97 protein-coding genes (2 of these 97 cut by a window edge) are annotated in these 115,343 nt (G+C 45.3%); 35 read left to right on the forward strand and 62 right to left on the reverse strand.

Annotated features, from left to right (window positions below):
• From AC27KT_RS15245 to AC27KT_RS15380, 28 genes are all read right to left on the reverse strand, one after another.
• Window positions 1-624 carry the beginning of a chemotaxis protein CheA gene (locus AC27KT_RS15245; protein WP_487131343.1) on the reverse strand. 2,079 nt of this gene lie to the left of the window's left edge, so the window shows 624 of its 2,703 coding nt (coding positions 1-624); its start codon is at window positions 622-624; the stop codon falls past the left edge of the window.
• Complete coding sequence (locus AC27KT_RS15250) at window positions 617-994, reverse strand: response regulator (RefSeq protein ID WP_179984258.1); 378 nt, start codon at window positions 992-994, stop codon at window positions 617-619. The genes AC27KT_RS15245 and AC27KT_RS15250 overlap by 8 nt, the downstream gene beginning before the upstream one ends.
• A 1-nt stretch (window position 995) precedes the next feature.
• Window positions 996-1,850 carry a CheR family methyltransferase gene (locus AC27KT_RS15255; RefSeq protein ID WP_487131346.1) on the reverse strand — a complete coding sequence of 285 codons (855 nt, stop codon included), beginning with the start codon at window positions 1,848-1,850 and terminating at the stop codon, window positions 996-998.
• A complete protein-coding gene (locus AC27KT_RS15260; protein WP_487131348.1) occupies window positions 1,843-2,484 on the reverse strand; it encodes a HEAT repeat domain-containing protein in 642 nt (213 codons plus the stop codon). The genes AC27KT_RS15255 and AC27KT_RS15260 overlap by 8 nt, the downstream gene beginning before the upstream one ends.
• 14 nt (window positions 2,485-2,498) lie before the next feature.
• Entirely contained in the window at window positions 2,499-3,536 is a 1,038-nt protein-coding gene (cheB, locus tag AC27KT_RS15265; RefSeq protein ID WP_487131350.1) for a chemotaxis-specific protein-glutamate methyltransferase CheB, read from the reverse strand.
• Between the two features lie 20 nt (window positions 3,537-3,556).
• Window positions 3,557-5,104 carry a chemotaxis protein CheW gene (locus tag AC27KT_RS15270; RefSeq protein WP_487131352.1) on the reverse strand — a complete coding sequence of 516 codons (1,548 nt, stop codon included), beginning with the start codon at window positions 5,102-5,104 and terminating at the stop codon, window positions 3,557-3,559.
• A 34-nt stretch (window positions 5,105-5,138) separates the two neighbouring features.
• Window positions 5,139-7,046, reverse strand: a complete 1,908-nt coding sequence (locus AC27KT_RS15275) for a methyl-accepting chemotaxis protein (protein ID WP_487131354.1) — start codon at window positions 7,044-7,046, stop codon at window positions 5,139-5,141.
• A gap of 373 nt (window positions 7,047-7,419) precedes the next feature.
• Window positions 7,420-7,800 (reverse strand): 8-oxo-dGTP diphosphatase MutT, encoded by a 381-nt coding sequence (gene mutT, locus AC27KT_RS15280; RefSeq protein WP_487131356.1) that lies wholly within the window; start codon window positions 7,798-7,800, stop codon window positions 7,420-7,422.
• Window positions 7,800-10,508: a preprotein translocase subunit SecA gene (gene secA / locus AC27KT_RS15285; RefSeq protein ID WP_487131358.1), complete on the reverse strand. Its 2,709-nt coding sequence runs from the start codon at window positions 10,506-10,508 to the stop codon at window positions 7,800-7,802. The genes mutT and secA overlap by 1 nt, the downstream gene beginning before the upstream one ends.
• Window positions 10,509-10,687: 179 nt before the next feature.
• Entirely contained in the window at window positions 10,688-11,566 is an 879-nt protein-coding gene (locus AC27KT_RS15290; protein WP_487131360.1) for a peptidoglycan DD-metalloendopeptidase family protein, read from the reverse strand.
• Between the two features lie 207 nt (window positions 11,567-11,773).
• Window positions 11,774-12,685 (reverse strand): UDP-3-O-acyl-N-acetylglucosamine deacetylase, encoded by a 912-nt coding sequence (lpxC, locus tag AC27KT_RS15295; RefSeq protein WP_014950423.1) that lies wholly within the window; start codon window positions 12,683-12,685, stop codon window positions 11,774-11,776.
• Between the two features lie 213 nt (window positions 12,686-12,898).
• Window positions 12,899-14,065, reverse strand: a complete 1,167-nt coding sequence (gene ftsZ / locus AC27KT_RS15300) for a cell division protein FtsZ (RefSeq protein WP_039218654.1) — start codon at window positions 14,063-14,065, stop codon at window positions 12,899-12,901.
• Window positions 14,066-14,174: 109 nt separating this feature from the next.
• Window positions 14,175-15,404 carry a cell division protein FtsA gene (ftsA, locus tag AC27KT_RS15305; RefSeq protein ID WP_071815699.1) on the reverse strand — a complete coding sequence of 410 codons (1,230 nt, stop codon included), beginning with the start codon at window positions 15,402-15,404 and terminating at the stop codon, window positions 14,175-14,177.
• A 7-nt stretch (window positions 15,405-15,411) separates the two neighbouring features.
• Window positions 15,412-16,182: a cell division protein FtsQ/DivIB gene (locus tag AC27KT_RS15310; RefSeq protein WP_487131363.1), complete on the reverse strand. Its 771-nt coding sequence runs from the start codon at window positions 16,180-16,182 to the stop codon at window positions 15,412-15,414.
• A gap of 2 nt (window positions 16,183-16,184) precedes the next feature.
• Window positions 16,185-17,168 (reverse strand): D-alanine--D-alanine ligase, encoded by a 984-nt coding sequence (locus AC27KT_RS15315; RefSeq protein ID WP_487131365.1) that lies wholly within the window; start codon window positions 17,166-17,168, stop codon window positions 16,185-16,187.
• 1 nt (window position 17,169) lies between these two features.
• Entirely contained in the window at window positions 17,170-18,615 is a 1,446-nt protein-coding gene (gene murC / locus AC27KT_RS15320; protein ID WP_487131367.1) for a UDP-N-acetylmuramate--L-alanine ligase, read from the reverse strand.
• Window positions 18,615-19,745 (reverse strand): undecaprenyldiphospho-muramoylpentapeptide beta-N-acetylglucosaminyltransferase, encoded by a 1,131-nt coding sequence (gene murG, locus AC27KT_RS15325; protein WP_487131369.1) that lies wholly within the window; start codon window positions 19,743-19,745, stop codon window positions 18,615-18,617. The genes murC and murG overlap by 1 nt, the downstream gene beginning before the upstream one ends.
• The gene (gene ftsW / locus AC27KT_RS15330; protein WP_487131371.1) at window positions 19,738-21,159 is read right to left on the reverse strand and encodes a cell division protein FtsW; all 1,422 of its coding nucleotides are present in this window, start codon (window positions 21,157-21,159) and stop codon (window positions 19,738-19,740) included. Before ftsW ends, murG begins: the two co-directional genes overlap by 8 nt.
• Entirely contained in the window at window positions 21,156-22,676 is a 1,521-nt protein-coding gene (gene murD / locus AC27KT_RS15335) for a UDP-N-acetylmuramoyl-L-alanine--D-glutamate ligase (RefSeq protein WP_487131373.1), read from the reverse strand. The genes ftsW and murD overlap by 4 nt, the downstream gene beginning before the upstream one ends.
• 21 nt (window positions 22,677-22,697) lie before the next feature.
• A complete protein-coding gene (mraY, locus tag AC27KT_RS15340) occupies window positions 22,698-23,780 on the reverse strand; it encodes a phospho-N-acetylmuramoyl-pentapeptide-transferase (protein WP_014950432.1) in 1,083 nt (360 codons plus the stop codon).
• Window positions 23,774-25,183: a UDP-N-acetylmuramoyl-tripeptide--D-alanyl-D-alanine ligase gene (locus AC27KT_RS15345; protein WP_487131376.1), complete on the reverse strand. Its 1,410-nt coding sequence runs from the start codon at window positions 25,181-25,183 to the stop codon at window positions 23,774-23,776. Before AC27KT_RS15345 ends, mraY begins: the two co-directional genes overlap by 7 nt.
• Window positions 25,180-26,760 (reverse strand): UDP-N-acetylmuramoyl-L-alanyl-D-glutamate--2,6-diaminopimelate ligase, encoded by a 1,581-nt coding sequence (locus AC27KT_RS15350; RefSeq protein WP_487131378.1) that lies wholly within the window; start codon window positions 26,758-26,760, stop codon window positions 25,180-25,182. Before AC27KT_RS15350 ends, AC27KT_RS15345 begins: the two co-directional genes overlap by 4 nt.
• On the reverse strand, window positions 26,750-28,525 hold the full coding sequence (locus tag AC27KT_RS15355; RefSeq protein ID WP_487131380.1) for a penicillin-binding transpeptidase domain-containing protein: 1,776 nt from the start codon (window positions 28,523-28,525) through the stop codon (window positions 26,750-26,752). The genes AC27KT_RS15350 and AC27KT_RS15355 overlap by 11 nt, the downstream gene beginning before the upstream one ends.
• Complete coding sequence (gene ftsL / locus AC27KT_RS15360) at window positions 28,522-28,857, reverse strand: cell division protein FtsL (RefSeq protein ID WP_487131382.1); 336 nt, start codon at window positions 28,855-28,857, stop codon at window positions 28,522-28,524. The genes AC27KT_RS15355 and ftsL overlap by 4 nt, the downstream gene beginning before the upstream one ends.
• On the reverse strand, window positions 28,854-29,795 hold the full coding sequence (rsmH, locus tag AC27KT_RS15365) for a 16S rRNA (cytosine(1402)-N(4))-methyltransferase RsmH (protein ID WP_487131384.1): 942 nt from the start codon (window positions 29,793-29,795) through the stop codon (window positions 28,854-28,856). The genes ftsL and rsmH overlap by 4 nt, the downstream gene beginning before the upstream one ends.
• Complete coding sequence (gene mraZ, locus AC27KT_RS15370) at window positions 29,792-30,250, reverse strand: division/cell wall cluster transcriptional repressor MraZ (RefSeq protein ID WP_012519465.1); 459 nt, start codon at window positions 30,248-30,250, stop codon at window positions 29,792-29,794. Before mraZ ends, rsmH begins: the two co-directional genes overlap by 4 nt.
• Window positions 30,251-30,674: 424 nt before the next feature.
• The gene (locus tag AC27KT_RS15375; RefSeq protein ID WP_487131387.1) at window positions 30,675-31,499 is read right to left on the reverse strand and encodes a hypothetical protein; all 825 of its coding nucleotides are present in this window, start codon (window positions 31,497-31,499) and stop codon (window positions 30,675-30,677) included.
• A gap of 168 nt (window positions 31,500-31,667) precedes the next feature.
• Window positions 31,668-32,429 (reverse strand): SapC family protein, encoded by a 762-nt coding sequence (locus AC27KT_RS15380; protein ID WP_487131389.1) that lies wholly within the window; start codon window positions 32,427-32,429, stop codon window positions 31,668-31,670.
• A 393-nt stretch (window positions 32,430-32,822) separates the two neighbouring features.
• Here AC27KT_RS15380 and AC27KT_RS15385 point away from each other — a divergent pair, with 393 nt between their 5' ends.
• Window positions 32,823-34,049, forward strand: a complete 1,227-nt coding sequence (locus AC27KT_RS15385; protein ID WP_487131391.1) for a dipeptidase — start codon at window positions 32,823-32,825, stop codon at window positions 34,047-34,049.
• Window positions 34,050-34,134: 85 nt separating this feature from the next.
• Here the strand turns inward: AC27KT_RS15385 and AC27KT_RS15390 are convergent, their stop codons facing one another.
• From AC27KT_RS15390 to AC27KT_RS15415, 6 genes are all read right to left on the reverse strand, one after another.
• The gene (locus AC27KT_RS15390) at window positions 34,135-37,407 is read right to left on the reverse strand and encodes an efflux RND transporter permease subunit (protein WP_487131393.1); all 3,273 of its coding nucleotides are present in this window, start codon (window positions 37,405-37,407) and stop codon (window positions 34,135-34,137) included.
• A complete protein-coding gene (locus AC27KT_RS15395) occupies window positions 37,400-39,145 on the reverse strand; it encodes an efflux RND transporter periplasmic adaptor subunit (protein ID WP_487131395.1) in 1,746 nt (581 codons plus the stop codon). Before AC27KT_RS15395 ends, AC27KT_RS15390 begins: the two co-directional genes overlap by 8 nt.
• Window positions 39,146-39,150: 5 nt before the next feature.
• Window positions 39,151-40,545: a TolC family protein gene (locus AC27KT_RS15400; protein ID WP_487131397.1), complete on the reverse strand. Its 1,395-nt coding sequence runs from the start codon at window positions 40,543-40,545 to the stop codon at window positions 39,151-39,153.
• A 187-nt stretch (window positions 40,546-40,732) separates the two neighbouring features.
• Entirely contained in the window at window positions 40,733-41,176 is a 444-nt protein-coding gene (locus AC27KT_RS15405; protein WP_487131399.1) for a hypothetical protein, read from the reverse strand.
• Window positions 41,177-41,429: 253 nt separating this feature from the next.
• Window positions 41,430-42,518, reverse strand: a complete 1,089-nt coding sequence (locus tag AC27KT_RS15410) for an alpha/beta hydrolase (RefSeq protein WP_487131401.1) — start codon at window positions 42,516-42,518, stop codon at window positions 41,430-41,432.
• Between the two features lie 85 nt (window positions 42,519-42,603).
• Entirely contained in the window at window positions 42,604-43,344 is a 741-nt protein-coding gene (locus tag AC27KT_RS15415) for a glutathione peroxidase (RefSeq protein WP_039218689.1), read from the reverse strand.
• Between the two features lie 225 nt (window positions 43,345-43,569).
• Here AC27KT_RS15415 and AC27KT_RS15420 point away from each other — a divergent pair, with 225 nt between their 5' ends.
• The 4 genes from AC27KT_RS15420 (at window position 43,570) to AC27KT_RS15435 (ending at window position 47,145) form a co-directional block, all read left to right on the forward strand.
• Window positions 43,570-44,265 carry an AAA family ATPase gene (locus AC27KT_RS15420; RefSeq protein WP_014950447.1) on the forward strand — a complete coding sequence of 232 codons (696 nt, stop codon included), beginning with the start codon at window positions 43,570-43,572 and terminating at the stop codon, window positions 44,263-44,265.
• Window positions 44,225-44,548 (forward strand): replication protein RepA, encoded by a 324-nt coding sequence (locus AC27KT_RS15425; RefSeq protein ID WP_487131404.1) that lies wholly within the window; start codon window positions 44,225-44,227, stop codon window positions 44,546-44,548. The genes AC27KT_RS15420 and AC27KT_RS15425 overlap by 41 nt, the downstream gene beginning before the upstream one ends.
• Before the next feature lie 128 nt (window positions 44,549-44,676).
• Window positions 44,677-46,809, forward strand: a complete 2,133-nt coding sequence (locus AC27KT_RS15430; protein WP_487131406.1) for a diguanylate cyclase — start codon at window positions 44,677-44,679, stop codon at window positions 46,807-46,809.
• Window positions 46,810-46,827: 18 nt separating this feature from the next.
• Window positions 46,828-47,145, forward strand: a complete 318-nt coding sequence (locus AC27KT_RS15435) for an ADP-ribosylglycohydrolase (RefSeq protein ID WP_487131408.1) — start codon at window positions 46,828-46,830, stop codon at window positions 47,143-47,145.
• A gap of 120 nt (window positions 47,146-47,265) precedes the next feature.
• On the opposite strand, the gene prsR is transcribed toward AC27KT_RS15435, so the two are convergent.
• The 4 genes from prsR to AC27KT_RS15455 form a co-directional block, all read right to left on the reverse strand.
• Entirely contained in the window at window positions 47,266-48,627 is a 1,362-nt protein-coding gene (gene prsR / locus AC27KT_RS15440) for a PEP-CTERM-box response regulator transcription factor (RefSeq protein WP_487131410.1), read from the reverse strand.
• An 80-nt stretch (window positions 48,628-48,707) separates the two neighbouring features.
• Complete coding sequence (gene prsK / locus AC27KT_RS15445; RefSeq protein ID WP_487131412.1) at window positions 48,708-50,780, reverse strand: XrtA/PEP-CTERM system histidine kinase PrsK; 2,073 nt, start codon at window positions 50,778-50,780, stop codon at window positions 48,708-48,710.
• A gap of 214 nt (window positions 50,781-50,994) precedes the next feature.
• Window positions 50,995-52,119 carry a beta-ketoacyl-ACP synthase III gene (locus AC27KT_RS15450; RefSeq protein WP_487131414.1) on the reverse strand — a complete coding sequence of 375 codons (1,125 nt, stop codon included), beginning with the start codon at window positions 52,117-52,119 and terminating at the stop codon, window positions 50,995-50,997.
• Between the two features lie 407 nt (window positions 52,120-52,526).
• Complete coding sequence (locus AC27KT_RS15455; RefSeq protein ID WP_487131416.1) at window positions 52,527-54,329, reverse strand: choice-of-anchor I family protein; 1,803 nt, start codon at window positions 54,327-54,329, stop codon at window positions 52,527-52,529.
• Window positions 54,330-54,731: 402 nt separating this feature from the next.
• On the opposite strand from AC27KT_RS15455, the gene AC27KT_RS15460 reads away from it, so the two are divergent.
• Window positions 54,732-55,529 carry a M48 family metallopeptidase gene (locus AC27KT_RS15460; RefSeq protein WP_487131418.1) on the forward strand — a complete coding sequence of 266 codons (798 nt, stop codon included), beginning with the start codon at window positions 54,732-54,734 and terminating at the stop codon, window positions 55,527-55,529.
• Between the two features lie 111 nt (window positions 55,530-55,640).
• On the opposite strand, the gene AC27KT_RS15465 is transcribed toward AC27KT_RS15460, so the two are convergent.
• A complete protein-coding gene (locus AC27KT_RS15465; protein ID WP_487131420.1) occupies window positions 55,641-56,483 on the reverse strand; it encodes a mechanosensitive ion channel family protein in 843 nt (280 codons plus the stop codon).
• A 782-nt stretch (window positions 56,484-57,265) separates the two neighbouring features.
• On the opposite strand from AC27KT_RS15465, the gene AC27KT_RS15470 reads away from it, so the two are divergent.
• From AC27KT_RS15470 to ruvX, 4 genes are all read left to right on the forward strand, one after another.
• Window positions 57,266-57,994: a 16S rRNA (uracil(1498)-N(3))-methyltransferase gene (locus AC27KT_RS15470; RefSeq protein WP_487131422.1), complete on the forward strand. Its 729-nt coding sequence runs from the start codon at window positions 57,266-57,268 to the stop codon at window positions 57,992-57,994.
• Between the two features lie 138 nt (window positions 57,995-58,132).
• On the forward strand, window positions 58,133-59,086 hold the full coding sequence (gene gshB, locus AC27KT_RS15475) for a glutathione synthase (RefSeq protein WP_487131424.1): 954 nt from the start codon (window positions 58,133-58,135) through the stop codon (window positions 59,084-59,086).
• Window positions 59,087-59,214: 128 nt separating this feature from the next.
• Entirely contained in the window at window positions 59,215-59,781 is a 567-nt protein-coding gene (locus tag AC27KT_RS15480) for a YqgE/AlgH family protein (RefSeq protein ID WP_014950460.1), read from the forward strand.
• Window positions 59,774-60,205, forward strand: a complete 432-nt coding sequence (ruvX, locus tag AC27KT_RS15485; RefSeq protein WP_487131427.1) for a Holliday junction resolvase RuvX — start codon at window positions 59,774-59,776, stop codon at window positions 60,203-60,205. The genes AC27KT_RS15480 and ruvX overlap by 8 nt, the downstream gene beginning before the upstream one ends.
• A gap of 46 nt (window positions 60,206-60,251) precedes the next feature.
• Here the strand turns inward: ruvX and AC27KT_RS15490 are convergent, their stop codons facing one another.
• The 3 genes from AC27KT_RS15490 to AC27KT_RS15500 form a co-directional block, all read right to left on the reverse strand.
• Window positions 60,252-60,569, reverse strand: coding sequence for a putative signal transducing protein (locus AC27KT_RS15490; protein ID WP_487131429.1), 318 nt, complete (start codon window positions 60,567-60,569; stop codon window positions 60,252-60,254).
• Window positions 60,570-60,709: 140 nt separating this feature from the next.
• Window positions 60,710-61,822 (reverse strand): PilT/PilU family type 4a pilus ATPase, encoded by a 1,113-nt coding sequence (locus AC27KT_RS15495; RefSeq protein WP_487131431.1) that lies wholly within the window; start codon window positions 61,820-61,822, stop codon window positions 60,710-60,712.
• An 8-nt stretch (window positions 61,823-61,830) separates the two neighbouring features.
• Complete coding sequence (locus AC27KT_RS15500; protein ID WP_487131433.1) at window positions 61,831-62,874, reverse strand: type IV pilus twitching motility protein PilT; 1,044 nt, start codon at window positions 62,872-62,874, stop codon at window positions 61,831-61,833.
• Window positions 62,875-62,901: 27 nt separating this feature from the next.
• Between AC27KT_RS15500 and AC27KT_RS15505 the strand changes: the two genes are divergently transcribed.
• The 5 genes from AC27KT_RS15505 (at window position 62,902) to AC27KT_RS15525 (ending at window position 68,025) form a co-directional block, all read left to right on the forward strand.
• Entirely contained in the window at window positions 62,902-63,588 is a 687-nt protein-coding gene (locus AC27KT_RS15505; protein ID WP_487131435.1) for a YggS family pyridoxal phosphate-dependent enzyme, read from the forward strand.
• Window positions 63,589-63,640: 52 nt separating this feature from the next.
• Complete coding sequence (gene proC, locus AC27KT_RS15510) at window positions 63,641-64,462, forward strand: pyrroline-5-carboxylate reductase (protein ID WP_014950466.1); 822 nt, start codon at window positions 63,641-63,643, stop codon at window positions 64,460-64,462.
• A 20-nt stretch (window positions 64,463-64,482) separates the two neighbouring features.
• Window positions 64,483-65,019: a YggT family protein gene (locus tag AC27KT_RS15515; RefSeq protein ID WP_136781964.1), complete on the forward strand. Its 537-nt coding sequence runs from the start codon at window positions 64,483-64,485 to the stop codon at window positions 65,017-65,019.
• A gap of 96 nt (window positions 65,020-65,115) precedes the next feature.
• Window positions 65,116-65,589: a DUF4426 domain-containing protein gene (locus tag AC27KT_RS15520; RefSeq protein WP_487131438.1), complete on the forward strand. Its 474-nt coding sequence runs from the start codon at window positions 65,116-65,118 to the stop codon at window positions 65,587-65,589.
• A 333-nt stretch (window positions 65,590-65,922) separates the two neighbouring features.
• A complete protein-coding gene (locus AC27KT_RS15525) occupies window positions 65,923-68,025 on the forward strand; it encodes an oxidoreductase (RefSeq protein WP_487131440.1) in 2,103 nt (700 codons plus the stop codon).
• Here AC27KT_RS15525 and AC27KT_RS15530 read toward each other — a convergent pair.
• The 3 genes from AC27KT_RS15530 to AC27KT_RS15540 all read right to left on the reverse strand — a co-directional run bounded on the left by AC27KT_RS15530 (window position 68,022) and on the right by AC27KT_RS15540 (window position 71,543).
• Window positions 68,022-68,357 carry a VOC family protein gene (locus AC27KT_RS15530; protein WP_071815754.1) on the reverse strand — a complete coding sequence of 112 codons (336 nt, stop codon included), beginning with the start codon at window positions 68,355-68,357 and terminating at the stop codon, window positions 68,022-68,024. The two genes, AC27KT_RS15525 and AC27KT_RS15530, sit on opposite strands and share 4 nt — an antisense overlap.
• A gap of 465 nt (window positions 68,358-68,822) precedes the next feature.
• A complete protein-coding gene (locus tag AC27KT_RS15535) occupies window positions 68,823-70,667 on the reverse strand; it encodes a DUF885 domain-containing protein (RefSeq protein WP_487131442.1) in 1,845 nt (614 codons plus the stop codon).
• 234 nt (window positions 70,668-70,901) lie between these two features.
• Window positions 70,902-71,543, reverse strand: coding sequence for a glutathione S-transferase family protein (locus AC27KT_RS15540; protein ID WP_487131444.1), 642 nt, complete (start codon window positions 71,541-71,543; stop codon window positions 70,902-70,904).
• A 419-nt stretch (window positions 71,544-71,962) separates the two neighbouring features.
• Between AC27KT_RS15540 and sodC the strand changes: the two genes are divergently transcribed.
• Window positions 71,963-72,508 carry a superoxide dismutase [Cu-Zn] SodC gene (sodC, locus tag AC27KT_RS15545; RefSeq protein ID WP_487131446.1) on the forward strand — a complete coding sequence of 182 codons (546 nt, stop codon included), beginning with the start codon at window positions 71,963-71,965 and terminating at the stop codon, window positions 72,506-72,508.
• 171 nt (window positions 72,509-72,679) lie between these two features.
• Here sodC and AC27KT_RS15550 read toward each other — a convergent pair whose 3' ends face one another.
• Window positions 72,680-73,114 carry an OsmC family protein gene (locus AC27KT_RS15550; RefSeq protein WP_487131448.1) on the reverse strand — a complete coding sequence of 145 codons (435 nt, stop codon included), beginning with the start codon at window positions 73,112-73,114 and terminating at the stop codon, window positions 72,680-72,682.
• 428 nt (window positions 73,115-73,542) lie between these two features.
• On the opposite strand from AC27KT_RS15550, the gene msrA reads away from it, so the two are divergent.
• Complete coding sequence (gene msrA, locus AC27KT_RS15555; RefSeq protein ID WP_487131555.1) at window positions 73,543-74,154, forward strand: peptide-methionine (S)-S-oxide reductase MsrA; 612 nt, start codon at window positions 73,543-73,545, stop codon at window positions 74,152-74,154.
• A gap of 28 nt (window positions 74,155-74,182) precedes the next feature.
• Here msrA and AC27KT_RS15560 read toward each other — a convergent pair whose 3' ends face one another.
• Genes AC27KT_RS15560 through AC27KT_RS15570 form a run of 3 tightly spaced genes read right to left on the reverse strand, consistent with a single transcriptional unit; the run spans window position 74,183 to window position 75,772 of the window.
• Entirely contained in the window at window positions 74,183-74,536 is a 354-nt protein-coding gene (locus tag AC27KT_RS15560; protein ID WP_487131450.1) for an AzlD domain-containing protein, read from the reverse strand.
• Window positions 74,526-75,248 carry an AzlC family ABC transporter permease gene (locus tag AC27KT_RS15565; RefSeq protein ID WP_487131452.1) on the reverse strand — a complete coding sequence of 241 codons (723 nt, stop codon included), beginning with the start codon at window positions 75,246-75,248 and terminating at the stop codon, window positions 74,526-74,528. Before AC27KT_RS15565 ends, AC27KT_RS15560 begins: the two co-directional genes overlap by 11 nt.
• Window positions 75,245-75,772, reverse strand: a complete 528-nt coding sequence (locus AC27KT_RS15570) for a helix-turn-helix domain-containing protein (RefSeq protein WP_487131454.1) — start codon at window positions 75,770-75,772, stop codon at window positions 75,245-75,247. The genes AC27KT_RS15565 and AC27KT_RS15570 overlap by 4 nt, the downstream gene beginning before the upstream one ends.
• 630 nt (window positions 75,773-76,402) lie before the next feature.
• Between AC27KT_RS15570 and AC27KT_RS15575 the strand changes: the two genes are divergently transcribed.
• The 4 genes from AC27KT_RS15575 (at window position 76,403) to AC27KT_RS15590 (ending at window position 85,617) form a co-directional block, all read left to right on the forward strand.
• Window positions 76,403-77,662, forward strand: coding sequence for an MFS transporter (locus AC27KT_RS15575; protein WP_487131456.1), 1,260 nt, complete (start codon window positions 76,403-76,405; stop codon window positions 77,660-77,662).
• A 375-nt stretch (window positions 77,663-78,037) separates the two neighbouring features.
• Entirely contained in the window at window positions 78,038-81,403 is a 3,366-nt protein-coding gene (locus AC27KT_RS15580) for a family 16 glycosylhydrolase (RefSeq protein ID WP_487131458.1), read from the forward strand.
• 11 nt (window positions 81,404-81,414) lie between these two features.
• Entirely contained in the window at window positions 81,415-84,162 is a 2,748-nt protein-coding gene (locus tag AC27KT_RS15585) for a TonB-dependent receptor (protein ID WP_487131460.1), read from the forward strand.
• Window positions 84,163-84,318: 156 nt separating this feature from the next.
• Window positions 84,319-85,617, forward strand: a complete 1,299-nt coding sequence (locus AC27KT_RS15590; protein WP_487131462.1) for a glycoside hydrolase family 2 TIM barrel-domain containing protein — start codon at window positions 84,319-84,321, stop codon at window positions 85,615-85,617.
• Window positions 85,618-85,795: 178 nt separating this feature from the next.
• On the opposite strand, the gene AC27KT_RS15595 is transcribed toward AC27KT_RS15590, so the two are convergent.
• Window positions 85,796-86,140 carry an RNA recognition motif domain-containing protein gene (locus AC27KT_RS15595; protein ID WP_487131464.1) on the reverse strand — a complete coding sequence of 115 codons (345 nt, stop codon included), beginning with the start codon at window positions 86,138-86,140 and terminating at the stop codon, window positions 85,796-85,798.
• 44 nt (window positions 86,141-86,184) lie between these two features.
• Window positions 86,185-86,961: a peroxide stress protein YaaA gene (yaaA, locus tag AC27KT_RS15600; protein WP_487131466.1), complete on the reverse strand. Its 777-nt coding sequence runs from the start codon at window positions 86,959-86,961 to the stop codon at window positions 86,185-86,187.
• 643 nt (window positions 86,962-87,604) lie between these two features.
• On the opposite strand from yaaA, the gene tal reads away from it, so the two are divergent.
• From tal to AC27KT_RS15615, 3 genes are all read left to right on the forward strand, one after another.
• Window positions 87,605-88,564 (forward strand): transaldolase, encoded by a 960-nt coding sequence (tal, locus tag AC27KT_RS15605; RefSeq protein ID WP_487131468.1) that lies wholly within the window; start codon window positions 87,605-87,607, stop codon window positions 88,562-88,564.
• A 14-nt stretch (window positions 88,565-88,578) separates the two neighbouring features.
• Window positions 88,579-90,228: a glucose-6-phosphate isomerase gene (gene pgi / locus AC27KT_RS15610; protein WP_487131470.1), complete on the forward strand. Its 1,650-nt coding sequence runs from the start codon at window positions 88,579-88,581 to the stop codon at window positions 90,226-90,228.
• A 362-nt stretch (window positions 90,229-90,590) separates the two neighbouring features.
• Entirely contained in the window at window positions 90,591-90,767 is a 177-nt protein-coding gene (locus tag AC27KT_RS15615; protein ID WP_012519516.1) for a DUF3545 family protein, read from the forward strand.
• A 255-nt stretch (window positions 90,768-91,022) separates the two neighbouring features.
• On the opposite strand, the gene ung is transcribed toward AC27KT_RS15615, so the two are convergent.
• The 6 genes from ung to AC27KT_RS15645 all read right to left on the reverse strand — a co-directional run bounded on the left by ung (window position 91,023) and on the right by AC27KT_RS15645 (window position 100,553).
• Window positions 91,023-91,694 carry a uracil-DNA glycosylase gene (gene ung / locus AC27KT_RS15620; RefSeq protein WP_487131472.1) on the reverse strand — a complete coding sequence of 224 codons (672 nt, stop codon included), beginning with the start codon at window positions 91,692-91,694 and terminating at the stop codon, window positions 91,023-91,025.
• Window positions 91,694-92,977: a threonine synthase gene (gene thrC, locus AC27KT_RS15625; protein WP_487131474.1), complete on the reverse strand. Its 1,284-nt coding sequence runs from the start codon at window positions 92,975-92,977 to the stop codon at window positions 91,694-91,696. The genes ung and thrC overlap by 1 nt, the downstream gene beginning before the upstream one ends.
• A 118-nt stretch (window positions 92,978-93,095) precedes the next feature.
• The gene (gene thrB / locus AC27KT_RS15630; RefSeq protein ID WP_487131476.1) at window positions 93,096-94,040 is read right to left on the reverse strand and encodes a homoserine kinase; all 945 of its coding nucleotides are present in this window, start codon (window positions 94,038-94,040) and stop codon (window positions 93,096-93,098) included.
• A 161-nt stretch (window positions 94,041-94,201) separates the two neighbouring features.
• Complete coding sequence (gene thrA, locus AC27KT_RS15635; protein ID WP_487131478.1) at window positions 94,202-96,667, reverse strand: bifunctional aspartate kinase/homoserine dehydrogenase I; 2,466 nt, start codon at window positions 96,665-96,667, stop codon at window positions 94,202-94,204.
• 376 nt (window positions 96,668-97,043) lie between these two features.
• Window positions 97,044-99,593, reverse strand: coding sequence for an excinuclease ABC subunit UvrA (locus tag AC27KT_RS15640; RefSeq protein WP_487131480.1), 2,550 nt, complete (start codon window positions 99,591-99,593; stop codon window positions 97,044-97,046).
• Between the two features lie 81 nt (window positions 99,594-99,674).
• Window positions 99,675-100,553 carry a LysR substrate-binding domain-containing protein gene (locus AC27KT_RS15645; protein ID WP_487131482.1) on the reverse strand — a complete coding sequence of 293 codons (879 nt, stop codon included), beginning with the start codon at window positions 100,551-100,553 and terminating at the stop codon, window positions 99,675-99,677.
• 189 nt (window positions 100,554-100,742) lie between these two features.
• Here AC27KT_RS15645 and AC27KT_RS15650 point away from each other — a divergent pair, with 189 nt between their 5' ends.
• The gene (locus tag AC27KT_RS15650) at window positions 100,743-101,900 is read left to right on the forward strand and encodes an S-(hydroxymethyl)glutathione dehydrogenase/class III alcohol dehydrogenase (protein WP_487131484.1); all 1,158 of its coding nucleotides are present in this window, start codon (window positions 100,743-100,745) and stop codon (window positions 101,898-101,900) included.
• A 54-nt stretch (window positions 101,901-101,954) separates the two neighbouring features.
• Here the strand turns inward: AC27KT_RS15650 and AC27KT_RS15655 are convergent, their stop codons facing one another.
• Window positions 101,955-102,599, reverse strand: coding sequence for a response regulator (locus AC27KT_RS15655; protein WP_487131486.1), 645 nt, complete (start codon window positions 102,597-102,599; stop codon window positions 101,955-101,957).
• Window positions 102,596-103,894, reverse strand: coding sequence for a sensor histidine kinase (locus AC27KT_RS15660; protein WP_487131488.1), 1,299 nt, complete (start codon window positions 103,892-103,894; stop codon window positions 102,596-102,598). Before AC27KT_RS15660 ends, AC27KT_RS15655 begins: the two co-directional genes overlap by 4 nt.
• 173 nt (window positions 103,895-104,067) lie before the next feature.
• Here AC27KT_RS15660 and AC27KT_RS15665 point away from each other — a divergent pair, with 173 nt between their 5' ends.
• From AC27KT_RS15665 to arsB, 6 genes are all read left to right on the forward strand, one after another.
• Complete coding sequence (locus tag AC27KT_RS15665) at window positions 104,068-104,835, forward strand: hypothetical protein (protein ID WP_487131490.1); 768 nt, start codon at window positions 104,068-104,070, stop codon at window positions 104,833-104,835.
• Between the two features lie 170 nt (window positions 104,836-105,005).
• Window positions 105,006-105,695 (forward strand): protein-tyrosine phosphatase family protein, encoded by a 690-nt coding sequence (locus tag AC27KT_RS15670; RefSeq protein WP_456251614.1) that lies wholly within the window; start codon window positions 105,006-105,008, stop codon window positions 105,693-105,695.
• A 133-nt stretch (window positions 105,696-105,828) separates the two neighbouring features.
• On the forward strand, window positions 105,829-106,182 hold the full coding sequence (locus tag AC27KT_RS15675; protein ID WP_487131557.1) for a metalloregulator ArsR/SmtB family transcription factor: 354 nt from the start codon (window positions 105,829-105,831) through the stop codon (window positions 106,180-106,182).
• 133 nt (window positions 106,183-106,315) lie between these two features.
• On the forward strand, window positions 106,316-106,783 hold the full coding sequence (locus tag AC27KT_RS15680; protein ID WP_487131493.1) for an arsenate reductase ArsC: 468 nt from the start codon (window positions 106,316-106,318) through the stop codon (window positions 106,781-106,783).
• Window positions 106,783-107,550: an arsenical resistance protein ArsH gene (gene arsH / locus AC27KT_RS15685; protein ID WP_487131495.1), complete on the forward strand. Its 768-nt coding sequence runs from the start codon at window positions 106,783-106,785 to the stop codon at window positions 107,548-107,550. Before AC27KT_RS15680 ends, arsH begins: the two co-directional genes overlap by 1 nt.
• A gap of 23 nt (window positions 107,551-107,573) precedes the next feature.
• Window positions 107,574-108,602 carry an ACR3 family arsenite efflux transporter gene (arsB, locus tag AC27KT_RS15690; protein WP_456251617.1) on the forward strand — a complete coding sequence of 343 codons (1,029 nt, stop codon included), beginning with the start codon at window positions 107,574-107,576 and terminating at the stop codon, window positions 108,600-108,602.
• 88 nt (window positions 108,603-108,690) lie between these two features.
• On the opposite strand, the gene AC27KT_RS15695 is transcribed toward arsB, so the two are convergent.
• On the reverse strand, window positions 108,691-109,089 hold the full coding sequence (locus AC27KT_RS15695; RefSeq protein ID WP_487131497.1) for a response regulator: 399 nt from the start codon (window positions 109,087-109,089) through the stop codon (window positions 108,691-108,693).
• 179 nt (window positions 109,090-109,268) lie between these two features.
• Between AC27KT_RS15695 and aceK the strand changes: the two genes are divergently transcribed.
• The 3 genes from aceK (at window position 109,269) to AC27KT_RS15710 (ending at window position 113,360) form a co-directional block, all read left to right on the forward strand.
• The gene (aceK, locus tag AC27KT_RS15700; RefSeq protein WP_487131499.1) at window positions 109,269-110,999 is read left to right on the forward strand and encodes a bifunctional isocitrate dehydrogenase kinase/phosphatase; all 1,731 of its coding nucleotides are present in this window, start codon (window positions 109,269-109,271) and stop codon (window positions 110,997-110,999) included.
• A 283-nt stretch (window positions 111,000-111,282) separates the two neighbouring features.
• On the forward strand, window positions 111,283-111,963 hold the full coding sequence (locus AC27KT_RS15705) for a response regulator transcription factor (RefSeq protein ID WP_039218823.1): 681 nt from the start codon (window positions 111,283-111,285) through the stop codon (window positions 111,961-111,963).
• Window positions 111,960-113,360, forward strand: coding sequence for a HAMP domain-containing sensor histidine kinase (locus AC27KT_RS15710; RefSeq protein ID WP_487131502.1), 1,401 nt, complete (start codon window positions 111,960-111,962; stop codon window positions 113,358-113,360). The genes AC27KT_RS15705 and AC27KT_RS15710 overlap by 4 nt, the downstream gene beginning before the upstream one ends.
• An 84-nt stretch (window positions 113,361-113,444) precedes the next feature.
• On the opposite strand, the gene AC27KT_RS15715 is transcribed toward AC27KT_RS15710, so the two are convergent.
• Window positions 113,445-114,005, reverse strand: a complete 561-nt coding sequence (locus AC27KT_RS15715) for a DUF3833 domain-containing protein (protein WP_487131504.1) — start codon at window positions 114,003-114,005, stop codon at window positions 113,445-113,447.
• Between the two features lie 60 nt (window positions 114,006-114,065).
• Window positions 114,066-114,554 carry a chalcone isomerase family protein gene (locus AC27KT_RS15720; protein ID WP_487131506.1) on the reverse strand — a complete coding sequence of 163 codons (489 nt, stop codon included), beginning with the start codon at window positions 114,552-114,554 and terminating at the stop codon, window positions 114,066-114,068.
• A 276-nt stretch (window positions 114,555-114,830) separates the two neighbouring features.
• Between AC27KT_RS15720 and AC27KT_RS15725 the strand changes: the two genes are divergently transcribed.
• Window positions 114,831-115,343 carry the 5' portion of a 1-aminocyclopropane-1-carboxylate deaminase/D-cysteine desulfhydrase gene (locus AC27KT_RS15725; protein ID WP_487131508.1) on the forward strand. 441 nt of this gene lie beyond the right edge of the window, so 513 of the gene's 954 nt are visible here — the first part of the coding sequence; it begins with the start codon at window positions 114,831-114,833; its stop codon lies off the right edge, out of view.

Consider the following 115,343-nt stretch of genomic DNA (forward strand, 5'->3'; position numbering starts at 1 on the left):
ACCCGGTAAAGCAAGCGCCACATTTATAGGGTCTTCACCCCGAAAGAAACAGCCTTCATCTGGCGTGTATTTAATATGGTAACAAAATGGCCCTTCGACCTGACTTAAAAGCTTAAGGTCAGCGTTATCACTAAAAGCCGCCAACATGTCTCTTTGTTCGTCAGTCAGTGTTTTATCATCTGATGATGTCAAATCATTATGTGCAGCGTTATTTTCGTTACCAGGCGAGTCTAAACCATTAGGGTCGATAAAATGCCTTAACTGTGCTCCTAACTTAGCCGAGATGGGTTGCCACTGCTCTAGGTCTTGTGAGCCCACCTCTAGTTCGTCAAACCATATCGAAATTTGATCTAAGGCTTCTAGCAGTAAGTCGCCTATATCGTCACTAAAATTCACTTCGTTCGCTCTTACACTATCGAGCAAGTCCTCTGCCGCATGGGCTAACCGAGTTAAAGGTTTAATATCAAATAAGTCAGACGACCCTTTGATAGTGTGCAAGTCGCGAAAGATTTTATCTACGCGTTCTGATGCTGGTCCAGACGATTGAATTGCTAACAGCTCTTGGCTTGCCGATTCTAAGTTCTCTCGCGACTCTCCAATAAAGACATCAAGTAATTCACTCATTGGCGCTCCCTCCAATCACTGCACTCACCACCGACTTAAGCATGTCTGCATCGACAGGTTTGGTCATGTAGTAATTTGCACCGCACTGATAAGCGCGCTCAGCATCTTGATTAGCCGACTCTGTGCTGATCATGATTATAGGCACTGCGCGTAAGGCATCGTTGCGGCGAATCTCTTTACACAGTCGATAGCCATCCATTTTTGGCATATTCACATCAACGAGGAACAAGTCGACCTGCGTCCCTATGGCTTTTTCTAACGCCTCTACACCATTTTCTGCTTCTTCAATTATCCTGTCAGGAGTAGATACCAGCATTTTATGGAACATTCTTACCGTAGAGGCATCATCAACAATCATTACTGTTTTCATGTTAAGCCCCTCCTGCAAGTGGCTTTTGATAGGCAATCACATCGCCAAACTTGCGAACCTTGAACATTGACGAAATTCGACTCATCGACTCGCTGTGTCCCAAAAAGATATAGCCGCCAGGCTTCATGGCGTCGTAAAGCACGTGCGCCGCTTTTTTTCGAGATTCATCATCAAAATAAATAAGCAAGTTGCGACAAAAAATAAGGTCAAAATGCCGAAACTGTTTCATGTTGCTGCCCGACAAAATATTAGCCAATGTGAATGACACCGACTCACGAATATCTTCACTTAGCTGGTATTGTCCATTGACTTCTTTGAAGTATTTTTTGACGAGAGGCAGCGGGATATTCTGTACAGAACGTTTTGAATATAGCCCTTTCTTTGCTGACGCCAGCACGTTGCTGTCGATATCAGATGAAACCAACTCTACATCTCTGTGTTCTAGGCCTTTCCAATACTCAATAAGGTATATTGCAATAGAGTATGGCTCCTCTCCCGTGCTTGAGGGAACTGACCAAATTCTCAAATCTTCTCCTGGCGCACGGTAACCATCTAGCTCATCCATGATGTCTCGTACCATTGCCTCAAACTGGTATTCTTCGCGAAAGAAATAGGTTTCATTCACCGTCATCGAATTCACAAGATTTTGGAACTCTTCACCCGATGCTTGAAAACGCATATAGGTAAAATAGCCTTTAAACGTTGTGTGACCCGTGGCTTTCATCCGCTCATGAAGACGCTTATCAACGAAGTAGCGCTTTGAATCTTCAAAGTGAATGCCCGTTTTTCGATAAAACATAGAGCGGAACCGTTCAAAGTCGGCAGCATCTATTTTTTCTAGCACTGCGTTACTCATCACCGCCCCTTACTTGGTTTCGTATCAATGAAATAACAAATTGGATATAGCTATGATTTGGGAATCGACTTTCTACGGTTTGCAATATCTCTAACGTAGACACGTCGGCAATTTCGGCGAGTTTATCTAGTGCTGTACCGACTACATTTTCATTGTCATCGTTAAGTGCAAACTGATGTAGCCAGTTTACTGCCTCAATGTGCGCCACTGCGCCAATAATATCCACACAGAAAATACGTGTATCGGGGTCGTCGTCATGCATCAACATATTCACGTTAGCGGCGAATATATCTGGGTTTTGCTGCATGAGCTCTATAGCACCGTTTCGAAGCTGTACATGTTCGCTCTTGAGCATAGTAAGCACTTGTGACGCGTGACTTTCTGACATGTCATGTTCAAGAGCACTAAAAAGTGCCTCGATTACGGTAGGGTCGTCTTCGTGTGGCAGTCTGCTGAGAAACACATCGTGGGCGTCTTTCTGGCCACTCAAATCTCTTACTGCCCATCGGCGAACGTCACAGTCGTCTGAATTTAAGTCGCTAATCAATTGTTCTGTAGTTCTGGGGTGTTCGCGCTTTTCTTCAAAGTCTTCAGAAATATTGGCAACAGGCTCCACTTTCTTTTTCAAACCCATTTTTACTACTCCTATTAACGACAAAGCGCATTTAATTTCGATGCGACCTTTGGACTGTCTAGTACAAAACTGGCGCAGCCTGCTTCGATAAGCTCTTTGGGCATTCCGAACACGACCGACGTGGCTTCGCTCTCCGCGATAGTTGTTGCTCCTTCTTTAAATGCTTTACTCATTGCGGCAACCCCATCACAGCCCATCCCAGTTAGTTGAACACATAGCATGGAAAGCGGCTTGTAGTAGTTGAGTGCGCTATCAACCATTCGATCTACACTGGGGTGCCACAGAAAGCTGGGACTAGATGGTACAGGGCGCGCCGACACTTCACTGCCTACTTTGGAAAACGCAAGGTCCGCGTCCCCCTTAGCCAAGTAAATAGTGCCAGGTTGAATAGGCATTTTCCTATTCACTTCAACGACATTGAGTGGGCTAAGGCCATCTAAACGCTTTGCCAGCGCACTGGTAAAAGACGCGGGCATATGTTGAGAAATAACGACTGGAACAGGAAGGGCCGGACTCAGGTTTGCGACCAAATGCTCTAGTTTTTTCGGCCCCCCTGTTGAGACACCCACAAGCACTATTTCAAATGCCGCACTGCTCGTGTTTCGCACAACCCTTTGTTTGACAACGGGCGGCGCTTTAATGGTGGGACGCTGGGGTTTACCGGTTTTCGCTAACGCGTTTATTTTATTTACTAGAGGCACCGCTAAATCAGATATATCCCGCGTAACTGTACCTCCTGTTTTAAGCACAAAGTCACTGGCGCCAAGAGCAAGTGCTTCCAAAGTGATAGTTGCACCTTTCTGCGTTAAAGAGGACACCATGATAATTGGGCATGTATAAAGCTTTTTTAGCATAGCTAAGCAGGTCATGCCGTCCATCACCGGCATATTAATATCCAAGGTGATACAGTCGGGTTCGAACTCTACGGCTTTCGTTAACGCTTCTTCGCCGTTTCGCGCCACCTGAACAACAAACCCCTCTTTTTCGAAGAGTTGAGTAAACAGCTTTCGCATCAACGCAGAGTCATCAACGATAAGTACTTTAACTGTCATACACTACCTCAATCGTCTTCTTAACACTGCTGTTGTGCCGCGGTTACGGCGTTGTCATTGAGTAACACATTGGGTTCGATGATCTGGATGATGCGCTTTTCGTCATTAAGCTTTATCAAGCGGTTTAAAAATTCAGACTGCATATCAGACAGTGAAGGCGCATTTTCGATGGTTTGTCTCACCACCGTTTTTACTTCCGCCACACCATCGACAATGAATCCCGTGCGCTGCTTGTCTTTGGTTAGAACAACAATGCGCTGGCGCTCTGAGGTCTCGCTGCTAGGCATACCCAAGCGACTGCGCAAGTCGATGACAGGCAGCACCGTACCACGAAGGTTCACAATTCCTTTTAAGTAATCGGGCGTGCTCGGCACACTTTCGAGTTTTTCAGGCACGCGCGTAATTTCTTGAGTATCGTCAATGCTCACGCCATATTCTTGCCCGTTAATCCAAAAGATGACGTATTGTTCGCAATCATCTTCATCAATAGTCACATCATTGCCTTCGCTCATTTGCGACTCCTGCTTGATATCGTCTTCAATGCTGCTAAGTGCGCTCATTAATGCACGACCGTAGATGTTAGAAAGGTTAATAATTGACACTAGTCGTTTGCCGCCATCGCTGCGATATACTGCTTCTAGCAAGCCTGATTCCGCGCCGTCATTACATACTGAAGGCACACTCTCTAGCTCTGAATCAGATATAGACACCACATTACTAACTTTAGCGACGACAAAGCCTACGCTGCCGAACTCACTGTTTTGCGTTACCACTATTCGCGAGGCTTCGTTGATATCGGTATGCATCATGCCTATAGCATTGGAAAGGTCGACAATCGGGATAATACGGCCACGAAGATTTACCAACCCCAACACTGCTGGCGCGCTGTCTGGCAACTGAGAAATTTCTGAAGGTACTCGCACGATTTCTTCTACATCTTGGAGATGAAAAGCGAACTCTTGCTCTTCAAGAGAAAAACAAACTAGCTGCTGTAGACTGTCATCCTCTTCGGCTTCTTGAACTTCGTCGTTATCAATACGTTTCATTCCCGATAACTGCATGGCGTTACCGTCCTGCTTTGTTACAGCTTGCGCTTTAGCAAGTGCAGATACATCCAGAATTTGCTCGACTGGCTGGTCAGTTTGTTTAATGATGCCCAGCATGTAGTCATAGGCGATAGAGTCTGTCATTGCCGATTTATCAATGACTGTGTCGTTAGGTGCGCTGTACACACGAAGTACTCTATCAACTAAGAAACCAATGCTGCCAAGCTCAGACTCAACGACAATAACGCGAGTCACATCACTTGTTTGTGTATGGGTTCCCAGCAAAATCGCGCTTAGGTCATAAACGGGCAATACATTTCCACGAAGATTAGCTAAACCAATCATTTGCGGCGGCCCCAGCGGTACCGACACCATTGTCGGCACGCGAATAATTTCCCCTACGGACAACATAGGAAAAGTAAAGCGCTCTTTGTTGACCAAGAAGGAGACAAACTGTTGTTCGCCGTCCGCCGCTTGTTCTGTATTGCGTTCAGGTTCGTCAAAAGTGTTATCGTTACTCATGAGGCAGCTCCTCTTTAAAGCCTAGGGCGATGGATTAGCCGTTTTGCATTTCATCTGCTACTGAAGCGATTTCTTCAATAGACTTAGCCAGTATCTCCATGCCCTTACTTTGCTGGTCGGCCGCGTTAAGTGCCTGCTGACAGTTACTGCTCGCTTGCTCATTTGCTGTCGCAATTTGCTCTAGCCCACGCTGGGCCTGAGTAACACCGGCAGCAATTTCTTCCCCCCGCTCTTTCATCGCTTGGTTATATTTCACAACTTCGTTGATGTCAGTCGCAATTTGTTCGACATCTTGCGTCGTTTGCTTCGCTTTCATGACCTCTCTAGACGCGCTTTCAGCAACGTTTGTTAAGTCAGTTTTCACGCTCATGGTTTGATCTTGAATGGCTTTGATGAGGTCTTTTATCTGCTCTACGTTTTCAGCCGCTTCATCAGCTAGGCTTTGAATATCTGCTGAGACAACCGCAAAACCTTTGCCATACTCACCTGCTCGCGCCGCTTCTACCGCACCATTAACCGCCAGCATGCTGGTTTTCACTGATACTGTGGTGATAGTATCGATAACCTTGTCTATTTGACGTGTCATGACTTCCATCTCACTGATGGCACTCACATTTTCCTTGCTAGTTTCAAGCGCAAGGTTTATGCCGCTAACCATTCCCTCAATCAACGCACGGTTTTCTTTAAGCAATCCAGTAATAGCACGCCCTTTCTCTAACGATAAATCACACTGCGCTGAGGCGCTATCAACGCCTTCTCTTAACAGGTCTATATTTCCTACGGCTTGATCGACAGAGCTTGCTGCCTGCTGTGAACCATTATTCACCTGGGTCAGCGCCGTCATGATTTCACTGGATGAGCGATTAATTTCTTCAAGAGTTGCTGACAATTCTTCTGCTGACGAGGCCACCTCTTCTGCGCTCTTATTGATGTCTGTACTGTTTTTAAGCTCTTCAGTGATTATTTCTAGTGACTGTGCGGCCTGTTCAGCCTGAGATAAGGCAACGCTCTGCTCAGAGACATTAGATGACACTTCCTGGGCAGCGGTTGACTGCTCGTCGGCAGCACACGAAATTGCTTCTGAACCGGTTTGAATTTCTTTGGCTGCGGCATCCATACCCTTGACCTGCGCTTGCAGTTGTCCCGCGCCATCGGCAATACTCTGCATGTCTGATTTGATGGTTGTAAGCTGTTCGGTAACCGCTTCGCCTTTAGTCACTTCCTCAAGCGCTGCTTCTGAAGACGATTTAACCGCATCAGATACTCGATTTGATTGCTCTTGAATACGCTCTATTTGTTTGGCTATGTCAGCAGCGCTCTTATCGGAGACCTCTGCGAGTGCGCGCACCGTATCAGCGACTACGGCAAATCCCTTTCCGTGTTTACCAGCCCGTCCCGCTTCAATAGCAGCATTAAGCGCTAGCAAGTTAGTCTGATCGGCAATGCGGGTCACTTGTTTGACAGCTTCGCCGATGTTCGATGCTTGTTGTTCTAACTCGCTCATCATCACCACTGAGCGTGATTGATGCTCAGACGCAGTTTTAACACTGGTCATCATGGTGCTTAAATCGCCAACCACACGCTCAAGGTAAGTTTGGAGCTCGTTGGTTTTGTCCATTGTCGAGCCTGCCAATTCAAGCTGCGCAACCAGGCCACCTGAAATCTGAGTGATAGCCGCTAAGCTTTCTTGGCTTGCACTGCTTGACTCTTCGGCGCCGGCGGCAATCTCGTTAACCGCTGTTGAGAGTTGGTCGGTGGCACTTGATGCCTGGTTAATACCGCTGGCTAGCTCTGTTGTAGCTGAAGCTACTCGCTCTGCTGCCTGTTGCTGCCTTGCTAACGTTCTCGCTTTGCGGCGCTCCTCTTCCGCTTCTTTTCTCATTTTTGCATCTACGCGAACGGCAGGTGCGGCTACTGGGTCAGATGATTTTTTGAGCGCCATAATTAACCTCGATATATAAATGGCTGTTAATGCACCTTTTAAATATCGTTTAAATCTTACCCCCTTAAAGTATGAATCCGGATACGTTTATATAAAAACAAGCACCTAACGCACAAATTCTCGTGCCCCAACCCAAAAATGTCATTAAAGTCACAAATGGCGCTTTTTAATATTACTATATAAAAACAAAAACTTACATATTAGGTGTTATGCAAGGCGAGAATGGCAATTTTGTCAAAGTACAAAAGTCTAACAATCTTGTTAGAGGCGTGTTTTTTTTGAAAAGAAAATGTTTGAAAATGAGTAGTTTATACTTAGGTATAATAGAAAAGCGGCCATTGGCCGCTTTGGTTTGTTGCTATTTAAATCGCATTTACTGCAGTGCACTAATGATAGGAACGTTAGCTTCCGGAAAGTCTGCTGCGTTAAGCGCCTGCACATTGAGCCACCGCGACTGTTGGCCTTCCTTACCATGGGGCTCGCCGGTAAAGTCAAAAACGCGATGAACGTCTAGTTTAACTTGCTTGTCGCCGTAATCATGGGTGATCACAATCACAGGCTCGCTGCGGTTCACAATAATCCCAACTTCTTCAGCAAGCTCTCGCTTCAGCGCCTGTAGAACGGTCTCACCTGCTTCCACTTTGCCGCCAGGAAACTCCCATTTCCCGCCTTGGTGAACGTTATCTGGGCGAAGGGTAATGAAAATTTCATCGCCGCGGGCGATAACGCCCACAGCAACATGTACTACTTTCATTACTTAAGCTTACCGTGACACTGCTTATACTTTTTACCAGAGCCACAAGGACATGGGTCATTACGGCCTACTTTCGCACCTTCGCGAACTTGGGTACGTACTTTGTCACTTGCTTCTTCTGGCGTTGCGTTCGCTTCTTCGTGCTCAAAGTTCTTAGGTACATCGTCAGCTTGACGACGTTGCTCTTCTACTTTTTGCACGTCTTCTTCAGCTTGTACTTTTACACGCGCAAGAATAGTGATCACTTCAACTTTGAGCGCTTCTAGCATTTGAGAGAACAAGGCAAATGACTCACGCTTGTATTCTTGCTTAGGATTCTTCTGCGCATAGCCACGTAGGTGGATGCCTTGGCGTAGGTGATCCATTGCTGCTAAATGCTCTTTCCAATGGCTATCTAGGTTTTGTAGCATTACCGCTTTTTCAAACTGGCGCAGTACCTGCTCGCCCACTACCGCTTCTTTCTGCTTATAAGCATCCACGACTTCACCTAGAATGCGCTCTCGAAGCTTCTCTTCGTAAAGCTTGTCGTCATTTTCAAGCCAAGTCTTTATTGGTAAGTCTACGGCGAAGTCGGCTCGCATGCGCTCTTCAAGGCCGCTTACATCCCACATTTCTTCAAGAGACTGTGGCGGAATGTACTCATCGACAACACTTGAAATAACATCTTCACGAATAGCTGCGATAGTCTCGCTAATATCACCTTCATCAAGAAGTTCATTACGCTGCTCGTAAATAACTTTACGCTGATCGTTGGCTACATCATCGTATTCAAGCAATTGCTTACGAATATCGAAGTTACGGCCTTCTACCTTGCGCTGTGCATTTTCAATGGCTCGCGTTACCCATGGATGCTCAATGGCTTCACCGCGCTCCATGCCTAAACGCTTCATCATGTTACCCATTTTTTCAGAGGCAAAGATACGCATTAGTGCATCGTCTAATGACAGGTAGAAACGGCTTGAGCCCGGGTCACCCTGACGGCCTGAACGACCGCGAAGCTGGTTATCAATACGGCGAGACTCGTGACGCTCTGTACCAATGATATGTAGACCACCAGATTCAAGTACTGCGTCGTGGCTCTTCTTCCACTCAGCTTTGATCTTTTCGATTTGCGCTTCAGTTGGATTTTCAATTTTCTCAACTTCCGCTTGCCAGTTACCACCTAGCACGATATCGGTACCACGACCTGCCATGTTCGTTGCAATGGTTACAGCACCTGGCTTACCAGCTTGGGCAACGATATCCGCTTCGTGTTCGTGGAACTTTGCGTTTAGTACCTTATGAGGAATTTTCGACTTTTTAAGAATACGAGAAATCAGCTCTGAGTTCTCGATAGAAACCGTGCCTACAAGGGTAGGCTGACCGCGTTTAACGCACTCTTTAATGTCTTCAACAATAGCTTCGTATTTTTCTTCTGCCGTTAGGTAGATAAGGTCAGCCATATCTTTACGCTGCATAGGACGGTTAGTTGGAATAACTACCGTTTCTAAGCCGTAAATATGGTTAAATTCAAAGGCTTCTGTATCGGCAGTACCTGTCATACCCGCAAGCTTGTTATACAAGCGGAAGTAATTCTGGAAGGTAATTGAAGCAAGGGTTTGGTTTTCGTTTTGAATACGAACCCCTTCTTTCGCTTCTACAGCCTGGTGCAAACCTTCAGACCAGCGGCGACCTTCCATCGTACGACCCGTGTGCTCGTCTACAATAACGATTTGGTCTTCTTTAACAATGTAATCTACATCTTTCGCGAACAGCTTGTGCGCGCGTAGTGCAGCGTTAATATGGTGCAGTAATGAGATATTACCTGCAGCGAATAGCGACTCACCTTCAGGCAACAAGCCTTCTTCGTGAAGGATCTCTTCAACGTGTAATTGACCGCGCTCGGTAAGGTGTATTTGTTTTGCTTTAAGGTCGATAGTGTAATCACCATCGCCTTCTTGGCCTTCTTCATCTTCTTTTTCTTGCTGAACAAGCTTAGGAATGATGACGTTGATACGGCGATATAACTCTGAGCTATCTTCAGCCTGGCCAGAGATAATAAGTGGCGTACGGGCTTCGTCGATAAGGATTGAGTCAACTTCATCCACTACCGCATAGTTAAGCGGGCGCTGTACACGGTCTTGTGGGCTAAATGCCATATTGTCACGAAGGTAGTCAAAACCAAATTCGTTGTTGGTTCCATAGGTAACATCTGCTTGGTAAGCTTCACGCTTTTGTTGTGGTGACATACCAGGCACGTTACAGCCAACGCGCATGCCTAAGAAAGTAAATAACTGGTTACTCCACTCAGCGTCACGGCGAGCAAGGTAGTCGTTCACGGTAACAACGTGAACCCCTTTGCCTGACAAAGCGTTAAGGTAGGTTGGCAAAGTAGCTGTAAGGGTTTTACCTTCACCCGTACGCATTTCTGAAATTTTACCTTCGTGAAGTACTTGACCGCCTAGCATCTGCACGTCGAAGTGACGCATGCCGTATACCCGTTTACTCGCTTCGCGTACGGTAGCGAAGGCTTCAACAAGAATATTGTCAAGGGTTTCACCCTTTTCAATACGTGCTTTGAATTCGTCAGTTTTAGCCTTTAGCGCCTCATCAGAAAGCTTTTCAAATTCTGCTTCCAGTGCATTAATGGCATCTACGTTTTTGCGTAATTTTTTTAATAGTCGGTCGTTTCTGCTACCGAATACTTTTCGAAGGATGCTTGAAAACATTAGCTTTATTATTCCACTACTTGTCGAGGCGCCGCACATCGTGCACAGCTAAATTAAACGTATAAAACACAATATTAAATGCGTTGTGTTTTGCGATGTTCTTAAATTATGCTTCTTCGCTGTAAATGACCTTAACTAATAAGGCATTATCAACGAGGATTACCTGGCTGCTACCTACGCTACTTTTTGTAAACGAAAGGCAGAGGATCGATTGGTTTTCCGTTTCTTATCACTTCGTAGTGGACATGAACGCCAGTCGAGCGCCCCGTATTGCCCATTTTAGCAATTGGCTCCCCTTTGGTCACCACATCGCCTATTGAAACAGTAAGGGTGTCGTTGTGCCCATAGCGGGTAACAAAGCCATCACCGTGATCAATTTCTACTAGTTGGCCATAGCCATAGCGCTCACCTGCCCAGGTCACAATACCTGCGGCAGTTGCTACTACGTTTTCCCCTGCTTTACCCGCGAAGTCTAGCCCTTTGTGCATGGCAGGTTCGCCAGTAAACGGGTCAGCCCGCATACCATAATAAGAAGACAACCACCCTGACTCTATCGGACGACCAGATAATTGGCTCTGTTCGTTGATATGGTGACCCCTTACCAAACTTTCAAGCATAGACAACTGTTGAGACTTTAAATCAAGAGATTGCTCTAGTTTGGCTATTTCATGAAGGACGGGGTCGTCTTGGAGGTTTGCCGGTATCGATACCGGTACGAAAGCGTCCAGGTCAGCCGCTGACATACCTAATTCTGTTGCGATTTGCTTGCCCTTCTCGTCAAGTAGCGAGGCCTGTGCAGACAATTCGGCTACATGAGAAAGTAAAGCTTTTAGTTTTATCGTAGTTTGTTGCTTTAGCGCTTCAACGTCTTTTTGTCGTTCATTGACTTCTGTTTGCGCTAAACGAACCCGTGCTACATCTTCCGACACAGATTCAGTAGAACGGCTCGACACTAGCATAAAAATAGACGAGAGCACTGTCGCGCTCACGAGCGTACGGACACTAATACTGTGCCTGTAGCGTTTGTTTTTACCTGCTAATGTGATTGTTAATTTCATACCACGAAGAAAATTGCTGTTTCACGCCATTCTTTTTCATACCACTTCATAACACTATGAATGTGTTTTAAGCCAAAGGCGACAACCTAAAACGTATAGTTTTTTGTCGAATGGGTGAAATTTATATTAATTATTCGGTTACTGTATCATTTATTACAGCAATTGCCATATGAAAAAAAGCCGCCCGTTAGGCGGCTTTTCAAATTTTTACGCTAACGCGGGTTGAGCATAACGAATTGGTGCCGTTTCCTGCGAGTCGTAGGTCACGAACTCCCAACACTCTTTTTGCGCAAGTACTGCGTTTAATAGCTTATTGTTCAGACCATGGCCTGTTTTGTACGCACGCAATTCGCCAATTAGACTATGGCCGCCAAGGTACAAGTCACCAATAGCATCCAAAATCTTGTGCTTTAAGAATTCATCATCGTAACGTAACCCTTCAGGGTTAAGCACGCGGAACTCATCTAGCGCTACAGCATTTTCCATGCTGCCACCTAACGCTAGGTTATTAGCGTTCATATACTCTAAGTCGCGCATAAAGCCGAAGGTACGCGCACGACTTACTTCATTCACATATGAGCATGAATCAAAATCCATAACCATATGCTGACGAGTTTGACTGATCACAGGATGATCAAAGTCAATTTGGAAATCAACGCGGAAACCATCATAAGGCACTAATTCGGCCCACTTATCGCCATCTTCTACACGAACTGGCTTTTTAATACGAATAAATTGCTTAGGCGCGTTTAGCTCTTCGATACCGGCAGATTGAAGCAAAAATACGAACGGGCTAGCACTTCCGTCCATAATTGGCAGCTCGTTACTGTCTACTTCAACAATAATATTATCGATACCTAAACCTGCAAGCGCAGACGCTAAGTGCTCTACCGTTTGAATAGTCACACCGTCTTCGTTGTTCAGGCACGTACACAGCATGGTATTACCTACCGCGTTTGCACGCGAAGGTATGTCAACATGTGGTTCAAGGTCAACACGCCTAAACACGATACCCGTGTTTGCTGGCGCAGGTCGGAGAGTCATTGTGACCTTTTCCCCTTTATGAAGCCCAATTCCGGTCTCTTGTACCGATTGCTTGATTGTACGTTGTCTAATCATCTGCTTAAGCTTTTACCTATTAAAAAAGCGGGCGCGAATTATAGTGAGTTAATACTCACATGTCAAAAAATACCCGTTCTGACGGATTTAACTCTGTCAGATTACGTATTTAATCAACCTATCCACGCGAAATCTTTCACGTTGTGTAAATACACCTTACTAAGTAAGACATCACAAACGCAAAATAATTCCCTTCCGTTTCAGGCAGCTAAATTAGTCTGCCTGCTTACGAAGAAACGCAGGAATATCTAAATATTCCAAATCGTTGTCTGGCTGCGCACTATCATCAGCTTTTAGCGCCTGGTTGCCCTCTGTACCGCCTACTGCAGAACGTGGCTCACTTGATTGCGTGTTACCGTATTCTTTTGCAGGCTGAGTTAGACGAGAACCTTCAGAGCTAACTAGCGAAATGTCAGGCTTGCGCTCTGCGCCAATACCGGTTGCAACAACCGTTACGCGAAGCTCATCTGTCATTTCCATATCGATAACCGTGCCAACAACCACTGTGGCATTTTCTGAAGCAAATGCTTTAACGGCGTTACCAACAGTCTCAAACTCGTCGATAGCGAAATCTGGACCAGCCGTAATATTCACAAGAATACCGCGCGCGCCTGACAAATCGATATCTTCAAGAAGCGGGCTAGCAATCGCTGCTTCAGCAGCTTCTTCAGCACGGTCTGGACCGCTTGCTGCACCACTACCCATCATTGCTTTGCCCATTTCAGACATAACAGTACGTACGTCTGCAAAGTCAACGTTGATAAGACCAGGGCGAGTGATAAGCTCGGCAATACCTTGAACTGCACCGCGTAATACGTCATTTGCTGCGCTAAACGCTTGAAGAAGCGGCGTGCCCGGACCCATTACTTTAAGTAGTTTTTCGTTTGGAATAGTAATTAACGAGTCAACGTTGTTAGACAGTTCAACAATACCCTGTTCAGCAAACGAAGTACGCTTTTTACCTTCAAATGGGAATGGCTTAGTTACCACAGCTACCGTAAGAATACCCATTTCACGTGCAATCTTCGCCACTTCTGGCGCTGCACCCGTGCCTGTACCACCACCCATACCGGCAGTGATGAAAACCATATCTGCACCGTCTAGTGCCTGACGAATGGTTTCTCTGTCTTCTTGTGCTGCTTCACGACCAATGTTCGGATCAGCACCTGCACCTAACCCTTTCGTTACACTTGAACCAATTTGAAGTGTAACGTCTGCACTTGAGCTGCGAAGCACCTGTGCATCGGTGTTAACTGCAATAAATTCTACGCCTTCAATGCTTTGAGACACCATGTGCTCAACAGCATTGCCGCCGCCGCCACCGACACCGATGACTTTGATTACGGCTTCTTCGCCGTGACTATCCATTAATTCGAACATACTTACTCTCCGGTTGTACGTCTTTTTAAACACTACGCCAGGTCATTCCCTTAGGCTAATTGCTTCCTGCTAGCCTTGATGCCGTAGCTATAGCGCCCCCAAAATAAAATTAAAATTCACCTTTAAACCAGCTTTGCACTCGATGAAATAAACTTTCACCGGTCTTCTGCGTACTGGACTTCTTATTATCAGATTGTACTTTGCCATATTGCAGCAGTCCTACGACTGTCGCAAAGCCAGCATCATCAACATATTCGGACAAGCCTTTTACGTTGATGGGTTTGCCCACGCGCACGGGCATCTGGAAAAGTTCTTCGGCAAATTCAACAGCACCTTCCATCTTAGCGGTACCGCCAGTAAGTACAAGACCTGCTGCGATTTGCTCTTCCAGACCGCTGGCACGAATTTCATCATGTACCAGCTCAAAAAGCTCTTGATAGCGAGGTTCTATAACCTCAGCTAACGTATGGCGAGACATCACTCTAGCTGGGCGTCCACCCACGCTAGGTACTTCAATGCTGTCTTCCATACTCACCATATCTTTCAATGCACAGGCGTAATTCACCTTAATTTCTTCTGCATTGCTAATAGGCGTTCTAAATATTTTAGCGATGTCACTAGTAATTTGATTACCCGCAACCGGTATAACTGCGGTGTGGCGAATGGCACCATCTGTGAAAATAACCATATCCATTGTGCCGCCACCGATATCAACCACGCATACGCCAAGTTCACGCTCGTCGTCAGTGAGAACCGCATAACTCGATGCCAATGCTGAGAAGATCAACTGATCGGCATTAAGTTCACAACGCTCTACACATTTCACCATATTTTTCGCCATATCGTCGGCACAGGTAATAATGTGAGCATCAGCTTCCATTCTTACTCCTGACATACCAATAGGGTTTTTAATGCCTTCTTGCACATCAATAGTAAATTCTTGTGGTAACACGTGTAGTAGACGACGTTCAGCTGCAATTGGCACACTGCGCGCTGCATGAATAACGTTATCTACGTCTTCTTGTGTTACTTCCTGATTGTTAATCGGTACCATGCCATTTTCATTTTGGCACTTAACGTGGCGACCCGAGATAGACATGAAAACTGAAGACACACGGCAATCTGCCATTAACTCCATCTCGTTCACAGCACGCTGCACTGACTTAACCACCAGGTTCAAATCGTTAACGCCGCCCTTATCCATGCCTTTCGATGCATGGGTGCCCACGCCAACAATACTGATTTGATCATCTTCTAGTAATTCACCCACCACAGCTTTTACTTGGCTGGTGCCGATATCCAGTCCTACAATCAAATTGCGTTCAGCAGGTTTTGACATGGTTTCCTTAACTCTCTTCATCTGTGGCGCTGTCGTCTTTCCATCCGACTGCTACGCCCGTGTCATAGCGAAGGTCGACGTATTTCACCGCCTTCTCTTGTTGCGCCAGAAGTGGATAAACATCAATAAAGCGTTGTAGCCTATCGATAAACTCCTGACGTCCTAAATTCAATTTAATGCCGTTTTTCAACTGCACTTGCCATGCAAATCGCTCACTTAAAGATAACTCTTCTAACGTCATATCCGTTGTCGAGATTAGCGCGTGCATGGCATTGTAGCCCTCAAGGGCGGTTTTTTCACTGCCGCCCGGCCCGTAAAGGCGTGGTAAATCTAACTTCACGCCCTCGTTGTTAAACGTATCGCCATAAGGGTTTAACAACAAATCTTCATTCCATTGTGCAACCGGCTGCTGCTCTACCAAATAAATTTTTAACGTATTTGGCCATTTCTTTCTAACTGACGCGCGATAAACCCAAGGCTGCGCTTCAACGAGCTCAAATACTTCGTTGACGTCAAGCGCGAAAAAGCTTCCAGGCTGCGCTTTGCGAATTAACCGCTCTAACTTGGTAATATCAATGTGCTGATAATCACCAGAAAAATCGATAACCTGTACCGGCATTTGCTGTTCATCCTGCAAATACTGGTTTGCTTTAAGCCCACCAAACACTAATCCTGCAATAACAAACAGTAAGAAAGCGACGCCGCCCCACACTGCCTTCTTGCTTTTACCGCCTTTTAAAGAAGCAGGCTTCTTTTGATTAGTATTGGTATCAGCCACGTTTACGCCTTGTTTGCAACGTCATCGAAACTAGTAGAAAGAATACTCAGTACCAGTTCGTCAAATGTTAGTCCTGCAACTTTGGCTGCCTTCGGCACCAAACTTTTCTCTGTCATGCCAGGTACTGTGTTCGCCTCTAGCAAATAAAATTGCCTTTGGTTGTCCTGCATAACGTCAATTCTTCCCCAACCGCTGCCAGAAATAGCGTCGAAAGCACGAGATGCCAGTTTTGCTAGCTGTGCTTCTTGCTCTTCAGACAAGCCGCTTGGGCAATAGTATTCTGTTGTATTATCCTGATATTTCGCAGCATAATCATAGAATGTATGTGGAGTAGACATGCGAATAGACGGCAACGCCTGTCCCTGCAATACAGAAACAGTGAATTCGGGGCCATCTATGTACTGCTCTAACAGGACTTGATTATCGTATTTAAAGGCATCCTGAATGGCAGTTTCGAGCTGTTTAGCGCTTGTCACTCTCGCCATGCCAATACTCGACCCTTCTCTGGCCGGTTTTACCATGACTTCATTCCCCAATTTATCCATTATAGCGCTGCACTTACCAGCTTCAAAGTGCCTTTTATCAGCAATTTCATATTTTGCAGTGGGTAAGCCTAAACTTTGCCACACTTGCTTAGTATGAATTTTGTCCATTGCCAGCGCAGAGCCTAAAACTCGGCTTCCCGTGTAGGGAATTTTTAGGAACTGAAGAGCTCCTTGCATAGAGCCATCTTCACCACCGCGACCGTGCAGCATGATTAGTGCTCTATCAACGTTTAGGTCGAGAAGATCGGTAAGCGGTCGCTCTGCTGGGTCAAACGCAAACGCATCGACGCCTTGTCTTAACAGTGCATTTAACACCGCATTGCCCGAATTAAGCGATACTTCCCGTTCGGCAGAATCTCCACCAAGCAGCACAGCTACTTTGCCATACTCGCTCGGCGAATGGGTTTGCTGTGAGTGAATACTTACTGAGGGTATAGACATCTTATTCCCCTTCCTTTGCAAGTGATGTTGCTTCTAGTTCATGGCGGGCTAGAAGCTTAGCAATTTGTCCAATATTGCCTGCGCCTTGGGTCATGACGATGTCGCCATCTTGCATGATATTCGCCAAAATAGCTGGTAAGGCGTCTTTGTCACCTACGTATACAGGCTCGATTTGACCACGCTGACGAATGGAACGGCACAACGCTTTACTGTCAGCCCCTTCAATGGGCTGTTCACTGGCAGCGTAAACATCCAGAAGCAACAAGGCATCAACGCTCGACAGTACTTCGACAAAATCTTCATAAAGGTCGCGGGTGCGCGTAAAGCGATGAGGCTGGTAGACCATAACTAAGCGCTTGTCAGGCCAGTTTGCACGAGCCGCAGCGATAGTCGCCTTTACTTCGGTTGGGTGGTGACCATAGTCATCGACTAAACACACCTCTCCTTTACTGGTAGTAAATGTACCTAGCTGCTCGAAACGACGGCCTATGCCGCCAAAACTAGCAAGTGCGCGAATGATAGCGTCGTCATCTACACCTTCATCCGTTGCTACCGCGATAGCAGCAAGGGCATTAAGCACATTGTGGTTACCGGTAAGATTCAGCGTAATATCTAACGGTTCGCGTTCTGGGCGAATAACCGTAAAATTCGCTTTACCGAATGACAAAGACACGTTTTCTGCACGGTAGTCATTGTGAGATTCAAAACCGTAAGTAAGAATACTTCGGCCTATACGAGGGCGAATCTCTTGGATATTCGCATCGTCACCGCATACGATGGCCTGCCCGTAAAATGGTAGGTTCGACAAGAAATCGACAAAGGTGTCTTTAACCTTTGAGAAATCGCCACCATAAGTATCCATATGATCGGCTTCAATATTGGTCACTACAGAAACCATCGGCTGCAAATGAAGGAACGACGCGTCACTTTCATCAGCCTCTGCAATCAGATAGCGGCTTTTACCCAAACGCGCATTGGTGCCAGCACTGTTAAGCAAACCGCCGATAACAAACGTAGGGTCATATTCCGCTTCTGCAAAAATCGTTGAAATTAAACTGGTTGTGGTCGTTTTACCGTGCGTGCCTGCCACTGCAATACCGTGGCGGAATCGCATCAGTTCAGCCAGCATTTCTGCACGCCGGATGATCGGAATGCGCTTTTCACGAGCAACCATAATTTCTGGGTTTTGCTCATTGATGGCGCTAGACACCACAATAACGTCCATCCCTTCAACATTTTCAGCTCGATGGCCAATTTTCACATCAGCACCTAATTCACTTAAGCGCTGTGTCATTGGCCCTTCTTGAATGTCAGAGCCAGCAATGGCATAACCTTCGTTTAATAATACTTCGGCAATACCCCCCATACCGGCACCGCCGATACCAATAAAGAATATATTTTTAACCCTGCGCATTTGCGGGCTTTCAAATGGGGTTTTAAAAACCATTAGTCCCCTACTCCTACCACGCTTTTAACGTGGCTTACTACATTTTCCGTGGCATGAGTGCTTGCACATGTTTTCGCTACAGCACCCATTCTTAAGCAGTCTTCAGGGTGTTGTAACCACTGACGCACCGCCTGCCCTAAATTTTCTTTTAATACAGATTGAGCAATCATTAGTGCCGCATTTTGCCTCACTAGCGACTGCGCATTTTTTGTTTGGTGGTCGTCAACCGCGAACGGTAGCGGAACGAAGATCGCTGCCCGCCCCGCTGCTGCAACTTCACTTACCGTAAGCGCACCGGCTCTACATACAATAAAGTCTGCCCATTCATAAGCTGCGGCCATGTCATCAATAAAATCACTGACATCGATTTTCGACATATCTGCGCCCACCGACATATATGCCTGCGAAACACCTTCACTGTTACCTTTTCCGCACTGGTGCTTTATCGATAATCCATCGAGTACACCGCAAGTATTGGGCACGGTTTCATTTAAAATCTGTGCACCTAGGCTTCCGCCAACGACAAGCATATTCAGGCTATCCGTTCGCTCACTGCTGTTTTCAAGAGTGGCTTCGCTATTACTCGCGTTAATGTCTACAGATTTGGGCATTACCTGCCAAATTTCATCACGGACAGGATTGCCCACAGTATGCACCTTAGCCCCTACACCTGAAAATTGTTCTTTCGCATCGTCAAAGCCCAGAAGCACCCGACTTGCGATTTTACTAAGAAGCTTATTGGTCATGCCCGCAGCAGCATTTTGCTCATGTACTATCACAGGAATACCTAAGCTTTTTGCGGCAACGCCGCCTGGGCCGCTGGCATAGCCGCCAAACCCAATAACGATGTCAGGCTGTAGGCGTTTTATAATTCGTCTTGCTGAAAACAAGCTTTTTACTAAAGCAACAGCACCTTGAAGACGTGCCGAAACACCTTTGCCACGAAGCCCTTTTACCGGAATAAAGTGAATAGGTATGTCGTGCTTAGGCACAACTTGCGCTTCCATTCGCTCGGCGGTGCCTAACCAATGAATGTCCCAGCCTTCATTTCGAAGCGCGTTTGCCACTGCAAGTCCTGGAAAAACATGTCCGCCAGTACCGCCAGCCATAATTAAACAACGCTTAGCCATTATCTGCCTCCTGCGCTACCCGCGCGAGTATGGCTTTAATGCCAGCTTTGCCTTCATCTTCCGCACTTGATGTTTTAGTGGGTTTAGCTTCAACCGTCGCTGTAGAAAAGTCAGCTTCGTCGCTCTTGTCCTCTGTACTCGCCCCACTTTCAGCATGTGCCGCTTTAGATTGCGACGCGTTAGTAGGAATAGGCTTTTTACGACGGGCTTTGCTTTTACTGGACTTGCTATCGCCTCGGCCAATCGCCTGTACGCCATCAACCCGTAATTCAAAATCGATACGAAGTAATATGGCTACAGCTACTGACATAATGATAAGTGATGAACCGCCGTAACTAACTAACGGCAGTGTTAGCCCTTTGGTTGGCAGGATACCCGCGCTTGCACCAATATTTACCGCCGTCTGGAAACTGAACCAAATGCCTATGCTGTAAGCCATGTAACCATCAAACGCTCGCCCTTTTTCAAGGGCCTTATTTCCAATGCTTAGCGCACGTAATACCATCCATAAAATAAGGCCAAGTACGGCAAGCACGCCAACAAATCCGAGCTCTTCAGCTAAAATAGCCATAACAAAGTCAGTGTGTGCTTCGGGTAAGAATTCCAATTTTTGTAAGCTATTGCCCAGGCCTTGTCCGAACCAGTTACCGCGGCCATAGGCCATTAAAGACTGGGTAAGCTGATAACCAGCACCAAATGGATCTGCCCAAGGATCTAAAAAGGAGGTAACCCGTTTCATTCGGTATTCTTCAAACACAATAAGCGCTACAACCGCCAATATGCCCGCGAACACCAATGCAAAGAACTGCCAAAGTCTTGCACCTGCTAAAAACAACAGGCCAATTGTGGTGGCAAACATCACGACAACTGTACCTAAGTCTGGCTGTAGCAGTAACAGCATCGCTAACGCAAAGAACACGACTAGAGGCTTAATAAAGCCTTTTAGGTTTTCGGTAACTTCTTCGTAGCGACGGACCAAATATCCTGCCAAATACGCAAAGAAAAAGAGCTTAGCTGGCTCGGCCGCTTGAATGGTGATAGGTCCAATCGCCAACCAGCGGGTACTCCCGTTTACAGTTCTTCCCACTACCAGTACTGCTAGCAATAGCGCGATGGCCGCGAGCAGAAGATAGGGATTTGTCATGCGCCAAAACTGCATGGGCAAATTGAGCACTACCATAGCGGCAATGATCGCCCCAACTATATAAATACCGTGGCGAATCGCAAAATAGAAGGGGTTGTCGTGCAGCCTATCGGCCACCGGCATAGACGCAGAAGTAACAATAACAACGCCGATGCTCATTAGTGCGAGCGCAATTAAAATGAGCGTTACATCATAGGGTTGCGTTGCCGAGGGCTGCCCGTCATGCTTCGCAGCAAATAACGCGCTAAGTTTGGTAGAGGCAGTCATCATGATGAGGCCTCCACAGTACTGTTGCTCTGACTATGTAGATTATGTAGTTCGTGTACGTCTTGTTTAAACACGTCACCTCGATGCATATAGTTTTTAAACATATCTAAGCTTGCACAGGCAGGCGAAAGCAGCACAACATCACCAGGGGCAGCAAGTCTTGTTGCTGCTTTCACGGCGTCTTTCATGGTTGCCACACGAGTAGTATGCGCAAAACTCTTTTCAAACAAGTGTGCATCTTTGCCCAATGCAAACACGTGCGAGACATATTTAGTCAGATAAGGCGAGAGGCTGGCTATATCAGCACCTTTAGCGTCACCACCTGCAATAAGAATCAGCTTTCCTTGTATAGTCGGGGCTAACCCTTCAAGGGCCGCGACCGTGGCGCCAATGTTGGTTGCTTTGGAATCGTCGATATAGCGGATGTCGTTTACACGGGCTATTTCCACACAGCGATGTGGTGCAGATTTAAAACTGTATAAGTGTTTAACCGCGAACTCTGGCGAAACACCTAGCTGTTGGCATATGCCTAATGCAGCCATGATGTTAAGCACATTATGCATGCCCGCTAAATGGATATCGCTAAGGGCAATAAGCTTTTCGCCATTAAACGTAATGTATAGACTTTGTTCATCGTCACGAGCACTACCATCACCGTCGAAAGACGCAATCGCAAACCCTGTGGTCGACTCCCCCAGTCCATATTCAACGATAGTTTTTGACGCTAGCGCGTCTTCATTAAATTCGGCATTAGATACGCCATCAGATACGGCATTTGATGCAGCATTACCCTTAGCATCAGCAATAAGCTGCTCGTCTGGCGCAACAAACTCACCATCTCGCCACACAATCGCAGATTTCGCGTTATCAAAAATGCGATGTTTGGCATCAATATAGGCTTCAAGGGTACCGTGACGGTCTAGGTGATCATCGGAAATATTAAGCACTGTGGCAGCTTCGAGTTCCAGGCTAGACGTAGTTTCAAGCTGAAAACTTGATAGCTCCATCACCACTACATCTGCATCACTTTGAAGCGCTTCAAGCACAGGGCGACCTACGTTACCCGCTTCAATACTTTTTACGCCGCAGCTTTTAAGCAGATGGTTCACTAATAAAGTAACCGTGGTTTTACCGTTAGAACCGGTTATGCCTACTACGCGCTTAGCTGGCGTAGCGCCGTTTTTGGTGGCATTTAAACGGGCGAACAACTCAACATCGCCGATTACTTCAACGCCACACTTTTGCGCTAAAGCCACTTGTTCAATATTAAGTGCAAGACCTGGGCTTAACACCAAGGTGTCTACGCCATCAAAGTAGTCTTCGCTTATGGCATTGCAAGTGACCTTATCTGCCATAAAAGCTTGCATGTCAGTATCAAGATCAGCAGATGCAGTAAAATTAGCACGTGTATCAAACGCTTTAACCGTTGCCTTTTGTTGCAACAAAAAGCGCACGCAAGCCTGACCTGTAACACCTAGGCCACCGACTACATAACTATGCTCACGTACGTTATACGACATTACGATTTATCTCTTTACCGCTTATCTAAGTTTGAGGGTAGCTAAACCCACCAATACCAAAATGATTGAAATGATCCAAAAACGCACGATAACTCGCGGCTCTGGCCAGCCCTTCAATTCGTAGTGATGGTGAATAGGCGCCATACGAAAAATACGCTGGCCCCGCAATTTGTAAGAACCTACCTGAAGAATGACCGACAGGGTTTCCATAACAAAAACACCACCCATGATGATTAACACGAGTTCTTGGCGCACTAATACAGCCAGCACGCCTAATGTGCCGCCTAACGCTAATGAACCAACGTCACCCATAAATACTTGTGCCGGATACGTGTTAAACCATAAAAAGCCTAAACCAGCCCCGACCATGGCGGTGCACACAATCACTAGTTCACTGGTGAGCGGAATATGAGGAATATTCAGGTATTCGGCAAAGTTCGCATTACCTGTTACATAAGCAAATATGGCAAATGCGCCCGCCACTAAAATAGTGGGCACGATGGCAAGTCCATCCAAGCCATCGGTAAGGTTTACCGCATTACTGGTGCCTACAATGGCAAAGTAGGTAATAATGATGAAGAACGCACCCAACTGCGGGAACACTTCTTTGAAGAAAGGCACCAATAGTGAGGTTTCAGCGCTTATTGTTGCACTGCTGTATAGATAGAATGCGACGCCTAACGCAACCACTGATTGCCAGAAATATTTCCAACGGGCGATGAGCCCCTTCGAGTCTTTGCGGATCACTTTTCTGTAGTCGTCAACAAATCCAATAATACCGTAGGCCACAACCACGGTAAGGGTTACCAAAACATAACGGTTAGTCAGGTCAGCCCAAAGCAGGCCGCTTACTACAATTGCTGCGAGTATAAGTAACCCGCCCATAGTGGGCGTGCCTGATTTTGATAAATGGCTTTGCGGGCCATCGTCTCGTACAGTTTGACCAATTTGCATGCGCTGCAAATAACGAATCATCTTAGGGCCAATTAAAATGGCAATAAGTAATGCGGTCAGCGTGCTTAAAATTGCGCGAAGGGTAAGGTATGAAAATACGTTAAACCCTGAATCGAATTGTGTCAGCCAGTCGGCTAGCCAAATTAACATGCTATTCGCTCCCGACGGCTATCGTGCTTTCCCAGCGTAGAGGCCTCGACCGCCTCTACCACACGTTCCATTTTGGAACTGCGTGAACCTTTAACTAAAATTGAAATATCGCGCTGCTGCACTAACAAATCACTCTCCATTGCGGCCAACAAACTTTCAACATCGCTGAAATGACCACCGTTTTCATTAAACACAGCACTGGCTGATTGACTCAAAACACCCATGGTATACAGGTAATTAATTCCTTTTTGTTTAGCGTATTCCCCCACCTGCTCGTGGTAGAAACGCGCTTTTTCGCCCAACTCTTTCATGTCGCCTAGCACAAGAACGCGGATGCCTGAAAAGCTACTTAGCGTATCAATTGCTGCATTAACAGACGCTACGTTGGCGTTGTAGGTGTCATCTAATAGGCGAACTTGTTCGGTAAGCTGTTTCACATTCAAGCGACCGCTAACTTGCTTCATAGCAAGTAGACCGTCTCGCACATTTTCCAATGTGGCGCCGACTTGTAGTGTTAGCGCTGCAGCAACAAGGGCATTACCCACGTTGTGAACGCCAGGAATAGTCAGTTGAATAGACATATCACCCTGCGGGCAAACCAAGTGGAATGCGGCGCAGCCATCTAATCCAATGGTGATATCTTCTGCTCTAAAGTCGGCATTATTTTTCTGCTGAGGGGAAAACGTAAGCGTTTTAGTCTGTTTAAGTTTGCCTTGCCAAAATTCGGCAAACTGACTATCAACGTTAACTACCGCCACGCCATCACTTCCTAAACCTTTAAAAATTTCACTTTTGGCGCGCGCTACACCTAGCAGACTGCCAAAGCCTTCTAGATGAGAAGCGGCGGCGTTTACGATAGTCGCTACGTCCGGCTTAACAAGGTTCGTGGTATAGGCGATTTCGCCAATGTGATTTGCGCCTAGTTCCATCACCGCGTATTCATGCTGAGGCTCAAGGCGTAAAAGGGTTAGCGGCACACCGATATCATTATTGAAGTTACCGTTTGTGGCTAATACATTGCCCCTTCGCTCCAAAATGGCGGCACACATTTCCTTTACGGTGGTTTTACCACTGCTTCCGGTAATCGCAATCGTTTTGGGCGCCACATTAGCTTTAACTGCTGCACCTAATAGACCAAGTGCTTCTTTGGTATCTTCAACCATGATGACAGGTAACGTGGTCGCTACGTCTTCACTGGCAATAACCGCGCTTGCTCCCGCTTTTTCGGCCGTTGAGATAAAGTCGTGGCCGTTGAAATTTGGACCTTTCAAGGCCAGATAAACTGCGCCATCTTCAAGGGTGCGGGTATCGGTACTTACTGCTGATACTTCGATGTCAGCAGCGCCTTTTAATAATTTCCCATTAACCTTTTCGGCTATCCATGACAGCGTTGTTGTTATCATTTGCTGTACTCCTGTTGCAGTCGCGCCACAACTGCACGTTCGTTATAGTTAGTCTTTTTGTCACCGATAATTTGGTAATCTTCATGGCCTTTTCCGGCCACAATGATGATGTCGCTTTCATGCGCATGCTCAAGGCAGTGACGAATAGCTTGCTCGCGGTCTGGAATAGACACTGCCAGCTCAGAATTTTTCAAGCCCGCAATGATGTCCTTGGCAATAGACTCAGGGCTTTCGCTTCTGCTGTTGTCGGTAGTGATCACAATAGCGTCAGCGCCTGACTCAGCAGCTTGGCCCATTAGCGGTCGCTTACCTTTATCACGGTCGCCACCACAACCAAACACACACCATACTTTGCCCGTTGTATGGAATTTTGCGCTTAACAGCACTTTCTCCAGAGCGTCTGATGTATGCGCGTAGTCCACCACCAAGTTAGCGGCACCTGTTACAGGGAAAACTTCCATTCGCCCGGGTACGGTCGTGATTGCATTTACCGCGTTTACCACGTCATCAAAACGCTCGCCTTCAGCGAGTAACGTACCTATAGCGCTAAGTACATTACTGATATTGAATTTTCCAAATAGTGGCAGCGAAATAGCAGCGCTTCCCCACGAACTCACCAGTTCAAAGCTACATCCACCTGCATGATAAGAAGCATTTGTGGCGAAACAATGGCGACTTTGAGGATTGTTATGCGCTCGCATCAACTCACTTTCACCGCTTTCATCCAGACCGCTTCCATTCAGACCACTTTCGTCTATACCTGTCCAGACGCGTGTAATCGTCTTAACTGCTGCGCCATCCCACTTCTTACTTTCATTATCATTAGCGTTTAATACCACAGCCTTTAAACCAGGCTGCTTAAGCAGCAAGCGCTTGGCTTTGCCGTACTCTTCCATAGTGCCGTGATAATCGAGATGATCTCGAGTAAGGTTGGTGAAAACAGCGATATCGGTTTTTACTGTACCAAGCCGTCCTTGAACCAATGCGTGAGAACTTGCTTCGAAGGCCGTATGGCGCACTTCACTTTGCACAAAGTCTGCCAACAAGTACTGCATACGTATGGCATCGGGCGTAGTGTTTGCTGCCGGCGTGTTCGACCACTGGGTTTCATCGCCTTCAAACACACTGCTCCCTAAGGTTCCAATACTTGCGCTACGTGTACCTAACGCATCCTTAAGCTGGGTAAGCAATTGAACTGTAGAGGTTTTTCCGTTAGTCCCTGTCACTGCCACCGTGGTCATTTTCTGGGCAGGGTAGTCATAAAATGCAGCAGCTAATGCAGAAAGCATTTGCGGTAGTTCATATAGCGAAATGATGACACTGTGGTCGCGCATTTCCATTTGACCATGGGCATTACTGTCTTCAGTTTGCGCCAGAATTACACGGGCCCCTAAACTTATTGCCTGGGGTATAAAATCTCGACCATCGCGTTCGTGACCTTTCACAGCAACAAACGCTAAGCGCGTATTCACTTCTCGGCTGTCTAGCGTTAAACCCTCAATGCGAATATCGGGGGCGTCTACACCAAATTTTGCCAATAAGGCTTTTATACTTTGAATAAAGGCACTAACTACCACTTTGACCTCCTTTCAATAAGCGGCTAGAAGTCACCTGCTTGTCATCGGGCGTAACGTTTAACATATGCAGTGCGCCACCCATAATTGATGAAAAGACAGGTGCAGCGGTATCCCCCGCGTGATACAAATCACCACCAGGTTCGTTAATCAACACAATAGTCACTAGTCTAGGGTCAGACACTGGTGCAATACCGGCGAAAATATTGACGTACTCTTCACCGTAGCCTCCGGCTACCGCTTTTCTGCTAGTACCTGTTTTCCCAGCGACTCGATAGCCCGGAACCGCTGCTTTTGTTGCCGTGCCGCCACGCTGGGTGACGCTTTCCATCATTTGAACAATGGCTTTTGCGTTTTCTTCGCTGATCACCCGTTCTGATTGAGCTTGCCACGACGGTTGTTCCGGTGACTTGATGATATTAAGTGGTGTTTTTATACCGCCGTTTGCCAGCGTTGCGTAAAGACGCCCTAGCTGTGCTGTAGTTACAGAGATACCGTACCCAAACGACAGCGTGGCTAATTCAAACTCAGACCAGCGACTGCGCTCATGGAAAATACCGCTACTTTCCCCAGCCATATTAAGTCCAGTATCGCTCATTAAGCCCATGTTGTAGTAAGTATCCAGCAGGAACTGCTTAGGCACTGAAAGCGCCAGCTTAGACGTCCCCATATTGGAGGAATGCTGAATAATTTCTTCTAGCGTTAGCTCGCCGTAATTGCGCGAATCTTTTACTAGGCTGCCACCCAAACGCATCCAACCTGGATGGGTGTTTACTGAATCTTCAGGCTCAACGTCACCGAATTCCAATGCAGTGAGGACAGCAAGAGGCTTCAATGCTGAGCCTGGTTCGAACGCATCAGTAATAACCCGGTTACGCATTCTGTGCGCAGAAATATCGCTTCTATCGTTAGGATTGAATGACGGTGCATTCACCATGGCTAATACATCACCGCTTTTTACATCGATGACAATGGCGGAAGCCGAACTTGATTGATAGTAAATCATGGCTTCTTTAATTTCTTTATAAGCAAGTGCTTGAATGCGCTGATCGATAGTCAGCTGCAGATCACCGGCTTTTTCACCAGATTTTGTTTCTAATATTTCAACTTGGCGTCCTTTCGCATCGCGGCGTATTTTACGAGAACCTGGCGTGCCTGTTAGCCACTCGTTATACATGCGCTCTAAGCCTTCAACGCCCGTGTCGTCCACATCAGTAACACCGATTAACTGCGCTGAAACTTCACCAGTCGGATAGTAGCGACGGCTTTCACGACGAAGATAAATGCCCGGAATGTCTAGTTTATCAACGTACTCTGCCATTGCAGGCGACACTTGACGCTGTAAATAAACGAAGCGGCGTTTGGGGTTTGCCACTTTTTCTTTGAGTTCATTCACGTCTTGGCGCAGTACATCCGCCAGCGCTTCCCAGCGGCGCTCTTCCTCAAAGCCGTTGTTTTCATGAATAATCTTAGGGTCTGCGTAAATGGCCCGAACAGGCACACTCACCGCCAGCTCAACACCGTTCCTGTCGGTAATAAGCCCGCGATAGGTTGGCATGTCACGGGTTCTAAGCGTGCGGTTGTCGCCCTGTTGAATAAGCTCGTCTGGCTCGATAACTTGAATGTAGGCCGCGCGGGCAGCCAACACGCCGAATACCAGCATGATTACAACAAGCACAACCACAAAACGCCAGTGCACCAAGCTTGGCGTTACATTTTGTTTTGCACCTGTATTTTTGCGTTTACGAGAAAGTGCAGATGTGCTCATTTTAGCCTCACCACTACTTCGTCGTCTGCCGTGGCACGGTACATTTCTAACTGCTTTTCAACCAAATTTTCTATGCGGTTATGCTCGGTCAACGCTCGTTGCTCAAGCACCAAGTTACGCCACTCGACATCAAGATCATCTTTCTCTTGCATCAGGTCTTCAAGAGCAATGACCTGCTGTCTGTTGTGATGACTGCTAAGTGTCACTGCCATGGCACTTGTGATAACCATTAAATACAACAAAACCCGCAACTTGTTGCGGGTCAAATCTGAAACAATTATTAGCAGTAATTTAAAATTAGTGCTGGCCTTGTCTGGCGCGGCTTTGGTCATAACTTTTCTGCCACACGTAATACCGAACTGCGAGAGCGAACGTTGTTCGCAATCTCCTGCTCTGAAGGTTTTATTGCTTTGCCCAAGGCTTTTAAGACTTTATCTGCATCTATTTCAGCTTGGGTTATCGGCAAATTATGCGGTACAACTTTCCCTTTACTTTGATCCTTAATGAAGCGTTTTACTAAACGGTCTTCAAGCGAGTGAAACGAAATAACGGCAAGACGGCCTTCTTTCGCCAACACTTGCGTCGCCGCTTTAAGGCCTACGCGAAGTTGCTCAAGTTCCGCATTGATATAAATGCGAATGCCTTGGAATGCACGAGTTGCCGGATGTTTAAACTTATCCTTTACAGGAACCGCTTCGTCGATAATCTTGGCTAGCTGAGCGGTGCGCGTAATGGGCGTTTCTTTGCGCGTATTTACAATGGCATGGGCTATGCGTTTGCCGAATTTTTCTTCACCAAACTCTTTAATAACCTGCGTGATGTCTTGTTCTTCGGCGCTAGCCAGCCAGTCTGCAGCACTTTGTCCACGAGAGGTGTCCATACGCATATCCAGCGGGCCGTCACGTAAAAAGCTAAAGCCACGCTCGGCATCGTCAAGTTGAGGTGAAGACACGCCCAAATCCATAAGCACACCGTCAATCTTACCTGTTAACCCTAGCGCTTCGATTTCTTCTGCCATATCACCAAACGGTGAATGAATAATGCTAAAACGCTTATCATCGGCGAAGCGTTCTGCCGCTTTGATTGCTTGTGGGTCACGGTCAAAGGCGATGAGTCGCCCGTGTTCGCCCAATGCTTCTAAAATATGCGCTGAGTGCCCTCCACGGCCGAAAGTGGCGTCAATATAGATACCGTCCGGTTTAATCGCTAAGGCTTCAATGCATTCATCAAGCAATACAGAAATATGTTTAAATTCGCTAGGCTGCGTCATAGAGAAAAGTCCTGTAATCGTTCGGTAAGTTCAAATTCGCCTTTGCGTTCGGTGTCTATATCAGCTTCAACTTGTTGTGCCCAAATATCGGCATCCCAAATTTCGAATTTGTTTAACTGACCAACTAACATGACTTCTTTTGAGAGTTTTGCGAAACTTCGCAGTGGAGTAGGAACAAGAATGCGCCCGCTTTTATCCATCTCACCTTCTGAAGCATAACCTAGTAGCAATCGCTGCAAGCGACGCTCGGCTGGGATCATGCTTGAAAGTTTAGAGAGTTTAAGCTCGATCTCTTCCCATTCGGGAAGTGGGTAAAGCAGCAAACAACTTTGTTGTGTATCGACAGTGCAGACCAGTTGTCCCTGACAATCATCCAGCAGCGACTGACGATACTTCGTCGGTATAGCCAGTCTGCCTTTTGTATCCAGATTGATTGCGTTAGCGCCGCGGAACATTCCCCTAGCCTTTTATTATTTGCTCTTGGTTTTCTTGTTTTTTGAGTACTAATCTGCAAAGTGATGATGATTTGATCCACAATTCGCCACATTTACCCACTGAGATACAGTTTAGGTATCAATGATCCCCACTGTCAAGTAGAAAAAAGGCGTGAAAGCCGCATAAACACTGGGTTTAAACTGTCTTTATATACAGTTATTTTAGGAAGTGTATGATTAGGCGTGTAAAAAAGATTAAAAAATATTCAGGCGGGAATAATTAAACTTCAAATTTATCGATGAACGGCTGTTTTTAAAAACATTGAAGACGCTTGTTAACTTAAAAGCGATTTATAGGTATAAACGCAAAAAATGAACTACCAACCGAAGCTGATAGTTCATTGTTAATAATTGCTAGCTATCAATAATAGATAGCTGACTTGCTTTAAAAGCGGTAAGAAGCCGTAAGTGACGCGACATCGCTTTCTATATCGCTGTCGATATCTGTTTCATAGCTTGCTGACACTGAGAACTGCTCATTTACCCAGTAATCTAAAGCCACCCCTGCTGTTTTTAAGTTGTCAAAGCCGTCGGGCGCATTGGTATAGCTATAGCTGCCTTGAACGCTTAGACCTGGGCTAAAGAAGTAACGCGCACTTCCAAATAATACATCAACATCATCGGCAATGTATTGGGCAGTGAAGTCCCAACCCGTTCCCCCGTTTCCTACCGTGGTATAGCGTGTAAATACGAGTGGTGAAGTTTCATTTTCGCTTTCGCTATAGCTATTTGTACCGTCATTAATTTCATAACTAGCGCGCTGATAAATTAAACCTGCGCCTATCTGCCATTGACGTGACAAATTAAACCCTACTTTTAAATCGATATTGGTGTAATCCTCATCACCAAAGTCTTCGTCAAATTTACTGTGAGCACCTTCAATCGCCAGCATCCACTTATCGTCGAAATAAAAAGTAGTACCTAAGTTAAACACGTCGATACCATCTAAATTAGCGTACCCACCAGACAAGCTTGATACACGCTGTAGATAAGGGTTAATAAGGTAAGCGCCGCTGTTTCCGCTCACTTCATCAAGGTAGCGCACATATCTAGCACCGTAAAGGTTGTCATCTAACCCTTCAAAATCAACAACTGTAACTTGTACTTCGTTTTGCGTAGCAGCATGAGCAGCTGACATTGAAAATACTGATGCGGTGATAATTGAAAGTGCAGTTAACGTAGTTTTTAGCTTATTTGTGTTAGTGTTCATGTCTTTGTCCTTAAAAATGTGTTGGGAACTGTAATAACCAGCCCGCATAAGATAAGATATTAAAACTTAACGATTTCTGAACGAAACATGACGAAGTCTGAACGAGTGCAAAAGACATAAAAAAACCCGCTGTTAAGCGGGTTTTTGGTATTCAGAATTGAGAAGCTATTAAGCTTTTGGTGCCGCTTCAGCGTCAGCTTTAACCGCTGAAAGCTGCATGCTGCGAATTGGGTTTTCTGTGTCGTTAGAAAGCTCAACAAGGCGGTTTAGCTGACCAACAGACATCATTACTGCGTAGATAGCACCTAGGAAGCCTTGCTTGTGTAGCTCAAGCACCTGCTCTTCTGGCAGCTCAAGAAGCTTCTTCTCATTGATGCTCATCATGCCAGTAACATTGCGCTGTTTACCATCTTGGTAAGTAAGGCGAATTTGAATTGGGTCAAGAAGGTCCAGTTCAACGACTTTTGCAACAAAGCGCTGAGTTAACATTTCGCTATTCGCAAGGTCTGCTAGGAATTTCTGACGATTATCTAGGAACTCGCTTGCTTCACCAGCTTCAGTGAATAGCGCTTGGCCTTCGTCAGAAATAAGGTCAGAGTTTTCATCAATGTAAACGCCAAGCTTGTCGCCGTCTGGACGCACGTCGAATGGATAGCGAAGGATGTTCATTGGAACGTGAGGGCCTTTCCAGCTGTCGCCAGTTAGAAAAAGGTTTTGACCTTGTTCCATACCAAGCATAGTCACAACGTGGTGACGCTTTGATGTAGTGTCTTCAATGAACACTAGCGGCATAGTGGCTGCTAGTTGTGCAAATTCACGGATCGTTGCTGCTGCAAGGTGTGTATTTTTCGCAAAGCTGAAAGATGTATTTACCGCAACCTTTAGGTCTTTATGCTTTTCTTTATCTAGCGGTACAAAATTAATAGCCATATTTATTTCTCATACTTGTTAGCTGTGGCCCCGGCTTGATTATGTGAGAAGAGCGGGTGCCACTAAAAAATTACGTCGGCCGCGCTGATGCATAGTAGTCATCGATAATTGGCGGAGCGCTTGGGAGTATCCCGTATTCGCGCAATGAAGTCACGCAGTCTTCACCATAACAAGTTTTAAATTTTTATTGCAATGTAAACTTGAAGTAAACAAGCACAAGCGCTCTAAAAATGAGCAATATCGACCAATTTATGGGTTAACGAGAGCAATCTGAGGTAAATGCATAGCAAGTAAAAGCCTATTGTCGCGGTGTGCATTATCCTTTAGTCTCGTAATGCTATTAAGTTAGCGGTTGTTGACCTAAGCGATAAAAAAACAAAATAAGGATTTTCTATGAAGGGGCGCTTCCCACTCTCATCTTGCGCATTACTTATCTCTGCGCTTGTTGCTTCACACTCTGTACTTGCTGAGACCTCTACTTATTCAGCATCTGAAAAAGCTATCAAGATCGCACAAGAAACTATTATTGTTGATGGTCACATCGATGTACCTTATCGAGTTAAGGAAAAGTGGGTTGATGTCACTAAAGCCACGCAGGACGGCGACTTTGACTACCCTCGTGCAGTAACTGGTGGCTTGAACGCCCCTTTTATGAGTATTTACGTGCCTGCTAGTTTAGACAACTCTCCAGAATCTACGCAGCTTGCCCATGAGCTCATCGATTCAGTAGAAGCCATTGTTGCCCGTGCACCTGATAAATTTGCCATTGCTAAAAGCCCTTCTGACGTAAAAGCCCAATTTGAAAAAGGGTTAATTTCACTTCCAATGGGCATGGAAAATGGTTCGCCTATTCAAGGTGATCTGGCGAACCTATCGGCTTTTTACGAGCGCGGGATTCGCTACATTACCCTTGCTCATAGTCAAGCTAACCACATTTCTGACTCTTCGTATGACCTGCGCAGAAAATGGAAAGGCCTTAGCCCGTTTGGCAAAACCTTAGTGGGCGAAATGAACAACATTGGCATCATGCTAGATATTTCCCATGTGTCTGACGACGCCTTTTACCAAGTTATTGAGTTAACAAAGGTACCAGTTATAGCATCGCACTCTTCACTGCGCCGCTTTACCCCCGGTTTTGAGCGCAACATGGACGACGAGATGATCAAAAAACTCGGCGAAAATGGTGGTGTTATTATGATTAACTTTGGTTCTAGTTTTGTATCTAAAGAAGCTGGCAAGTGGCGTAGTGGCCTTACTGCAGCGCGCAAAGCCTTGGTTGAAAAAGAAGGCGAAGACAGCCCTAAGCTAGAGAACTTTGAAGAGAATTATCGCAAAGAAGTGCCATACCCTTATTCAACCCTTGATGAAGTGCTTGACCATATCGATCACGTGGTAAAACTGATTGGTGTTGATCATGTAGGTATTGGTTCAGACTATGATGGTGTAGGTGACTCATTACCCATTGGGCTTAAAGACGTGGCGAGTTTTCCAAACCTAGTACAAGGATTGCTGGATAGAGGTTATAGCCGTACCGACATTGAAAAGATATTGAGCGGAAACCTTATGCGTGTTTGGCAACAAGTTGAGGATTATGCGAAAGATCATGCGGCAGCGCTCTAGTCGCGCAACGCTTTAAAAATGTAGCGTAGGGAAGCGTATTATCGCTTCCCCATGCTTCATCTACGCTATTGTACTTTCAATTCTATTATTTTTTGCGTGACACAATTAAGTAAAACGCGCTAGGCAATACCAACAGCGTTAATACCAGTGCACTCGCCATACCGCCTACCATAGGCGCCGCAATTCGCTGCATCACCTCACTACCGGTTCCAGTGGCATAAAGAACAGGTAATAAGCCCACAATAATAGAAAGCGATGTCATCATAACAGGGCGAAGTCGCGCCGATGCAGCATGGACAATAGCCGTTTTAACAAGCTCATCTTTTTTGGTGTTGCCACTTTCTGTTGCGTGCTTAGTAAGTGCGTCTGATACATATTGGTTTAGATAGACCAGCATGATAACGCCTATTTCTACCGCTACACCTGCTAAGGCAATAAACCCAACACCTACCGCCACCGACAGATTAAAATTAAGAAGGTAAAGCAACCATACGCTGCCCACCAGCGCCAACGGTAAGGTAGCGAGTATGAGTGCCACATCGCGAAGGCGTTTGAATGCCAGATAAAGCAAAAGGCAGATAATGGCTAACGTTAGCGGTATAACCACCGACAGTTTTGCTTTCGCGCGCTCAAGGTAAGCAAACTGCCCCGCCCACGTAATAGAGTATCCAGTGGGTAAATCAAGGTTCTGTGATAAATGACGTTTCGCGCTATCTACATAGCCCCCCAAGTCAATACCTGTGGCCGAGTCTGACGAGATATCAATGTATACCCATCCATTTAATCGGGCATTCTCGCTTTTAATCCCCGCCGGCCCGTCGTCAATACGCACAGTTGCCACATCTCCAAGGGTAATGTGAACACCGCTTGGCGTGACGAAAGGCATGGATGCTAAAGATTCAGGCGTATCGCGGTAGTGCTGTAAAAAACGCATGGCGATAGGAAAACGCTCACGCCCTTCCACTGACTGCGTAACCACTTTGCCGCCCACCGCCGAGCCCACAATACTGTGAACATCGTCTATCGTCATGCCATAACGCGCCGCCAACTGCCTGTCGATATCGATATAAACGTAGCGGCCACCTACCACCCGCTCAGCATATACTGATGCTGTGTTGGGCAGGTCTTTAAGCAGTGTCTCTATATCCTTTCCGATGGCTTCAATGCCCGCAAGTTCAGGCCCCGCAACCTTGATCCCAACAGGTGTTTTTATCCCGGTTGCCAACATGTCGATACGAGTTTTAATTGGCATTACCCACGCATTGGTCAACCCTGGAAATTGCACCAGAGCGTTAAGCTCTCCTTTGAGCTTTTCAGTGGTCATGCCCTCCCTCCACTGCGCTTTCGGTTTAAGCTGAATGAAGGTTTCAATCATCGTCAATGGTGCAGGGTCTGTGGCCGTATCTGCGCGTCCAATTTTCCCGAATACCGTTTCAACCTCGGGCAAGGTTGCAATAAGCTTGTCCGTCTGCTGTAAAAGCTCTCTGGCTTTACCCACTGAAATACCCGGGTAGGTTGTAGGCATATACATCAAATCGCCTTCGTCCAGTTCGGGCATAAATTCACTACCTAGTTGGCTTAACGGCCAGTACATGGAAAGCAACAAGCAAAATGCCCCCGCCAAAGTGAGCAGTGGGTAGTTAAGCAACCGTGTCAGCAATGGTTGATATACGCGCTCTAAAGCTCTATTTACCGGGTTCTGGGCTTCAGATCGTATTTTTCCGCGTACAAAATAACCCGCCAGCACAGGAACTAAAGTAATTGCCAGCGCCGCAGCTGCTGCCATGGCATAGGTTTTGGTAAAGGCAAGAGGCGCAAAAAGACGCCCTTCTTGCGCCTCCAATGCAAAAACAGGAATAAAGGATACGGTTATAATTAGGAGCGCAAAGAATAAAGCTGGGCCAACTTCTGTGGTCGACTTAATCACCAGTTCCCAACGTTTTGCTGCCGAAAGCGGGGTTGATGTTGGTCCAGATATTATAGATATTCGCGTTTGGTCACTCACTGCCCCCCTTTGACTTGCCGAAGCGCCTTGACTTGCTGAATCCGTTTGACTCGCTGAGGCTCCCTGACTTGATGAAACAGCATGCTGATGAATGTGCTTGTGTAAATTTTCAACCACAACAATAGCGCCATCCACCATTGCACCAATAGCGATCGCAATGCCACCTAAAGACATGATGTTGGCATTAAGTCCCTGCAGCTTCATTACGATAAAGGCGGCGAGAATACCAATAGGCAAACTGATTAGCGCAACCATAGATGAACGTAAGTGAAACAAGAAGATAGCGCACACCAAACCGACAACCAGTAGTTCCTCCACCAGCTTATTGGTCAGGGTATCGACGGACTTATCAATAAGGGTGGAGCGGTCGTAAACGGGGACTATGTTCACCCCTTCAGGCAGGCTCGCTTTTAATGAATCCAGCTTAGCTTTGACCGCGTTTATAGTGGCTTTTGCGTTTTCGCCATAGCGCATCACTATAATGCCACCCACGGTTTCGCCATTCCCGTTTAGTTCAGCAATACCGCGGCGCATCAACGGGCTTTCTACCACTTGTGCTACATCGTTAATCGTTATGCTAACGCCGTCCTTGATAACACCTGTGGGTAACGCCAGTATGTCGTCAATGCCCTGAATGTAGCTTTGCGCACTAACCATGTACTCTGCCTCGGCCATTTCAATAACCGAAGCGCCTGACGCGCGGTTACCCCGTTTAAGGGCAATTTCTATCATGGATGGCTGAATGTTGTAGGCACGTAATTTTTCAGGGTCGACAATAACTTGGTATTGTTTAACCATCCCTCCAACAGACGCAACTTCAGATACGCCTTCAACTGACTGAAGCTCAAACTTCAAGAACCAGTCTTGCAACGCCCTTAACTCACCAGCATCCAGCGCATTTGGCTGACTAGCATCGTTTTCCAACGCATAAATGTAAACCCAACCTACCCCAGTAGCATCTGGACCTAGCTGAGGTGTCACGCCTTCTGGAAGTTGCGAAGACGCCTGGCTTAGGTATTCCAGAACTCGGCTTCGAGCCCAGTACATGTCGGTATCGTCATCAAAGATTATATACACGTAGGCATCGCCGAAGAATGAATACCCTCGCACCGTCTGTGCGCCAGGCACTGACATTAGCGCAGAGGTGAGAGGAAACGTCACCTGATCTTCCACCACTTGCGGCGACTGACCGGGATAGTTTACTTTCACTATGACCTGGACATCAGATAAATCAGGGATAGCATCAACGGGGGTGTTTTTCACCGTCCAGACACCCGCAATACTGAGCATAATAGCGCTCAGCAATACCAGTATTCTATTGTTTACCGACCAGCGAATTACCGATTCAATCATGGTGCATATGCTCCTTATGATTTATCGGTTTTTGTTCTGCCGACTTGTAAACCATTGACTTATGAACCATTGACTCGTGAGCATCGCTTTGCTCTCCATCGCCCTTCCGCTCGCCCGCATTATGGTTATAATTGCTGTGACCTGAGTCATGCACCATGCCCTTGTCCACCGCATTTTCACTACGCTTTCGCATATCAATAACCGTGAATTCTTCGCCAGTCACAAAGGTGAACATGATATTGTCACCTTCTTTGAACTGAGATAAGTCAATATGCTTTGATACCGCAAATGACATTGTCGCAGGTCCCCGCCCCCATTTTTCAATCGGCCCGCGAGCGATTACTAACTTTGCGTTATTCGAAGCGCCATTCGTTTCGGTGTCAGCTGGCAATTCAATTGCCTCAATAGTACCTGTTGTCGTGGCCTGGTGATCGGGCGCTTTCATTCGCTCAAAGTCACTGCTTTTCGACGACTCTGAATCAATCAAAAATTGTGCTGATACCACAACATCATCCTCTGGGAGCAAGCCTTCGACGACTTCAAAATGTGTACTATCGCTTTGCCCCAGCGTTACGCGTACCGACTTAAAATTGCCATCGCCATCACTGAGTACCACTTTTGCGCCCTCTGCCGTGCGAATAACGGCACGGCGAGGAACCAGTAACGCCGCTTTGCGTTGAGTAGGCGTAATTACAACGTGAGCAAACATATTGGGCTTTAACGTGTGATTGTTATTGTTTAGCGGTATGCGCACTTTCAAGGTTCGGGTTGTTTCTGACAAAGACGGATAAATATACTCTACGTGACTTTCCCATTTAGCATCAGACGCATGGTCCGTTTCGTCGAGGGTAACCACAGCGCCATTATGAGGCGCTATGACTTGCGCGAACTTTTCAGGTACCTCTGCAATCACCCACACCGTATCTAGCTGTGCGATGCTCATCAAGGTTGTCCCGGGCTGAACGTAAAACCCCTCCCGAATATTCAGCGCTTCTACTACACCGCTTTGCGGCGCGTTAAATGTGACGGTTTGTGCTACCCGTCTACTTTTCTGCAATTCTTCGATAACGCCCTTTGATAGCCCTAGAGTTTTTAGGCGCTCGGCTGCGCCCTGAATTAAACGTGAATCTCCTCGCTTAAGAGCTAAAACGTATTCTTCTTGTGCGTTAACTAATTCTGGCGAATACAGGGTATAAAGTGCCTGTCCTTTTTCTACCTGCTCACCTTGGGATTTAATGAAAAGCCTGTCGACCCAACCTGATACTCTAGGGTGGATGTGCACAATGCTATCTTCATCGTAGGCAACGTTGCCCACCGCCGTTACGGTCTGTTGAAGTGTTCCAATGGTAACGGGCGCGATTTTAACCCCCATATTGTGCTGTACATTTGGCGCAATCATTACGGTACCAGGCGTACGCTCATTACTTTTCGCAGATGTTGCTTCGTCATTGGCGTATACCGGCACCAAATCCATTCCCATCGGTGACTTTCCCGGTTTGTCACGGCGATAGCTGTCATCCATAGGCGCTACCCAATATAAAGGGGCTTTGATGTTAGTTCCGTCGCTGTGGGTGTTTACTCCGCTGTGGGCACTTTCACCATTTCCGTGTTTTGATGAATCAGACAACAATAGTGAGGCCAAGCCGAATGCTAACAGGCCGCCGAGTAGCAGGCCTATTAGCAAACCTTTTATTAGCGTGCTTTTTGTATCTGGAGCAGGGTGAGTCGAAGATGTCATATTAACTACTCTTTATTCGAAAAATGGGCGAGAGTGGGCAGGTACAGATAAGCAAGTGACGTCAGTGTTCTGGCGCGCTCGATGTCGATTTTGAGTAAATCATCCTGTACCTGTACTTGCTTGAGGTTGGCATTGACAACATCACTAATATCACCGGTGTCTGTGGTATAAGCTGTCAGTTCAGCTTCAGAAAGTTGCTGTGTTTCACCAACTAACGCCGTTTCATAAAGCGCTTTGCGCTCACTTAGCGCTGACAAGCGTGATTTAAGCACCTCTGCGTTCGCGGCAAGCTCGTTCACTTTCAAGCGGAAGTCCGTTTCAGACGCACTCATTTTGGAAGCCGCAGCGGCTATTGAAGCGTCTTGACGAGACTTATTGAAAAACGGAAGGTCTACTTGAACACCCAATGACACAAAATCAGCTCGGCTTGCGCCATTTTGCGCGTCTTGTCTGTATCCATAGCTTGCTTCAAATGCCCACTGAGATTTAGTTTGTTCTCGCGCTATATTTAAATTTTGCGCCTCTATCTGGGTTTGAATCTTAAGTAATGTTGCCTCGGGGTGATGCTGTAGTATTGAAAAAGGCTCACTGCTCTCAATAACCGTCAAGAACGAAGAGAAACTAAGGTTGCTGCCATTTAATATGGCATCGACTTCAATGGCGTCTTGTGTTGAATGAGTCAGGGGCGCGCTTACTGATTCATCTAGCGGCGCACCAAACCATATTGAAAGTGCAGATCTCGCTTCATTTTTTTGCTGATAAGCCTGCACGTATTTATCGTCTAAAGACAACAATGCCAAGCGCACTTGCAATATGTCTTGCTGCGCCGCTGCACCAACGCCTTGGCTGTATCTGGATTCGGTAAAGTCGAGCAGCTGTGTAAGCAATAGCTTCTCTTTGTCTAATAAGCCAAGGCGACGTGTTGCGTAAACCCAGTTTAACCAGGCAAGCGTGACTTCACGCTTAAGCCACGCCTTTCTCGCTTGGCTCTCTACCGACATTTGATCAGCCATAACTTGATACTTTTGCTGGCTATAAAAGTTTTCATCGCCTCGCGGCAATTGCTGCTTCAAGCCAACTTTAAATTGTGTCATTGGCTCTTGGTCAAATGCGAAGCCGTCGGTAGGCAAATTTTGTACAGACGCTGAAACCTGAGGGTTTGCCCAATATGATGACGCCTCGGCTTCTGCATTAAAGCGATCCTTGCGGTGCACATTCCCTTCAAGCAAAGGGTCGTGTTGTATTGCTAACTGCAGCGCTTGCTCCAGGCTTAGGGTCTGCGCCACAACAGGCTTATTAGCCATCAAAAATGAAGAAAGCACAAAAAATAGAGCGAACGAGGCCTTTATTTTATTAGGCTTGGCAGTGCCCATTTTTTTAGGTACCGAATAGTTACTCATGTATAACATCACTTTTCGTGTTCAAGGCGTGGTGACGTTGTCCGCTCTTCGCTAAATTTCACAAAGAGAATTAGCAAAAAGGCTTACCACACGTTATTTAGATAAAAGAGTAGAGACATCTCAAAACGAAAAGACACCTCGTTGAATCAAAAACGTCTCTGCGGCAAAACACATCCGCGAGATAGATCTATGCTGTGAAAAGTGATTTAGGTGGGCGAAATTGCCCGAAGTGAGGAGGTGTACTCTGCCCCAGAATAGGCGCAATGGCAGCCATTCTGGCTACTGATATTTCGGTTTCAACGGTAGGCTGAATTAGCGCACTAGTGCTAAAGTTAAAACAGTGATCGGCTGGGCATTTACACTCATCCTTGCAGCAAGACATGTCGCTCATCTGTGATGCTTTCACGCTATTCACGCCTGCATCGCTGACCGGGACGCTGTTGAATTGGGCGGGCTTGCTCATGCTGTTTTTAGCACTTAAATCCGCCTGTGGTGACGACAATTCTTGATGCTGACAATGTGTATTAGCAGACGCAGGGGTTTGAACCCGATGGTTAACATGAGCAGCATCCGACTGTGGAGTCATCGCCGACATTGAATGGTCATGTTCGAATGAATGTTCAATAGACACAGCGCTGCCTGACGACACAAGGGCCATCATTAAAAACAAGGTAAAAACCCACGAACTTGCATTCGCCGACCTATACCTTTTGCGCGTTAAACCAATCCGAAACTTTCTCAAAGACTCTACTCAGAAAATTACAGTCTATTATGCAACGAAATAATAGCGTGATGTCACCGACCAGTAAAGCCAGCGGTTAATGTCGCTAAGCCAGGGCCTGTTGATCTTTGTTGTAAATCAAAGGCCAACAGGCCCCAGTAACTTATTCAAACTGCGACAAATAATCACGCAACATCAGGCCCATAGTCGAGAACAGCGGGTTTACCTTAGGTACCGCACATTCTTCCTGCTGATTAACCATGCTTGCGTTGAAATTCATTTTATTGAGCAAGCTTGTATTCACGACTAAATCTGCATGGCACAACCCGTACGATTCATCGATAACGAAGAAGGTATTCGGACCTTTACTTGCGTCCATTAACTGCTCTATACCGCGAATTGGCGTGGTTACATCAGCTTGAGAATGAGCGGCAAATAATGGCACTTCAATTTGCTGACCTTCTTCGACTTTGTCGCGAATAGTGTTAATTAAATCCATCAATTCCAGCCCTGCTAACCCCGCCACATTAGGGTATTTGTACGGGTTAGGACCATGGGTTTGATAACTTCCATCTATGATTCTAGCTAAAAGTTTAATTCCCCAAATGCGAGACATACTTTCAGCGTTATCAGACAGCGCCAGCGCGCCAGAAAATAACATAAGACCATCGATATTATTTACTTCGTTATTGGCATTGTCTAAATAATGTTCAACCGCCAGTGCACCACCTGTAGAGAATCCACCTACAAGTAAGGTATCACCCATGCCATCAGCCAATTTAATGACTTCATCAACATGCCTTTGCCAGCGCTCTGCTAAATCCCAGTCAGACATATCGTCATTGGCGTCTCGCTTTCCATGCCCAGGTAAAAGCGGCACGACCACAGTAAACCCCTGGTCAAACAAGATGTTGGCGATTTCACGCATGAAGAAAGGCGAATCGCTTAGGCCGTGGATAAGCACTGCCACCTTGCTGCTTGATTTATTGGTCAGCATGAAAGGTGAGTTGCCTTCATTGCGCAATACGTTGCTGCAAACAGAAAAGCGATTGAGTGCTGTTTCTCTGCACGGCTGGGTTTGGCCCCACTCTTTTTCGTAAAATGCTTTGAACTGATTTTGAAGATCTGAAAAACTTCTGCTTTTCATTCCGCTAGTATCGGGTATAGATAAATTTGCGGCTATAGCCATATTTGCACCTAAAAGCGCAACAATACCTATGAGCATTTTTACAAAAAACTTCGATGACACCATTATTCTCCGCTACGGATAATTAATAAAAAAACGGGAGCAGTTTACCATGCTCCCGTTTCTTGTGACGATTAATACGTATATTACGTTAGCTAAAGTAAACCTCTAGGTCGTCAGAACCACCTATGTGTTTACCGCCAATGAAAACTTGCGGTACGGTTTCGCGACCACTAATCGCCGTTAAGCTGGTTAATGAAGCATCTTTGCCCAACACGATTTCTTCGTACTCGTAGCCCTTTTCATCAAGCAGTTTTTTCGCTTTAGCACAGAAAGGACAACCCGGTTTTGTGATAATAGAAACGGGTGCGTTAGTTTGCTCTTCTGGCGCAATGTAAGCCAGCATGGTATCTGCATCTGACACTTCAAACGGGTCGCCGGCAACGTCAGGCTCAATAAACATTTTGTCTACCACGCCGTCTTTCACTAGCATTGAATAACGCCAGCTTCTTTTGCCAAAGCCTAGGTCCGCTTTATCTACCAGCATACCCATGCCGTCGGTGAATTCACCATTTCCATCGGGAATAACCGTAATGTTCGCGGCTTCCTGATCTGCGGCCCATGCGTTCATCACGAAAGTATCGTTCACCGATACACAAACAATGTCATCAATACCGTGTTTCGCAAATTTTTTCGCTAATGCGTTATAACGTGGTAAGTGAGTAGAGGAACACGTGGGTGTAAATGCACCAGGTAAGGAAAATACCACCACGTTTTTGCCAGAAAATAATTCATCTGTCGTTTTCGTTACCCATGCATCCCCTTCTCGGCATGGAAATGACACGCTTGGTACTTTTTGGCCTTCTTTAGAAGTAAAGCGACTTTCTGACATAACAACCTCTTATCGGTAATCTTATTGATGAAATATGAAGACTAGAATGAGTTTTTGCACAAATCAATAGGTATTGTCTTACATTCGTTAATATCGATTTTGATGCTGAACCTAGCTGATAGCCTGCCTATGCTTTTAGTCGAGGTTAGGTACGGTCGTGACACCATTCACGACCCACCGTAACGCTCAGTATTTTAACATAAGCGATATTCGAGGGTTATCACCATGATTATTTTGGTTGGTGGAGAAAAAGGCGGTAGCGGAAAGAGCTGCCTGGCACAAAACATTGCGGTTTATCTTCGCACTGAAAAAGGTGCCAAGGTGTTAATGGTTGACTGTGACCCGCAGCGAACGACATCAGACTGGATACAGGAACGCAAAGCTAACCCTCGTCTAGCCGAAATAAATTGCGTTCAGTTATATGGGAAAATACGTAACGAATTGCTTAGTCTCCGTCAGTATTACGATTACGTTGTGATCGACTGCGGTGGCCAAGACAACCTTGCTTTACGTTCCTCAATGGCGGTCGCTGACCATATACTTATTCCACTTAGACCTAAGCGTCGCGACCTAAAAACAGTGCCTCACATGGAAGATATATTGTCTACCTGTAAGATGGTTAACCCAAAAATGAACGCTGCTTTTGTTATCACACAATGCCCTTCTCTTCCCAGCCTGGCAAATCGTATTCTTGAGGCAAAAGAAGTGTGTCGTTCATTTGGTATACCTGTCCTGAACTCTGTCACTTTTAGTAGAAACATGTATGACGACTCGGAAGAGTCGGGACAGTCAGTTATTGAAAGTGAGCCAGAGGGCAAGGCGGCTACAGAAATAAGAACCCTGTTTGAAGAGTTATTAGCTGGCAAAGTGGAGGACGCTTATGAGTTTACTCAGCCTCAAAAAGTCGAAGCCGTTAGCTAAGCCCAACCTTCGCTCTGTAGAAGATTTTATCGATGATGCATTGCTTTATGCACAGGGTAAAGTTGAGAAAAAGCAATCATCGGCGGCTAAAAACGAATTAAAAAGCATGCGCACAGATTGCGTTGTACCGATAAGAAAACCAGCTAAACCAGAGGGTATGCGACATGCTACTTTTACATTAACACCGCAATGTATTGAAAAACTTGCAAATATTTCCAAAAAGACAGGTAAAGCCAAGTCTGCACTGATTCGAGAGTGGATTGAAAAAAACAGCAAAAATTAGACTAAAGTATAAATCCAAATACATATTAAAAACGTTTTATTCTTCACAATAGTAATGTTGCTAGGGCGAGAGCCCCTTGAGATACTCAGTAACAGTATATTCTGACAGCGTATAGGAGATACAACAGAATGGGCAGTGGAGGATTGAGCACAGTGCGCGTGCTATTGTGTGCCCTACTATTTGCGATGTATCTTGTGCCGATTAAACCGGCAATAGCCCTCAATCTAATTAATAGCGAAATCACAAACGTTGAAAACCTTTTAAAGGCTAAAAAATACATTGATGCTGACAGCAAGGCACTTTTATTGTTAGAGCAAGCCTTGCAACAACAGCAGATGTCTGCCGATGCTTTTTCATCACTCGGTCAGCTTCTTCAAAACGCATCTCGCTTTGAAGTATCAAAAGCTATCTTTAACGCTGCGCTAGAGCGCTACACCGTTGAGGGTAAGCTTAGTAGAATGGCGTCAACTCTTCTTCAGCTTGCTATTTCTGAAAGGCATCTATCAAATTACGCCGTGGCAATGACTTATGTCAGGCGTGCCATGTCTATTGCACAAATTGAACAAGACGACCTCTTAAAAGCACGATTAAACCTTGAACTTGGCATAATTCACCAAGACCAAGGGGAAATAGAAACCGCTCTTGAGCCGTTAAAACAAGCCCTGCGTTACTTCCGTGAAAATAAAATGGCTAATGAAATGAGCCTCTCGCTTCTCCGTATTGGCGACATTTATAGTTTACTCAACCAGGCGGCTCTGGCCCATACCTATTACGAAGATGCATTTGATAGCATTGAAAACACGGGGACGCCTAGGCTACTTGGTATCATAAAAGCACGTATGGGTGCATTAACACTGAAAGCAGGTGATATTAACCAAGCCATAGAGACTATCAACGACGCTTTGACCCTACTACTTTCTACCGATGACGTTGGTGCAATCGCACAAGCAAAAATGCTATTAGGTAACGCACTTGTAGAAAGTGGCGATGTTACAAAAGGCAGGGAACTGTTAAAAGAAGCCATGCAGTTTGCACGTTCATCAGGGCAAGCCAAATTAATGAAAGAGGGACGGCTGGCCCTTTCGCAAGCTTACATGAAAGAGCAGAGCTTTGAACTGGCTTTAGCAGAAGCACGCACGGGTACTATTGATGCGCGAAAAAATAGGGACATTCGGGGGCAGTTGAGTTTTCTAGCAATACAGCTTAGTGCTTTTGTTTCGCTTGGGGAATTTAAAAAAGCGCTGGACATTCAATCAGTTATTCAACAGTTGCGTGAAAGGTTGCTGGACTCAGAAAACAAGTCCGCCATAGAAGGGCTTCAGGCTGAAATCGAACTTGTGCGCCAGTCTCGCACGCTAGAAAAGTTAGAAGAATCGAAGCAGCTTGTGCTTGCTCAAGCTGAGCGTGAAAACTTACAAACCACCTTGTTTTGGAGTGTATCCTTAGCAGCTCTGTTACTGACATTTTTAGTCTGGAGTCGATACAAACAGCGCCAGCAAACCATTATTCTGCGCCGAGAAGTTAGACAGCAAACGTTGACCCTCCAAGAAAAAAATCAAGAGTTAGAAAGAGCCTACAAGACGCTAGAAGAGGTAAGCCTGCGCGATCCGTTAACGGGTTTGTACAACAGGCACTACCTTGAGTCACAACTACCGGGTGAAATTAGGCGCAGTCAATTTTCAGCAAAACAAAATACATATGCTAATAAAGCGAAACAAGACTTACTCTGCCTGCTTATCGATATCGACCACTTTAAACGTATCAACGACGATTACGGCCATATGGCGGGTGACAAGGTGTTATCAGCATTCGCTAACGTATTAAAAGAAGTATTCCGACAGACCGATCTTATTATTCGATGGGGCGGTGAAGAATTCTTAGTCGTATGTCGCCAATCTAATAGAGAAGAACTGCCAGAATTGGCTGAGCGCTGTCGAGAAATGGTGGCTCGCACGTCTTTTGATATTGGCAAAGAAGCTCCCATCAATATTACCTGTAGTATTGGTTTCTCATTGCTTCCTCCTGACAAAGAGGATGATTTTGATGCTGCATGGAAGCGAACGTTTGCTGTAGTAGATTATGCGCTTTACGCCACTAAACTTTCTGGCCGTAACGGATGGGTAGGTGTTATAGAAACACTAACAAGCCCTAGAGCGCATCCAACGTTGTTAGATACTAAATTCAATTTTCCTGGTTCAAGAATTGCCACATCATTTAACAATGTGGCGAGTATCAAGTGGCCAGATACCCTCGATAAATAGCAGTAGAGGAAGTGACATATGTATAGAGGAAGCTGTTACTGTCAAGCCATTCAATATGAAATTGAACACCTGGATGAATTAGAAGCCGACAATGAAACTCTGACTCAAACAGATACCAGTAAACTGAGTATGACAGTTGAAAAAGAAAGGCTTGTTATCGACTGTGCTCCTTTCTCGTTAGCCAAATTACATGAAGCTAACGGTGAAACGCATCACGTATGTAATGTGTGTGCAAGCGTCATTTTTGTAGAACTTAATCCAAATAAAGTACGACTTGAAGTGACATTTACGGGTCACGACGCGCTAGCGGAACCACATCGCCAGTTTATGCTTTAAAAACCCTTGCATATAGTGTTTAGCTAGCATAATACATGTTCTTAACGGCTTAATAACTGGGGTAAAAATCATTCATCCCAGTTATTAAGCACTCGTAGTGGCAGGTGCAATTATCTGCCTTTAATCGCTACTTTTAATATCTTCCATGTGATATTTATCAATAAGCGAATATAATGTTGGCCGCGTAACGCCAAGCAGCTCTGCCGTTTTAGACATATTTTTATCTGCTTTTTGATAGGCCCTGCGAATAGCTCTACTCTCTGCAATCTCTCGCACTTCGCGTAGGTTCAACGTTTCAGGCTCATCAACGGCACCTACTGGCATTAGCCCTAAGTCATCAGGTTGAATGACTGTACCTTCGGCCATAATTACCGCTGACTTGAGTTTATTTTGCATTTCACGAATGTTACCCGGCCATTTGTGAGCTAACATGGCATTAACAGCGGTTTCAGAGAAGCTTTTGGCCTTAGCTTTAAACTCTGCGCGGTAAATGTTCAAGAAGGTACGGGCCAGCAAAATGATATCTTGATCTCGTTCACGCAACGGCGGGATTACAATGGGCATTTCACCTACTCGATAATACAAATCTTCTCTAAAAGTTTCCTGCGCTACCATGGCCTGCAAATCTCTGTGAGTCGCACAGATAACCCTTATATCAACAGGAATTTCATTGCGCCCGCCCACGCGCTCTATCACTCGCTCCTGCAAGAAGCGGAGCATCTTAGCTTGTAACCCTATTGGCATGTCCCCTATTTCATCGAGAAACAAGGTACCGCCTTGCGCGGTTTCAATTTTACCTATGGTGGTTTTATTCGCGCCAGTGAACGCCCCTTTTTCATAACCAAACAACTCACTTTCTAACAAGTTCTCGGGTATTGATGCACAATTAATCGCCACAAATGGTTTATCTTTTCTTGGACTGTGTTCATGAATACTGCGCGCAAATACTTCTTTACCTGTACCACTTTCACCAAGCAGTAAAGTGCTGATATCGGTATTAGCAATTTTCTCGGCCCGGCGCACGACTTTTTGAATAGCCTCGCTATTGCCGACGATCCTCGACATGCCTGAACGGGTGCGCGATAAAATGCTGTTCTCATGCTCCAGCTTCGACAAATTCAAAGCACGATTGACCAACAGTTTAATGGTGTCCGAATCGATAGGCTTTTGATAAAAATCATAGGCACCAAAATCAATGGCTTTAAGCGCATTTTGCTTATCACTGTTGCCAGTCACCACGATCACCTTAGTTCTCGGCGCTAGCGCAATGATATCGTGAAGAATACGCAAACCTTCCGACGCATTAGCTGGGTCTGGCGGAAGCCCTAAATCTAGGGTGACAACCTTAGGTTCAAAACGACGGAGCTGGGCTATGGCAGATGTGTGATCGTCTGCAAAAACAACGTTGTAATCGGTAAGACTCCATTTAAGTTGCTTTTGGATACCTAAATCATCATCTACTACCAAAATGGTATCGGTCATTTCATCATCCTATTATTCTTCTTCATCCATCGAAAGGGAGTGGATTTGATAATGCTTCATCCACTTTTTAGTTATGTACCCTATCCTATCGGAAAATACAGCGTAAAACAGCTACCGCGTCCAGGTTCACTTTGAACAGTCAGTTTGCCACCGATAGACTCGATATATGTTTTTGCGTCATATGCACCTATTCCCATTCCTGCATTGCCTTTCGTGGTATCAAATGGCTTAAATAGGCGCTCTTCAATAAACGCTTTATCCATACCTGACCCTGTATCTTCTATCAAAACTAGCTGCGTTTTGCTGTCAGAATTCGCAGTAATCACCACGTCGACTTCTCCGTCATCTGCGGTCGCCTGCTGAGCGTTGCTGATTAAATGATAAAGCACGTTTGCTACCTTATCCTTATCAACCGTCACGGCCGTTTCTTTTAGCACATGAACTGTTGGTAGCGGACGTATACCTGAACAACGATTGTTGACCACATCCTTGGCTAGGTCCGAAATCAAGAATTCTGAGTTTACACCTTCTTCAACGGCCTTCTTATCAGTCAGCTGCTTGAGCATTTTTTCCATTCTTGCCTTAGTATGCTCCAAGGTTTCGAAGGTGTCTTCGATAAATTCAGGGTTGTGTTTATGCTGTTGAGCATTGGCAAGAATAAGGTCGACTTGAGCTAGTACATTTTTTAAGTCATGTAAAACGAATGCAGACATTCGATTGAATGCAGCAAATTGGGCGTTTTCTGCTACCACTTGTGCCGCCTCGTGGTGCTGCATGTACGTGCCCACTTGCTCAGAAACGGCGGTTAGATAGTCTTTCACTTCCCAATTTAAACTGATTTTTTCATTGTCTCCTGACGCGAGAACAGCAAATCCCCACAGCCTTCCCTCTTTTAAAAAAGGCACGAAAAGTTGGTAGCCCCATGCTTTTAGTGCGTCTCTATCTAGCTTCAACCCTTCGTAATCGAATGGTTTGACGAGGTAGGCATCCGTATCAATGATCCAGCCATTTTTGTCGCTGTAACTTGCAAGTGTTTCCAACGTTGTACAGGTAGCGTGGTTTTCTTTCGAATCAGTTGACGATTCATTGTTATCTGTTGACGCAGTGTTTGCGATAGGTGATGCCTTAGCCACGCATTCATAGCCATTCTGCGTTACTTTAAACAGCAGACCAGATTCATATTGAATGGCGTTAAGCATTCCTGTTAGGCCAGCGTGGTAAACATCTGATGAGGTATCCCCAGCGCGCGTTAACCACTGCGTTAATTTCACCCATTCAACGCGGTAGTCGAACTGATTCGCAAAGAAATGTTTAGTGATGAATACTTTTATCTTAGTGCGAAAGCCGTTGGACAAGAATACAGTGGCAAGCAAGGCAAATGACATCACAACCAGTATGATTTGAACCGTCGCACCCCAGTTGCCTCCCATATAATTTATGGCGTAGCCGACAACAGCCATCACGAAAAGATAACCGCCTGCTACTAAGAGTAGAGAGCTGTGCAACACCACGTCCCGCGAGATAAAGATATCAATGCCCCAGTGATGAATTCGTCGGATAGATATGACGAGTAAGGGCATTAACAAGAAGTAAATATAGCCTCGTGCAGCTATGTAGCCTATTTCGACCTGGTTAACCATGGTAGCGTTTGCATAGGTAACGAACTCAAACAGGTTGGTTGCTCCCAGATAAATAATGATGGGCTTAAACGCCCACTGCTCACGCCCCGCTTGTCGATACACAACTTCAAGAAGTACAAGAACTTCTAATGACAGCACAATCAGTACAAGAAAGCTCCACGCAGGATTTACTACCAATAGATAAGGGGCTAGCAATGCTGCCAGTGCGGGTGCAATAATAATTAACGTAACAGGGCGTTTTAGAACGTCGAAGATATTGCTAAAACTGGTCTGTAAACAGCCAGCCAAAAAAAGTAGCCATGCGAGCTGCTTAAGCACGTCAGCACTGAGTAACCAGCTTAGCGAGATAGGCCCAAATAGCGAAGTGATCAGGGTTGTCGACCATAAAAAGGTGGCTGTGGTTGCCAATACCAACAAATGCTTGGCTACGCCGGGTTTGCGTACCGTTAACAACAGCAATAAAAGGGCTAAGTGCGCCAGGCTATTTAACCCATAGCCTACATCTGAAATCATCCTTTTATCTCACCCTTATTATCTTTATTTAGGAGATGAAATACAGGGATACGCATTGATGCAACGTCCCTGCTTTAGCGACACAATGTCAGAACAGGCCACTTGATTGACCGCGCTGGCACTGGCGACAATGTTGATTATATCTTACCTTCAACGGCACATAGCGTTTTCAGCTAGGTACGGTGCGCAGGCAACGCCCGCGCTATGAGAAAAACTACCGTTTACGGATCACTAGTGAGCCAATTGAATACCCTGCACCAAAAGAGCAAAGTACTCCCACGTCGCCAGCAACCAAGTCTTCATGGTTTAAACCAAACGCAATCACAGAGCCCGCAGAAGCAGTGTTGGCAAACTCGTCTAACACAATTGGCGCTTCGGTACGGTCAGCATCGCGACCTAACAGGCGTTTACAAATCAAGGTGTTCATATTGATATTAGCCTGGTGAAGCCACCAACGCTTGACGCCCTCTGGCGTAATGTCGTGACTCGCTAAATGCGCTTCAATATGCGCGGCTGCCAACGGGCACACTTCCTTGAAAACTTTGCGCCCCGCTTGATGGAATAGTTTATCAGGTCCATACGGGTCAACGTCTTCGGCACGTGTCATATAGCCAAAATTTGAACGAATATTGTTTGAGAATTTCGTCAATGCCTTGGTGCTTAGCACGTCGTACACGTGGTCACTTTTGGCGGTTTCAGCAAGCTCAAGCACAGTCGCCGTAGCCACATCGCCAAAAATAAAGTGACTGTCGCGATCAGCGTAGTTAATTTGCGGTGAGACCAACTCAGGGTTAATAACCAACACGCGAGTCGCATTTTTCGCGCTCAGCATTTCATAGGCGCGATGCATACCGAACGTTGCTGCAGAACAAGCAACTAGCATATCGAAACCAAACCCTTCAATGTTAAGGGCTTCTTGTACTTCAATTGCAATCGCAGGATAAGCACGCTGGGTGTAAGCACACGACACAATCACAGCATCAATCTCATTGGCAGAAACATTGGCTGATGCCAGAGCTAACTTAGCTGCTTCGACGGCAATTTCGGCTTGGTGAGAAAGTTCGTCATCTGATCGAGGGGCAATCTTAGGCTTCATTCGAGTGATGTCTAGTGCACCCTCTTTTTGATAGATGTAGCGACTTTTAATTCCTGATGCTTTTTCGATGAACTCTGCACTTGAATAAGGCATTGCGGCTACATCACCTGATTCGATTTGCGCTTTATTTTCTTCGTTAAACGCATCTACGTAAGCATTGTAGCTATCTACGAGCTCTTCGTTAGTTATACTGTCTTTAGGGTGCCATACACCCACACCACTTATCACAACTTGCTGAGACATAGGCATTCTCTATTATTTGATAACACTATGGTGGTATTGAGTATTGCGTTACTCTGTGTCCTTAACGCATCTATACCAGTGCAATTGAGCCTAATCGTATTTACCTCTAAAAATACGACTGCGTTTTATGGGGTATAGCTTACCTTAATCCTTAAACGGTGTAACCATAGTGAACACAAGGAAAGCTCGATTCCTTTGATTAACGCCAGTCAGCATAGATAATTACCTAATCAGCGAGACTTAAAATGTTCGTAATCGCCGCGTGTTACCGCAGGTAAAGTGGTTTTGCGTCAAGGTAACACAACAACAAGTACGGACATTTTCAACTCGCCCTTCAGAAAGGTCTGGCAAGTTACCAATAAAAAACCCCGCTTCAAAGCGGGGTTTCATGTAATCAAAGCGGGAGCTTACAGCTGGTTGATTTGCCACACCGTTACTGTGCCGCTCACTTCGTTGCCTACAACAAGAAGAGGGACGCCACTTGGGCTGTCTTCAGCGCTAACGAAAACCAGACTTTCAGGCGCAAGGTCACCAATGACATCATCGCTTGTCAAACCTTCGGTTAGGTCACGGTTAATTACATATTCTGCAAATTGAACGTCATAAGGGTTAGTAACGTCGTATACGAAAATACCGCCCATGCGCTCTGTGCCGATAAACGCGTAAGTGCGATCGCCAACTTGACCCACGGTTAACGCTTCTGGCTCAGGACCTTTATTCTCCGAGCGCGAGTCGCTTGCGTTTTCATCGTCACCGTTGTTGAACTGTGCGCCATGAACTGAAGCAGTAATGCGTTCAAAATCATCACCTGAATCATAGACCACTAAACCATTTTGATCCCAGATGGTGAATGAACGTGCACCGTAAGCGTACGCTGCATCGTACTCTCCGTTTCCGTCAGCATCACCCATAGCTGAAGTTACACGTAAGTCGTCCGCTTCACCTGTCGCCTGTAGCATAGCTAATTCAGAGTTGGCAGCAGCGGTAAGATCTTCTACTTTAACTTCGTCTGTATAAGCTAGACAGCCATCATCTTCGTCAAAATCAACACCACCTGCAGCAGTACATGCCGCCTCATCAGCAGCTTCAAAGAAATACTCTCGGGCATCGCCTTCGTTCGCGGTTACGATAAAAGTTGCATCTTTCCACGTAAAGTTAGCGATAGTATCAGGCTGATATACCCCGTAAAGGCCGGTATATTGTCCAAAGCTAACCGCATCGTTCTCTTGAATATCAATATTAAGCCCAGCCCAAGATTTAGTGCCTAGGCCAACAACATCAACGGTTAATTCTTCTAAATCTAATATTGCTAGGCCATTGTTTTCCTGAAGGCTCACATAAGCAACGTCGTTGGTAGCCGTTATATATTCAGGTTCAAGATCTTTCGCAACCGTAGAGGTAATTGCAGTACCGTTAATAGTCTGGCCCGCCGGATTTGGGAACATCATCCCCTGAGCCATCAAATCGGCTTCAGTACCATTGAAGGCGGTGAAACCTATTGTAGTACCAGTTTCTTCAGGCTCTCCGCTGGCTAGAATATTAATAACAGTAATTGAACCCTCTGGATCGATGGTGTAGTCATCAGAAGGCTCACCTTCATTCGCCACTAACACCTTACCACCGTCGGGGGTAAAAGTGACCATATCAGGTAGTGCGCCAACCTCGACAGAATCCAAAAAGGCAGGAGCAGAACTGTCTAGCCCGTTGTAGAACAACACATAACCGTTATCAGTTTTAACGTCTGCGGGTACAGCAACAGCCATGAGATCACCGCTTATTGCAATACTTGTTAGGCTACCTAGCGTTACACCGTTAATATCAGCAGGCAACGCGATAGTGGTTGGCGTAAGTGTGGTTGTATTAATTGGATCTGACATTGTTGCCGTGTTAACGCTAGACGCATCAATAACCGCAATTGTGTTAGTTTCACCGTTTGTGGCGTAAATGGTACTGGTACCGGCATGGTACTGAACAATTTCAGCCGCTGTTTGATTGCCTAAAAAGGCGCGCCCAACGATGTCCATCGCAATACCAATGGAAGCATCGGTGCCATCGCTGCCATCAGTGCCTGGCTCACCTTGTTCGCCCTGCGGCCCCTGTGCCCCAGTCTCCCCCTGAGCACCATCGTCACCATCAAGGCCGCATCCTGTGAGCGCAGCTGAAACTAAAAATGCGAGTAATCCATATTTAAACTTATTACGCACTGCCATTTGCTTTCCTTTTTATTTGTTTTTGTTGTACGTCGAAGGTCCGAGAAATCTGAAGTTCCTAATCCTAGTACACCAGAAAATTTATGTAACTTCTATGTATAAATTAGAATCAGTTTATGACACAAATATTAAGAAGGCAAAAACGTGTAACTTTTCTATAAAAAAGCAACTATTTACGTATTTAAACACCAATTGTAAGTATATATTTCAGCCTACTTTGTAGTCTTATTTATTCAATAGGTCTGCTCGAAAGCGGCACATAGGCGCTTTAGCGCGAACGTCTAGTTTTCTTTATTCGTGCTATCTGATACTAATACTGCTAAATAGACGTACAAACTGAAAGGCATTTTTTTCGTAGCTGAAATACAAAAATGGTGTTTTCAGAAAACAAAAGGATTAACCATGAAATTGAAATTCACTGCATCAACGGTTGTTGCTGCTGCACTTACACTAACCGCCTGTGCTACCTCACCTACAGGCAGGAACCAAGTATTACTGTACTCGGAAACTCAGTTAGCGCAAATGGGCGACCAAGCTTTTTCAGGCATGAAAGAAGAACTTAAAATTTCTAATAAAGCAGTACAGAACTCCTACGTGGAATGTGTTGCAAACGCCATTACTGCCCAAGTGCCCGAGAGTGTTTTTGGCGGTCAGTGGGAAGTGGTAGTGTTTGACGATGAACAGGTTAATGCATTTGCGCTACCCGGTGGAAAAATTGGAGTTTATACAGGCTTGCTCAATGTTGCTGAAAATCAGCATCAACTTGCAGCTGTCATTGGCCATGAAGTGGGTCATGTCATTGCAGAGCACGGTAACGAGCGTATGTCTCAATCAACACTGATTAATGTAGGTAGTCAAGCGGTAGGTCAAGTACTGGCTGCGAACGAGGTGCCTCAATCAGGCCCTATAATGGCTGCTATTGGTTTAGGCGTTCAAGTAGGTGTTCAGCTTCCATTTAGCAGAACGCACGAGTCAGAAGCTGACGTCATCGGTCTTCAGCTTATGGCGAAGTCTGGGTTTGATCCAAGGCAATCTGTGAACTTATGGCAAAACATGGATGCCGCAAGCGGAGGTAACCGCCCGATGGAGCTTCTGTCTACCCACCCTGCACCTCAAACAAGAATTGATAACTTACAAGCAAATATGCCTGCAGCCTATGCCGACTATCAGACCACCTCTTATAGACCTAATTGTAAATAAAGGTACAAACGTTAATAAGAGTATACATTTTATATCGCCTAAGTAGCTGGTTCGTTATTGAGGCAAAAAAAACGCTGCATCTAGCAGCGTTTTTTGTTTTCAAGATAGCGATTACTCGCTGTCTGTTTTGTGTAGGTGAACGTCCATTTGTGGGAATGGAATTGAAATGCCTTCTTCATCAAAACGCAGTTTAACGTTTTCAGTGAAGTCGAATTTAACACCCCAGAAATCAGCAGAATTTACCCAAGGGCGCACTACAAAATTCACGCTGCTGTCAGCCAGTTCAGATACAGCAATTTTCGGCGCTGGTTCTGCAAGAATACGCTCATCAGCCGCCACCATTTCCTCAAGAATTCTTTTCGCTTTAAGAAGGTCAGCGTCGTAACCGATACCCACAACCATGTCTACACGGCGTGTGTCTCTTGCTGAATAGTTAGTGATATTGCCACCGTAAATGTTGCCATTAGGAACAATAATTTCTTTATTGTCTGGTGTATTCATGGTCGTTGTGAAAATACCAATCTTAACAATAGAGCCAGCAGTGCCAGCCGCTTCTACAAAATCACCCGCTTTGAAAGGTTTGAAAACAAGTAGCATTACACCTGCAGCAAAGTTCTTCAGTGAATCTTGTAGTGACAGGCCAATCGCTAAACCAGCCGCACCTAAGATGGCAACAAGTGAAGTAGTATCTACACCTAGTTGGTCAAGTGACGCGACAATAACGAATAGCATCAAGATAGCGCTAATTATCGCCTCTAGGAAATCTACTAACATGTCATCATATTTAGACTTAGCCATTAGGCGTCTAAAAACAGACAAAATAAATCCAACTACGATCTTACCAACAACATAAATCGCAATCGCCATTAAAATATTAATACCCCATGGAATGGCGTAGTCGTTTATGTACCTTTCAACATCGCTTGCTGAAAAAAGCGAAAGTTTCTCTTCCATAATATGGTCCTTGTCATGGTTTGTTGTAATTAACGCAATTACGTTAGCAGCTAATCGTATTATCACCAATACTTAATAGGTCCAATTAGCGTAAATTCGCCCTAAAGTCTAAGTCACATAGGCTATTGATAGTGTTAGCATTATCCTAAAGTAGCGATATATAACGTCATTTATTATTACTTCATAGACTAAAGTTTGAGTATATTTTTTAGTAATTGTCACACGCATGTCACCCAATATTTTTACTATTTCATACCGAAGCCTTTATGCGCTTTTTCCAATTTATCGGAAGTTACCGAGTTTTAAGATATTTTTTTTGATGATTTTTTAGCCACAAAGTTTTAGACTAAAGTCTCAAAAGAATTAAAGCATGCTATCTACTTTGATACACTTGCTTTTAGTTTCTTCTGAACGGCTTTAGCAAACTATGTCAATTAAAGGATTAACGCATGTTGCTTCTATTAACCCTATTTTCAGTCGTTTTGTGTTTATTTTTATATTCACTACGCACTGATAAAGGAAAACACACCAAGTATGCAAGAGCGGACTACCGCCCAGAACCAACATCGAAGTCTTCTTCCACCGTGTTGAAATCAACTTCGAACAACTCTTCGCCTTCTGCAGCGTAGAGTTAATTTACGAGTCAGGTGATTTAAATATAGGCCGCATGCTGTTGTTTATGTAAGTATTTGCTCAATTATTTACATGCAGCTGTCGACAGCATTGCAACCTGTACCTGCACACACGTATCATACGCATCAAAACCAAACACACTATTTATTATGCGTATACCAAGAGTTTATTACCCCAATCCAATTCCGTTAGAGCAAGAGTTTGAGTTAACTGAAGACGCCGGTCATCATATCGCGACGGTACTGCGCATAAAGCCCAATCGCCCTATTGTGCTTTTTAATGGCGACGGGAACGAATACAGTGCGCAAATTATTAGCGTACAAAGAAAAAAAGTTACAGTTGAGGCCGACGCTTGTTTATCGCTAGCGAAAGAATCCCCGCTTCATTTGCACTTGGGTCAAGGTGTATCTAAAGGCGATAGAATGGATACAGTGCTACAAAAAAGCGTGGAACTTGGCGTATCGAAAATAACACCCGTAATCACTGAACGCTGTACGGTTAAACTCGACGAGTCACGCTGGGAAAAGAAAATTCAGCAATGGCAGAAAATTATTATTGGTGCCTGTGAACAGAGCGGTCGCAACATTATTCCCGTGCTCAATGCTCCGGTTAGTCTTAATCAATGGTTGTCTTCTTCAACCAATACCACAAGATTAGTTCTTGCACCTGGCGCAGAGCAAAGTTTGGCAAGACAACCTTATAATGCTCAAGGCTTTCGATTGCTTATTGGCCCTGAAGGTGGGTTATCTGAAACAGAAATTCATCAGGCAAACGAAAACGGCTATCAGTCGGTAAGTTTGGGCCCACGTATTTTGCGCACCGAGACGGCGGCGATTACAAGCTTAAGTATTCTTCAAGCTCAGCACGGCGACTTCTAAGTCAGTATTTTAGGCAGCTTTATAACCAGCATAGTGCTAGCTCAGTAACTTGAAGAATTCAGGTGTGCCCCCATATCCGAATACAATCAGCTGGGCTATCTGAGCCGGCATTTTATCAACATTCAAGGTGAGAACATTATGCAATATACCGTTGGCGTAATTATGGACCCCATCGCAAGCATTAAGCCACATAAAGATACAAGCTTCGCGATGATGCTTGAAGCTCAGCGCCGCGGTGCAAAGGTTGTATATTTTGAATTAAAAGACTTGTATTTAGACAATGGTAAGCCTATGGGCTTGGGTAAAACCGTATCGGTCAAAGATCAAGCTACAGATTTCTACTCCATTGAAGACGAGTCTACTCTGTATTTAGGCGACATTGATGTGTTACTCATGCGCAAAGATCCTCCTTTTGACAGCGAGTTTTTGTATGCAACTCAGGTGCTATCACTTGCGCAAGACGCGGGAGCGCTAGTTGTAAATAATCCTCAAGCGCTTCGCGACTACAACGAGAAGTTGTTTACGTCGTACTTCCCAGAACACATTCCCAATACCTTAGTTACGAACAATCAAGCGCTTATCCGTGAGTTTCACGCCAAGCACCAAGACATTATTTGCAAACCCTTAGACGGTATGGGCGGCGCGTCTATTTTTAGAGTGAAGCCTGACGGTAATAACTTAGGCGTTATTATTGAAACCCTAACCAAGTTAGGTACGCGCTACATGATGGTACAAGAGTACCTACCAGAGATTAAAGACGGCGATAAGCGCGTACTCATCGTTGATGGTGAAGTCATGCCGTATTGCTTAGCGCGACTGCCTACAAAAGGGGAAACCAGAGGTAACCTAGCCGCTGGCGGTACAGGACGCCCTCAGCCAATCTCAGATTCCGACCGCGCCTTAGCCGAAGCCATCGCACCAAAGCTCAAGGAAAATAACATTTTATTTGTGGGGCTTGATGTTATTGGCAGCAAAATTACTGAAATAAACATTACTAGCCCAACTTGCGTAAGAGAAATAGAAGCAGCTTACGATGTTAACATAATGGGTGCGCTGTTTGACGCCATTGAAAAGCGCTTAGCCAGTAAATAAAGTAAGGTTGTATTGGTAACACAGTGCAGTTCGTATCGTAATAAGCAAATATAAGTGGATAGAGCGCCTTTAGCTTCAATAATGTAAAGGCCCTGAAAAAGTAAAAGATAGTAGATAAAAGACAAACTATGACGGAATTAAAAAGCCTACAAAATCATTTTCTGGTCGCGATGCCTAGTTTGGACGATCCGTACTTTTCTCGCTCACTCATTTATATTTGTGAACACAACGCTGAAGGTGCCATGGGTATTGTAGTAAATCAGCCCTCCACCATGAACGTGAAGCAACTTCTTGAACAGACTGACAAAGAACTCACTGTATCTGACGACAAAGCAGAGCAAATCGTGCTGGCTGGCGGCCCTGTAAGCCAAGAGCGAGGTTTTGTCCTGCACTCGTCGCAAAGAGAGTGGGCATCTAGCTTAAAGCTTGCACCAGGGGTTATGGTGACCACCTCCAAGGACATTTTGACTGCTATTGCCAATGATGAAGGTCCTGAAGACGTTTTGATTGCTTTGGGGTACGCGGGCTGGACAGCCGGTCAGCTTGAGAAGGAAATGCAGGAAAACGCATGGCTCACCATCGAAGCTGACGAAGAAATTCTGTTTAACACGCCTATGCACAAAAAATGGCAAGCAACAGTAAATAAACTCGGTGTGGATGTATGGCAGCTAGCACCGGGAGCAGGGCATGCCTGATGTCGGAAACCGCACAGTACTTGCGTTTGATTTTGGTACTAAAAGCATTGGCGTGGCGGTAGGTCAGGAAATTACCGGTACGGCTTCTCCTCTTGCAGCGCTGAAGGCACGAGACGGTATTCCTGACTGGACGTTAATAGAAAAGCTTTACGAAGAATGGCAACCGCATATCGTGGTGGTGGGTTTACCGCTTAATATGGATGGTACTGAGCAGGAGATGACTCAGCGGGCCCGCAAATTTGCAAACCGTCTACATGGGCGTTTTAAAGTGGCCGTTGACACTTGTGATGAGCGACTAACCACCACAGACGCTAAAGCTATGCTGTTTGAGTTAGGTGGCTACAAGAAACTCACTAAAGATAAGGTTGATAGTGTGTCGGCCTGCGTAATATTCGCAAGCTGGAGCGAGAGTCAGTACGAATAGTTGTTGGGGTCTGTTGACCTTTGTAAGCTGCTGGCTCTTGCTGTTATTACTTTTCTGCCCCACACTGCCAGCAGACATCAAAAGCGGCGCCGTTTTGTTCACGGCATTCACCACAAATCCAGTCTTCACTAGATATTGCCTTATCGTTTGAGTTTTGAATGAAGGGCTCAACAACTTTCAACGCCCTTACATACCAGCTATCGTCAACAAGCCACACTTCCTGCTGAGAATCTTGCCAAGGCAGCTCTCCGATTGCGCCACTGGCAAACTCATTTTTTACCATATAAGGAATAGATAAAGCGTCAAGCTCACTGCGAACCGCTTGAAGTTCAAAAGCGTCTTGTGAAGTGAAGAGTTTTTTCAATGGCTATCCTCTTGTTAAACACAAAAGCAGCCCGTGGGCTGCTCATCATGCGAGAAAAACGTGTCTCTCTACTGCTTTATTTCAGTAAGCGTTTCAAATGCAGCTCCCCCTAAAGGGATTTCAGCATAAAGCGAAAGCAATTAGTCATCCATATCAATAGATACATTTGACAGTGTACCTAAGCTAGAACCGTCGCTGGTATCAAGCTTGATCATTAAGCGCAGGTCATTAGGCGAGTCGGCGTGGTGCAGCGCTTGGTCCATATCAATCTTACCCGCTTTGTACAAATCATATAGCGCCATATCAAAGCTCTGCATGCCCTGCTCTTTGCCTTTTTTCATTGCTTCTTTTAACGCGCCTATTTCATTGCGCTGTATTAGGTCGCGTACTAGCGGCGAATTAAGCAGTATTTCTATTGCCGCAACCCTACCCTTGCCGTCTGGCGTAGGCACTAGTTGCTGCGCAACAATGGCGCGGATGTTTAAGCTTAAGTCAAAGCGTAACTTATCGTGCTGATCTTTCGGCGCTAAATGCATGATACGTTCAATCGCTTGGTTCGCGTTGTTAGCGTGCAGCGTAGCCACACACAAATGCCCTGTATCAGCAAACGACATGGCATATTCCATGGTTTCCATGGAGCGAATTTCACCAATCAGAATGACATCAGGCGCCTGACGTAGCGAACTTTTAAGCGCGTCATCAAAAGACTGAGTATCTATGCCCACCTCTCGCTGGGTAATAACACAGTTCTTGTGCTCATGAACAAACTCAATAGGGTCTTCAATAGTCAGTATATGCCCGTGCGAGTTTTCATTTCTATGCCCAATAAGCGCAGCCAAGGATGTGGATTTACCCGTGCCTGTTCCACCTACGAATAGAACAAGACCGCGTTTCGACATAATAATTTCTTTTAATACTCGCGGCAGACCCAAATCATCAGCTTTGGGAATTTGTGTCACAATGCGGCGGATAACCATGCCCGCTTGGTCACGCTGCCAAAATGCGGAACAGCGGAAGCGACCAATACCTTCTCGCACAATAGCGAAGTTACATTCTTTTGATGTGTGAAACTCATTCTGCTGCTTTTCGGTCATTGCTTCGTGAACCAGCGCCAGCGATGCCTCTTCCGATGTTGCACTTCCCGTCACTGGAGTTAGTTTGCCGTTGATCTTGGCGCTTACGGGGAATCCCGCCGTTACGAACAAATCCGATGCGTTAGTATCGACCATTTTTTGTAGTAGTGAATCTAACATAATGGCCTCTAGAAATTATTCATCGACTGTTTATCAACTGACTTTGCTGCGGCGTCTTGTTTGGTAATAACACCCATCGCCACTAAGCGCTGAAGACACTGATCCATGGTTTGCATACCGTGAGCCTGACCCGTTTGAATAACCGAGTACATTTGCGGCACTTTATCTTCGCGAATAAGGTTACGAATAGCGGGGATCCCCACCATGATTTCATGAGCAGCAACCCGGCCCCCCCCTACTTTCTTAAGCAGGGTTTGTGAAATTACCGCGCGCAATGATTCCGACAACATAGAGCGCACCATAGCTTTTTCTTCCGCTGGAAATACATCAATAATACGGTCGATGGTTTTTGGCGCAGAGTTGGTGTGCAGCGTACCAAATACTAAGTGACCTGTTTCCGCAGCTGATATAGCAAGTCGAATGGTTTCTAAATCACGAAGCTCACCGACCAGAATAACATCGGGGTCTTCACGAAGTGCCGAGCGCAGAGCGTTATTAAACGAGTGCGTATCGCGGTGTACTTCCCGCTGGTTTACCAAGCTAAGCTTGTTGTCGTGCACGAATTCGATAGGGTCTTCAATGGTAAGAATATGTTCACGCTTATGGGTGTTGATATGGTCGACCATGGCCGCAAGCGTGGTACTTTTACCCGAACCGGTAGCACCTGTCACAAGTACAATGCCAGTAGGCTGATTTATAATTTCCTTAAAAATTTCAGGCGCGCCAAGGTCATCCAAGGTTAATACTTTACTAGGGATAGTACGTAATACTGCCGCTGCGCCTCGGTTTTGCACAAACGCGTTAACACGAAAGCGCGACAAGCCATTTACTTCGAAAGAAAAATCGGTTTCTAGGTTTTCTTCGTACTCTTTGCGCTGCATGTCATTCATAATCTCATAAACGAGACCATGAACTTGTTTGTGATCGAGGGCAGGCACGTTCAGCTTACGCATTTCGCCATCTACACGAATTATTGGTGGTAGGCCCGCTGATAAGTGTAAATCTGAGGCGTTATTCTTAACACTGAAAGCCAAAAGTTCGGTAATATCCACAACCACTTCTCCAAAACAAGGTGAATAATGCAAACAATAGCAGAAAGACTAGATTCCGCACGAAAAGGAATAGACCAAGCCGCTACCAGTGCACATCGTCCACCAAATTCCGTTAAATTGCTAGCGGTTAGCAAAACAAAACCCGTATCAGATATCATGGAAGCGTATGAAGGCGGACAACGTATGTTCGGCGAAAACTACGTGCAGGAAGGTGTTGAAAAGGTTCAGGAACTTTCTCACTTAAGCGATATAGAGTGGCACATGATTGGCCCAATTCAGTCGAATAAAACCAAAGTAGTCGCCGAACATTTTGATTGGGTTCAGTCTGTAGACAGAGAAAAAATTGCCCGCCGCTTAAACGAGCAGCGGCCTGACTCAATGCCGCCGTTAAACGTGTGTATTCAGGTTAATATTGATGACGAAGAGAGTAAGTCAGGGGTAGCCCTAAGTGAATTAGATGCGCTAGTGGAGTTTATTAACTCTCAAGAGCACCTGACCTTGCGTGGACTAATGGCGATTCCCAAAGCTGATCCTAGTGAAGAGCAGCAGCGCGCCACACTGTCCAAGCTAAAAGAATTATTCGACCACTACCATACATCATTGAGCAATTTTGATACCCTATCCGTAGGAATGAGTAGTGATATGGCAGAAGCGATTCAACATGGGTCTACTATGGTGCGCATAGGTACCGCGATTTTCGGTAAACGAAACTAGAGCGCTTCGCCTCGCTACACAGACTTAAACGTAACCAACAAATAGGATTTACATGCAACAGAAAAAATTAGCATTTATTGGCGCGGGTAACATGAGCCGCAGCATCATCAGTGGTCTTATCAAATCTGGGTACGCGAAAGAAAACATCCTTGCGGCAAACCCTTCCACACCAAAGTTAGACGGCCTGAAGGCCGAGTTTGGTATTCACACCACACAATCTAACGATGAAGCCTGCCAATTCGCTGATGCCATAGTGCTTGCGGTAAAACCACAAATAATGGGCGATATGTGCGGCGAGCTTCAGAAAAACAATGACCTTTCGGGCAAGTTGTTTATGAGCATTGCAGCAGGGCTGCCGGTAGCCAGATTGCAAGAAATGCTTGGTGGTGAATACCCTGTTGTTCGTATTATGCCAAACACCCCGAGCTTGTTAGGTAAAGGGATGTCTGGGATGTATGCCGACGACACGGTTTCTGAGTCGGATAGGCAATACGTTGACGATGTAATGAACAGCGTTGGCGAAACCGTTTGGGTAGATAAAGAAGAGGGTATTAACGGCGTTATCGCTGCAGCGGGCAGCAGCCCTGCTTATTTCTTCTTGTTCTTACAAAATATGCAGGAAGAAGCCATGAACATGGGCTTTGACAAAGCGCAATCTCGCTTAATGGTTCAACAAGCGATGTTAGGCGCAGCCGAAATGGTTTGTAACAACCCAGACCTTGAATTAAGCGAGCTTCGTGCCCAAGTTACGTCTAAGGGCGGCACTACCGCAGAAGCCGTTAACACTTTCATTAATGAAGGTTTAAAAGATATTGTCAGCAAGTCGATGCGCGCCGCAGTAGCTCGTGCTGAAGAAATGGCAAAACAGCTATAACGTTTTAGGAAAAACACAACATGAACGCAACGGTATTTTTGGTTGATACCTTATTTAGCCTTTATTTGATGGTGGTTATTCTGCGCCTTTGGTTACAAATGGTTCAAGCAGATTTTTATAACCCAATGAGTCAATTTGTAGTAAAAGCAACCCACCCTATCGTGGGGCCGTTGCGCCGTATTATTCCGTCAATCGGCAGGTTCGACACCGCTACCTTTGTGTTAGCGGTAGCGGTATGCGCGCTTAAGCTAATAACCCTAGGGTTAATGTTTGGCGGTAGTCTAAACCCAGTCGGCATTGCGATTTTATCAGTGATTGGCGTGATAAAAGAAACCCTGTCGTTAATGTTCTGGGTGTTGCTATTACGCGCTATTTTGAGCTGGGTGTCTCAAGGTCAGTCTCCGGTTGACTATGTTCTGTATCAGCTAACCGAGCCGTTTTTAGCGCCAATACGCAAAGTCATTCCACCATTAGGCGGTTTGGACTTATCAGTGCTTATTGCCATCATCGCATTACAGTTTTTACAGCTTCTGATCCAAGACACTTTCCCTATGTAACTAATGTCAGTTGAAGGCACTGTTAGGGAAAGCATTGGTCTTGCAGTTTGGTTCATAGAGCAAAACAAGCTGTAATGGGTAAGAATTGAAAATAAGATGAAGGCAGAGGTAGTTTCGATCATGGGTAGAATAAATCAAATCCAAAAAACTTACGTAGCACTTCTTGCGATGGCTATGTCATGCTTAAGTTTTTCTGCGTTTGCCGAGCAGAAGCAAACGCTTGGTGAATGGGATGTTCACTACATGGTGGTGAGTACGCCATTTCTCACACCTGAAGTGGCGGCTAGCTACGGCATTGTAAGAAGTAAGTTTAATGCGTTAGTTAACATTTCGGTGTTAGACAAAATTTCCGGTGAAGCGCAACGGGCAGATGTAACAGGTACGGCTAAGAATCTGTTAGGTAACTCGCGTAAGCTGACTTTCAAAAAGGTGGAAGAAGGTGATGCTATCTATTACCTTGCCGTGCTGCCATTTCGCGATCAGGAAACCTTCAGGTTTGAGATTGACGTTCAAAAAGGTAGCAGCAAACAAACGCTGAAGTTTCAGCAGAAAATGTACGTTGACGAGTAATCTATAAGGCGAGCACTGCCTTAATAACGCCAATATCATAAGTAAGCGCTCATCTGTAACGCTTTCATTATTGTGATGAAAAGTAGTGATTAACGAAGCGAGATATCCGTTAGCCCGGTATCTCGCTTTTTTATTATGTTAAAAATTTGGTAACTGCACTTTACCAATTGAATGTGGTGGTAAATAATCAAAGCAACTGGTCGGGCAAGTTAGTGTGGTCGGATTATGTGTAGCCATTAGCACTTAAATCACGAAAGACAGATGAGCACTGCGCCGTAGCAAAGAGCAACATGCACTAACTTGCCTTCATAGCAAATAAAACAGAGAATAATTATGAATACGTCCTCGTCTCAGACTGTATCTCAGAACGTACCTCAGACAGTTATACCGCAGTCTGCCCACAATTCAGAACAGCTCTCACCTTACTTTCCTAACCTATTAACTCCGTTAGATTTGGGCTTTACTCAACTTCGCAACCGTACCCTAATGGGTTCAATGCATTTAGGTTTGGAAGAAGAGAAAGGCGGTTTTGACAAACTTGCTGCGTTTTACGCTGAGCGAGCAAAAGGTGGTGCGGGGCTGATCGTAACAGGTGGTATTAGCCCTAATATTTCAGGTTGGGTAGCGCCCTTTGCTGGCAGAATGACCCGCTCTCGCCACGCGAAAAAGCACCGTGTTATTACCGACGCTGTGCATAAGGAAGACGGCAAAATTTGCATGCAAATATTGCATTCAGGCCGTTACGGTTATCACCCACTTTCTGTTTCGGCTTCACCGATGAAGTCGCCCATTACCCCTTTTAAGCCCCGCGAATTGTCCTCACGTGGCGTAAGAAGCACAATTAAAGACTACGTAAAATGTGCAGCCCTTGCCCAGCAAGCAGGCTATGACGGCGTGGAAATTATGGGTTCTGAAGGCTACCTCATAAATCAGTTTTTCTGTGAGCGCACCAATCATAGAAATGATGAATGGGGTGGCAGCCTAGAAAACCGAGCTCGCCTGGCAATAGAAATAGTAAAAGGTGTACGCGAGAAAGTGGGCACTAACTTCATTATTATTTATCGCTTGTCTATGTTGGATCTAGTCGAAGGCGGAGCTAAGTGGGACGAGGTTGTATATTTAGCCAAAGAAATCGAAAAAGCAGGCGCTACGCTAATTAATACCGGCATTGGATGGCACGAGGCAAGGGTACCCACTATCTCCACATCTGTGCCACGTGCAGCGTTTACCTGGATAACCGAACGCATGAAAAAAGAGGTGTCTATTCCTCTTATTACCACTAACCGTATCAATACGCCTGAAGTTGCAGAATCGGTACTCGCACAAGGCCATGCTGATATGGTATCGATGGCGCGACCTTTCTTGGCTGACGCTCACTTTGTAGCGAAGGCTATGCGCAATGAGTCTAAGCTAATCAACACTTGTATTGCCTGTAACCAGGCTTGCCTAGACCATGCATTCGAACAAAAGCGTGCAAGTTGCTTGGTAAACCCACAAGCGTGCTACGAGACCGAACTTACCTTCCCGCCTACGCAAAATAAGAAAAAACTAGCGGTAGTAGGTGCAGGGCCTGCGGGTTTGGCGTTTTCCATGTATGCCGCAGAGCGCGGTCACGAGGTACATCTATTTGATAAAGCCAGTGAAATTGGCGGTCAATTTAATTACGCCAAGCAAGTGCCGGGTAAAGAAGAGTTTTACGAAACCCTACGCTACTTTGACAATCAGCTAGCTCGCGTGGGCGTTACGGTTCACCTTAACACCGAGATTAACGCAGAAAGCCTTGCCGATGAGAGGTTTGATGAAGTGGTGCTAGCCACCGGTATTAATCCTCGTACGCTTACAATTGAAGGGCACGACCACCCTAAAGTGATGAGTTATTTAGACGTATTGCGCGACCACAAGCCAGTAGGCAAGAAAGTAGCTATTGTTGGCGCTGGCGGCATTGGTTTTGATGTAGCGGAATTCCTAGTAGAACACGAACATTTAGCCAAAGATAAAGAAAAGTGGCTGGCGCACTGGGGTATAGATAAAGATTATTCTGCTCCTGGCGCACTAAAAGAAAAAGCCATAGAGCCTTCTGAGCGGGAAGTGTATCTGCTACAACGTAAAACGTCTAAAGTAGGCAAAGGGCTAGGCAAAACAACGGGCTGGATCCACAGGCAATCATTGAAACACCACAATGTTCAAATGATAAACGGCGTGAGCTACGAGAAAGTAGACGATGAAGGCCTTCACGTACTGATCAACGACACACCCAAAGTATTGCCTGTCGATAATGTTATTGTATGTGCAGGCCAAGAGCCATTTAAGCCTTTGCAGCAACCTCTAGAAGAAGCAGGATTTAGCGTACACATTATCGGTGGTGCTGATGTAGCGGCTGAACTTGATGCTAAACGCGCAATCCGTCAAGGCGCTGAACTGGCAGCGCGAATTTAAAACTGATCGAACATGATAGCGTTGCCGTCCGGGTCTTTAACAATGAGATGCCCGGGGCCGCTATCGCCCTTCACAGGCACATCTAAAGCGATGCCTTGTTCAACTAGATTTGCCTGAAGCGCCCTAACATCACTTGGGTTGAAGGTCATAATGTTATCTTCAAACATCCCTTCGAATAACCCAATCATGGTGGTGCCGTTTTTCATCATTAACCATTTATCTTCCACCGAGCCGCATGAAGGCATGGCTTCAAAGCCCAAGGCCTCATAAAACGCCTTCGACTTGCTGATGTCTTTAACCGTTAAACTTAACGAAAATAGTCCTAACTCCACTTTATTCTCCCTTAAATTTCGTAACCATTGTTCACGTATACCAATCCGCATAGATAATTGCCCACTCAGAAGGCGCTGGCAAGTTTCCTAGCAAAGCGTGGGAATGCAGGAATGGCTGTTCCCTTTCAAATTCCCAGAATGAAGCTAGGAAGCTTGCCAGACCTTCCCGAAGGGCGAGTTTAAAATGTCCGTACTCTTTGTTGTGTCACCTTGGTGTAGTACCACTATATCTGCGGTAACACGCCGCGATAACGAACATTTTCAATCTCGCTGCGTGGGTAATAATCTATGCGGGTTGGTATCAATACTCTAGTGAAGCTTTTAAACAATATCACTGCCATTAGTCGCAAAAACAAAAAAGCCAGTAATCCTGAATATTACTGGCTTTACGTTGAATATCGGCTTTTTACTGTTCTTAACTTAACGCTGATTGCGCTGTAAAAAGTTTAAATAAAGGTATTATTCCTAACTTTTTTGACTAGCTATCCAGCGATCAATTTTCTGCTCAAGAATAGCAAGTGGAATGCCGCCCGTGTTTAACACTTGTGCGTGGAACTCACGGATATCGAAATCATCACCTAATGCCTTCTCTGCGCGCGCGCGCAATTCTTGAATTTTAAGCGCGCCCACTTTGTAAGATAGCGCTTGCGACGGGATCGCAATATAACGCTCTACCTCGGCCACAACTTCTGTGCGGGTCATACCTGAGTTATCAAGCATAAAGTCAATGGCTTGCTCGCGGGTCCAACCTTTCGCGTGAATACCTGTGTCTACCACTAAACGCATGGCGCGCAGCTGTTCATCTTGAAGCGTGCCATAACGATTCCATGGATCGTCAAAGAACCCCATTTCATACCCTAGTGTTTCAGAATACAGCGCCCAACCTTCACCAAAGGCTGGTAGGAAGCTAAAGCGCATGAATGAAGGTAGCGCTTCATTTTCTTGCGCTAGACTCACTTGGAAATGGTGACCTGGAGCGCCTTCGTGTAGGTACAAGGTAACGTTGCCGGTGGTTAAGCGGCTAGGCAAATCGTAGGCATTAAAGTAGAAAGTACCTGGACGAGAGCCGTCTGGCGTGCCCGGCTGATATGAGCCACCCGCACTGAATTGCTCGATAGCAGGATCGTAGGGTTTTATTTCTAACTCAGACTTCGGCAATAGTGAAAAGTACTGATCAATTTTCTCATCAACTTCACGGCCAATATCGTAATAGCTCTGTGTGAGCGCTTCGCGGCTTTCGGGCTTGAACTTAGGATCGGTACGTACATAGTCGAAGAATTCGTTTAATGTCCCTTCAAACTTCACTTCGTCCTTAATTTCAAGCATATCATTTTTAATACGCTTAACTTCTTTTAAACCAAGGTTATGCAATTCATCAGGCGTCATTGGCAGTGTCGTTGAACCTTCCACCATCAATTGATAAAGCTTTGCACCACCTTTCATATCGCTAAGGCCAATGCTCTCGCGGGCAACAGGCAAATACTCATCGCGAAGGAAGTCGCGTATACGCGTGGTTGCATCGTATATCTCTTGCGTCGCTTTTTCGTAGTCAGCGGTTAAACGGGCTTTTTCTTCGTCAGAGAAACTTTCTGGGAACATAGTAATTGGCCCCCAAAACTGTGACTCTTTAATTGGGATAGCCAGCTGAGTATCGAACTGCTTGATCACGCGATCGATTGTCAGCTTAGTTTCAAGAACACCGCTTTCCATGCCCTCGCGGAACTTTCCGATAGCGCGGTCAGAAATAGCAATGTAATCCTTATGGCGAGATAAGTTATTTTCGTAATCTTCTACTGTTTTAAATGGCGCTGCGCCCTTTCCGCTCGCGAAGGTCGGGTAGAAGGTGTGGAACCCACTGAAGTGATTGATAGGACGCACTTCCGTTAGCGCTTCAACCTCGTCGGTAGACATTTTTAGCGAGCGCTCTTCGTTGTATTTAAATACGTCGTAGGCGAGTTTATCGGTGTCGCTTAACTTACTGCGGTCAATGTGTTTGAGCTCTGACAAATTCAGCAATGTCGCTGTTTTTCCCGCTAAAGCGTGAGAGTCTGTCAAGAAGTCGCCCATTCTGTCGGCGTAACGCATGTCGCCGCGAAAAATGGCCATGATTGGGTTTAGCTCAATATCACGCTGGTCAGCGGCTGCAAATAACGCAAAAAGTTTTTCGTGCTCAGACGCTTCTTTTGACGCTGAAGTACTTTTTGATGAATTCTGCGTATTTGCGTGATTGTGTTCATGTGCCACAGCTGAGCTAAGGCCCAATGCCATGGTTACAGCACTACTTACAAGTAGTGTTTTAAATGCTTTCATTTTTTGTTCCCTTGTTATTTTGTCGCTGTTTTTGCTTATATTTTGCGAAAAAAGCGCTGTCGTTATGTGTTTTCTTGATTCTATATATCCCGTGATAAGCGCATTTAAACCTAATAATGCGTACCTGACGCCAGATATCAGGCATACCGCCGATACAATACAATTCAGCGTTTACTTAATAAGTCACAGGTTCACACGGTATCTATCCATGTAAGGTTTTTCGGGCTGCACTATTTATTCAGGCAAATGAGCCATCTCTTTTCGCCACGCCCTCTCGTACGCATCACGGCCTAACACACGCTGCGCGTACGCGGCTACATTGTCTGTTTTACCGTTTAGCGTGATATCTAGTTTGCTGCCTTTTGCCCACGCCAAAATATGACCTGCTATTATGTCGGCCATGGTAAACATGGTGCCGCATACAAATTCTTTCTCGCCCAGCATAGAAGAAAATACGGGCAACACGCGCTTAAACTCCCACACCGCTACATCACGCATTTGTTCAAGTCTTTGCTCTTTAGGTAATGCAAAGGTGTGCTTTGCCAAATTCCAAATCGGTTGCTCTAACTCATTGGTAAGAAACAACATCATTTCTTCATATTTGGCTCGCTCGAAGCTACCAGGCTCTGGGATAAATTCATGCATTCCGTGACGTTCAGCTAAAAAAGTGACGATAGCAGCTGACTCGGTCAAGGTACCTTCCGGTGTCGATAGCGCTGGAATTTTCGATGCTGGACTAATGGCTTTGTATTCTTCTGACAGGTGTTGCCCTTGTTTTAAGTCAACTAAATTGAAGTCAAAAGGTAAACCTAGCTCTTCCAATGCCCATGCCACGCGCACCGAGCGGGTTTTCGGGTAACCATAAAGTGTATACATGCCTATGCCCTTGCTTATGTAATATGAGCTAACTGTAAGTCGAATAGGAAAAAAGTGCTACTGCCATATTGTTACTGAGTTTTAACACTGTAACTTCTGTATGACAGTACCGCCTACCTATAGAGAGGCTGCATATCCAAAGGCTATATGAAGAGGCTACCTTCAAAGAGAGTGAAATTAATAAGGAAAAGCCAAAAAGGTAATGTAATGGTCGGTAACTTTTTCACGTAACCAATATAATGATTTCCGTAAATGCCAGTAGCTGTGCGCTAACACACAACTCGGTTGTCGCTTTAACGCCTTAGTATTCCTTGTCTTGCGTAGTATCCCTGAGTTATGAGCCACACTGGTTCACTTTATGCTCATCTAACTTCAATGCTTTTAACAAATTAGTTAATAATTGAGTGAAGGAGAACACGATGAAGAAACGTTTATTATCAACCTTAGCAGGCTCACTAACATTAATGTTAAGTGCGAGCAGTTTCGCAGGCCATCATGAAATCGATGGAAAGGAAGTGATAATGAATAACCTGGAAACAGGGATGAGCATGGGCTCGGTAATGGTGAGCAGCTACGACGATGACGGTGTAGTATTTACGCCAAATCTTTCAGGATTAACCCCGGGCATTCATGGCTTTCATGTCCACCAAAATGGTGATTGTTCACCAGTGATGAAAGATGGAAAAAAAGTCTTGGGCGGTGCAGCGGGCGGCCATTTCGATCCAGAAGATACCGGTAAACACCGTGCTCCCTGGTCTGAAAAGGGTCACGAGGGCGATCTACCCGTGCTTTATGTTGATGAAAATGGAAACGCTACCCAGCCTATCTTTGCACCAGAGCTTGAGTTAGATGATATTGAAGGCCGCGCCTTAATGATTCACGCAGGTGGCGACAATTACTCTGATTCACCTAAAAAGTTAGGTGGTGGTGGCGACCGCGTAGCATGTGGCGTAATTGGGAAATAAACTAACGCCACCTCATGTTATACGATCAATATCTTATGTAAAAAAGCGGCTTCAAAAGCCGCTTTTTTATACTTCACTTGATAAAAACAACTTGCCTGGTCTTGTCTAACAAAGCGAGTGTCTAACAAAGCGAGTCCTATCTTCGATAAGGATAGTAATACCCTTTATCCCTTATTCGATATTCAATCGGTATTCCAATGTGATGTTGGCATTAAGAAGTTGAGATACTGGGCAATTTTCTTTTGCCTCCTGTGCAATTTTCTCAAACTCATCTTCGGTAATCCCTTCAACCTCAGCATCTAAGCTTAGTGCCGATTGAGTAATTTCAAAGCCGTCATCGTTTTTCTCTAAACTGATTTTTGCAGTGGTATTTAACTCGCCATCATCATATCCCGCGTCTGAAAGTGCAAAAGAAAGTGCCATGGTGAAACAACTCGCATGCGCCGCACCAATTAATTCTTCGGGGTTGGTTCCCTTTCCATCTTCAAACCGCGTGTTAAAACCATAAGGCTGGTTTGATAAAGCACCGGTTTGTGTAGAAATACTGCCCTTCCCTTTTTTACCTAAAGGTTTATATGCTGCACTTCCTGATTTGACTATCGACATATCATCTTTCCTTTCATTTTAACTAAACTTATTTTCATGTACTTGAATAAGATGCAAGTGCTCTGCCGATCATAAGAAATCGCTCTACCCCTTGTCATAGCGGCTTTACAGCCCCGTCTTGTAAATGGTGAAATCAAAGACAGTTCCCTTTTTGAAAGAAGACTACAGAGTGAGATGAAAATTTTACTTACATCCTCCTAGTCTTTTCAGTACCTAAGCTTTCGCGCCAAGCATCAAGCTTCGCAATGTACGTTTGTAAAAAATGTACGCTTGTAAAACAAAATCGAATTAACTCGCTGCACTGCGATGAAATTAATTTCAGCTTAAACCGTTCTTTATTCGTTAACCGTATATCTTCGCAAACTAGGACCTGAAGACTTAAACGTGAAGGTCGCTACAACGTTAAACCAACACATGAAAGGTGAATGATGAAGTTAACACTCTCTGCAGTAGTGATTAGCACAGCGTTGAGCGCTTCGATTTTTACGCCATCAGCAAGTGCCGACGAGGCTATATTAGCTGGGGGCTGCTTTTGGTGCATGGAGTCTGATTTTGAAAAACTAGAAGGGGTTACTGATGTGGTGTCGGGGTTCACTGGCGGAAGCGCGCCAAATCCGACTTATAATGGCAACCACAAGGGACACTTTGAGGCGGTAAAGATCACCTACGACGGCGATATGCTTTCTTATAATGATATTCTCGATCATTTTTGGGTCAACATTGACCCTTTCGATGACCGAGGTCAGTTTTGTGATAAGGGACCTAGTTACTTAAGCGCCATCTTTGTGGCAAACGATAAAGAACGTGCGATAGCAGAAAAAACAAAAGCTGACGTGGTAGCCCGGTTTCCCAATAAAAAGGTGGTAACGCCCATACTCGATGCTTCTACCTTTTACCCGATAAAAGGCGACGAAATTGGCCATCAAGATTTTTATAAAAAAAGTCCCGTTCGCTATAAGTTCTACCGATGGAACTGTGGGCGTGACCAGCGATTGGAAGAAATTTGGGGCGAGAAAGCCTTGGGTAAGAATAAGTCTTAGCCCAGCAACTTAACATCTACGCCCGGCGCTAAACCAAAGCTATACCACGAGCTATACCAAAAGCTATACCGAAAGAAAGCACGCCACAAAATACTGGCAGCCCCAAACTTTTGTATTTGCGCCAGACAAGCACAGTGACAACAGTGCCTATTGCGGTTGCAATCCAACTCGCCGCTGACGGTGCTTTTGGAATAAGTGACGCTCCTAGCATGGCGGCAATCATCAACGGCCCTAACACGCTTAGCCACGTAGGTAAACGCGCCTCTGTGTTATTGGCCTTATGTTTACTAAAATGACGCTGAGTCCACAGCAACGGGCCTACGCGCAATGCATATGTTCCGATGGCCGCAACAACAATAGCAATCCAGATATCAACGTGCATGAGATTGCTTCCTTTCAACGTGCGAGGTGAGAAGATAAAAGGTTATCGCACCGCTTAGTGCTGCCACTGGAATTGCAGCGTTTTTAAAGGCGCTGAGAGCCAAAAAGAGAGCCGCCGTCATTGTAACGAGCAAGGTAACGCTCCACAGTTTACTTGAGAATTTAGGCGCGAGTAGCACAAGGAAAAGTGCAGGTAAGGCAAAGGGCATCACGCTGTCTAATATTGGCCATTGTTGGGTAAGGGAGTCTCCTGCGATACCGCCAAGCGCCGTCCCTACGATCCAGCTAAGCCACGCCACCATCGATACACCTTTAAACCAATCTACCTTTTTAGCATCGTCCATTAGCGGCAAGCGAGTATGGGCTAGCGCAAAAATCTGGTCAGTAAGGCCATGCATTAAATAGGGCCAAGCCTTACTTTGCGGTAAATAAGGCACCAAGTTGGGCGCATAAACCACATGACGTACATTAACTAATAACGTCATACAAACCGCTAGCCAAAGTGGCGCACCTGATGCGACCATGGCGACCAAAAGAAACTGCGACGCGCCTGCGTAAATGAATATGGAAATTAGCGTGGCTTCCAGCGTAGAAAAACCGGCTTGAACTGCGATCACGCCAAATGAAATAGCTACCGGAATGTAGCCACCCAGCAAAGGTAGCCCGTCAATAATTCCTTGCTTAAGTCCGTTTTTTGGTGAAAGTTGGCTCATTCCTTTGCCTCTTTGTGATAAACGATTGTGATAAGACATGTCGCCCACTCGTCTCGCGTTTTGTATACGTGAGGCAAATCAGCGTTAAATGCTAAACTTTGTCCCGGATGCAGCCATTGAGTATTTCCACTATTCCCAGCTTCTAGAGAGCCGCTAACAACGGTAATCGTTTCTTCTGTTCCTGTGGCGTGAGCTTCTGCCTCTCGAAAGGTATTGGGTGCAACCGACATCCAATAGGCATCAACGTTCGGCATACCTTGCCCTTGCTCAATTAAACGAACTTCTATCCCCTTTTCTCCAACGCTTGCGCTAAGAGGCTGAACTAGCTGACCGAACGGAACGTTCAGTTGTTTAGCTAACCGCCAAATGGTGTCTAGCGTCGGGTTGCCATTGCCCTGCTCTAGTCTTGAAAGGTTAGATTTAGCGATACCTGCCCCTGCTGCCAATTGCGACAGCGAGACACCTTTGTCTTGCCTGAGTTTCTGCAAATGCCTACCGAGGATGTTGAGCGTTGATTGATTCACACCTTACCATCTTGATTTTGTTCCATTTAAAGAACGTTCTATATATAGAACACCTCGAAGTCAAGAAGTTTGTTTTCAATGCAGGCATAGATACGGCGTTGTACTCAAGCCACGACTCGAATACATCACAAATGTTAAAAGGTGGCAAAGTGATGAACTAAAAGGTAACCAATATTTGTGCACAGAAAACAGTCACCTTCGCTTTTTTAAACGCCCATTCAACTTTCTACGCAATACGGTCCGGCGTAATTTATTAACAAAAGCACTACATTTAAATCGCTGAATTGATTAAGAAACCTTATCAGTTACCGTTACTTGCTGTCTGAGCGATGCTACGATCTCTTGCATTAAACGAATACGAAAAGCACGAACCTTTGGGCTGTTGATCATTGCTAAACATTATCGATGGTTGCTAAATATTATCGATAATAACGGCGACTATTCGAAGAGAACCGGGAAACATTCCGTTGAGCCGGTTTTTGTATTTCATCAAAGCGCTAGTTTGCTGAGTGTCTTTTGATCTTTGACGACACACAGACACTGTAAACATGCTCAGCAAAGCTCACAGACCCTCGCTAAAACAGCCACTAAGCAAGTGATTGATTGAACTCAATGAACAAAAGGATGTTTATGACGAATCATACTGACAAGATTCTTTCTGACCAAGCCTCTTCAAAGCAGGCCTCTTCAGAGCAGGCCTCAGCATTGGGTGAATACTCACTGGCCACTATAACCTTTTGGCTCGCTTTCGGAACCTTTGTGATTGGTTGCAGCGAATTTGCGGCAATGGGTTTATTACCTTACTTTGCAGAAGATTTTGGCATTACTGAAAATGTCGCCGGTCACGCGATTAGTGCTTATGCCATTGGTGTTGTAGTGGGCGCGCCGCTTATCACTATCTTTTTTTCCAGGCTTGCAAGACGCACCATGCTTATTTCAATGATGGTATTTTATGCCGGTGGCAACCTGCTAACCGCATTAGCATGGTCAGAATGGGCAATGAATATAGCGCGCTTTATTGCTGGACTTCCTCATGGCGCGTACTTCGGCATTGCCATGCTCTTTGCTGCAGACATTGCCGGTAAAAACAAGCGGGCGCAAGCAGTCAGTAACGTCATTTTAGGCTTGGCTATTGCCAATATTATTGGTGTGCCGTCAATTAGCGGTATTGGGCAAATGTTCGGATGGCGAACTGGCTTCTTTATTATTTCAGCCTTTGCGTTAGTTACTGCATTGATGGTCTGGAAAACCGCACCGTACCGCGGCCCTAATCCAGATGCCAAACCGCTAACCGAGCTTAAAGCGCTAAAAAACAAAGACGTGCTGCTGGTATTACTCATGGGCGCTATCGGCTTTGGTGGCATGTTCTCCGTGTATTCTTACTTCAGTGCCTCTTACCTTAATACAACCTCTTCACCAGAGTGGGGCATCTCGGCTACATTGCTAATCTATGGCATAGGCGTAACCTTGGGCAATATTATTGCAGGCCGCTATTCTGAAGGCAGGCTACTGACCTCAGCGATTACGTTTCAGGTTTTACTGGGCTTATCTGCTGCAGCTTACGCCGCGTCGATGGGGAATCCGTACTTAATGGCAGCATCACTGTTTTTCATTGGTATCGGTGGTGGCATGGTGGTGCCGCTGCAAACAAGGCTAATGGACGTTGCTGGCGAGGCACAGACTTTGGCCGGCGCCATGAACCATGCGGCTTTTAACACGGCAAATGCGCTGGGACCTTGGCTTGCTGGTATGGCATTATCCGCGGGTTATGGCTATTCTTCAACCGGCTGGGTAGGTGTTGCTTTGGCCTTGTGCGGTGTAATTGTTTGGCTGACAATAGTGATGTTGGCGCGCAATTCCAAAGTACAGAAAGAGGCAGTATCCCGTTAAACAGCTGATTAGTGCTGGCATATCCGTTTGCCAGCACGCCTTAATCAGATTATTCAATATATCTCTGTCATTCGTTAATGGCTTTTGAAACCATATTTTTTTCCGCTTAAAACGTCCAAAAGATCTACATCTTCGTCTGCAGAACTTTCTCTTAAATATCTTAAAAGAGCAAAAGCGAACACAACTGTGTCCAACACTTTATCCTCACCAACATTAAAATTAACATTAAATTAACGATTATTTTTCTTTTAATTTGGTTTTTTTTGACTATATATAAACGTTGGGTGCTCACATAACGCTCAGAAAAACCAAACATAAAGCGATAAACGTGCACAAGAGTATTCACCATCAGTCCTGTCAATAAGAGAAAAATACATGAGCAGACCAACTCTCGATATTTTAAGTTTAGCGTTAATTGTAAGCGCTTCCATGCTTTTGAGCGGCTGTCAAAATGATGACGAAGCTATAGGCGGCCAGCTTGAAAACCCACCTCCTCCTACCTCAGCAAATTTCGAGCTTGTTTGGGCTGATGAATTCGACGGCTCCGCTGTAGATACGAGCAAGTGGGAAATTCAAGTCGGAGACGGCACATCAGTAGGATTACCGCCAGGGTGGGGTAACAACGAACTACAATACTACACTGCCGACAATATCACTGTAGAGGATGGAACTTTAGTCATTGAAGCACGTGTTGGTGACTCTCCAGATCCTAATTTTGCCTACACTTCCGGTCGCATGCGAACTCAGAGCTTGTTCGATTTTACTTATGGTCGAATAGAGGCGAGTATTAAAGTTCCCGAGGGTGTTGGACTTTGGGCCGCTTTTTGGACCCTCGGCAGCGATCCTTCGCCATTTGGAGAGTGGGCAGCGCGTGGTGAGATAGACGTCATGGAAAGCTTTGGTCAGGCTACGCCATTTGTCGTAGGGACAGCTCACTTTGGTCAGCGATTTCCACTGAATGTAAGCGAGTCTAAAACCTACGATATCGACCCTACTGACGGTTTTCACCAATACGCGGTTGAGTGGGACTCACAGCGCATTCGTTGGTTTGTAGACGGTGATCACTATTTCACTATCAGCAGAGATACCTATTGGAATTACTACTTCAAAGACCAGATGGAGGGTTTTCTTTCTGGTGAGGACGATGCGCCTTTTAATGAAGACCAACACCTTATTGTTAATTTGGCCGTTGGAGGCAATCCTGCAGGTGTCCCTAATCCCAATGACGCAGACGTATTTCCTGGGCAACTTTTGGTTGACTATATCCGTGTTTATCAATGCCCTCTACCACCTGTAGGCGATGGTCTTGGATGCGAAAATAGTATTGATGAGGTAGACCCGTTTGTTATCACCCAAGGAGGCGACGGTACGCCGGCCCCACAAGATGTAGTCGTAAATACTTTCCCTCTGTATGACGACGCGCCGGGCGTGTTATTTAGCGGCACTAACAGCGAAAGACCTTTGGGCATCGGTGTTTTCGACAATGACGGTGCGCTAACGGTTGCTGAAGTCGAGTCAAATGACACGACGAGAGGTACGGTAATCGAGGTCACGACCAGTGGCGGTGGAAATATCCAAATAAACGACCCAGAAGGCAATACCTTCGAATTGTTTGGAATGGGTAGAGCCGACAACAACGAGTTTTATGGCGGCGAATTAAAATTTGACGTGTACATCGACGGTGCCGACACACAAGCGACCGCGCTGCAAGTGGGCGTTGACAGCGGCTTTCCAAATATTGGATTTACTCAAGTGCCGCTTGCTAACCTTCCTACTGATGAATGGACATCAGTATCGCTAGCACTAAGTGACGTTATCCAGAGCAATATTGGTGCCTTTGGCGGCGGTCCAATGAATGTTGAGGAAGTCGTAAACCTCATTGTACTTGAACCAGTAGGCGGCGCTGCGAAAATGCGGTTCGACAATATACGACTCGTATGCGGAACTCCACAATCTGAGCCGTGTGGTATTGTTCGAATTACTACCGTACCGCAAAACGTATTTATAGATGAGGTTGACCCTTTCTGGACCTTCGGTATCGGCGCAGTTGATAGCGGTTCTGGTTTTGAAACCTACACCGATGGTAGCAACCCCGATGGTGTTAATAAAATAGAATGGGAAATTGTCACCAGCGACGATGCATTACGAGACCAAGTTATCGATATCACCTTCAATGGCGATGGAGAAAACGGCGTATGGTTTATCGCAACAGACCCTCAGAACTTAGCAGGCTACAATAACGGCGCAGTGGTGTTTGACTTGTTTGTCTCAGACTTTGGTAGCGACACAAACACTATTACGATGCAAATAGACTGTGTGTTCCCGTGCACAAGTGGACCACAAGACTTGGGCCGACCTGCTGATGGTGAGTGGCAGGAAATTGAAATTCCTCTTAATCAACTTATCAACGCTGGACTTAACACCACGACAGTCAGTGCAGGTTTGGTGCTTTCAGTTACGGATGTTAATGCCACCACTTCGTTCACTATCGATAACGTTCGTTGGGAGCCGTTTACCGATATCGTGGAAGAAGAAGTGCTACCGCTAAGTTTTTATGCGGATTTTGAAGGCGTTGACCCTCAAGCCACTGCATTAGGTAATAACTGGATGAGTTTTGGTACAGCTTTTACTGCTGACGGAAGCTTTGTTTACAACTATGGTGCACCATTTGGTACCCCTCTCAACTCTAATAGCTTTGCTAATATTGCCGTGGGACAAGGCGATGCTGCGCAGGGCACACAACAGCTGGTATTGTTTAATGATTATAACAATGCCGATCATGGTAATGGCTTATTTATAGAAGCGGCAACGTTCCAACAATTTAATTTGGTTGCGGAAGACGCCGGTACTTACACCTTTAGCTTTGATGCAAGGACACCAAGCGAAGGCGCAATTGCTGACCCTACAATAGCCACCGCCTATGTACAGACGTTAGATCCCAGCAATGGATTTTCAACCACCGCAAGGGTAGAAATTGACCTGTCGGCAATATCAGGTAGCGCCTGGCAAACTTATAGCGTCAACTTTGACATTACTGACGCCATGGCAGGCCAATTACTAGAGTTTGGTTTCACCTCTAGGACAACCAACTTTGCGCCTTCAGCCATCATTGTTGATAACGTTGACTTTGATAAGGCACTACCTGGTGTGTTCTACGAAACAGATTTCGAATCTGGTAACGCCGGCGCAGGGGAAATTGGTGACGGATGGCTGAGCTTTGCAGCGGTATTTGCTGACGGTAACTTCGCCTATAGTTACGGTCCATTCCCCTCCCCCAATAATACAGGCGGATTCACAAGCTATGCCTCTGGCGAAGCCGGTGAAGCGCAAGGTACTCAGTACTTAAACGTATTCAGTGATTACAATAACGGTGACCACGCTAATAGCTTGGTGATTGAAGCAGCGAGTTTCCAGGAGACCGTGTTCAGCGCGTCTGACGCCGGTACCTACGTATTCTCATTTGACGCTAAAGCACCGTTTGAAGGAGGGATTGCCCCACCGACGACAGCCTATGCCTACATTAGAGTACTCGACCCTAACAACGGTTTTGCTTCGAGTGTGGATGTGAGAGTTGATGTAAGCGAGGTAAGTAACACTGAGTGGGCGCGCTACACTGTGGAGGCGACACTAGACGAAAGTCTAGACGGTCAAATCCTGCAATTTGGTTTCTCTAATTCAGCTACTGACTATAACCCTAGCGGTGTCTTCTACGACAACGTTAACTTCTCCATCGTGGAATAGGGAGGTCGAAAATGAAATTTTTTAATCGAGATTTTAATGACATGCCAATAAATACAACATCGGTCTTCGCAGAAAACCTGATAAGAGCATTTGGACGCTGCATTTTGGCCTCTTCCATCGTTTTTGGTAGCGCATCAACGCTTGCTCAAGATTCAGAGAAAACTGAGGAAGAAAAGAAAGCCGACTTAGAGCGCATTGTGGTAACTGTAGAACGTCGGTCACAAGACATTCAAGATTTGGCAGGAACGGCATTTGCTTTTTCTGGCGAAGACCTAAAAGCGCAAGGTATCCAGGATATTACCGATATTTCTGAGTCTATTCCCGGTTTAGAAATCGGTAACAATCAGGGTAACGTTGAAGTATGGATTCGAGGGATAGGAAGCTCTAATAACACAGAGCTCGGTGACCCGGCTGCGGCGACGCATTTAGACGGCGTGTACATACCACGCCCCTCTGGTATCGGTTCAGCGTTTTTCGATATATCTCGCGTTGAGGTAAACGTTGGTCCTCAAGGTACACTGCGCGGAAGAAATGCGACCGCTGGCTCTGTCAATATCATCCCTTGGCGCCCAGCTATTGGTCAGTGGAATGGCAGTGCCGAAGTTGAGTTCGGTAATTACAACCATCGAACGGTAACCGGCGCATTAAACATTCCCGTAAATGACGTGTTGGCCTTTCGCGTTGCCGGTATCAAAACCGACCACGACTCGTATTACAATGATGTTGGCCCACTGAATCTTGAACTAGCGGAAGCCGCTGATAATCTAGGCTTAAGGCTTCAAGCGCTTTACGAACCTAATGACGACTTAAGCATTTACATGTCTTACGACTTTGCTAGAGAGCAAGGCACGGGTTACACCGGCACAAACTACGCCTTGCCACTTGGTCTTGGCATAGACCCTGACACCATTGAAGACCCTCGTGACGTAGTGGGCCGCGGTTTTTCTCCCATCCAAGATACTATTCACGATGGCTTCAAGCTTGAGGTCACCTATGACTTAGGTAAAGTTAAGCTGGAATATAATGGAAGCTATCGCGACCTAATTTACGACTATCAAGCCGCAACGCCATTATCACCGGACTTCCCTGGCGTTTTCGATGCCCTCGCCCCGTTAGATCAAGCACTTGACGATTTCTCTCGTTTCCAGTTTTTAACTGATTCTGAGTCAATCATCCACGAGCTACGTGTATTGTCTGACGACGATGCAAGCCGACTCACCTACACTGCTGGCATCTTTTTGTTTGACGAACGTCAACAAACGTTCCTAGCATCAGCGGGGGATCGCGGCGGCTTTTTTCAGGGTGCTGAATTTAATCAGCCAAACACCGATACCGATTCATTCTCGATATATGGTGACGCCACCTACGAGTTCAGTGCGGATACACGCCTAACGTTAGGCTTGCGTTACACCAAAGATACTAAGACGCGACAAGGTGTGAATGCGCGCTACGCTTTTGCGCTCGGTGGCTTTGATGTTAACACCGGTAATCCGTTTGGTTGCTGTATGGGTGCCAGAGTAGGCACCGAGGGCTTCCAGTTCGCTGGGTTTGGGCGCTCTATTTACGATCCAGATCAAAATGGAGATGGTAACGTCTCTGATGACGAATTCTTAGCCTTCTACTTTGACGGTATCGCTCAGTTTGGTGACAGAGACACCCTTGACGATATCTTTGCTAATGGCGTTACCCAAGGCGGCGCAGAAAACCGCCCTGCCTGTTCAGACAGTGATGTCACCGATGGACTTATCTGTAATGAAGATGGTACTCACTCCTTCGCAGTACCTATCTCGCCAAACAATTCAATAACCGTGCAGGATGGTCGTATAGACAATGAGTTTGTGGACTGGCGTATCAGACTTGAACATGACTTAAACAACGATCAATTGTTGTATGGTTTGATTGCTACAGGTCACAAATCAGGTGGATTTAACGATACATTTAGCGATCCGACAACTGGGTTAACATTGGCTCCAACCTATCAAGAAGAAAGCGTTACATTGTTCGAGGTTGGCTCGAAGAATGAGTTCGATCTTGGTGATATTCCTACCACCTTTAATTTCTCGGCGTTTTATAATGATTATCGCGACCAAGTGTTTACCAACCTGCTATCGGTTGAACAAGCCCTTGAGTTCAACTCTGGCGCACCTGTTGACCCACTTGATGCAACGCCAGGAGCTCTGGTAGTGTCGTTTAGTTTTAACGCTGCAGACTCAGCAATTTATGGTATGCAGTTCGACGGTAAGTTTGAGCTACCTTACGACATTAACTTTAATTGGACTGCACTTTGGCTAGAAGCGGAGATTGAGAATAGCCAAGAAATACAGGATTCTCGTTTTCAAGCCGACGTAGCGCCAGACGAAGCCGTATTCCAGTCTATTGACGGTAATCGTCTGCCTCGCACACCGCGCTTCCAGCTTAACGCTTCATTAAGTCAAATTTTTGATATAGGCAGCGGCACCCTCGATTATGTTATATCAACAGGGTGGCGCGACTCTCAATTCTTGACCATATTCAACAGCATTGATTATCAAAACCCTGATAACCCTCGTCGCCGACTGGACGATTCTGTCGATGCGTATTGGACAGTGGATGCGGGTATGGGCTATACCCATGGCGATGGTGCACTTCGTGTAGAAGCTTTTGCGAACAACCTTTTTGATGAAGTGCGTACCGCTGCAACAATTATTACCCAGTTTGACAACACACGCTTTTTTACACGCCCAAGAACGTTTGGCGTGCGCGTAAGGTACACCTACTAATGTAAGTGTTGAACAGCAGCGAAAATCGCTTAGTTTTAAATTAAGCAAAACCAACGCGCATATAAACCGAAAGGAGTATGCGCGTTATTTTTTGTTATTCTTAAACGTAGCCACTCTGCTGTATTTTCGACGCAAATATGATTAAAGGAGAACAATGTGCAACGTTTCCCCATCATTGGAAGTCTGCTATTTATATTCACTATGTTATCAGGTGGCGAAATAGCCGCGAAGCCAGTGCACGTAGAAGTGAGTAAGCTCCCTGACGGGAGCTATAGCTTGTTACGCGATGGTAAGCCGTATTTAGTTAAGGGTGCCGGCGTAGACGGTGCCGATCTTGCCACTTTGGCTGCGCACGGAGCCAATTCAGTCCGAACCTGGTCGATAGACGGTGGAGCAATGCCTGCCCAAGCTTTATTAGATAAAGCCCATGAGCTTGGAATGACCGTCTCCTTAGGCATTGACTTCGCTCGTGAACGACATGGCTTCGATTATAATGATGAACAAGCTGTCGCTATACAGCTTGAGAAGGTAAAAGCCAGCGTGCTGGCTCACAAAGACCATCCTGCCCTACTAACTTGGTTTATTGGAAATGAGCTGAATTTTGATTTTACTAACCCAAAAGTGTACGACGCGGTTAATGAGGCTGCAGAGTTGATTAAGTCAATTGACCCGCATCATCCAACCACAACCACCATTGCCGGGTTTGACAAAAAAGCCATGGACGCAATTATGCGCCGTGCTCCGTCCCTCGATTTCGTTAGTTTTCAGCTTTATGCTGACGTGGTCAATCTTCCTAAATATATTGAAAAGTATGGCTATGAAGGTCCTTACATGATCACTGAATGGGGCGCAGTGGGTCACTGGGAAGTATATGAAACTAAATGGGGCGCCCCAGTTGAAACTACCAGTTCTGAAAAGGCCAGCAACTACGCGAAAAGCTTCGTAAAGGCAATTGAGCCGGAAAAGAAAAAACTCATTGGCAACTATGTTTTTCTTTGGGGGCAAAAGCAGGAACGCACAAGCACGTGGTACGGAATGTTTCTCGACTCAGGAGAGCGCACCGAAGCTATAGATGTGATGCACTATATCTGGAAAGGAAAATGGCCTGAAAATCGTACACCTAGGGTAAGTCCCATTGGTTTAGATGATAAAGTAGCGTTTGATAATGTTTTTCTCTTTTCCGGCGACAGTTATGAGGCAACGCTCAACGCGGTGGATCCCGATGGCGATCCCTTGCAATTTAGATGGGAAGTGAGAAAAGAATCCACAGCGACAGAAGTGGGTGGCGACCGTGAAGTAGTGCCAGAGGAAGTATTAGGGCTGATAAAGAACCCTGAAGCACAGAAAATAATATTGAAAGCGCCAGAATCGCCTGGGGCTTATCGGTTGTATGCTTTTGTTTATGATGGAAAAGGTAATGCGGCACATGCGAACTTTCCCTTTTTTGTGAAATAGAAAAAGCGCGAGCGCGTTTTTACATCTATAGGGTAACTACGCGCTGGCTCTACAATTAAACAACGTTTATATTACTCTCTCTGTCTCGCTAAACAGGCGTCTTTTGCCCTACAAGATTTGACAACATAGCAACGATTAATCGTAACAATAACCATCAGCCTTCTAGCAATTATTCTGACTAGCTTTCATGCTCATCATTGGTGCTAGCAGCATTTCCCCACACATTTTCGGGTATATCTCTAGGTGCTGCAGGAGCAAAATCTTCCGCAGCCGCCTGCTTCTTCTCTTGATTTGACCATTTAACGCGAATTTTTTTCCCGTCAATAACCTTTGCATTCAGCGCTTTAATGGCATTGTCGGTTTCATCTTGCGTGCTCATTTCTACGAAACCAAAGCCTTTAGATAAGCCAGAAGCCTCATCCATCACCAAGTCACAAGATGCTATGGTGCCAAACTCGAAAAACAAGTCTTCAAGATTTTCCTGAGTAAATGTTTTAGGTAAATTGCGAACTAATATGCTCAAGTTTATGTCCTACTTTTTAGGTGATTATGGATGAATGGGTGTTATTAACTTTCTTGGTTACGCAGAAACACAAGTTCCGTTGATGAACTTTGTTCTTCGCTAAACACATACCCATCTACGTCGAAGTTTTTCAGACCTTCTACGTCTTCAACACGGTTTTCAAGAATATAACGCGCCATTAGACCACGGGCTTTCTTCGCAAAGAAACTGATAATTTTGTACTGACCATTCTTGAAGTCTTTAAACGTTGGCGTAATAATCATGCCATCTAAAGACTTTTTCTTCACTGATTTAAAGTACTCATTTGAAGCGAGGTTGATCAGCACGTTGTCATCCTGTGCTTCTAATGCTTTATTTAGCACATAAGTAATGCGATCACCCCAAAACGCATACAAGTCTTTGCCTTCTGGATTTGCTAATTTAGTGCCCATTTCTAAGCGATAGGCCTGCATTAAATCTAGTGGACGAAGTAATCCATATAGTCCAGACAGAATTCGAAGATGTTTCTGCGCATATTCTACTGTTTCGCTATCAAGCGAATAGGCATCTAATCCAGTGTAAACGTCGCCATTAAACGCATACATCGCTTGGCGTGCATTATCAGGAGTAAACGGCGTAGAAAACTCAGCAAAACGGTTGGCGTTCAATGTTGCTAACTTATCACTTATCTTCATCAGCGATGATAAGTCAGCGGGCGATAGGGTGCGGCAAACTTCCATCAAACGTTCAGTGTCTTCAAGCATGGCAGGCTGAGTAAACTTACTCACAGGAACTTCGCTTTCAAAATCTAGGTTTTTTGCTGGGGATACTACAACTAACATTTCGACTCCTTAATTTTTTATACCAATCCGCATAGATAATTGCCCACTCAGAAGGCGCTGGCAAGTTTCCTAGCGAAGCGTGGGAATGCAGGAATGGCTGTTCCCTTTCAAATTCCCAGAATGAAGCTAGGAAGCTTGCCAGACCTTCCCGAAGGGCGAGTTTAAAATGCCCGTACTCTTTGTTGTGCCACCTTGATGTAGAACCACTATACCTGCGGTAACACGCCGCGATTACGAACATTTTAACTCTCGCTGAGTGGGTAATGATCTATGCGGAATGGTATTTCTCTTTATTGTACCACCTGATACGCTTCAAAAAGCAAAATGGCATAAGAAAGACGTAAATTGGCTTAACAGAGAAATCCGATTAGCCATTTTGTCGCTATTGTATGTATGAATTGTCACACGGGTTTGATATAAATAGCGTTACAAATAATTATTCAAACAATAATTGAGATACTCCCTCTGTGAACGTACCTCAATTACCATAGCGCTGCATGTACCAGTACTGTTTTTAAAAAATTAAGGTCTGGTAAAAAGAACGCAAGCGCGAAACCCTACACACGCGCAAGCGAACCGTTTTATTCAACTGGCTTTTCCAGCGAGTTGTCCAAATTTATTTTGATAAAGAACAGAGAGAATTATGAGCAATCAGTTAGCTTCATTACGTGATATCACTACCGTTGTTGCCGACACGGGCGACATCGATGCCATTAAAAAGTATCAACCAGTCGATGCCACAACTAACCCGTCGCTACTTTTAAAAGCGGCTGGTCTTCCTCAATATGCAAGCCTAATTGATGATGCTGTAGCATGGGCAAAACTTCAGTCAAACGACGCCGACCAGCAGCTTACCGATGCAGCAGACAAACTAGCGGTAGCGATTGGTAAAGAAATCTCTGCAACGATTCCAGGCCGAATCTCGACTGAAGTAGACGCACGCCTATCATTCGACACTGCCGCCACTATCGAAAAAGCGGAACGTTTGGTTCAGCTATACGAAGACGCGGGTATCGATAAGTCACGCATTCTTATTAAAATTGCTTCTACTTGGGAAGGTATCCAGGCAGCAGAGGAACTGGAGAAAAAAGGCATTCAGTGTAACTTAACGCTTCTATTTAGCTTCGCCCAAGCACAAGCTTGTGCAGAGGCCGGTGTTTATCTTATCTCTCCATTCGTAGGGCGCATTTTAGACTGGTACAAAAAAGCGACCGGTACTGAGTCATACGCGCCAGATGAAGATCCAGGTGTAGTATCTGTAACTAAAATTTATAACTACTACAAAGAGCACGGCTACAACACGGTTGTAATGGGCGCAAGCTTCCGCAACATTGGTGAAATTCAAGCGTTGGCAGGGTGTGATCGTCTAACCATTAGCCCAGCCCTGCTAGAAGAACTGGCAAACGAGCCTGGCGAGTTAGAGGTTAAACTTAAAGACAATGGCGCGACAAAAACACCAAGTGACCGCTTAACAGAAAGCGAATTCCGCTGGGCCATGAACGAAGATGCAATGGCAACCGAAAAGCTTTCTGAAGGCATCCGAAACTTCGCCGCAGATCAGGAAAAACTTGAAACTATGCTTCGCGAAAAACTAAGCGCATAAGGGCTATTGAAACAATGAGTGTTTTAACTTCTCTTCCTGAATGGAAAAAACTGTCTGAAATTGCTGCAACGGTAAAAGATGCGCACATGCGCGACTGGTTTGCACAAGATACAAATCGCGCGGACAAGATGCAGCTTGAAGCCTGCGGCATTTTTCTTGATTACTCGAAAAACCGTGTAAATGATGACGCGCTTAAAGGGCTTTTCGACCTTGCCCGAGCGTGCAAACTAGAACCCCTTCGCGACGCGATATTTTCTGGTGAGCAAATTAACTCAACAGAAGGTCGCGCTGTGCTTCACACCGCACTTCGTAATTTCTCAGACCGTAAAGTACTGGTAGATGGCGAAGACGTAATGCCTGAAGTGCATGCTACGCTTGCCAAAATTGAAGCGTTTACGGCATCGGTTCACAGCGGTGAACACAAAGGTTATACCGGCAAGCCTATCAAGCACATTGTAGCGATTGGTATTGGTGGTTCGTTCCTTGGTCCTAAGATTATGACCGAGGCACTTAAGCCGCATACGGTTGATGCCGTAAAAGTTCACTTTGTTGCTAACGTTGACGGTTGCCACATTCACGATGTGCTATCTAGCATTGATTTTGAAGAAACTTTGGTGGTCATGTCATCAAAGTCATTCTCTACCCAAGAGACGCTTCAAAATACACTTACGGCTAAAGACTGGTTCTTAAAATCTGGCGGTACACAAGAAGATATCGCTAAACATTTTGTAGCCGTGTCTTCAAACGTTAAAGCGGCTACCGAGTTTGGTATTAGCGCCGACAATATTTTCCCTATGTGGGATTGGGTAGGCGGTCGTTACTCACTGTGGTCAGCTATCGGCTTACCTATCTCGCTAGCCCTTGGATTTGATAACTTCAAAGGCTTGCTTGACGGTGCGTTTGAGATGGACACCCATTTCACCACTGCACCACTTGAAGAAAACATGCCTGTATTGCTTGCGTTGTTAGGCGTATGGTACAGAAACTTTTTCGATGCACAGTCGCATGTTCTACTGCCTTATTACCACTATCTTCGCGGCTTACCTGCTTACGTGCAGCAGTTAGATATGGAAAGTAATGGTAAAGAAGTGACGCAAGAAGGTGAGAACGTAAACTACCCTACTGGCCCAATTATTTGGGGTAGTGAAGGTACAAACGGCCAGCATAGCTTCCACCAGCTTATTCACCAAGGTTCTGGCGTTATCCCGGCAGACTTCATGCTGCCCCTTAACGTGCCTAATCAGGACGACACACATCATGCCATGCTTGCGTCTAACTGCTTTGGTCAAACACAGGCACTAATGCAGGGTAAAACCTTTGAAGAGTGTTATGCAGACCTTGACGGTAAAGGCCTAGACGACGCTGAACGCAAACGCTTGGCCGCTCATAAAACCATGTCTGGCAACAAGCCTAGCAATACTTTCTTGTTTGATAGCCTTACGCCTAAAACACTTGGCGCGCTGGTTGCAATGTATGAACATAAGGTATTCGTTCAGGGTGTTATCTGGAACCTTAACTCATTCGACCAATGGGGCGTAGAGTTAGGTAAAGTACTAGGAAACCAAGTACTTGCAGGCATTCAAGGCGAGGCAGACAAAGATAATTTCGACGCTTCAACACAACAATTGATTGCCAAATTCAGAGCAGCGAATGCACCAAAATAAGGAAGGCGAGGTGATTTAAAATCACCCACTTGGTGCAAATAACAAACTGAACGGCTAGCTTTTTCGGAAGCTAGCCGTTTTTTGTTGCGGTTTTCATCGACTATACGACAGACACTTTTGATATCCGTAGCACTGTACAATTGATTACTAATAAAACAAATAGGATCAATTACATACAGTTATTGTTCACGCTTTAAACACACTGGACATTTCCTTACCCTTGTCATCATATCGTCACAATTTGTTAATAAAAGGTAAATTAAACTATTTTATTTTAGTGGCGGCTGTGATACAAAATTGTACAGAGGGAATTAAAAACAAAAACTCTGTATTAGTTGTAGTGGTATAAAAAGGAGATCCCAGTGGATAAATCAGATCTATTTGCCATGTTAGACATCGAAGCAAGCCCAGCAAAAACCAAAAGCAAAAAACGTAAGTGGAGAGAAATCGAAGCGCTACAAGATCGCTACAAATTAGAAAAAGAACTGGCTGAACTCGACTGTGGTTTCGAGTACGAGCTAGAAACACTGGAAAGATAAAACGAAGGCCGCCTGTTAAACAGGCGGCCTTTTTACTTTCTAGCGTGCTGTAAATGCTTCACTTGCAAGCATGGTGTCTCTTCGCGGGCTCTATGTAATAGCGTAATAGCTAAGGAATATGCTTTGTGCCAAAGTGCGGTCAGACCGTATAACATGGTCTTATAGCTATTTAGGCATTTATCTAATGAGCTATTGATAGGGCACTGACTAAGGCAACCACACTTGCTGTGTGGCTAGCTGCTATTTCTGCCAGTACTATATCTGCCAATTTATAGGTTCTTTGCCCTTAGCAATAAGGTATTCGTTTGTTTGGCTGAAGTGTTTGCAACCTAAAAAACCTCTGTGTGCTGAGAGTGGTGACGGATGAGGCGCATGTAAAACGTGGTGTTTTTCACGGTCTATGTGCTTACCTTTCTTTTGCGCGTGGCTTCCCCACAAAAGAAACACGACATTGTGGCAGTGCTCATTGACCACATCGATAATCTTATCAGTGAAAGTTTCCCATCCCCATTTCGCATGGCTATGCGCTTTGCCCTGCTCAACCGTCAATACGGTATTAAGTAATAATACTCCTTGCTCCGCCCATGATGTCAGTGTGCCGTGATTTGGCTCGGTGAAACCATCAATGTCAGACAACAGCTCCTTATACATGTTTTTAAGCGATGGAGGCGTTTTAACGCCGGCTTTTACTGAAAAACAAAGTCCATGGGCTTGATTAGGACCGTGGTACGGATCTTGACCTAAGATCACGACTTTAACTTCGTCTAGCGGCGTGTATTTCAGCGCATTAAATACAACAGGCTGAGGCGGGTAGATAACGCTTCCCGCTTCACGAGCGTGCTTCACGCGCTCAAGCAACGTAACAAAATAGTCTTTTTGCTTTTCATCACTAAGCGCGCTTTGCCATGTTGGAACCGCTGTTGTCATTACTTAAGCAGATCCATCATATGCTGCTTAAGTGCATCGTAAGACGCTGGCAAGTCTACCGCTAAGCTATCTTCGCCTGCTACATCGGCCAACGCTTTTGGTAAGCTGATAGGGTTACCTAACACGTTTTCAACGGTCTCTCTGAACTTAGCCGGGTGCGCTGTTCCCAAGAACAAACCAATTTCGCCGTCTTCTAAGTCGTGACTTACTGCGCGATAGGCAATCGCGGCATGTGGCTCGCTGGTGTAGCCTTGTTGAGCTAATTGACGCATAGCAAGCTGTGTATATTCTTCGTCAACCATCTCACCTTTAAGACACGCTTTGTCTATGTAACCACGCTCAATAAGCGCCTCAATACGCGGCCAGTTATTTGGTTGGCTAACATCCATTGCATTAGACATAGTTGCAACGGTCGCTTTAGGATCCCACTCGCCGGTTTTAAGGTAGCGAGGTACGGTATCGTTTAGGTTAGTTGCCGCGATAAAACGCTTAATTGGCAAGCCTAGCGATTTAGCAATCATGCCAGCCGTAAGGTTACCAAAGTTGCCGCTTGGTACTGAAATAACGAGCTGGTCACGCTTCTCTTTAGGCAGCTGACTTACCGCTTCAAAGTAATAGCAAACCTGCGCCAATAAACGGCTGATGTTGATTGAGTTTGCGGAGTTTAAGTGAAGACCTTCACGCACATCAGGATCGTCAAACGCGGTTTTCACTAACGATTGGCATGCGTCAAAGTCAGACTCTACTGCAACAGTGTGAATGTTTCCGCCTAGCGTAGTAAATAGCTTTTCCTGTAGCGCGCTGATTTTGCCCTTTGGAAACAAAATAACCACGTTGATGTTATCAATACCGTGGAACGCGTGAGCAACCGCGGCACCCGTATCACCTGAGGTCGCAGTTAAAATAGTTACTGGCTTCCCTTCACTAATACGCGACAGGGTTTGCGCCATAAAGCGGCCGCCGAAATCTTTAAACGCCAGCGTTGGGCCGTGGAAAAGCTCTAGGCAGTAAACGTTATCATTAACTTGCTCGACTGGTGCGCCAAAAGCAAAAGCCGTTTGAACAATTTCTTCTAGCTCGCCATTATTCAGCTCATCGCCAATGAGCGCGCGAAGTACTTCAACACTGCGCTCGACAAAAGGCTTTTCCAATAATTCGTCAATATTGTCTAGGGTAGGAATATGCTCTGGAAAATAAAGCCCTTGGTTTTTACCTAAGCCCCGCTTAACGGCTTCAGCAAAATTTGCTGTGTCCGATGAATCTTTTAAATTTACCAATTCCACTTGCTGTTACCTTTTTATGTGGGCAAGTACTTTGCCCTTTTAATCTTTTAAAAAATTATTGTGCTTTTAGGAAATCATTTGCCTTTAAGAAACCATGTACCTTAAAAAGCTATGTACCTTAAGAAACAATGGTGCCTTGGCTTGGTATTTGGCACACATGGCTAAAGCCATCTTCATTTTGAATGTAGTTCGCCGTTAAATATGCTGCGACTTTTTCCGCCTGCGCTTTGCTTGGGCATACGGCAAACACCGTTGGTCCTGAGCCCGAAATACCAAAAGCGAGCGCGCCCGCTTGCTCACTAAACGCACGTGCTTCATCAAATCCAGGCAGTAACGATTTTCTGTAAGGCTCAGCTATAACATCTTTCATTACCGACGCCGCCAAATCAAAGTTACCCGCATGCAAGGCATGAACAAACACACCTAACTGTCGCCCGAATGTTAGTGCCGTCGCCATATCCACTTGTTTAGGCAGGATATCGCGAGCAGCCGCTGTTGATACGCTTATACCTGAATAGCAAACGGCATAGTACCACTCGTCATTTAAAGGCAATGATAGCGTAACCGGCGCATCGCTACCTGTCATTAACGTCATACCACCTAAGTAACAGGGAGCAACGTTATCATAGTGAATACTACCGCTTATTTGTCCTTCTAGCTCCCCCATCATAATGAGTAGCGTATCTTCATCAAATGGGGTATTGAAGTAAGCATTTAGTGCTGCAAATGCTGCAACAATAGAACTTGCACTTGAACCTAAACCACTGCCAATAGGCAGGTTTTTATGCAGCGTTAGCGCAACAGGAGAGGTTGTTTTTCCAGCCCTTTCCATTTGCTCACAGAAATAGTGATAGCACTTAGTTACAATGTTGCTATCTGCATCGCTCGGGAGTTTATGCGCAAAGCGCCCCACCGTTTCTAATGAAAATGACTCAGCCGTCTTTATTTCAACTTCATCACCTAGCTTAGTGCCGTCAACAGGCGCAAGCGCTGCGCCCAATACATCAAAGCCTAGGCTTACATTTCCAATTGATGCCGGCGCAAAGGCCTTGAATACTTTCATATTATTTCTCTTACTTCGCTAGTGGCGCAAGCTTTTATACTAGCGCTTCTAATTAGCGCTTTAATTCAATGCCACAACATGTCTGGCCTAAGTCGCACCTTCGAATTTTTTACTTTAGCCGCTTATTCATTACGCCAAGCGAGCTAAGCGTTATTTAGCCCTTAGTGCGCCATTTGTTTCCACGGCATAGTACGCAGAATGTCAGCAAACACACCAGCTGCCGTTACCGTGCCACCCGCACCATACCCTCTGATCACGTAAGGGATAGGGCTGTAGTAGTCACTATTAATAGCCAGTGCGTTTTCGCCATCTTTTACCTGCGAAAGCGGGTTGCTCGCTGGTACAGCCTGAATGCTTACTTTGCATTTTCCGTCTTCAATACTGCCGATATAACGAAGTACTTTACCTTCTGCCTTAGCCGCTTCAACTTTCTCATTCATCGCAGCATCTAGCTCTGGAAGTTGGCGCATAAATTCGTCAATTGAACAGTCTTCAGCAAAACCTTTTGGCAGCACAGACTCAATATCAATATCAGATAGCTCTAACGCTAAATCAGCTTCACGAGCCATAATAAGCAACTTACGCGCTACGTCCATGCCGCTCAAGTCATCGCGCGGATCAGGCTCTGTAAAACCATTATCTTTAGCCGTTTGTGTCGCTTGCGACAAGCTCATGCCTTCTTCAAGCTTACCGAATACGTAAGACAAGCTGCCCGAAAGAATACCTTCAAAACGGTGAAGCACATCGCCTGCACTGAATAGTTTTTGTAGGTTGTCGATAACAGGAAGGCCTGCACCCACCGTAGTTTCATAAAGATATTGGCGGTTCGTGGTAAGTGCTGTTTTACGTAGCTTACGGTAGTAAGACATAGCGGAGGTATTTGCCTTTTTGTTAGGCGTTACCACGTGAAAACCGCTTTCCATCATATCTACGTATTGCTGTGCAATCGCTTCGTGACTGGTACAGTCAACAATCACCGGGTTTACCAAACTATTGTCGTTTGCGAACTGATGCAGGCGCTCTACACTCAAACCTTCACTTGCAGAATCAAGTGCCGCTTTCCAGTCACCGCTTAAATCAATACCTTGGCTGTTTAACAGCAGTTTTCGGCTGTTCGCAATGCCATATACCCGCAGTTGTACATTACGTTTAAGCAGTGCAGGTTGTTGCTTTTCTATCTGACCTAGCAGTTCAGTCCCCACGTTGCCACACCCTACTAGGAATACGTCGATGGTATGGCGGTCAGAGAAAAAATTCTGGTGAATGACCTTCACCGCTTTCTTAGCACGCTTGCTTTCAATTACCGTTGAAATAGAGCGCTCTGAAGAGCCCTGAGCAATAGCAACGTTGTTTACTCGCGCTTGGGCAAGCGAGTTAAAGAAACGCGCAGCTAACCCTTTAGTTTGACGCATTCCATCGCCAACCAAAGTAACAATGGCCAGGTCATGACGTACTTCAATGGGGTCTAGTAATTGGTTTTGAAGCTCAAGCGCGAAGGCATCTTCAAGTAGCGTTAACGCCCGGCTGGCGTCTTTGCTTTGAATACAGAAACTGATTGAGTATTCTGACGATGACTGCGTAATAAGGCTTATTGAAATATTGGCATTCGACATCACCTCAAACACTCGGCTTGCCATGCCAACCATGCCTTTTAGGCCAGGACCTGCAACGTTAAACATGGTGACGTTATCAAGCTGTGAAATACCTTTCACCGACGTCCACACCTCGCTTTTTTCATTACTGATTAGCGTACCTGGCGCAGCTGGGTTTAGTGTGTTTCTGATCAGACAAGGAATATGGTGTTGTGCAATAGGACCGATAGTTTTCGGATGAAGCACCTTAGCGCCGAAATAAGACAGCTCCATCGCTTCTTGATAGGTAAGCTTATCTAACAGCACTGCCCCTTCAACTTGATTCGGGTCAGCGTTATACACACCGTCTACGTCTGTCCAAATTTCACAGCAGCTTGCGTCAATACAGGCCGCCAAAATAGCCGCTGAATAGTCTGAGCCGTTACGCCCAAGCGTGACTTTTTCGCCTGCTTCGTTAACAGCGACAAAACCAGGCATAACCAAAAACTCACTGCCATCAGTAGGTACATCTGAAAAACGTGCTTTACTTAGCGATACGTCGGCAATACTGTCTAGGTAATCGCCCTCGGCAAGTACATATTTAACTGGGTCGATAACGCGATTTGCGATACCTTTAGCCGATAGCATAGCGCTAAAAAGCGTCACCGATATGTATTCGCCAATACTTAGAATACCAGCAGCAACATTATCTGGCGCAACACCAAGCAGCTTGATGCCTTCAAGATGCTGTTTTAATACTGACAAGTGACTATTAATGAATTCTACCACGCTTGCATGTGCAAACCCGTCGAGTTCTTCGTTTAGGTTGTTGGCAATGCCCGTAACCGTATCGTTCAACTTATCGAATAATGGCTGGAAATCTTCACCCGCGGCTGCTTGTTCACATAGTAGTGAAAGCGCGTTCGTTACCCCCTTTGGGGCAGAGAGTACAACCGCAGCACCGTCGGTTTGGTGGGTCGCCGTGCTAATTTCCATAACGCGCATGTATCGCGGTGCATCGGCTAGAGAAGAACCCCCAAACTTTAAGACTTTCATATGCTGCTCCTTAAGGTTACGCATGCTAAAACGTGTGTAAAAAAAAGCCCGCTCTGTGTTAGGCGGGCTTTCGTTGTCTTTTGCTTACTTGCACTAGTCAGCGACCGCCCTTTTTAAGGTGGTAATCAACATAATGGTGGTGCGAGTAAGTAGAATCTTTTTCATACAAGCAATTTGCCGTATAGACGTCTATATGTCAACCGCAGTTTTCACTACACTGTATTGCAAAAAGTGCAACACTCTTTAATTAATATTTCTTTTTAAGGTACAAATACGAGTTTAAGCCGTTTCTTTGCTGGCTTACTTGTACTCAAGTAGCTTTGAACAACGACTTATTTCTAAGATCATTCAACCCTAACTCAATCAAGACCTTTCTTTAAGCCAAACTCGCCTTCAAAAATGGGGCTGTTGCACTTTGTTGGACCTTAGCAACCTCCTCTGGTCTGCCTTCAGCAACTATTTCTCCTCCCTCATTACCAGCGCCTGGCCCCATATCAATAATGTGGTCGCAAGCCCCAGCCACCTGCATATTGTGCTCAACCATCACCACCGTATTCCCCGCTTCAACTAACGTACTTAAATGCTGCATAAGTAATGCAGTGTCTGAAAGATGTAACCCTGTAGTAGGTTCATCAAGCACGTAAAGGGTATTAGCATTTTGAGCACGTTTAAGTTCTGACGCTAGTTTAATGCGCTGCGCCTCGCCGCCTGATAATTCAGTAGCACTTTGCCCAAGGGTTAAATAGCCAAGCCCTACATTCATAAGCGTTTGAAGCCCACGCGTAATGACTTGATTACTATTAAATACAGATAACGCTTCTTCAACCGTAAGCGATAGTACATCAGCGATAGAATGTTCGTTGTACCCAACTTCCAGTACGTTTTCGTTAAAACGCTGACCATTACAAACGGTACAGGGGGAATAAACACTCGGCATAAACAATAGTTCTACCGATACCACACCCAAGCCTTCACAATGTGAGCACCTACCTTTTACAATGTTAAACGAGAAATGGCCCGCATCGTAACCACGGGATTTTGCTTCTTCGGTTGAAGCAAATAAACTTCTGATTTGGTCAAATATGCCGGTATAGGTTGCCAAAGTTGAACGGGGTGTCCTGCCGATGGGAGACTGATCTACCACAACTATACGACTTAACTCTTCAAGTCCGCTTTCAATACGGCCTTGTCGCGGTTCATTTTTATGTGAGAAGGTGTCGTTAGCAAGAAGCGAATTGGCGTCAGTAAGCAGTTCTTCCGTTTCTCTCGTTTCTCTCGTTTCATTCGCTCGCATCCCTTCTTTCTCAGCAGAGTTTAAACCATCTTTGACTAACTCAACTAATGCTTGGCTAATTAAACTCGACTTTCCAGAGCCGGAAACGCCTGTGACACAGGTCATCACACCCAGTGGAATATCAATATCAACATAGCTGACATTATTTCTGGACACGTCTTTTAAACGCAATACCCCTGATGATTTTCGCTTGATACGCTGGCTTAGGGCTTTATTGTTAAAAACATAGTCTGCCGTTGGGGAGTTTTTTATGCTTGCTAGTTTGTTAACCGGCCCACTATAAACAAGCTCACCTCCGTTCATTCCCGCTCTCGGCCCTACATCTACAACCCAGTTAGCGCCTTTAATGACGTAAGGGTTGTGCTCGACAACGAGTAGTGAATTTCCCGTTTCGGTAATATTGTGAAGCGCGCGAATAAGCCCTTCTACGTCGCGAGGGTGAAGACCTGATGAAGGTTCATCCATAACAAAGACAACGCCAAATAAGTTCGATTTAAGCTGGGTCGCCAGACGCAATCGCTGTAGTTCGCCTACTGAGATACTTGTTGTACTTCTATCTAACGAAATGTAATGAAGCCCAAGCGCTATTATAGGCTTCACTCTTTCAATAATGTCGCCCGTAATAGTACGTATCACCTGACCACGCTCTGAAGTATCGCCGTTCACTGACTTTCTTAACGCCTGAAGCTTTTCGTGAACTTGCTGTAGTGGCAGCCTTGAAAACTCAATAATATCTAAGCCATCAACTTTCACTGTCAGCGCATTCTGCTTAAGCTTTTTTCCACGGCAAACCGGACATGCTTCAACAGATATAAAGGGAGCAACCCGCTGCTTCATCTTCTCTTTTTGAGACGATTTGAAGGTATCGAGCACATGACGTCGCGCGCTGATAAACTTGCCATTGTAGCTGGCAGGTTCGCCCTCTTGTTGTGCTTTACGGGTTTGCGCTAGGTTATAGTTTCGATATACGGGTACCTGAGGCATTTCGTCGGTGTATAAGATCCAGTCACGCGTTTTTTGAGGCAGTTCACGCCATGGAATATCAACATCGATATCTAGCGACAACAATACCCTTACTAGGTTTTTGCCCTGCCACGCACCAGGCCAAGCTGCCACGGCGCCCTCACGTATGGTGAGGCTGTCGTCAGGTACAAGGCGATGAGCTTGTGTGTCAAAAACTTTTCCAATACCGTCACAGTGTTCACATGCACCTTCAGGTGTATTAGGAGAAAACCCGTCTGCGTAGACAATGCTCTGCTCTTTGGGATAATCCCCGGCCCGGGAATAAAGCATTCGCAGACTATTAGATAGCGTGGTGATGCTGCCAACGGAAGAACGAACTGAAGGTGCGCCACGGCGCTGGTGTAGGCCCACAGCAGGCGGTAAGCCGTCAATCGCGTCTACGTCAGGTTTCTCCACCTGGTCAATTAACCGTCTGGCATAAGGTGATATTGAATCTAAATAGCGGTGCTGAGCTTCTGCGTAAAGCGTACCGAAAGCCAAAGAAGATTTTCCTGAGCCAGATACACCGGTAAACACCACCACTTCATTTCGCGGTATATCGATACTGATATTTTTTAAGTTGTGTACACGGGCGCCGCGTACGTGAATTTTTCCCTCATCATTGTGCACTTCATCACCTGCTAATCACGTTTATTACAGATTGGTTAGGCACAGGTTCTTCATTTCGATCACTATTTTTGCGGATGCACTTTAGCTATCTGAAACTATATGTTGAGCCAAGAAATCAACAAGTAGCCTAATTTTAGGCGCAACATTGCGGTTTGAAGGAAAGACAGCCCAGATAGCCTCTTGTTTATCTTTATACTCAGGAAAAATCTCTATTAGCTGACCGGACGCCAACGCTTTACGCACGTAAAATCCGGGGAGTTGTGCAATACCCAAGCCAGCAACCGCGGCGCTGCATAGGGCATTCCCGCTGTTATACCGTACTCTCCCCTGTACAGGAATTGTTTGAATTTTATTATCGATAAGTAAACGCCAATGTGGTTGTGACCCCACCAGCAGCGAGTGCTCTTTTAACGCTTCAATACTTTTGGGCTGACCTTGCTCTTTAAAATAATCCCTACTTCCACATACAAACAAATGACGTGTAGCCAACTTTTTAGCAACCAGTGTCGAGTCTTCTAATTTGCCAATACGAATAGCGAGATCGAGACCAAGCTCCACAATATCGAGCTTTTCGTTTGAGAACGTGCATTGCACACTAATGCCAGCGTACTTTTGCATAAAGGTATTGAGCAAAGGCGCGATGAATGCTTCGCCAAACGCCACCGGCGCAGTGAGTTTTATCAAGCCTTGCGGCGATGCTTGGAGTGCGCTGACAGATAGCTGTGCATCTTCAAGAGCTTTTAAGGCAGGCAATGCCTGCTGAAAATACTGCGTACCCGCTTCAGTAAGCGATACGCTTCGCGTTGTGCGTTGCAATAATTTAACGCCAAGATGCTTCTCTAGTGACGAGACTTTTCGGCTTATTTGCGCTACTGATGTATCGAGCTTATTTGCAGCACCGGTAAAATTTCCCACGTCTGCCACTGCACAAAACTCAGCTATACCTTCTAAATACTTCATTATTGCTACTCACAAATTTGAGCTTATTCAATATAAAACTTTTTTCACTACATAAATTCTATTTTGCCAAGCCAATTATTACAAATATGAAAAAGTGATTTACTAAAACTGTATTTATCAATAGTAATCCGTCTCCTATACTTTGGCCTATAAAACATCATCATTTATTTATGGTTAAGGAGTCATTACATGGCGTCATTCAAAGATTCATTGCAGGAAGGTCAAACCCACATTAAATCAAAAGCTGCGGTGGCTTGGGGCCCAGGTGAACCGTTAGAGATGGAAGAAGTTGATGTAGAGCTTCCTAAAAAGGGCGAAGTGCTTGTACGCATTGTTGCAACTGGTGTGTGCCACACTGACGCATTTACATTATCAGGTGAAGATCCAGAAGGCGTATTCCCTTCAATTTTAGGTCACGAAGGTGGCGGTATTGTTGAAATGGTGGGTGAAGGCGTGACCAGCGTAGAAGTTGGCGATCACGTTATTCCACTTTACACCGCAGAATGTGGCGAGTGTAAGTTTTGTACATCGGGCAAAACCAACCTTTGCCAAGCGGTACGTGCAACCCAAGGTAAAGGCCTAATGCCAGACGGCACAAGCCGCTTCTCAAAAGATGGTGAGCCAATTTATCATTACATGGGCTGCTCAACATTTTCTGAGTACACGGTTTTGCCCGAAATCTCGCTAGCGAAAGTTAACAAAACCGCCCCATTAGAAGAAGTATGCTTACTTGGCTGCGGCGTGACAACCGGTATGGGCGCCGTGCTTAAAACGGCGAAAGTACAAGAAGGCGACACGGTTGCTATCTTTGGGTTAGGTGGTATCGGTCTATCTGCCATTATTGGTGCACGCATGGCAGGCGCCGGCCGCATTATTGGTATTGATATTAATGAAAGTAAGTTTGACCTAGCAAAACAGCTTGGTGCAACTGACGTGGTAAACCCACAGAATTTCGATAAGCCTATTCAGGAAGTGATTGTTGAAATGACTGACGGCGGTGTTGACTACTCGTTTGAATGTATCGGCAACGTAAACGTTATGCGCTCTGCCCTTGAATGCTGTCACAAGGGTTGGGGCGAATCTGTGATCATTGGTGTAGCTGGTGCAGGACAAGAAATTTCAACGCGCCCATTCCAGTTAGTGACAGGTCGCGTATGGCGCGGCTCTGCATTTGGCGGTGTTAAAGGTCGTTCAGAGCTGCCAGGTATTGTAGAGCAATACTTAAATGGTGAGTTTGGCCTTCAAGAGTTTATCACTCACACCATGGGTCTTGGTGACATTAACAATGCCTTTGATTTAATGCATAAAGGTGAAAGTATCCGCTCTGTTGTGCATATGGATAAATAATTTAAGCCTTAGCTCGGAACACGTTAGGAGAAGCTCTGCTTCTCCTTTTATTGATTACAATACCCCCTGCTCTAACGCCTTAAGCACTGCCCTCGTTCTATCTCGTACACCAAGCTTAGCCATGACTGAAGAAACTTGGTTCTTGATGGTACCTGTAGATTTGAACATGGCATCTGCAATTTCTTTATTACTGTAACCCGCAGCGATCAAACGGAGAATTTCGACTTCTTTCTCAGTAAGGGGCTCTGGGTTTTCGAACGATTCAAATTCTACGTTCAGTCCTTTCAAGCCTTGCAACACTTTTTCGGTTACCGCAGGCTGAATCAGCGTTTTGCCATTTTTTATTTGTGTAATAGTGTCTACTAGGGTTTCTAGCGACACATCTTTAAGCAGGTACCCTTTTGCACCCGCGCGCATTGCGCCATTCACCAATTCATGATCGTCAAACGTTGTAAGCATTAGCACTGGCGTACTAATCCCTTTATCACTCAGTGCAAGCAAAGTATCGATACCCGATAATTTGGGCATGCGAATATCCATTAATATCACATCACAGTTTAAAGCGTTTTCACTATCAATGAGCTGCTGACCATTTTCGTATTCGCCAACAACCTCAACGCTATCATCAAGCCCTAAAAGTGATTTGATGCCTTCCCTCACCAGCATTTGATCTTCTACTAAAATAAGGCGTGTTTTCATTCGCCCTCCTGAATGTGAATTGCGATGCGAAAACCCTGTTCGGTTTGCTGCCAGCTGATAGTTCCATTTAGCTCATGAACCCGCTCCTGCATTCCTTTTAGGCCATTGCCAGCCACCACATGAATTGAAGTGTCCGATTCGCTTTGCCCTGCTTCCTTTTGTACGCCTTCTGCACAAGCACCTTCTAAATACCTACACGGAGCATTGTCGAAAAGCGGTATGCTACTTGCCTGTTCACCACTTAGTTTCTTATCAGCCGTCAACGGCACCATGCTGTCTTGCATTAGTAGGTTATAAGCGCCGTTGTGTTGCGTCAGTGATAGGGAAAAATAATGCGCCTGTGTATGGCGGATCACGTTAGTTAGCGCCTCCTGCATACTTCGCAACAGGCAATCGGCAATTCGCACGTTGGTTAACATTAAATCGTCGTCAATGTGCAGATTTACCATCGGCCTAGGCAAATCTTTTATTAGTGCGTTTACCGCTAATGAAAAATCAATAGCCGCATTTTCCCGAATGTCAGAAATCGCTTCTCTAACATCAGAAAGTAGAAGCTTTGCGATACTGTGGGACTGCACAACGTACTGCTTTATGGCTTGCGATTCAGTGCTCTCTAATAAATCCGCCTTTCTCGACGCGACTTGAAGGTTAATGGTAAGCGCCGTCAAATGATGCCCTAAAACATCGTGAATGTTTCGCGCTATACGCAGGCGTTCATCTTGAGTCAGCGCCTGCTTCATTAGTTGCTGAGTACTTAATAATTGTCTATTGAGCGCATCGGCTTCTTCACGCGCTTTCGATTCTTTAATGGCCGTGTTTGACATGATCATGGCAAATAAATTGAATGTCCAAAAAAGCGCGCCGGTTAAGACAGCTCGCTGCTCTTGCCACACCCATCCTTGGATTAGGATTGTGGGTAAAGCCAATGGTATTGAAAGCACTACGCACTTTTTCCAATTAACATAGTAAGGAAGAATGGCGGACCAAATAACAATGAAGATGGCAAGGTAGGCATAGGGAAGCAAAAACTGGCAAAGTACCGCCAATAGAAACATCGTCCATAACAGTGGCAGTCTTAACGAAGGCATACTGTGGTCATGCCTACTGACAATCACAAAAGTCACCGCTAGCACACAGAAAATAGCAAGGGCGGAGAGGGTTCGCCAATGCATGAATGAGTATTGATGATACAAGAAGTAAAGTGCAGAGCCGCTTACAAACAACCACGTAATGCATGCAGATGCACGCTCAATATCGATGCTCACCCGCCAATGAGCAGGGATTGAGATTTTCATTCGTTTCTGACTACCTATAGCTTTTCGTTCTTATAGCGTTACTTTGACAAAAAACACAGTTCAATGCATAGGCCAGAAGTCACTTTTTATTTCATGACTTCTGGCACTGTTGTCAATCTCGTGAAGTTATCACTATAAGCCTACAATTTTGTTCATTGCCAAAGGAAAGCAAGATGCAAACAATTCATGGCTTTATAGTAGCGCTTCACGTTTTAACGGGTGCATTGTCACTTTTACTATTTTGGGTGCCTAGTTTTACGAGAAAGGGCGGAAAAGCCCACAAGAAATTTGGGGGTTACTATATAAAAGCGATGCTATTTACGTCTATTAGTGGCGTTATTAGCTCTACGATGGTGCTGTTTATTCCGCTAGTCATATACCCAACAATGCCCGAGCACTTTGAGTCTGTTGCTTATTTCACTGCATACCTTAGAGGTCAATATCTCTTTTTGCTGATGTTAAGCCTGTTGGTGTGGAACAACGTCAGGCATTCTGTAGCGGTGCTTAAAGTGAAGCAAGATCTTGAGCAGCTGCGCACAATTGAATATTTATGGCTACCCGCACTGCTTTTTGTCGTAGCTTCCATTGCGTTGTATCAGGGTATTACGTACGGCATTACGCTAACCTGTATTTTTGCCCCTATTGCTCTGTTAAATGCCGTCGGTATTGTGCGCTATGTTTATCAAAAAAACATCGTTGCAGGTTCGTGGGTAACTGAGCACATTGGACATATCATTGGCTCTGGTATTGGTGCATATACCGCATTTTTTGCCTTTGGAGGACGTGCGTTATTCGAAGGTTCGCCTTCACTGCAACTTGTCAGTTGGGTTCTGCCTGCCCTTATAGGCGTTCCTTTTTCAATCTGGCTTAGCTGTAAATACAAACCAAAATCATCTGGTAGTAATACGCCTTCTTTAAAAACTAAGGTAGTGAGAAGTTAAACTTAAAAGTGATATGTAAAAATTCAATTCAGAAGTTGTTATCAATGCCACGGTTAAGGCCTGTTTGCATAACAATGGCTTTGCCACTTGGACAACAAGCCATCAAATGTGTAACGTAAGAAATGGCAATAACGCCACCATTAACCAGTGTCAACATCGAGCGCTAAATTATGAAAAAGCACCATTCAGCAGCACTTAAAATACTGAAAGATAAGCTATCATTTCAAACGTCTAAGCGTAGTTTCGCTGTTGGTGCGACCTGTATTAGTTTAGGGCTAGGTTTAAGTGCACATGCAAGCGCATATCATGGAGACAATTCAACACCGCAAACCAGTGACCAAGCGCAAATGAATACCAAACCCACACTTGCAACGCTCACCAATTACCAAGAAAACGCACCATATATGTTCTCTTCGGGCTTGCCCGATGCCTCGCACCTTTCTTTACTGAAAGAAAAAGGGGTGACGCACGTTGTAGATTTGATCCCAGGGGATAGAACCAGCGAAATCTTAACTACCTCAGAATTAGGACTCGACTACTTTAATGTGCCCGTGGATTGGCAAGGCCCCACATTAGCCAACTTTTTAAATTACGCTGCATTTATGCAAACCGTCGATATCAAAGAAGACAAGGTACTCACGCACTGTAAACTGAATTGGCGAGGTGCTGCTTTTACATATCTATACAGAATTAACGTACTTGGTGAAAATGAAAAAGCTGCCCAAAAAGACCTTATGGCTATTTGGCATCCGAATCCAACATGGTTCGCTTTCATGAACGAAGTAATTGCCCACTACAATGAGGTAAACGGTAAACATGTAGCGATGTCGTTCGAGGCTGCCGCTCCTGAAAACCACTAAATTTCTGGCTTACCGAGAATAATAGCGGTCTAAGACCCACTCTTCCCTACCAAGCATATATGAAATTTCAGATTTATCATTGACACATACGGAATTTCATATACGATACATCACATACGAAATTTCATATGTGATGTTTTTTATGTCTAATTGTTGTGAACCTGCACAGCTAAAGCCTTTAACATTTTTCAAATGCTTGTCGGAAGACACCCGCTTAAAGACGCTGCTTATGCTCAGCGTAAAAGGTGAGCTATGCGTGTGCGACCTTACTGATGCGCTTCAATTAAGCCAGCCCAAAATTTCACGCCATCTCGCTGACTTACGAAAGTGCGGTTTAGTTCTCGATAACCGTAAGGGCAAGTGGGTGTATTACCAGCTCCATCCTGACCTACCTGCTTGGGCACTGGAGGTTATTAAGAACACCGCTATTCATAACAATGAATATATTAGCGAGGCGTTAGCGAATTTGTCCTGCGAGAATTGCTAGATTCCAAACTTTCTGGATGACAACACTGGTGTTTATTGCAGCTTAATACGTCGCCAAATATCTGTTTTTTTGAAGTCTTATTCTATTTATTACAGCTACCCACAGTAGCATCGACCATTAAACAAGGTTTTATATGAAGATTTTATATATTTGTACGCACAACCGTTGCCGCAGCATTCTTTGCGAGGCCATCACCAACGCCTCGAACGGCAATGTGGAAGCGCGTAGTGCTGGCAGCCAGCCTGTAGGTGAAGTACACCCTCTTTCTCTTAAATACCTTGTTGAACGCGGGTTCAATACAGACGGCCTTCAAAGCCAGTCGTGGGACGAATTTGAAGATTACGATGCTGATCTTGTTGTCACGGTTTGTGATTCAGCGGCGGGCGAGTCATGCCCTGTTTATTTCGGTAAATCTCTTAAGGTGCACTGGGGCTTAGAAGACCCGTCTAAGTTAGAAGGTAGCGAACAAGAGAAAGCAGAGGCATTCAACAACACCATCGATATTATTAAAAAGCGTGTAGCGGCATTAGCAGAACTTGCTGAGAAAAACTTAGATAAAGCAGCGCTTAAAGAGGCACTATCAAAATTAGGAGCCCAGTAATGGGTAACAGTAAATCAATGAGCCAAGATATATCAAGCAGCCAAGAAAGCTCAACGGTACAAAGCCCATCTGATAACGCGGTAATGACGCAAATGCACAAGCCAATTATGGCTAACTTTGCATCAAGGTTCTCAGATCACAAGCCGCGTATTTTGCTACTTTACGGCTCGCTCAGAGAACGCTCGTACAGCCGCCTAGTAATTGAAGAGTCGGCAAGATTGCTTGAGTACTTTGGTGCTGAAGCCAAAATCTTTGACCCTCGTGGATTGCCTCAGCCAGATACTGAAGATGACTCACATCCAAAAGTGAAAGAACTGCGTGAGCTTATGATGTGGTCTGAAGGGCAAATTTGGTGTTCACCAGAGCGCCACGGCAGCATGACTGGCATCATTAAAAGCATGATTGACTGGGTACCGCTTAGCCTTGGCGGCGTGCGACCAACTCAAGGTAAAACACTAGCGATTATGCAGGTTTCCGGCGGTTCACAATCGTTTAATGCGGTAAACCAAATGCGCATTTTAGGCCGCTGGATGCGCATGCTAACCATCCCTAATCAGTCTTCTGTGGCAAAAGCCTTTCTAGAATTTGAAGACGATGGTCGCATGAAGCCGTCACCTTACTACAACCGCATAGTGGACGTTGTTGAAGAGTTGGTGAAATTTACTTTGCTCACCCGCGACAACAAAGACTTTCTCGTTGATCGCTATTCTGAGCGCGTTGAAAGCGCAGAAGAAGTGAGTAAGCGTGTTAATCAAAAATCGCTGTAAAATTAAGACAAAGGTGGGTAGAGATGGGTTTCTTTGAACGTTATTTATCAGTGTGGGTTGGCCTTTGCATTGTTGCAGGTGTGGGCCTAGGCTATGCCATGCCAGGTGTATTTGCGTCTATTGCGGCACTTGAATATGCGCACGTAAACCTGATAGTGGCAGTACTTATTTGGCTAATGATTTACCCAATGATGGTACAAATAGACTTTGGCTCAATTAAAGACGTAGGTAAAAAGCCGAAAGGCCTTGTGCTCACCTTGGTGATTAACTGGCTGATAAAGCCGTTCACGATGGCATTATTAGGTTGGCTGTTTTTTAAGGGCATTTTTGCCGACTGGGTAGATCCGCAAACTGCCACTGAGTACATTGCCGGCATGATCTTACTGGGCGTCGCTCCATGCACAGCGATGGTATTTGTGTGGAGTCACCTTACCAAAGGGGATGCTAACTACACGTTAGTCCAGGTATCAATTAACGATTTGATTATGGTCGTTGCCTTTGCACCGCTTACCGCCATGCTGCTGGGCGTAACAGATATAACCGTACCGTGGGACACCCTCCTGCTTTCTGTTGCGCTGTATGTTGTAATGCCATTGATAGCGGGATATATCACGCGCCGTCGCTTGGAAAATAAAAGTAATAACACGCAAGGAAATGGCGCTGTTGACGCATTGGTTAGCAAGTTCAAACCCTTTTCAGTTATTGGTCTGCTTCTCACTATTGTTATTTTGTTTGGTCTTCAGGCCGAAACTATTTTGTCGCAGCCGCAAGACATCGTGCTTATTGCGATACCGTTACTTATACAAACTTACGGTATTTTTGCCATTGCTTATTTTGCCGCGAAGCGCATGAAGCTACCGCACAATGTTGCAGCACCGGCATGTATGATTGGTACATCGAACTTTTTCGAGTTGGCGGTAGCCGTAGCAATTTCACTATTTGGTTTGCACAGCGGCGCAGCACTTGCCACTGTGGTGGGTGTATTAGTTGAAGTACCCGTTATGCTTTCGCTAGTGTGGTTTGCAAACAAAACTCGCCACTGGTTTGACTAAGTAATGCCTATAAGAAATCAGCAGCGATGATAGTGGGAAAACAACAAAGGGCGAACCTATGGTTCGCCCTTTTTTATGAATTCAAATTCTAGACTGCAATTGGTGCTTTATATGTATCAGGAAGAATAAAACCAAAGCGCCGTAACACCAAGGTTAACTCTTCGCGTTTAATAGGTTTTTCAATGAAACCCAGTGCGCCCAATGACATCACTTTTTCTTGCATTATGGGCTGAATGTCGCCTGAAATCACAATAACAAACGTCTCAAGCTGGCGGCGTTTAATTTCACTTAATACGCTAAGACCACCTAAGACTGGCATTGTTAAATCCAACAATACTAGGTCGATGGTATGATGCCCCAGCACTTCTAGCGCGTCCATACCATTGGACACTTCATAGATAGCCTCAGCAAACCCCTTAGGTAGGCTGCGTCTGGCCATTTTACGTGCCAGCGCTGAATCATCACAAATTAGAATATTAAAACCCATCAATCACAATCTTATAATTGGTTACTAATCCATCTTCAGAATACATTAAACGAAAGTATAAGAAAATAATAAAAACATCAGATTATTGGCTACTTACTCGATAACGACACCAAACTCTCCTCTCCTATTAGCATGTTTTGTGGTAGATATAAGGCGTAACAAAAAAGGAAGACATCCCTATGCAAGAGTTATCTGCGACCCAAGACAAAAACTTGGTGAAAAAAGTTGCCTATCAGATTTTGTCCCATTTCGATAAGAGTTACCGTTGGTTCACCCGAATTACACGGGGCGCACAAGAAAGATTCGAAAAGGGTGATTGGAGAGAAACCCAGTTAGCTTCCAAAGAGCGGATTACTATCTATGAACAAAGCCTATCAGATGCTGTCGCTGAAATTTACCAACTCACTCAGGTGCATCAAAAAGATGATGCGTTTTGGCAAGAACTAAAAAAAGTATTTGCTTTACAGCTTGAGGGCCACCCGCAGTTTGAGCTGGCTGAAACATTCTATAATTCTGTAATTGGCCGCCTGTTTAAGCATAGAAAAATAGACAACGACATGATGTTCGTACTGCCCAGCCGGTGCTTTCTACCTGGCCAAGACCGAGACAAAGTAGTCAACAGCTTCGACACCACTACGACCGTGCGTGAAATGTATGAGTCGATATTTAAAATTTATCGTTACAATATTCCCTTTGAAAACTTTGAACGAGACTTACAAAACCTTGAAACAGCGCTTCGCGCACGACTGAATAAAGAGCAGTTAGCCAGTGTTCAAGCAGTAGAAATACTAAAACCTACTTTTTTCCGAGGCAAAGCCGCTTATTTGATTGGCCGAATTTGCATGCCCGATGAAACGCTGCCGTTTGTTATTGCAATGCGCAGGTACAACGAGCCCCATATGTTTGTGGATGCACTGCTGACCGATCGCAAAGACTTGAGCGTTATTTTCGGATTTGCGCGCAGCTATTTTATGGCTGATACCCAAAACCCTGCAGAAGTTGCCGCATTTCTCCAAGAGCTATTGCCAAATAAAAAGCACTTCGAGCTGTATATGGCAATGGGACACTATAAGCATGGTAAAACGGTTTTCTATCGCAATTTCTTACAGCACATGGAGGAATCGGACGACAAATTCGAAGCAGCGCCCGGTATTCGTGGCTTGGTTATGATGGTTTTCCATCTTCCCTCTTATGGTGTAGTTTTTAAGATAATAAAAGACGAGTTTGCTGAAAGTAAGAAGATCACCCGAGAGCACGTAAAAGAATGCTACAAGCTCGTAAAAATGTCAGACCGTGTGGGTCGAATGGCTGATACCCACGAGTACGTAAACTTCAGATTCCCGTTAGATAGAATTGAGGCGGAGCTAATTGAAGAGCTTAAGGAAACGTGTGCTTCGAGCTTAGAATTCACAGGATCCGAACTCATCATCAAACATATGTACATTGAACGGAAAATGACGCCTCTTAATCTGTATCTACAAGAAGAAACAGATGAAGAGAAAATTACCCGCGCACTAGATGAGCTTGGACTGTGCATTAAGCAAATTGCTATGGCAAATATATTTCCTGGCGATATGCTACATAAAAACTTCGGTATTACCCGTCATGGCCGCGTTATTTTCTACGACTATGATGAAATTTGTTTAATGAATGAGCGCAATTTTAGATCCCTGCCGAAATCTGACGATCCTTATGCTATTGATACGCTCTCAGTAGCGCCTAATGACGTATTCCCCGAGCAGTTCGAGCACTTCATTGTAGGTAAGCGCAAGTTCAAAGATATTCTAAAGTCGCTGCATGGAGATTTGATGACACCAGAGTATTGGCATGAAGTACAAAAGAAGTGTGCGCGCGGGGACGTTCAGCACTTTACCCCTTATAATCCAAGCATGCGTTTTGAAAGAAGTTAGGGAAAAAAGCGTTTGGTTATAAACTTGTCGCCACACTAGTTTGACATGGTCCAATTCAAAATATTAGTAAGCTGCTTACAAGGCTTTAATATTTACCCAAATTGTTGCTACATGCGAAAAAGCTTAAAAGTGATCGTTTCATTACTTAACACTCGTAAAAGTACATGAAAGCGATTTTGCTTTGCGTCTGCTTGTTTTTGCTTGCTGATAATCGATCGCAACACAACGGTGACAGCAACGCCAAATAAGTGTGTGAATGTAGATAAACAAAAGAAGCGTAATAATGAAAGTGCTACTTGTAGAAGATGATCCAAAGGTTGCCTCGCACATTGCAAATGGACTATTGGGTGAAGGGCATGAATGTATTACTGTAGGTGATGGAACATCCGGCTACCAGCAAGCGTCCAGTAACGATTTAGACGCTGTAATTTTAGATGTGATGTTGCCTGAACTCGACGGTTTTTCTGTTTTAGAAAAACTTCGCGAAGAAGGAAACACAACTCCTGTTTTGTTATTAAGTGCAAAAAGCCAAGTTGAAGACAAAGTGAAAGGCCTTAGAACAGGCGCTAACGATTATTTAACCAAGCCTTTTGCCTTTGAAGAGTTGCTTGCACGCGTTGAGGGCCTTGCTGGCCGCAACAAAGAGAGCGAAGACAAAACGCTTATTAAGGTTGGTGATCTCACGCTCGATTTAGTTAACCGCAAAGTGTTACGCGGCGATCAAGAGATTGACCTACAGTCTAAAGAGTTTCAATTACTTGAGTGCTTACTGCGTCATAAAGGCAAAGTAGTCACACGAAGCATGCTGCTTGAACAAGTTTGGAATTATCATTTTGACCCGCAAACTAACGTGATTGACGTTCACATTAGTCGTTTGCGACAAAAAGTGGATAAAGCGTTTAACGTTCCGCTTATCGAAACCGTAAGAGGTACAGGGTATCGAATAGCGGACGGGCTTGCATGATAGCGATACGCGACTTTACGCGTAGCTCAAGTTTTCGCGTAGGCGTATTGCTCACCACTCTGGCCTGTATAGCTATTGTTCTAATTGTTTATTTTTGGCGATTAACAAGCAGCGACTTGTTCATATCAGAGTCTAATGCTGCTGTTAATGCCAAAACAAACGCGCTTATCACTCTCTATGAAAACCTCGGTATTGACGCGGTAAAATCGGCGATAGTCAAAGACAATGGTCTACATTCGCCAAGTGGCTCAACAATCACCTCAGCTTCCGACCACCTACGTTCATTTGTTGCTCTGAGTAAAGACGAACAGGTAGTGGCTGGCAATTTGTCTACGATTCCCCTTGTTCTTGAGCGCCACAAAGGCGCTAGCTTTGACACCGCAGAAATAGTGATCACCCGCCCGAATAGCACAACGAGAAAAACGTTACGTCAGGCGTTAATGAGGGAAGTCACGCTTGGTGAGCACGTACTTTATGTTGGTCGTGGCATCGACGACTTATACAGCGCACAATGGTTTGGCAAAACCTTCAGTTGGATTATTGTAATTTTACTTGGCACATTGAGTGTTCTTAGCTTTGCCATCGCTGTTTATGTTGTTAATAGAATCAACCGCATGTCGCAGACCGCCGACAAAATAATAAAAACCGGCAGTCTTGAAGAGCGTTTGGAGATTGATAGTAATTGGGATGACCTGAGCAGTTTGTCATTTGTGTTCAATCAAATGCTCGATACTATCGAGAGTTCAGTCAACAATATAAAGTCAGTAACCGATAGCATCGCCCATGACCTTCGCACTCCATTATCTCGACTGCGCAACACGCTAGAAAAAATCGAAGACAATCAACTAAGGGAAGATACAACCCAAGAAGCGGACAATCTGCTTAACATGTTTAACAGCTTATTACGCATAAGTGGGCTTGAAACCACCAATAAGAAAGAAGGCTTTTGTTCCACTGACGTACGCGCCATTGTAGAGGACGTGGTTGACCTATATCACCCCCTTGCAGAAGAGCGCGATATTACCCTATCGAGCGAGCTCGATGCAGTTACAATGTTTGCCGATCCTAACCTACTATTTCAAGCTGTAGCTAACGTATTAGACAACGCCATAAAGTACTCTAACGAAAAAAGCGTGGTCACCGTACAGCTCTATACCACAGCAAGTCATATCGTAATTGCCGTGAACGATGCGGGAGTTGGCGTGGGTGAACATGAAATTGTGAATCTGGAACGCCGATTTTATCGGGCAGACGGCAGTAGAACTAGTAAGGGAAATGGGTTGGGCTTATCGCTCGTGTCTGCCATTGTGAAGTTACACGACGGCCACATTTGGTTTGTTCACGACCCGCTTATTAAAGGGCACGGGTTAGGCGTTGTATTTACATTCAAGCGCTGAGGCATTGTCTATTCCATTTGTTTTCGAGCAAATAAAGTTAATTAATGTGCTCAGCGCTCGTTACCAGTCAAACTTAATTACGTTTTAGTCTGCTTGCTTCTGCATAAAGATAGTCACTTCTGCCATCACAATGCCAAATTTGCGGATATACGAACGGTTCATCATAGTGCTGTCGTCAAATGCCCAAAACCAGTCGTCAAACGTCACTGAATAGGTAGTGTCGTCTACCGGCAAATCCATCTCATAATGAAAATTAAATGCATTACCAAAGCTTGTGCCTTTGGCAGGACCTTCAATGTCACTCGCGCGACCCACATAGCTATTATCACTCTGCTTTACAATGGTCCACGTACGGGATGTTGGGCCGTCGCCCACACCGTAATTAAAGGACTCATCAAGAGTTAACGTATCGCCATCAATTGACCCATCAATGTCTACTACGAACCGTTGTACCACCTCTCCCGAGCGATTCTGCACAATGCCCCAAGCTTTAACGTTCCCGTCAAAAAATTGCTCGATATCGAAAACAGGCGATACAGACTTGTAGTCTTCACCTTCCACAGAGACCGAGCATCCAGATAACCCCGCCACCGTTAAAGCAGCAATGCCCAAACCTACAAACAACTTCACAGTATTCTTTATCACTTTAGTAACCTTAATCAATTGACGAGCTAAACTTGGCATGTTGCTGATAAAGCGTCGACTTTATCCGTTTCCCAATAACTTCTTTCTAAATTTTGGCTCAGACGTTTTATCGCTTAACCAAATATCAAAAAAACGCTGTGTGAATGCTTTATCTTCGATTTCATCAGCCTTTTCACCATTCACGTAGAACACACTTGTGCCATCTTCGGTGGCAATACCAGTAATAACATCACCCTCGCTGACGTCTGGAAAGATACTATTCATCAAAGAAAGCCACTTATCTGAGTCTTCAGCCGATAAGTCCCCTTGTTTTTTCATTTCATCAATAGAACGCTGGGCGATTTTATTGCCTTCCAGGTCTCGCTGGTACGTTAACTTGAGAGCAAAAGGGGGCTGGTTAGCGTATTCACCTTCAGGCGCGTAAAGCTCACCGGTATACACATCCCAGAAGTAGTAAGAAAACATTCCTTTCCCAACGAGCTTTGCATTGGGAACATAATTGCTGATGTGCTTAGCATCTAGCTCTTGCGCAACCGCATTCTTTGACATGGTTAGCCCGCTTGTTGATAACGAAACAAAAAGAATGATAGAAAATATCTTCGCAACCTTGCTAGGGCTGTACATCGAATATCTCCACACGCCACTGACACTTTTTAGGGGCATGGATAAAGGCTTGGCTGACAGCTGGCGAAAAAGACCATACGTTTTTGTAACCATAATTGTGCTCTTATGACGCGTAACGAAAATTACGGGTCTTTTATTGAATTTCTATCTGGTTATACTCTTGCCTTCACACATTTGATCAACTGACACAAGGCTCTCGTTGTGCTTTCCCTTGATGCTTTTAAAATGTCACTAACCCTGCCGTCACCGCTAATCCCATTTAAGCCAAATTGGGAAGGTGCCGGCAAGGTATCCCTATTTGTTAAACGCGATGATGCTATTCACCCTGTGATGTCAGGTAATAAGTGGCGAAAGCTAAGTCATGCGCTCACCAGCCCGTTGCCAAAAACGATAGTGAGTTTCGGCGGCGGTTTCTCTAACCACCTGCATGCACTAGGCTTTGTTTGTCATAAATTGGGCATTCCTTTTAACGCCATTATTCGCGGTGACTACAGTGCTGCACCTACCCCCATGATTGAGGACTTGAAAAGTTGGGGCACCCGCATCGACTATGTAGACCGAGTCACTTACAAAAAGCGAAACGATAGTGCATATCTACTTCATCTTAAGCAGCAACAACCTGACGCGATGATCATTCCCGAGGGCGGGAGCCAAGCACAAGCGCTTCAAGGGATAAAGAACATGGTTGATGAAATTAACATAGACTTTGATTTT

This window comes from Alteromonas sp. 5NW40-0090, from assembly GCF_057552975.1.

Coding starts and splice junctions, on each gene's coding strand:
- AC27KT_RS15250 (WP_179984258.1), bottom strand. CDS start 994: ATGAAAACAGTAATGATTGTTGATGATGCCTCTACGGTAAGAATGTTC.
- AC27KT_RS15255 (WP_487131346.1), bottom strand. CDS start 1,850: ATGAGTAACGCAGTGCTAGAAAAAATAGATGCTGCCGACTTTGAACGG.
- AC27KT_RS15260 (WP_487131348.1), bottom strand. CDS start 2,484: ATGGGTTTGAAAAAGAAAGTGGAGCCTGTTGCCAATATTTCTGAAGAC.
- cheB (WP_487131350.1), bottom strand. CDS start 3,536: ATGACAGTTAAAGTACTTATCGTTGATGACTCTGCGTTGATGCGAAAG.
- AC27KT_RS15270 (WP_487131352.1), bottom strand. CDS start 5,104: ATGAGTAACGATAACACTTTTGACGAACCTGAACGCAATACAGAACAA.
- AC27KT_RS15275 (WP_487131354.1), bottom strand. CDS start 7,046: ATGGCGCTCAAAAAATCATCTGACCCAGTAGCCGCACCTGCCGTTCGC.
- mutT (WP_487131356.1), bottom strand. CDS start 7,800: ATGAAAGTAGTACATGTTGCTGTGGGCGTTATCGCCCGCGGCGATGAA.
- secA (WP_487131358.1), bottom strand. CDS start 10,508: ATGTTTTCAAGCATCCTTCGAAAAGTATTCGGTAGCAGAAACGACCGA.
- AC27KT_RS15290 (WP_487131360.1), bottom strand. CDS start 11,566: ATGAAATTAACAATCACATTAGCAGGTAAAAACAAACGCTACAGGCAC.
- lpxC (WP_014950423.1), bottom strand. CDS start 12,685: ATGATTAGACAACGTACAATCAAGCAATCGGTACAAGAGACCGGAATT.
- ftsZ (WP_039218654.1), bottom strand. CDS start 14,065: ATGTTCGAATTAATGGATAGTCACGGCGAAGAAGCCGTAATCAAAGTC.
- ftsA (WP_071815699.1), bottom strand. CDS start 15,404: ATGTCAAAACCTGCTGAACGCAATTTGATTGTAGGACTGGATATCGGC.
- AC27KT_RS15315 (WP_487131365.1), bottom strand. CDS start 17,168: ATGTCTATACCCTCAGTAAGTATTCACTCACAGCAAACCCATTCGCCG.
- murC (WP_487131367.1), bottom strand. CDS start 18,615: ATGGTTTTTAAAACCCCATTTGAAAGCCCGCAAATGCGCAGGGTTAAA.
- murG (WP_487131369.1), bottom strand. CDS start 19,745: ATGGCTAAGCGTTGTTTAATTATGGCTGGCGGTACTGGCGGACATGTT.
- ftsW (WP_487131371.1), bottom strand. CDS start 21,159: ATGATGACTGCCTCTACCAAACTTAGCGCGTTATTTGCTGCGAAGCAT.
- murD (WP_487131373.1), bottom strand. CDS start 22,676: ATGTCGTATAACGTACGTGAGCATAGTTATGTAGTCGGTGGCCTAGGT.
- mraY (WP_014950432.1), bottom strand. CDS start 23,780: ATGTTAATTTGGCTAGCCGACTGGCTGACACAATTCGATTCAGGGTTT.
- AC27KT_RS15345 (WP_487131376.1), bottom strand. CDS start 25,183: ATGATAACAACAACGCTGTCATGGATAGCCGAAAAGGTTAATGGGAAA.
- AC27KT_RS15355 (WP_487131380.1), bottom strand. CDS start 28,525: ATGAGCACATCTGCACTTTCTCGTAAACGCAAAAATACAGGTGCAAAA.
- ftsL (WP_487131382.1), bottom strand. CDS start 28,857: ATGACCAAAGCCGCGCCAGACAAGGCCAGCACTAATTTTAAATTACTG.
- rsmH (WP_487131384.1), bottom strand. CDS start 29,795: ATGACGCAGCCTAGCGAATTTAAACATATTTCTGTATTGCTTGATGAA.
- mraZ (WP_012519465.1), bottom strand. CDS start 30,250: ATGTTCCGCGGCGCTAACGCAATCAATCTGGATACAAAAGGCAGACTG.
- AC27KT_RS15375 (WP_487131387.1), bottom strand. CDS start 31,499: ATGAACACTAACACAAATAAGCTAAAAACTACGTTAACTGCACTTTCA.
- AC27KT_RS15380 (WP_487131389.1), bottom strand. CDS start 32,429: ATGGCTATTAATTTTGTACCGCTAGATAAAGAAAAGCATAAAGACCTA.
- AC27KT_RS15385 (WP_487131391.1), top strand. CDS start 32,823: ATGAAGGGGCGCTTCCCACTCTCATCTTGCGCATTACTTATCTCTGCG.
- AC27KT_RS15390 (WP_487131393.1), bottom strand. CDS start 37,407: ATGATTGAATCGGTAATTCGCTGGTCGGTAAACAATAGAATACTGGTA.
- AC27KT_RS15395 (WP_487131395.1), bottom strand. CDS start 39,145: ATGACATCTTCGACTCACCCTGCTCCAGATACAAAAAGCACGCTAATA.
- AC27KT_RS15400 (WP_487131397.1), bottom strand. CDS start 40,545: ATGAGTAACTATTCGGTACCTAAAAAAATGGGCACTGCCAAGCCTAAT.
- AC27KT_RS15410 (WP_487131401.1), bottom strand. CDS start 42,518: ATGGTGTCATCGAAGTTTTTTGTAAAAATGCTCATAGGTATTGTTGCG.
- AC27KT_RS15415 (WP_039218689.1), bottom strand. CDS start 43,344: ATGTCAGAAAGTCGCTTTACTTCTAAAGAAGGCCAAAAAGTACCAAGC.
- AC27KT_RS15420 (WP_014950447.1), top strand. CDS start 43,570: ATGATTATTTTGGTTGGTGGAGAAAAAGGCGGTAGCGGAAAGAGCTGC.
- AC27KT_RS15425 (WP_487131404.1), top strand. CDS start 44,225: ATGAGTTTACTCAGCCTCAAAAAGTCGAAGCCGTTAGCTAAGCCCAAC.
- AC27KT_RS15430 (WP_487131406.1), top strand. CDS start 44,677: ATGGGCAGTGGAGGATTGAGCACAGTGCGCGTGCTATTGTGTGCCCTA.
- AC27KT_RS15435 (WP_487131408.1), top strand. CDS start 46,828: ATGTATAGAGGAAGCTGTTACTGTCAAGCCATTCAATATGAAATTGAA.
- prsR (WP_487131410.1), bottom strand. CDS start 48,627: ATGACCGATACCATTTTGGTAGTAGATGATGATTTAGGTATCCAAAAG.
- prsK (WP_487131412.1), bottom strand. CDS start 50,780: ATGATTTCAGATGTAGGCTATGGGTTAAATAGCCTGGCGCACTTAGCC.
- AC27KT_RS15450 (WP_487131414.1), bottom strand. CDS start 52,119: ATGTCTCAGCAAGTTGTGATAAGTGGTGTGGGTGTATGGCACCCTAAA.
- AC27KT_RS15455 (WP_487131416.1), bottom strand. CDS start 54,329: ATGGCAGTGCGTAATAAGTTTAAATATGGATTACTCGCATTTTTAGTT.
- AC27KT_RS15460 (WP_487131418.1), top strand. CDS start 54,732: ATGAAATTGAAATTCACTGCATCAACGGTTGTTGCTGCTGCACTTACA.
- AC27KT_RS15465 (WP_487131420.1), bottom strand. CDS start 56,483: ATGGAAGAGAAACTTTCGCTTTTTTCAGCAAGCGATGTTGAAAGGTAC.
- AC27KT_RS15470 (WP_487131422.1), top strand. CDS start 57,266: ATGCGTATACCAAGAGTTTATTACCCCAATCCAATTCCGTTAGAGCAA.
- gshB (WP_487131424.1), top strand. CDS start 58,133: ATGCAATATACCGTTGGCGTAATTATGGACCCCATCGCAAGCATTAAG.
- AC27KT_RS15480 (WP_014950460.1), top strand. CDS start 59,215: ATGACGGAATTAAAAAGCCTACAAAATCATTTTCTGGTCGCGATGCCT.
- ruvX (WP_487131427.1), top strand. CDS start 59,774: ATGCCTGATGTCGGAAACCGCACAGTACTTGCGTTTGATTTTGGTACT.
- AC27KT_RS15495 (WP_487131431.1), bottom strand. CDS start 61,822: ATGTTAGATTCACTACTACAAAAAATGGTCGATACTAACGCATCGGAT.
- AC27KT_RS15505 (WP_487131435.1), top strand. CDS start 62,902: ATGCAAACAATAGCAGAAAGACTAGATTCCGCACGAAAAGGAATAGAC.
- proC (WP_014950466.1), top strand. CDS start 63,641: ATGCAACAGAAAAAATTAGCATTTATTGGCGCGGGTAACATGAGCCGC.
- AC27KT_RS15515 (WP_136781964.1), top strand. CDS start 64,483: ATGAACGCAACGGTATTTTTGGTTGATACCTTATTTAGCCTTTATTTG.
- AC27KT_RS15520 (WP_487131438.1), top strand. CDS start 65,116: ATGAAGGCAGAGGTAGTTTCGATCATGGGTAGAATAAATCAAATCCAA.
- AC27KT_RS15525 (WP_487131440.1), top strand. CDS start 65,923: ATGAATACGTCCTCGTCTCAGACTGTATCTCAGAACGTACCTCAGACA.
- AC27KT_RS15535 (WP_487131442.1), bottom strand. CDS start 70,667: ATGAAAGCATTTAAAACACTACTTGTAAGTAGTGCTGTAACCATGGCA.
- AC27KT_RS15540 (WP_487131444.1), bottom strand. CDS start 71,543: ATGTATACACTTTATGGTTACCCGAAAACCCGCTCGGTGCGCGTGGCA.
- sodC (WP_487131446.1), top strand. CDS start 71,963: ATGAAGAAACGTTTATTATCAACCTTAGCAGGCTCACTAACATTAATG.
- AC27KT_RS15550 (WP_487131448.1), bottom strand. CDS start 73,114: ATGTCGATAGTCAAATCAGGAAGTGCAGCATATAAACCTTTAGGTAAA.
- msrA (WP_487131555.1), top strand. CDS start 73,543: ATGAAGTTAACACTCTCTGCAGTAGTGATTAGCACAGCGTTGAGCGCT.
- AC27KT_RS15560 (WP_487131450.1), bottom strand. CDS start 74,536: ATGCACGTTGATATCTGGATTGCTATTGTTGTTGCGGCCATCGGAACA.
- AC27KT_RS15565 (WP_487131452.1), bottom strand. CDS start 75,248: ATGAGCCAACTTTCACCAAAAAACGGACTTAAGCAAGGAATTATTGAC.
- AC27KT_RS15575 (WP_487131456.1), top strand. CDS start 76,403: ATGACGAATCATACTGACAAGATTCTTTCTGACCAAGCCTCTTCAAAG.
- AC27KT_RS15580 (WP_487131458.1), top strand. CDS start 78,038: ATGAGCAGACCAACTCTCGATATTTTAAGTTTAGCGTTAATTGTAAGC.
- AC27KT_RS15585 (WP_487131460.1), top strand. CDS start 81,415: ATGAAATTTTTTAATCGAGATTTTAATGACATGCCAATAAATACAACA.
- yaaA (WP_487131466.1), bottom strand. CDS start 86,961: ATGTTAGTTGTAGTATCCCCAGCAAAAAACCTAGATTTTGAAAGCGAA.
- tal (WP_487131468.1), top strand. CDS start 87,605: ATGAGCAATCAGTTAGCTTCATTACGTGATATCACTACCGTTGTTGCC.
- pgi (WP_487131470.1), top strand. CDS start 88,579: ATGAGTGTTTTAACTTCTCTTCCTGAATGGAAAAAACTGTCTGAAATT.
- ung (WP_487131472.1), bottom strand. CDS start 91,694: ATGACAACAGCGGTTCCAACATGGCAAAGCGCGCTTAGTGATGAAAAG.
- thrB (WP_487131476.1), bottom strand. CDS start 94,040: ATGAAAGTATTCAAGGCCTTTGCGCCGGCATCAATTGGAAATGTAAGC.
- thrA (WP_487131478.1), bottom strand. CDS start 96,667: ATGAAAGTCTTAAAGTTTGGGGGTTCTTCTCTAGCCGATGCACCGCGA.
- AC27KT_RS15645 (WP_487131482.1), bottom strand. CDS start 100,553: ATGAAGTATTTAGAAGGTATAGCTGAGTTTTGTGCAGTGGCAGACGTG.
- AC27KT_RS15650 (WP_487131484.1), top strand. CDS start 100,743: ATGGCGTCATTCAAAGATTCATTGCAGGAAGGTCAAACCCACATTAAA.
- AC27KT_RS15655 (WP_487131486.1), bottom strand. CDS start 102,599: ATGAAAACACGCCTTATTTTAGTAGAAGATCAAATGCTGGTGAGGGAA.
- AC27KT_RS15660 (WP_487131488.1), bottom strand. CDS start 103,894: ATGAAAATCTCAATCCCTGCTCATTGGCGGGTGAGCATCGATATTGAG.
- AC27KT_RS15665 (WP_487131490.1), top strand. CDS start 104,068: ATGCAAACAATTCATGGCTTTATAGTAGCGCTTCACGTTTTAACGGGT.
- AC27KT_RS15670 (WP_456251614.1), top strand. CDS start 105,006: ATGAAAAAGCACCATTCAGCAGCACTTAAAATACTGAAAGATAAGCTA.
- AC27KT_RS15675 (WP_487131557.1), top strand. CDS start 105,829: ATGTTTTTTATGTCTAATTGTTGTGAACCTGCACAGCTAAAGCCTTTA.
- AC27KT_RS15680 (WP_487131493.1), top strand. CDS start 106,316: ATGAAGATTTTATATATTTGTACGCACAACCGTTGCCGCAGCATTCTT.
- arsH (WP_487131495.1), top strand. CDS start 106,783: ATGGGTAACAGTAAATCAATGAGCCAAGATATATCAAGCAGCCAAGAA.
- arsB (WP_456251617.1), top strand. CDS start 107,574: ATGGGTTTCTTTGAACGTTATTTATCAGTGTGGGTTGGCCTTTGCATT.
- AC27KT_RS15695 (WP_487131497.1), bottom strand. CDS start 109,089: ATGGGTTTTAATATTCTAATTTGTGATGATTCAGCGCTGGCACGTAAA.
- aceK (WP_487131499.1), top strand. CDS start 109,269: ATGCAAGAGTTATCTGCGACCCAAGACAAAAACTTGGTGAAAAAAGTT.
- AC27KT_RS15705 (WP_039218823.1), top strand. CDS start 111,283: ATGAAAGTGCTACTTGTAGAAGATGATCCAAAGGTTGCCTCGCACATT.
- AC27KT_RS15710 (WP_487131502.1), top strand. CDS start 111,960: ATGATAGCGATACGCGACTTTACGCGTAGCTCAAGTTTTCGCGTAGGC.
- AC27KT_RS15720 (WP_487131506.1), bottom strand. CDS start 114,554: ATGTCAAAGAATGCGGTTGCGCAAGAGCTAGATGCTAAGCACATCAGC.